The sequence below is a fragment of the Actinophytocola sp. NPDC049390 genome, from assembly GCF_044466355.1.
Classification (GTDB): domain Bacteria; phylum Actinomycetota; class Actinomycetes; order Mycobacteriales; family Pseudonocardiaceae; genus Actinophytocola.
Genome location: NZ_JBITMQ010000017.1, coordinates 56,919 through 167,504 on the forward strand (window position 1 = coordinate 56,919; position 110,586 = coordinate 167,504).

Annotated in this window: 114 protein-coding genes and 3 pseudogenes (1 of these 117 cut by a window edge); 60 read left to right on the plus strand and 57 right to left on the minus strand. The window is 69.4% G+C overall.

What is annotated here, in order from left to right:
- The first annotated feature begins 401 nt into the window (after nucleotides 1-401).
- The 6 genes from ACIBVP_RS37280 to ACIBVP_RS37305 all read left to right on the plus strand — a co-directional run bounded on the left by ACIBVP_RS37280 (nucleotide 402) and on the right by ACIBVP_RS37305 (nucleotide 5,598).
- The gene (locus ACIBVP_RS37280; RefSeq protein ID WP_396111189.1) at nucleotides 402-1,397 is read left to right on the plus strand and encodes a hypothetical protein; all 996 of its coding nucleotides are present in this window, start codon (nucleotides 402-404) and stop codon (nucleotides 1,395-1,397) included.
- Nucleotides 1,394-2,275 carry a hypothetical protein gene (locus ACIBVP_RS37285; protein WP_396111190.1) on the plus strand — a complete coding sequence of 294 codons (882 nt, stop codon included), beginning with the start codon at nucleotides 1,394-1,396 and terminating at the stop codon, nucleotides 2,273-2,275. The genes ACIBVP_RS37280 and ACIBVP_RS37285 overlap by 4 nt, the downstream gene beginning before the upstream one ends.
- Nucleotides 2,265-3,308, plus strand: a complete 1,044-nt coding sequence (locus ACIBVP_RS37290) for an ImmA/IrrE family metallo-endopeptidase (protein ID WP_396111191.1) — start codon at nucleotides 2,265-2,267, stop codon at nucleotides 3,306-3,308. Before ACIBVP_RS37285 ends, ACIBVP_RS37290 begins: the two co-directional genes overlap by 11 nt.
- A 123-nt stretch (nucleotides 3,309-3,431) precedes the next feature.
- Nucleotides 3,432-4,469 (plus strand): hypothetical protein, encoded by a 1,038-nt coding sequence (locus tag ACIBVP_RS37295; RefSeq protein WP_396111192.1) that lies wholly within the window; start codon nucleotides 3,432-3,434, stop codon nucleotides 4,467-4,469.
- The gene (locus tag ACIBVP_RS37300; protein ID WP_396111193.1) at nucleotides 4,466-5,008 is read left to right on the plus strand and encodes a hypothetical protein; all 543 of its coding nucleotides are present in this window, start codon (nucleotides 4,466-4,468) and stop codon (nucleotides 5,006-5,008) included. The genes ACIBVP_RS37295 and ACIBVP_RS37300 overlap by 4 nt, the downstream gene beginning before the upstream one ends.
- Nucleotides 5,005-5,598, plus strand: coding sequence for a hypothetical protein (locus ACIBVP_RS37305; protein WP_396111194.1), 594 nt, complete (start codon nucleotides 5,005-5,007; stop codon nucleotides 5,596-5,598). Before ACIBVP_RS37300 ends, ACIBVP_RS37305 begins: the two co-directional genes overlap by 4 nt.
- Nucleotides 5,599-5,730: 132 nt before the next feature.
- Here ACIBVP_RS37305 and ACIBVP_RS37310 read toward each other — a convergent pair whose 3' ends face one another.
- Genes ACIBVP_RS37310 through ACIBVP_RS37325 form a run of 4 tightly spaced genes read right to left on the minus strand, consistent with a single transcriptional unit; the run spans nucleotide 5,731 to nucleotide 8,093 of the window.
- Nucleotides 5,731-6,585: a helix-turn-helix domain-containing GNAT family N-acetyltransferase gene (locus ACIBVP_RS37310; protein ID WP_396111195.1), complete on the minus strand. Its 855-nt coding sequence runs from the start codon at nucleotides 6,583-6,585 to the stop codon at nucleotides 5,731-5,733.
- Nucleotides 6,586-6,617: 32 nt separating this feature from the next.
- Complete coding sequence (locus tag ACIBVP_RS37315) at nucleotides 6,618-7,706, minus strand: M28 family metallopeptidase (protein WP_396111196.1); 1,089 nt, start codon at nucleotides 7,704-7,706, stop codon at nucleotides 6,618-6,620.
- On the minus strand, nucleotides 7,703-7,918 hold the full coding sequence (locus tag ACIBVP_RS37320) for a hypothetical protein (RefSeq protein ID WP_396111197.1): 216 nt from the start codon (nucleotides 7,916-7,918) through the stop codon (nucleotides 7,703-7,705). Before ACIBVP_RS37320 ends, ACIBVP_RS37315 begins: the two co-directional genes overlap by 4 nt.
- Nucleotides 7,919-7,937: 19 nt before the next feature.
- Nucleotides 7,938-8,093 carry a hypothetical protein gene (locus tag ACIBVP_RS37325; RefSeq protein ID WP_396111198.1) on the minus strand — a complete coding sequence of 52 codons (156 nt, stop codon included), beginning with the start codon at nucleotides 8,091-8,093 and terminating at the stop codon, nucleotides 7,938-7,940.
- Nucleotides 8,094-8,173: 80 nt separating this feature from the next.
- Here ACIBVP_RS37325 and ACIBVP_RS37330 point away from each other — a divergent pair, with 80 nt between their 5' ends.
- The 5 genes from ACIBVP_RS37330 (at nucleotide 8,174) to ACIBVP_RS37350 (ending at nucleotide 13,149) form a co-directional block, all read left to right on the plus strand.
- Nucleotides 8,174-8,536, plus strand: a complete 363-nt coding sequence (locus ACIBVP_RS37330) for an ArsR/SmtB family transcription factor (protein WP_396111199.1) — start codon at nucleotides 8,174-8,176, stop codon at nucleotides 8,534-8,536.
- 90 nt (nucleotides 8,537-8,626) lie between these two features.
- On the plus strand, nucleotides 8,627-9,961 hold the full coding sequence (locus ACIBVP_RS37335) for an NAD(P)-binding domain-containing protein (RefSeq protein WP_396111200.1): 1,335 nt from the start codon (nucleotides 8,627-8,629) through the stop codon (nucleotides 9,959-9,961).
- The gene (locus tag ACIBVP_RS37340) at nucleotides 9,958-11,166 is read left to right on the plus strand and encodes an MFS transporter (RefSeq protein ID WP_396111201.1); all 1,209 of its coding nucleotides are present in this window, start codon (nucleotides 9,958-9,960) and stop codon (nucleotides 11,164-11,166) included. The genes ACIBVP_RS37335 and ACIBVP_RS37340 overlap by 4 nt, the downstream gene beginning before the upstream one ends.
- A 14-nt stretch (nucleotides 11,167-11,180) precedes the next feature.
- A complete protein-coding gene (locus ACIBVP_RS37345; protein ID WP_396111202.1) occupies nucleotides 11,181-12,209 on the plus strand; it encodes a flavin-containing monooxygenase in 1,029 nt (342 codons plus the stop codon).
- A 109-nt stretch (nucleotides 12,210-12,318) separates the two neighbouring features.
- Nucleotides 12,319-13,149, plus strand: a complete 831-nt coding sequence (locus tag ACIBVP_RS37350; protein WP_396111203.1) for a hypothetical protein — start codon at nucleotides 12,319-12,321, stop codon at nucleotides 13,147-13,149.
- Here the strand turns inward: ACIBVP_RS37350 and ACIBVP_RS37355 are convergent.
- Nucleotides 13,146-13,601, minus strand: a complete 456-nt coding sequence (locus ACIBVP_RS37355; protein WP_396111204.1) for a DUF488 family protein — start codon at nucleotides 13,599-13,601, stop codon at nucleotides 13,146-13,148. The genes ACIBVP_RS37350 and ACIBVP_RS37355 overlap by 4 nt on opposite strands.
- A 144-nt stretch (nucleotides 13,602-13,745) precedes the next feature.
- Here ACIBVP_RS37355 and ACIBVP_RS37360 point away from each other — a divergent pair, with 144 nt between their 5' ends.
- The 3 genes from ACIBVP_RS37360 to ACIBVP_RS37370 are packed head-to-tail and all read left to right on the plus strand — an operon-like array spanning nucleotide 13,746 to nucleotide 15,781.
- Nucleotides 13,746-14,429, plus strand: coding sequence for a helix-turn-helix domain-containing protein (locus tag ACIBVP_RS37360; RefSeq protein ID WP_396111205.1), 684 nt, complete (start codon nucleotides 13,746-13,748; stop codon nucleotides 14,427-14,429).
- A complete protein-coding gene (locus tag ACIBVP_RS37365; RefSeq protein WP_396111206.1) occupies nucleotides 14,422-15,075 on the plus strand; it encodes an arsenate reductase ArsC in 654 nt (217 codons plus the stop codon). The genes ACIBVP_RS37360 and ACIBVP_RS37365 overlap by 8 nt, the downstream gene beginning before the upstream one ends.
- Before the next feature lie 16 nt (nucleotides 15,076-15,091).
- On the plus strand, nucleotides 15,092-15,781 hold the full coding sequence (locus ACIBVP_RS37370) for an aquaporin (protein ID WP_396111207.1): 690 nt from the start codon (nucleotides 15,092-15,094) through the stop codon (nucleotides 15,779-15,781).
- On the opposite strand, the gene ACIBVP_RS37375 is transcribed toward ACIBVP_RS37370, so the two are convergent.
- The 3 genes from ACIBVP_RS37375 to ACIBVP_RS37385 form a co-directional block, all read right to left on the minus strand.
- Nucleotides 15,748-16,293, minus strand: a complete 546-nt coding sequence (locus ACIBVP_RS37375; protein ID WP_396111208.1) for a DinB family protein — start codon at nucleotides 16,291-16,293, stop codon at nucleotides 15,748-15,750. The two genes, ACIBVP_RS37370 and ACIBVP_RS37375, sit on opposite strands and share 34 nt — an antisense overlap.
- A 137-nt stretch (nucleotides 16,294-16,430) precedes the next feature.
- Entirely contained in the window at nucleotides 16,431-17,987 is a 1,557-nt protein-coding gene (locus ACIBVP_RS37380; protein WP_396111209.1) for a hypothetical protein, read from the minus strand.
- A gap of 551 nt (nucleotides 17,988-18,538) precedes the next feature.
- A complete protein-coding gene (locus ACIBVP_RS37385; RefSeq protein ID WP_396111210.1) occupies nucleotides 18,539-21,862 on the minus strand; it encodes an error-prone DNA polymerase in 3,324 nt (1,107 codons plus the stop codon).
- A gap of 510 nt (nucleotides 21,863-22,372) precedes the next feature.
- Here ACIBVP_RS37385 and ACIBVP_RS37390 point away from each other — a divergent pair.
- The 5 genes from ACIBVP_RS37390 (at nucleotide 22,373) to ACIBVP_RS37410 (ending at nucleotide 26,400) form a co-directional block, all read left to right on the plus strand.
- Nucleotides 22,373-22,696: an ANTAR domain-containing protein gene (locus tag ACIBVP_RS37390; RefSeq protein WP_396111211.1), complete on the plus strand. Its 324-nt coding sequence runs from the start codon at nucleotides 22,373-22,375 to the stop codon at nucleotides 22,694-22,696.
- 397 nt (nucleotides 22,697-23,093) lie between these two features.
- A complete protein-coding gene (locus tag ACIBVP_RS37395) occupies nucleotides 23,094-24,083 on the plus strand; it encodes a hypothetical protein (RefSeq protein ID WP_396111212.1) in 990 nt (329 codons plus the stop codon).
- Between the two features lie 67 nt (nucleotides 24,084-24,150).
- Nucleotides 24,151-25,224, plus strand: a complete 1,074-nt coding sequence (locus tag ACIBVP_RS37400; protein ID WP_396111213.1) for a sensor histidine kinase — start codon at nucleotides 24,151-24,153, stop codon at nucleotides 25,222-25,224.
- Nucleotides 25,221-25,757 carry a hypothetical protein gene (locus tag ACIBVP_RS37405; protein ID WP_396111214.1) on the plus strand — a complete coding sequence of 179 codons (537 nt, stop codon included), beginning with the start codon at nucleotides 25,221-25,223 and terminating at the stop codon, nucleotides 25,755-25,757. Before ACIBVP_RS37400 ends, ACIBVP_RS37405 begins: the two co-directional genes overlap by 4 nt.
- Nucleotides 25,758-26,028: 271 nt before the next feature.
- A complete protein-coding gene (locus ACIBVP_RS37410) occupies nucleotides 26,029-26,400 on the plus strand; it encodes a hypothetical protein (RefSeq protein ID WP_396111215.1) in 372 nt (123 codons plus the stop codon).
- An 8-nt stretch (nucleotides 26,401-26,408) separates the two neighbouring features.
- Here the strand turns inward: ACIBVP_RS37410 and ACIBVP_RS37415 are convergent, their stop codons facing one another.
- Together ACIBVP_RS37415 and ACIBVP_RS37420 are read right to left on the minus strand one after the other, a co-directional pair.
- On the minus strand, nucleotides 26,409-27,140 hold the full coding sequence (locus ACIBVP_RS37415) for an ABC transporter permease (RefSeq protein ID WP_396111216.1): 732 nt from the start codon (nucleotides 27,138-27,140) through the stop codon (nucleotides 26,409-26,411).
- A complete protein-coding gene (locus ACIBVP_RS37420; protein ID WP_396111217.1) occupies nucleotides 27,137-28,042 on the minus strand; it encodes an ABC transporter ATP-binding protein in 906 nt (301 codons plus the stop codon). Before ACIBVP_RS37420 ends, ACIBVP_RS37415 begins: the two co-directional genes overlap by 4 nt.
- A gap of 327 nt (nucleotides 28,043-28,369) precedes the next feature.
- Here ACIBVP_RS37420 and ACIBVP_RS37425 point away from each other — a divergent pair, with 327 nt between their 5' ends.
- The 8 genes from ACIBVP_RS37425 (at nucleotide 28,370) to ACIBVP_RS37460 (ending at nucleotide 36,530) form a co-directional block, all read left to right on the plus strand.
- A complete protein-coding gene (locus ACIBVP_RS37425; protein WP_396111218.1) occupies nucleotides 28,370-28,603 on the plus strand; it encodes a hypothetical protein in 234 nt (77 codons plus the stop codon).
- A 394-nt stretch (nucleotides 28,604-28,997) separates the two neighbouring features.
- Nucleotides 28,998-29,873 (plus strand): hypothetical protein, encoded by an 876-nt coding sequence (locus ACIBVP_RS37430; protein WP_396111219.1) that lies wholly within the window; start codon nucleotides 28,998-29,000, stop codon nucleotides 29,871-29,873.
- Nucleotides 29,857-32,169, plus strand: a complete 2,313-nt coding sequence (locus ACIBVP_RS37435; protein WP_396111220.1) for a heavy metal translocating P-type ATPase — start codon at nucleotides 29,857-29,859, stop codon at nucleotides 32,167-32,169. Before ACIBVP_RS37430 ends, ACIBVP_RS37435 begins: the two co-directional genes overlap by 17 nt.
- A gap of 79 nt (nucleotides 32,170-32,248) precedes the next feature.
- Complete coding sequence (locus tag ACIBVP_RS37440; RefSeq protein ID WP_396111221.1) at nucleotides 32,249-32,485, plus strand: phosphopantetheine-binding protein; 237 nt, start codon at nucleotides 32,249-32,251, stop codon at nucleotides 32,483-32,485.
- A complete protein-coding gene (locus ACIBVP_RS37445) occupies nucleotides 32,478-33,956 on the plus strand; it encodes an MFS transporter (protein ID WP_396111222.1) in 1,479 nt (492 codons plus the stop codon). Before ACIBVP_RS37440 ends, ACIBVP_RS37445 begins: the two co-directional genes overlap by 8 nt.
- Nucleotides 33,956-35,056, plus strand: a complete 1,101-nt coding sequence (locus ACIBVP_RS37450) for a FecCD family ABC transporter permease (RefSeq protein WP_396111223.1) — start codon at nucleotides 33,956-33,958, stop codon at nucleotides 35,054-35,056. Before ACIBVP_RS37445 ends, ACIBVP_RS37450 begins: the two co-directional genes overlap by 1 nt.
- A gap of 17 nt (nucleotides 35,057-35,073) precedes the next feature.
- Complete coding sequence (locus ACIBVP_RS37455) at nucleotides 35,074-35,832, plus strand: ABC transporter ATP-binding protein (RefSeq protein ID WP_396111224.1); 759 nt, start codon at nucleotides 35,074-35,076, stop codon at nucleotides 35,830-35,832.
- A 227-nt stretch (nucleotides 35,833-36,059) separates the two neighbouring features.
- Complete coding sequence (locus ACIBVP_RS37460; RefSeq protein ID WP_396111225.1) at nucleotides 36,060-36,530, plus strand: hypothetical protein; 471 nt, start codon at nucleotides 36,060-36,062, stop codon at nucleotides 36,528-36,530.
- 51 nt (nucleotides 36,531-36,581) lie between these two features.
- Here ACIBVP_RS37460 and ACIBVP_RS37465 read toward each other — a convergent pair whose 3' ends face one another.
- Together ACIBVP_RS37465 and ACIBVP_RS37470 are read right to left on the minus strand one after the other, a co-directional pair.
- Nucleotides 36,582-37,826, minus strand: a complete 1,245-nt coding sequence (locus ACIBVP_RS37465; protein WP_396111226.1) for an MFS transporter — start codon at nucleotides 37,824-37,826, stop codon at nucleotides 36,582-36,584.
- Nucleotides 37,823-38,890, minus strand: a complete 1,068-nt coding sequence (locus tag ACIBVP_RS37470; protein WP_396111227.1) for a PLP-dependent cysteine synthase family protein — start codon at nucleotides 38,888-38,890, stop codon at nucleotides 37,823-37,825. The genes ACIBVP_RS37465 and ACIBVP_RS37470 overlap by 4 nt, the downstream gene beginning before the upstream one ends.
- A gap of 330 nt (nucleotides 38,891-39,220) precedes the next feature.
- Here ACIBVP_RS37470 and ACIBVP_RS37475 point away from each other — a divergent pair, with 330 nt between their 5' ends.
- On the plus strand, nucleotides 39,221-39,412 hold the full coding sequence (locus ACIBVP_RS37475; protein WP_396111228.1) for a hypothetical protein: 192 nt from the start codon (nucleotides 39,221-39,223) through the stop codon (nucleotides 39,410-39,412).
- 83 nt (nucleotides 39,413-39,495) lie between these two features.
- On the opposite strand, the gene ACIBVP_RS37480 is transcribed toward ACIBVP_RS37475, so the two are convergent.
- From ACIBVP_RS37480 to ACIBVP_RS37545, 14 genes are all read right to left on the minus strand, one after another.
- Entirely contained in the window at nucleotides 39,496-40,017 is a 522-nt protein-coding gene (locus tag ACIBVP_RS37480) for a transposase (protein WP_396111229.1), read from the minus strand.
- A gap of 129 nt (nucleotides 40,018-40,146) precedes the next feature.
- Nucleotides 40,147-40,506: a BlaI/MecI/CopY family transcriptional regulator gene (locus ACIBVP_RS37485; RefSeq protein WP_396111230.1), complete on the minus strand. Its 360-nt coding sequence runs from the start codon at nucleotides 40,504-40,506 to the stop codon at nucleotides 40,147-40,149.
- Between the two features lie 42 nt (nucleotides 40,507-40,548).
- Complete coding sequence (locus ACIBVP_RS37490; RefSeq protein ID WP_396111231.1) at nucleotides 40,549-41,991, minus strand: NADH-quinone oxidoreductase subunit N; 1,443 nt, start codon at nucleotides 41,989-41,991, stop codon at nucleotides 40,549-40,551.
- A gap of 13 nt (nucleotides 41,992-42,004) precedes the next feature.
- On the minus strand, nucleotides 42,005-43,519 hold the full coding sequence (locus ACIBVP_RS37495; RefSeq protein ID WP_396111346.1) for a NuoM family protein: 1,515 nt from the start codon (nucleotides 43,517-43,519) through the stop codon (nucleotides 42,005-42,007).
- 7 nt (nucleotides 43,520-43,526) lie between these two features.
- A complete protein-coding gene (locus ACIBVP_RS37500; protein ID WP_396111232.1) occupies nucleotides 43,527-45,380 on the minus strand; it encodes an NADH-quinone oxidoreductase subunit L in 1,854 nt (617 codons plus the stop codon).
- A gap of 6 nt (nucleotides 45,381-45,386) precedes the next feature.
- On the minus strand, nucleotides 45,387-45,692 hold the full coding sequence (nuoK, locus tag ACIBVP_RS37505; protein ID WP_396111233.1) for an NADH-quinone oxidoreductase subunit NuoK: 306 nt from the start codon (nucleotides 45,690-45,692) through the stop codon (nucleotides 45,387-45,389).
- On the minus strand, nucleotides 45,689-46,246 hold the full coding sequence (locus ACIBVP_RS37510; protein WP_396111234.1) for an NADH-quinone oxidoreductase subunit J: 558 nt from the start codon (nucleotides 46,244-46,246) through the stop codon (nucleotides 45,689-45,691). Before ACIBVP_RS37510 ends, nuoK begins: the two co-directional genes overlap by 4 nt.
- A 2-nt stretch (nucleotides 46,247-46,248) precedes the next feature.
- A complete protein-coding gene (locus ACIBVP_RS37515) occupies nucleotides 46,249-47,178 on the minus strand; it encodes a complex I subunit 1 family protein (protein ID WP_396111235.1) in 930 nt (309 codons plus the stop codon).
- Nucleotides 47,171-48,262 (minus strand): hypothetical protein, encoded by a 1,092-nt coding sequence (locus ACIBVP_RS37520; protein ID WP_396111236.1) that lies wholly within the window; start codon nucleotides 48,260-48,262, stop codon nucleotides 47,171-47,173. Before ACIBVP_RS37520 ends, ACIBVP_RS37515 begins: the two co-directional genes overlap by 8 nt.
- Nucleotides 48,263-48,378: 116 nt before the next feature.
- On the minus strand, nucleotides 48,379-48,723 hold the full coding sequence (locus ACIBVP_RS37525; RefSeq protein ID WP_396111237.1) for an NADH-quinone oxidoreductase subunit A: 345 nt from the start codon (nucleotides 48,721-48,723) through the stop codon (nucleotides 48,379-48,381).
- A 183-nt stretch (nucleotides 48,724-48,906) separates the two neighbouring features.
- On the minus strand, nucleotides 48,907-50,163 hold the full coding sequence (locus ACIBVP_RS37530) for an NAD(P)/FAD-dependent oxidoreductase (RefSeq protein WP_396111238.1): 1,257 nt from the start codon (nucleotides 50,161-50,163) through the stop codon (nucleotides 48,907-48,909).
- 37 nt (nucleotides 50,164-50,200) lie between these two features.
- Nucleotides 50,201-50,620, minus strand: coding sequence for a DUF6153 family protein (locus ACIBVP_RS37535; protein WP_396111239.1), 420 nt, complete (start codon nucleotides 50,618-50,620; stop codon nucleotides 50,201-50,203).
- A gap of 31 nt (nucleotides 50,621-50,651) precedes the next feature.
- A complete protein-coding gene (locus tag ACIBVP_RS37540) occupies nucleotides 50,652-51,506 on the minus strand; it encodes a F510_1955 family glycosylhydrolase (RefSeq protein ID WP_396111240.1) in 855 nt (284 codons plus the stop codon).
- 105 nt (nucleotides 51,507-51,611) lie between these two features.
- A complete protein-coding gene (locus ACIBVP_RS37545) occupies nucleotides 51,612-52,019 on the minus strand; it encodes a four-helix bundle copper-binding protein (protein ID WP_396111241.1) in 408 nt (135 codons plus the stop codon).
- Between the two features lie 161 nt (nucleotides 52,020-52,180).
- Between ACIBVP_RS37545 and ACIBVP_RS37550 the strand changes: the two genes are divergently transcribed.
- On the plus strand, nucleotides 52,181-53,173 hold the full coding sequence (locus tag ACIBVP_RS37550; RefSeq protein ID WP_396111347.1) for an IS481 family transposase: 993 nt from the start codon (nucleotides 52,181-52,183) through the stop codon (nucleotides 53,171-53,173).
- A 39-nt stretch (nucleotides 53,174-53,212) separates the two neighbouring features.
- On the opposite strand, the gene ACIBVP_RS37555 is transcribed toward ACIBVP_RS37550, so the two are convergent.
- Nucleotides 53,213-53,416 (minus strand): zf-HC2 domain-containing protein, encoded by a 204-nt coding sequence (locus tag ACIBVP_RS37555; RefSeq protein WP_396111242.1) that lies wholly within the window; start codon nucleotides 53,414-53,416, stop codon nucleotides 53,213-53,215.
- Nucleotides 53,417-53,479: 63 nt separating this feature from the next.
- Between ACIBVP_RS37555 and lnt the strand changes: the two are divergent.
- Nucleotides 53,480-54,883 (plus strand): annotated as a pseudogene (gene lnt / locus ACIBVP_RS37560) (apolipoprotein N-acyltransferase); the annotation flags it as partial.
- 128 nt (nucleotides 54,884-55,011) lie between these two features.
- Here lnt and ACIBVP_RS37565 read toward each other — a convergent pair.
- A complete protein-coding gene (locus tag ACIBVP_RS37565) occupies nucleotides 55,012-55,377 on the minus strand; it encodes a BlaI/MecI/CopY family transcriptional regulator (protein WP_396111348.1) in 366 nt (121 codons plus the stop codon).
- Nucleotides 55,378-55,451: 74 nt separating this feature from the next.
- Complete coding sequence (locus ACIBVP_RS37570) at nucleotides 55,452-56,498, minus strand: C40 family peptidase (protein ID WP_396111243.1); 1,047 nt, start codon at nucleotides 56,496-56,498, stop codon at nucleotides 55,452-55,454.
- A gap of 148 nt (nucleotides 56,499-56,646) precedes the next feature.
- On the opposite strand from ACIBVP_RS37570, the gene ACIBVP_RS37575 reads away from it, so the two are divergent.
- The 3 genes from ACIBVP_RS37575 to ACIBVP_RS37585 are packed head-to-tail and all read left to right on the plus strand — an operon-like array spanning nucleotide 56,647 to nucleotide 58,894.
- A complete protein-coding gene (locus ACIBVP_RS37575) occupies nucleotides 56,647-56,928 on the plus strand; it encodes a metal-sensitive transcriptional regulator (RefSeq protein WP_396111244.1) in 282 nt (93 codons plus the stop codon).
- Nucleotides 56,925-58,340, plus strand: a complete 1,416-nt coding sequence (locus ACIBVP_RS37580) for a hypothetical protein (protein ID WP_396111245.1) — start codon at nucleotides 56,925-56,927, stop codon at nucleotides 58,338-58,340. The genes ACIBVP_RS37575 and ACIBVP_RS37580 overlap by 4 nt, the downstream gene beginning before the upstream one ends.
- A 56-nt stretch (nucleotides 58,341-58,396) precedes the next feature.
- Nucleotides 58,397-58,894, plus strand: a complete 498-nt coding sequence (locus tag ACIBVP_RS37585; protein ID WP_396111246.1) for a hypothetical protein — start codon at nucleotides 58,397-58,399, stop codon at nucleotides 58,892-58,894.
- Nucleotides 58,895-58,904: 10 nt separating this feature from the next.
- Here ACIBVP_RS37585 and ACIBVP_RS37590 read toward each other — a convergent pair whose 3' ends face one another.
- Nucleotides 58,905-59,486, minus strand: coding sequence for a TetR/AcrR family transcriptional regulator (locus tag ACIBVP_RS37590; protein WP_396111247.1), 582 nt, complete (start codon nucleotides 59,484-59,486; stop codon nucleotides 58,905-58,907).
- Nucleotides 59,487-59,562: 76 nt separating this feature from the next.
- Here ACIBVP_RS37590 and ACIBVP_RS37595 point away from each other — a divergent pair, with 76 nt between their 5' ends.
- From ACIBVP_RS37595 to ACIBVP_RS37605, 3 genes are read left to right on the plus strand one after another with little or no spacing between them, the layout of a single operon-like run.
- Nucleotides 59,563-59,805, plus strand: a complete 243-nt coding sequence (locus ACIBVP_RS37595; protein WP_396111248.1) for a hypothetical protein — start codon at nucleotides 59,563-59,565, stop codon at nucleotides 59,803-59,805.
- Nucleotides 59,802-61,193, plus strand: coding sequence for an alpha/beta fold hydrolase (locus tag ACIBVP_RS37600; RefSeq protein WP_396111249.1), 1,392 nt, complete (start codon nucleotides 59,802-59,804; stop codon nucleotides 61,191-61,193). The genes ACIBVP_RS37595 and ACIBVP_RS37600 overlap by 4 nt, the downstream gene beginning before the upstream one ends.
- Nucleotides 61,194-61,195: 2 nt before the next feature.
- On the plus strand, nucleotides 61,196-61,558 hold the full coding sequence (locus ACIBVP_RS37605; protein WP_396111250.1) for a DUF2218 domain-containing protein: 363 nt from the start codon (nucleotides 61,196-61,198) through the stop codon (nucleotides 61,556-61,558).
- Between the two features lie 2 nt (nucleotides 61,559-61,560).
- On the opposite strand, the gene ACIBVP_RS37610 is transcribed toward ACIBVP_RS37605, so the two are convergent.
- The 5 genes from ACIBVP_RS37610 to ACIBVP_RS37630 all read right to left on the minus strand — a co-directional run bounded on the left by ACIBVP_RS37610 (nucleotide 61,561) and on the right by ACIBVP_RS37630 (nucleotide 66,398).
- Nucleotides 61,561-62,553 carry a HoxN/HupN/NixA family nickel/cobalt transporter gene (locus ACIBVP_RS37610; protein ID WP_396111251.1) on the minus strand — a complete coding sequence of 331 codons (993 nt, stop codon included), beginning with the start codon at nucleotides 62,551-62,553 and terminating at the stop codon, nucleotides 61,561-61,563.
- Between the two features lie 88 nt (nucleotides 62,554-62,641).
- Nucleotides 62,642-64,144 (minus strand): multicopper oxidase family protein, encoded by a 1,503-nt coding sequence (locus ACIBVP_RS37615; RefSeq protein ID WP_396111252.1) that lies wholly within the window; start codon nucleotides 64,142-64,144, stop codon nucleotides 62,642-62,644.
- Nucleotides 64,145-64,187: 43 nt separating this feature from the next.
- Nucleotides 64,188-65,141 carry a M56 family metallopeptidase gene (locus tag ACIBVP_RS37620; RefSeq protein ID WP_396111253.1) on the minus strand — a complete coding sequence of 318 codons (954 nt, stop codon included), beginning with the start codon at nucleotides 65,139-65,141 and terminating at the stop codon, nucleotides 64,188-64,190.
- Nucleotides 65,142-65,276: 135 nt separating this feature from the next.
- On the minus strand, nucleotides 65,277-65,897 hold the full coding sequence (locus ACIBVP_RS37625; RefSeq protein ID WP_396111254.1) for a DUF305 domain-containing protein: 621 nt from the start codon (nucleotides 65,895-65,897) through the stop codon (nucleotides 65,277-65,279).
- Nucleotides 65,898-65,972: 75 nt separating this feature from the next.
- Nucleotides 65,973-66,398 carry a hypothetical protein gene (locus tag ACIBVP_RS37630; protein WP_396111255.1) on the minus strand — a complete coding sequence of 142 codons (426 nt, stop codon included), beginning with the start codon at nucleotides 66,396-66,398 and terminating at the stop codon, nucleotides 65,973-65,975.
- A 112-nt stretch (nucleotides 66,399-66,510) separates the two neighbouring features.
- Between ACIBVP_RS37630 and ACIBVP_RS37635 the strand changes: the two genes are divergently transcribed.
- The 10 genes from ACIBVP_RS37635 (at nucleotide 66,511) to ACIBVP_RS37680 (ending at nucleotide 74,371) form a co-directional block, all read left to right on the plus strand.
- Nucleotides 66,511-67,188 (plus strand): ATP-binding cassette domain-containing protein, encoded by a 678-nt coding sequence (locus ACIBVP_RS37635; protein WP_396111256.1) that lies wholly within the window; start codon nucleotides 66,511-66,513, stop codon nucleotides 67,186-67,188.
- A complete protein-coding gene (locus ACIBVP_RS37640) occupies nucleotides 67,185-67,853 on the plus strand; it encodes a heme exporter protein CcmB (RefSeq protein ID WP_396111257.1) in 669 nt (222 codons plus the stop codon). Before ACIBVP_RS37635 ends, ACIBVP_RS37640 begins: the two co-directional genes overlap by 4 nt.
- Complete coding sequence (ccsA, locus tag ACIBVP_RS37645) at nucleotides 67,850-68,578, plus strand: cytochrome c biogenesis protein CcsA (protein ID WP_396111258.1); 729 nt, start codon at nucleotides 67,850-67,852, stop codon at nucleotides 68,576-68,578. Before ACIBVP_RS37640 ends, ccsA begins: the two co-directional genes overlap by 4 nt.
- A gap of 105 nt (nucleotides 68,579-68,683) precedes the next feature.
- The gene (locus ACIBVP_RS37650) at nucleotides 68,684-69,100 is read left to right on the plus strand and encodes a cytochrome c maturation protein CcmE (RefSeq protein ID WP_396111259.1); all 417 of its coding nucleotides are present in this window, start codon (nucleotides 68,684-68,686) and stop codon (nucleotides 69,098-69,100) included.
- Nucleotides 69,097-71,058 carry a heme lyase CcmF/NrfE family subunit gene (locus tag ACIBVP_RS37655; RefSeq protein WP_396111260.1) on the plus strand — a complete coding sequence of 654 codons (1,962 nt, stop codon included), beginning with the start codon at nucleotides 69,097-69,099 and terminating at the stop codon, nucleotides 71,056-71,058. Before ACIBVP_RS37650 ends, ACIBVP_RS37655 begins: the two co-directional genes overlap by 4 nt.
- Nucleotides 71,051-71,512 (plus strand): cytochrome c-type biogenesis protein CcmH, encoded by a 462-nt coding sequence (locus tag ACIBVP_RS37660; RefSeq protein WP_396111261.1) that lies wholly within the window; start codon nucleotides 71,051-71,053, stop codon nucleotides 71,510-71,512. The genes ACIBVP_RS37655 and ACIBVP_RS37660 overlap by 8 nt, the downstream gene beginning before the upstream one ends.
- A complete protein-coding gene (locus ACIBVP_RS37665; protein ID WP_396111262.1) occupies nucleotides 71,509-72,288 on the plus strand; it encodes a tetratricopeptide repeat protein in 780 nt (259 codons plus the stop codon). The genes ACIBVP_RS37660 and ACIBVP_RS37665 overlap by 4 nt, the downstream gene beginning before the upstream one ends.
- A complete protein-coding gene (locus ACIBVP_RS37670) occupies nucleotides 72,285-72,908 on the plus strand; it encodes a TlpA family protein disulfide reductase (protein ID WP_396111263.1) in 624 nt (207 codons plus the stop codon). Before ACIBVP_RS37665 ends, ACIBVP_RS37670 begins: the two co-directional genes overlap by 4 nt.
- A gap of 53 nt (nucleotides 72,909-72,961) precedes the next feature.
- Nucleotides 72,962-73,393 (plus strand): plastocyanin/azurin family copper-binding protein, encoded by a 432-nt coding sequence (locus ACIBVP_RS37675; RefSeq protein WP_396111264.1) that lies wholly within the window; start codon nucleotides 72,962-72,964, stop codon nucleotides 73,391-73,393.
- Between the two features lie 213 nt (nucleotides 73,394-73,606).
- The gene (locus ACIBVP_RS37680) at nucleotides 73,607-74,371 is read left to right on the plus strand and encodes a DUF3152 domain-containing protein (RefSeq protein ID WP_396111265.1); all 765 of its coding nucleotides are present in this window, start codon (nucleotides 73,607-73,609) and stop codon (nucleotides 74,369-74,371) included.
- On the opposite strand, the gene ACIBVP_RS37685 is transcribed toward ACIBVP_RS37680, so the two are convergent.
- Nucleotides 74,336-74,983 carry a phosphatase PAP2 family protein gene (locus ACIBVP_RS37685; RefSeq protein WP_396111266.1) on the minus strand — a complete coding sequence of 216 codons (648 nt, stop codon included), beginning with the start codon at nucleotides 74,981-74,983 and terminating at the stop codon, nucleotides 74,336-74,338. The genes ACIBVP_RS37680 and ACIBVP_RS37685 overlap by 36 nt on opposite strands.
- 350 nt (nucleotides 74,984-75,333) lie before the next feature.
- Here ACIBVP_RS37685 and ACIBVP_RS37690 point away from each other — a divergent pair, with 350 nt between their 5' ends.
- A complete protein-coding gene (locus ACIBVP_RS37690) occupies nucleotides 75,334-76,419 on the plus strand; it encodes a prolipoprotein diacylglyceryl transferase family protein (protein ID WP_396111267.1) in 1,086 nt (361 codons plus the stop codon).
- Here the strand turns inward: ACIBVP_RS37690 and ACIBVP_RS37695 are convergent.
- Both ACIBVP_RS37695 and ACIBVP_RS37700 read right to left on the minus strand, forming a co-directional pair.
- Complete coding sequence (locus ACIBVP_RS37695) at nucleotides 76,405-77,223, minus strand: class I SAM-dependent methyltransferase (protein WP_396111268.1); 819 nt, start codon at nucleotides 77,221-77,223, stop codon at nucleotides 76,405-76,407. The two genes, ACIBVP_RS37690 and ACIBVP_RS37695, sit on opposite strands and share 15 nt — an antisense overlap.
- A 118-nt stretch (nucleotides 77,224-77,341) precedes the next feature.
- On the minus strand, nucleotides 77,342-77,776 hold the full coding sequence (locus ACIBVP_RS37700) for a DUF305 domain-containing protein (protein ID WP_396111269.1): 435 nt from the start codon (nucleotides 77,774-77,776) through the stop codon (nucleotides 77,342-77,344).
- A gap of 385 nt (nucleotides 77,777-78,161) precedes the next feature.
- Between ACIBVP_RS37700 and ACIBVP_RS37705 the strand changes: the two genes are divergently transcribed.
- Complete coding sequence (locus ACIBVP_RS37705; protein ID WP_396111270.1) at nucleotides 78,162-79,229, plus strand: Ig-like domain-containing protein; 1,068 nt, start codon at nucleotides 78,162-78,164, stop codon at nucleotides 79,227-79,229.
- Here ACIBVP_RS37705 and ACIBVP_RS37710 read toward each other — a convergent pair.
- The 6 genes from ACIBVP_RS37710 to ACIBVP_RS37735 form a co-directional block, all read right to left on the minus strand.
- Nucleotides 79,226-79,588 carry a BlaI/MecI/CopY family transcriptional regulator gene (locus ACIBVP_RS37710; RefSeq protein ID WP_396111271.1) on the minus strand — a complete coding sequence of 121 codons (363 nt, stop codon included), beginning with the start codon at nucleotides 79,586-79,588 and terminating at the stop codon, nucleotides 79,226-79,228. The genes ACIBVP_RS37705 and ACIBVP_RS37710 overlap by 4 nt on opposite strands.
- Before the next feature lie 62 nt (nucleotides 79,589-79,650).
- Nucleotides 79,651-80,235, minus strand: coding sequence for a hypothetical protein (locus tag ACIBVP_RS37715; RefSeq protein ID WP_396111272.1), 585 nt, complete (start codon nucleotides 80,233-80,235; stop codon nucleotides 79,651-79,653).
- A gap of 1 nt (nucleotide 80,236) precedes the next feature.
- Entirely contained in the window at nucleotides 80,237-81,403 is a 1,167-nt protein-coding gene (locus tag ACIBVP_RS37720; protein ID WP_396111273.1) for a transglycosylase SLT domain-containing protein, read from the minus strand.
- A gap of 73 nt (nucleotides 81,404-81,476) precedes the next feature.
- A complete protein-coding gene (locus ACIBVP_RS37725) occupies nucleotides 81,477-82,136 on the minus strand; it encodes a TlpA family protein disulfide reductase (RefSeq protein ID WP_396111274.1) in 660 nt (219 codons plus the stop codon).
- Between the two features lie 23 nt (nucleotides 82,137-82,159).
- On the minus strand, nucleotides 82,160-82,903 hold the full coding sequence (locus ACIBVP_RS37730) for a cytochrome c biogenesis CcdA family protein (RefSeq protein WP_396111275.1): 744 nt from the start codon (nucleotides 82,901-82,903) through the stop codon (nucleotides 82,160-82,162).
- A gap of 77 nt (nucleotides 82,904-82,980) precedes the next feature.
- Nucleotides 82,981-84,369, minus strand: a complete 1,389-nt coding sequence (locus ACIBVP_RS37735; protein WP_396111276.1) for an MFS transporter — start codon at nucleotides 84,367-84,369, stop codon at nucleotides 82,981-82,983.
- Between the two features lie 84 nt (nucleotides 84,370-84,453).
- Between ACIBVP_RS37735 and ACIBVP_RS37740 the strand changes: the two genes are divergently transcribed.
- Nucleotides 84,454-85,230, plus strand: a complete 777-nt coding sequence (locus ACIBVP_RS37740; protein WP_396111277.1) for an AraC family transcriptional regulator — start codon at nucleotides 84,454-84,456, stop codon at nucleotides 85,228-85,230.
- Here ACIBVP_RS37740 and ACIBVP_RS37745 read toward each other — a convergent pair.
- Nucleotides 85,220-85,960, minus strand: coding sequence for a PIG-L deacetylase family protein (locus ACIBVP_RS37745; RefSeq protein ID WP_396111278.1), 741 nt, complete (start codon nucleotides 85,958-85,960; stop codon nucleotides 85,220-85,222). The two genes, ACIBVP_RS37740 and ACIBVP_RS37745, sit on opposite strands and share 11 nt — an antisense overlap.
- Before the next feature lie 69 nt (nucleotides 85,961-86,029).
- On the opposite strand from ACIBVP_RS37745, the gene ACIBVP_RS37750 reads away from it, so the two are divergent.
- Nucleotides 86,030-86,236 carry a heavy-metal-associated domain-containing protein gene (locus ACIBVP_RS37750; RefSeq protein WP_396111279.1) on the plus strand — a complete coding sequence of 69 codons (207 nt, stop codon included), beginning with the start codon at nucleotides 86,030-86,032 and terminating at the stop codon, nucleotides 86,234-86,236.
- Between the two features lie 7 nt (nucleotides 86,237-86,243).
- On the opposite strand, the gene ACIBVP_RS37755 is transcribed toward ACIBVP_RS37750, so the two are convergent.
- The 10 genes from ACIBVP_RS37755 to ACIBVP_RS37800 all read right to left on the minus strand — a co-directional run bounded on the left by ACIBVP_RS37755 (nucleotide 86,244) and on the right by ACIBVP_RS37800 (nucleotide 97,204).
- Nucleotides 86,244-88,004, minus strand: coding sequence for an oligopeptide/dipeptide ABC transporter ATP-binding protein (locus ACIBVP_RS37755; protein WP_396111280.1), 1,761 nt, complete (start codon nucleotides 88,002-88,004; stop codon nucleotides 86,244-86,246).
- Nucleotides 88,004-88,897 carry an ABC transporter permease gene (locus tag ACIBVP_RS37760; RefSeq protein WP_396111281.1) on the minus strand — a complete coding sequence of 298 codons (894 nt, stop codon included), beginning with the start codon at nucleotides 88,895-88,897 and terminating at the stop codon, nucleotides 88,004-88,006. Before ACIBVP_RS37760 ends, ACIBVP_RS37755 begins: the two co-directional genes overlap by 1 nt.
- On the minus strand, nucleotides 88,894-89,877 hold the full coding sequence (locus tag ACIBVP_RS37765) for an ABC transporter permease (RefSeq protein ID WP_396111282.1): 984 nt from the start codon (nucleotides 89,875-89,877) through the stop codon (nucleotides 88,894-88,896). The genes ACIBVP_RS37760 and ACIBVP_RS37765 overlap by 4 nt, the downstream gene beginning before the upstream one ends.
- Entirely contained in the window at nucleotides 89,871-91,463 is a 1,593-nt protein-coding gene (locus tag ACIBVP_RS37770) for an ABC transporter substrate-binding protein (protein ID WP_396111283.1), read from the minus strand. The genes ACIBVP_RS37765 and ACIBVP_RS37770 overlap by 7 nt, the downstream gene beginning before the upstream one ends.
- Nucleotides 91,464-91,807: 344 nt before the next feature.
- On the minus strand, nucleotides 91,808-93,052 hold the full coding sequence (locus ACIBVP_RS37775) for an MDR family MFS transporter (protein ID WP_396111284.1): 1,245 nt from the start codon (nucleotides 93,050-93,052) through the stop codon (nucleotides 91,808-91,810).
- Complete coding sequence (locus tag ACIBVP_RS37780; protein ID WP_396111285.1) at nucleotides 93,049-94,101, minus strand: PLP-dependent cysteine synthase family protein; 1,053 nt, start codon at nucleotides 94,099-94,101, stop codon at nucleotides 93,049-93,051. Before ACIBVP_RS37780 ends, ACIBVP_RS37775 begins: the two co-directional genes overlap by 4 nt.
- Nucleotides 94,102-94,151: 50 nt before the next feature.
- Complete coding sequence (locus ACIBVP_RS37785) at nucleotides 94,152-94,514, minus strand: hypothetical protein (RefSeq protein WP_396111286.1); 363 nt, start codon at nucleotides 94,512-94,514, stop codon at nucleotides 94,152-94,154.
- A gap of 89 nt (nucleotides 94,515-94,603) precedes the next feature.
- Nucleotides 94,604-95,167: a DUF305 domain-containing protein gene (locus ACIBVP_RS37790; RefSeq protein ID WP_396111287.1), complete on the minus strand. Its 564-nt coding sequence runs from the start codon at nucleotides 95,165-95,167 to the stop codon at nucleotides 94,604-94,606.
- Nucleotides 95,168-95,257: 90 nt separating this feature from the next.
- Nucleotides 95,258-95,779 (minus strand): carboxymuconolactone decarboxylase family protein, encoded by a 522-nt coding sequence (locus ACIBVP_RS37795; protein ID WP_396111288.1) that lies wholly within the window; start codon nucleotides 95,777-95,779, stop codon nucleotides 95,258-95,260.
- A gap of 12 nt (nucleotides 95,780-95,791) precedes the next feature.
- Nucleotides 95,792-97,204: an MFS transporter gene (locus ACIBVP_RS37800; protein WP_396111289.1), complete on the minus strand. Its 1,413-nt coding sequence runs from the start codon at nucleotides 97,202-97,204 to the stop codon at nucleotides 95,792-95,794.
- Nucleotides 97,205-97,228: 24 nt separating this feature from the next.
- On the opposite strand from ACIBVP_RS37800, the pseudogene ACIBVP_RS37805 reads away from it, so the two are divergent.
- The 7 genes and pseudogenes from ACIBVP_RS37805 to ACIBVP_RS37835 all read left to right on the plus strand — a co-directional run.
- Nucleotides 97,229-97,669, plus strand: a pseudogene (locus ACIBVP_RS37805) (hypothetical protein); the annotation flags it as partial.
- Between the two features lie 23 nt (nucleotides 97,670-97,692).
- Nucleotides 97,693-99,951 (plus strand): heavy metal translocating P-type ATPase, encoded by a 2,259-nt coding sequence (locus tag ACIBVP_RS37810; protein WP_396111290.1) that lies wholly within the window; start codon nucleotides 97,693-97,695, stop codon nucleotides 99,949-99,951.
- A gap of 153 nt (nucleotides 99,952-100,104) precedes the next feature.
- The gene (locus tag ACIBVP_RS37815) at nucleotides 100,105-101,124 is read left to right on the plus strand and encodes a C40 family peptidase (protein WP_396111291.1); all 1,020 of its coding nucleotides are present in this window, start codon (nucleotides 100,105-100,107) and stop codon (nucleotides 101,122-101,124) included.
- A 99-nt stretch (nucleotides 101,125-101,223) separates the two neighbouring features.
- The gene (locus tag ACIBVP_RS37820) at nucleotides 101,224-102,642 is read left to right on the plus strand and encodes an MFS transporter (RefSeq protein ID WP_396111292.1); all 1,419 of its coding nucleotides are present in this window, start codon (nucleotides 101,224-101,226) and stop codon (nucleotides 102,640-102,642) included.
- A gap of 1 nt (nucleotide 102,643) precedes the next feature.
- The gene (locus tag ACIBVP_RS37825; protein WP_396111293.1) at nucleotides 102,644-103,081 is read left to right on the plus strand and encodes a hypothetical protein; all 438 of its coding nucleotides are present in this window, start codon (nucleotides 102,644-102,646) and stop codon (nucleotides 103,079-103,081) included.
- Nucleotides 103,082-103,100: 19 nt separating this feature from the next.
- Nucleotides 103,101-103,694: a TetR/AcrR family transcriptional regulator gene (locus ACIBVP_RS37830; RefSeq protein WP_396111349.1), complete on the plus strand. Its 594-nt coding sequence runs from the start codon at nucleotides 103,101-103,103 to the stop codon at nucleotides 103,692-103,694.
- A complete protein-coding gene (locus ACIBVP_RS37835; RefSeq protein WP_396111294.1) occupies nucleotides 103,691-104,866 on the plus strand; it encodes an FAD-dependent monooxygenase in 1,176 nt (391 codons plus the stop codon). The genes ACIBVP_RS37830 and ACIBVP_RS37835 overlap by 4 nt, the downstream gene beginning before the upstream one ends.
- Before the next feature lie 18 nt (nucleotides 104,867-104,884).
- Here the strand turns inward: ACIBVP_RS37835 and ACIBVP_RS37840 are convergent, their stop codons facing one another.
- Entirely contained in the window at nucleotides 104,885-106,492 is a 1,608-nt protein-coding gene (locus ACIBVP_RS37840) for a bifunctional metallophosphatase/5'-nucleotidase (protein WP_396111295.1), read from the minus strand.
- 232 nt (nucleotides 106,493-106,724) lie between these two features.
- Nucleotides 106,725-109,590: pseudogene (locus ACIBVP_RS37845) on the minus strand (heavy metal translocating P-type ATPase).
- Here ACIBVP_RS37845 and ACIBVP_RS37850 point away from each other — a divergent pair.
- The 3 genes in view from ACIBVP_RS37850 to ACIBVP_RS37860 are tightly spaced (at most 19 nt apart) and all read left to right on the plus strand, a layout consistent with a single transcriptional unit that may run on beyond the window.
- Nucleotides 109,589-109,681, plus strand: a complete 93-nt coding sequence (locus ACIBVP_RS37850; RefSeq protein ID WP_396111350.1) for a hypothetical protein — start codon at nucleotides 109,589-109,591, stop codon at nucleotides 109,679-109,681. The pseudogene ACIBVP_RS37845 and the gene ACIBVP_RS37850 overlap by 2 nt on opposite strands.
- Before the next feature lie 19 nt (nucleotides 109,682-109,700).
- Nucleotides 109,701-110,357 (plus strand): methyltransferase family protein, encoded by a 657-nt coding sequence (locus ACIBVP_RS37855; protein WP_396111296.1) that lies wholly within the window; start codon nucleotides 109,701-109,703, stop codon nucleotides 110,355-110,357.
- Nucleotides 110,354-110,586 carry the 5' portion of a hypothetical protein gene (locus tag ACIBVP_RS37860; RefSeq protein ID WP_396111297.1) on the plus strand. 217 nt of this gene lie beyond the right edge of the window, so 233 of the gene's 450 nt are visible here — the first part of the coding sequence; its start codon is at nucleotides 110,354-110,356; the stop codon falls past the right edge of the window. Before ACIBVP_RS37855 ends, ACIBVP_RS37860 begins: the two co-directional genes overlap by 4 nt.

A 110,586-nucleotide genomic window follows, 5' to 3' on the forward strand; every position in this document is an offset into this window, starting at 1 on the left:
TGACCACTGACACGTCAAGGCCCGGAGGGTCCCCCCGAGTCGGCGGGCATCGTGCGGGCGGTGAGGGTGCCTGCGTGGGTCGCGTCGCTGGTGGCACCTGCGGTCGACCAGCGGATGCGCAAAGTGTTGACCGAACAGCTGCTTGACCTGCTGCGTCGTCACGGGATGGGTAGGTGACGCGCTCGGGTTCCCGACTGCGTTGTCGACTGGTCCGTATCCGGCGCAACCGGCATACCGTCGCCACCGGTGGTCGGGTGTTGCACGTGTGTCGCTGCGCGGTTGGATGCTTCCCCCGCATACGATGGATGGCCGGTAGTGGACCATTCGGTAGATCCGTTGCTCAACCACATGGCGCTATCGGTACCCGTAGCGGGAAGACCTGGAAGAACGTCGGAGGGGGCGTGAGCGAGTACGAGCGGTGGTTGCTCGATGGGGACATCGATGTGGCTGTCGAGCTGCTGCACCGTCTCGCCGCTCAGGTGACCCGAACGAGGTCCTTTCGGCCGCCTGCGGGGTATTCCTGGTGGAGTGACGACGCGATCGACGAGCTTCTTGCTGAGATGGTCGAGAAGAAGAACGGTGTCGCCTTCTTGATCGAGACGCTGATCGCGGCAGATGACCAGGGCTCCGCCGAGCGTTACTTGCTGACGACAATCGAGAACTTCCTGAAGGATCAGGCCAAGGCGACTCCCCACGGCAAGCTGCGAAACCGGTTGGACACGATCCTGGGGCAAGATCAGCGGTTCGAGGCGGAGTCTGTGCCGGTTCGTGGCTGGCGTCTGGCCGGTGAGACCACCGAGTGGTGGCAAGGCGACGTCACGGACCTGGAACGCGTGGCCTTTGCCGTGCGTGGCGTATGCATCCGATCGTGGAACACCTCGGGGCCGACACCAGCGGCGGCGCGGACGGCGTTGACCACCGTGGCTGTGGCTGTCCTGGCCGCGGCGGGAGGGACCGTTCGAGCGGAGGACCTCGCCCGCGTCCTCCTGGCACGGTTTCGGTTCGCGATCGCGCCCGAAACAGCTGAGGAGTTTCTTACGGGAGACTCGGCAGAACGGCATAGCCTGGACGGGAGTGGCCCGGAGTCTGCGCTGACGTCGGTTACCGCGGACGAGCTGTGGATGGTTCTGACGCCTGATCAGCGGGCGATCGTGCCGTACTTGACCGAGCCGACCGCTGCGGCCGAAGCTCTGGGTATCGGGCGGAAGGAAACAAAGGCACGAATCGCGCAGGTCATGGACATCGTGCGTTTGGCAACGGTGGATGATCCGCATGCCGAGCAGGTGGTGACCGCCCTGCTGCACCGCGGTTCGTTGGCGGTGGGGGTTCCGGTGGATGAGTTAGGTCGTCCGACTTCAAGGGAAGCGGGCAGTACCAGCGGGCGGAGAGACCGATGAGCGACGTGCAGAAGTCGCCGCGCGCGCGGCTGCGGGGCGCGCTGGCCGCCGCCGCGCTCCCGCCCGCCCTCCGGCAGACCTGGGCTACGCCTCCACCGGACCCTACGTCCGGACAGCTGTGGCGGGCACGCTGGGGTGCGGTCACCCAGTTGCTGCTGGTCCTGGAGTCAGCGGCTCAGTCGGTGCGAGCAGCGCCAGTCACGTCCGACCCTGACATGGCCGACGACTCCGCGGGGATCCTCGCGGAGGGGGCGAGTGACCTGTCGATCCCGTTGGTGGTTTGGCTCGACGACGCGGCGTCTGTGCCGCTCCGTGTCCTTGATCGCTTCGTCGGTGCGCTCGCCGAGCAGCATCGTCGTGTTCAGGACGTTCCTCGCGGACGGCCGATTGTGTCCGACGTGGACGAGCGAGCGGTGCAGCGTGCCCGCGGTCAGGACGCAATGGACGTGTTCGTGTCGGCGCGGTGGGCACCGGAGGGCACCGGCACGCTCAAGGAGATTCTTGGCAAGGCCGATCGATCGCGGCTCAGTGCAGTCCTGGCATTGCCGGATCGTCAGGTGATCGCGTTGCTCCGTGGTCGGAAGGGAGTGACGCCCGATCAGGCTGAACGCCTCGCGCCTGTGGTGGGCGAGAGCGCGGAGGTTCTGCTGGCATCGAATCCGCCGCTTCCCGAGGACCTGGTAGCCGATCTTGACCTGCCGGTCTACCGGGCCATGGTCAACGCGTTGGCGAAGCGGCGAGGTCTCGAGGAGATCGAGGCATGGCGGTTTGCGGGGTACGCGGTGGCAGGCGTGGCGAACCGCCAGACCGAAGGGCCGGCCCTTTCGTGGCGCGAGCAGTTGGACCGTTACTTCGAGGCGGTGCTCGATGACTCGTGAGGTGCCGAATCCTGAGGATGTGCGGGCCCAAGCCCAGGCGATGACCGCCTCGCTGGATCGGGTCCTGCCGGGACGTCGCGAGGAGCTGACGCGCGACCCGGTCGCGGTGCTGCGCACGTGGCCCGAGATCGTCTACCGGGAGGTCCCCGCCGCCGAGACCGGCGGACGGTGCAGCGTGGCAGGGGCCTACTACGGCACCGAGGATCCACCGTTGATGCTCGTCGCTCAGGCCACGAGCCGTGGCCGGCGGGCGTTCACAGCCCTGCACGAACTCGGTCATCACCTACAGCAGTCGGACTTCGACCTCGACGACACCGCCGACGCGCACGGCAAGGCGCGCGCCGTGTTCGAGGACGCAGCCTGCGACGCGTTCGCGGCCGAGGTGCTGTTGCCGGAGGACCTCGTGGCCCAGCACCTGCCAGACGGCACGCCGACCGGCGACGACATCGTCGCGCTCCGCCACGCGTCCTCGGCATCTCGTGCCGCGGTTTGCGTCCGAGCTGCACAGCGGCTGCGAGCACCCGGACTGATCGTCCTGCTCGACCGTGGGGGCGTCGTTCAGTTCGCCGCCGCGCACCAACTGCCGCGCCCGGCCCGTGACAGCGATCAACACCACGCCGAGGTCGTCTCTCGTGCCTTGTCCACCATGAACGGCCGAGCGCGTGGTCGTGTCCGTTTCCGGTACCGGGACCGGATCGAAGGCGACGAACTGTTCGCTCAGGCTGTCCCGATCGACGGGTTCCTTGTGGTCGTCGCTGTCACTGAGCGGCCCCCATGGGAGGAGGGCTTCACACTGCCGATCGCGCAGTCCGGGCCTCAACCCTCTTCGTGGGTCTGCGCCCAGCCGGAGTGCGGCAGCGACTACACCTCCTACGAACCGGCCTGCGTCCGGTGCGGAACGCCGCCGTGCCCTGAGTGCGGGCGCTGCGCATGCCGCCCCGCGGTGAAGGAGAAGACCTGCCAGGGCTGCTACCAGGTACTGCCGGCCAGGTACTTCGCCCCTGATAGCGACCGCTGCCGGGACTGCGCCTGACACGACGCCCGTCTCCACCCGCCCCTCTGACGGAGATAGCTCGTCTGTCCCATGCGAGCCCCCGCATCGGGCTTGCCGTGCGCACGCACCCGCGCGGAAACGACCGAACACTCAGAGGCGCAGATGACAATCGACTACCTCTCCCTGGAGGCCCTGCTCACCCAGGCCCGCCACAACATCGAGGTGACTCGAGAAGAACTCGACGAGGCTCGCCGCCGCCGGCAGGCGATCGCCTCCGCTATCAGCAAGGAATTTCCTGGCTCGCGGGTCTATGTCAACGGCAGCGTCGCGCACGGTGACGCGCTCACCCCGCTCACCGACATCGACGTCGGAATCGTGATCGCCGAGGCCAAGGACACCTACGGCCCGGGCAAAAAAGGCCCCCGCGACCTGATGGAGCGGGCTGCTGAAGCGATCCGCCGGGTCCTGAAGCCCAGCTATCCCAAGCTGACCGTCCAGGTCGAGGGTTGCACCCGCGCGGTTCTCGTCCGCTTCGGAGACCCCGTGCACGCCGGTGAGAAGGACTTCACCGCCGACGTCATCTGCGCCGTCGACAACACCACCGGCCGCGGGCTGTTCATCCCCAAGACGCCCGGCTGGTCCCGCTCGGATCCCGAGGCCCACACACGGATGGTCCTGCAGGCGATCGAGGACACCAAGGTCGCCTTCGCCCACATCGTCCGGCTCCTCAAGCACTGGAACCGCCGCCACGGCAAGCCGCTCTGCTCCTGGAACATCAAGGCCCTCGCATTGGCGTGCATCACCACACCCATGACCCAGCTGGACGGCCTGTCCACCTGGTACCTCCACGCCGCTGACGAACTGGACAAAGGCGAAACCAAGGACCCAGCCGGTGTCGCCGAGAAGCCGATCAAGCTCGGCAAGGGCTGGACCCGAACCCAGGTCGTCACCGCCCTGCGCGAGGCCGGAAAGCGGCTGCACGAAGCCCGCCGCCTCGAACGTGACGGATACCCCCTGCAGGCCCACGCCGAGCTCGCGAAGCTGTTCAACGACGAGGACGTGCTGCCCCACCCCGACCCGGACGCCGTTCGTGCCGAAGCGGCCCGCCGCTTCAAAGAACTCAGCATCGGCGGCGTCGCCGCCGGCGTGGGCCGAGGTGCCGACCGTCGGCAGATCCCCGTCCGAAGCTGGGCACCGTGAGCACAACCACCCGGTCGGCCCCGGCGACAAACCCCCGAGCTGCGACCGTGGTGGCGGCCTCGCTCTGGTACGGCCTGCGCCCATCGTGGCAGGTCGCGGTCGAGGCCGCCGCCCGGCGCGAACACGGCGCCGCCCTGCGGCTCCTGATACAGCCGGACAGGATCATCTACCGGATGCCGGTCGAGGTCCCGGGCCGACGGCAGCCTGTCCTGACCTTGATCGTCTTCCATCGATGGCCGCCGTACCCCTGCTGGGGCCTGTCCCCTGAGGAGTACCCGCGGGTTTTCGCCGCTCCTAGCGAATTCTCGCCACACCGGATGCCCGACGACGGAGCGCTCTGCCTGTACTACCCGCTGGCGCCTCCACACGAACGCTGGCGGCCGGTCGACGGACTACTGGCCTTGGTCGACCTGGCCCGTAACCACGTGTTCCTCGAGGACCACTGGCGTGCCACCGGCGGCTACTCTGGCGGGGAGTGGCTCGGTCCAGAGCAGCCGCACGGTACCGAGGTGAGTACCCGGGTGAAGTCCAGGGCGTGATCGCGGTGTCCAACGGCGCGAAGGAGTGGGGGCTCGGTACCCTCGACGGCGAGCAGATCGCCGCCATCCTCGGTGCCTTGGTCGGTCTCCTCGGGGCGTTGGTCGCCGCGGTGATCGCCGCCGTTGTCGCGGTCAAGGCGTACAAAACCCAGCAGCGAGAACAACGTCGACAGGAACGAGCGGCGTTCTACGCGGACGCGATCCGGGCTGTCGAGGATTACACCGAGTGCCCGTATCGAATCCGGCGCCGAGACGGTACGGCCGAGGCGCGTCGAGAGATCACCCAGCACGTCAGCAACGTGAAGTCCCGGATCAGCTTCTACACCGCGTGGATGGTGATCAACGCCAGTGAACGGGTACGTGCCGCCTACGAAGTTTTCGTCAAAACCGCGGAGAACGAAGCAGGGCGGCAAATGTCTGCCGCGTGGCGCGGCAAACCCACCAAACGCGACCGGGATGTACCCATCGGCCGTGCGCTACCACGAAAAGCAACCGACGTAGCCCGAAGCAAACTCCTCGAAGCTATGAAGAACGATCTGGCTACTGAACCTCGGCGGCGGCACAAGGCGAAGCGACCGTCGCGAATTTGACCAAGCTGGGCCAGTGGTACGGCCAGGCCGCTCGGGTCCGTCCTTTCAGGACTTCATGACGTTGGCGGACGTGTACCGCTTCGCGACTCAGCACTTCGAATTCCACCGTCGCCAGCTCACGCTGTGACCGGGTCAGCAGGCGGGACGGTGGACGCTGTCGGCGCGGCGTTCAATGAGGACGGTGTCGTGCCAGGTGCCGTTGAGTTTGGCGATGCGTTCGCGGATGCCGACGGTGCGGTAGCCCGCCGCGTGGTGGAGGGCGATGCTCGCGCGGTTCTCGGTGAAGATCGAGGATTGCAGGGTCCACAGGCCTGCCTCGTCGGCGGCCATGACCTGTTGGCGGATGAGGGCTTTGCCGATGCCCTTGCCGCGGTGGCCGTCGGCGACGTAGATCGAGCTTTCGGCCACACCGGAGTAGCACTCGCGGGCGGAGACAGGCGAGAGGGCGGTCCAACCCACGACCTCGCCGTCCTGTTCGGCGACCCAGCGGTGATTGGGGAGCCAGGCGGCGTCGAGGGAGGCGCGGGAGGGGACGGTGGTCTCGAAGGTGGCGATGCCGGTGTTGATGCCTTCGCCGTAGATGCGGCGGACGGCTGGCCAGTCGCCGGGTTCGAGGGCGCGGACGGTGATGTCGGTGGCGACGTCAGGTGGGCAGCAGGGGCGGGGTGCGAGCAGGCCCATGACGGCGTCGGCGGCGTGGGGGAGGCCGACGCAGCAGGCTTCGTTGACGACGACGCGGGTGCTGGTGCCTTCCTTGTGGAGTTTGAGGAAGCCGACGTCGGCGAGCTTGCGGATGTGGTGGGAGCAGGTGGACTGGCTGATGCCGAGCATCTCGGTGAGCTGGCCCACTGTGAGACCGCCGGGGGTGGTCGCCACGGTGTGGAGGAGCCGGACACGGGTGGGTTCGGCGAGGCTGGCGAACCATTCGGCGTAGGTCGCGGCTTCCTGGTCGGGGAGGACCGAGGCGGCGGGCACGGTGGCGGTCATGTCGCCGAGTATCGACGTGGATCGATGATGCGTCAAACAGCGACCTGCGCGAGGTGGTGGACGGTGGCGACGACCAGGCGGGTGGCCGCGATCAGGGTGGCTGGGTCGACGCGGTCGGGGGTTTCGGCGGGGGTTTGGTAGCCGGGGATGCCCATGCCGATGCCGATCGCGGGCAGGCCCGCCGCGGCGTAGCGGCGGTTGTCCGACGCCATCGAGCCCGCGCGGAGCGGGACGCCGGTCTCGCGTCCTGCCTGGTCGAGCGCGGCGAGCAGGGCGGTGGCCGGGCCGCCCGCCTCGACCGCGGCCGCGTCGCCGAGTTGGGCGGCGCCGTCGACGTTGATGACCGGTGTGCCGGGTGGCACGTGGGGTGCGTGGCGGGCGGAGCCCTGGGCGCCCGCCTCTTCGGCGTCGAGGAGCGCGACCGCGATGCCGATGCCCGTTGGTGCGAGGAGGCGGGCGGCTTCCAGGACGACAGCGACACCCGAGGCGTTGTCCGCAGCCGCGGGCAGGCGCTGGTCGGGGTCGTCGCCGACGCCGTCGTAGTGCGCGGTCAGCAGGACCGCGGGGACGCCGTCGGTGAGGACGGCGTGGATGTTGGTGCCGGTGGTCTCGACCGTGCGCAGGGGAACCGAGATGGTGACCTCCCCGCCTTCGGTGACCATCCGGGTGTGCAGGTCGGTGCGGACGGCGAGGAGCGGGCGGTCGCCCTGGCGTGGGCCGGCGATCATCTTCGGCATCCAGCCCTCGGCGTCGGCACCCCGGGGCACCAGTGCGTCCGCGATGGCGACCGTGCGGGGTTCGGGGAGGTCGGCGGAGGCGAGGTGCTCGACGAAGTCGCGGCGGTGCACCAGATCCTGGCCGCGCCAGCGGAGGGTGGGTGTCGCGTACAGGTTGCGCACGCCGTGGACCGGGAAGGTCTCGGTGGTTACGGTGGCGCCGAGTTCGGTCAGCTGCCGAGTCAGCCATCCTGCGGCAGCCCGGCTGCCAGGGGTGCCAACGCGGCGGCCACGGTAGGTGTCCGCGGCCAGCTCGGCGATCGTGGTCTGCAGGCGGGTGATGTCGGGGGCGCCGGGGCCGGACGATGCCGTCCCCGGTCCCGCCGACGGGCTGGGTCGGGTCATCCGCAGCAGCCCGCGCCCGCGTCAACCGCCTCCTGGCGGGCGGCGGGCGTGCAGCACTGTCCCGCGGCAGTGGCTTCGGCGCTGCCGCAGCACCCGCCCGAGCTCGAACTGTCTGTCGCGGGTGCGCTGCCGCAACAGCCGCTCGCCGCGGGCGGGGTGAAGGCCTCGGCTGGGTCGCCGACGAAGCCGCCGGGACGGGTGTCCGTGCTCATGGTGGTTCTCCTCGTGTTGTCAGCGGATGGTCAGGTATTGCTGCTGGTTGACGTGGGTGTGCGATGCGTCGAGTCGGGTCTGGCTCCGGCACTGCGGCGTGCACACCTCGGAGCACGCTTCGCAGAACCGGACGCCGCGCATGCGGGTGAGTCGACGGCGAAGGGACGTCAGCATGAGAGTCTCCTGAATAGATGATTGTCTAATCAGCCTGCCGTCACCTTGCCCCTTGGGTCGACCGATGTCAATATAGAAGCATGTCGAATCAGGAAGTCGTGGTCGACGCCGCACCGCAGGCGTGCTGCGTGCCGCTGACCGAGGCGCCGCTCGCCGTCGACCAGGCCGGGTCGATGGCGAAGATGTTCAAGGCGCTCGCCGACCCGGTTCGGCTGCGGTTGCTGTCGCTGATCACCTCCGCCGCCGGCGAGGTGTGCGTGTGTGACCTGACCGCCGCGTTCGACCTGACGCAGCCGACGATCTCCCACCACCTCAAGGTGCTCCGGGAGGCCGGACTGGTCGGCAGCGAGCGCCGGGGGACCTGGGTCTACTACTGGGCCTGGCTGGAGAACCTGAAGCAGCTGTCCGTGCTGCTCGACTCCCCAGGGCTAGCGCCAACCTGAGTATCGATCCAAATCGATGGTTGCATTCATCGACTCTGGTCGATACTGTCGGCCCAGTCAATCGAGCGCTGTCGATGAATGGAGTCGGTGATGTCGGATCTGCCCGTGGTGGTGGTCGGCGCCGGTCCGGTGGGCCTCGCGGCCGCGGCCGAGCTGATCGAACGTGGCCAGGAACCGTTGGTGCTGGAGAAGGCGGACCAGGCCGGTGCCGCGGTCGCCGAGTGGCACCACGTTCGGCTCTTCTCCCGGTGGTCTGAGCTGGTCGATCCCGCCGCTGAGCGGCTGCTCGCGGAGACGGGCTGGCAACAGCCCGACGGCTCGGTCTACCCGACCGGCGCGGAGTGGGCCGCCGAGTATCTCCAGCCGCTCGCCGAAGTGCTCAGTGACCGGGTCCGGTTCGGGACCGAGGTGGTCGGCGTCGCGCGGCGGGGCCGGGACCGGGTGGTCGACGCCGGGCGGGACACCGAACCGCTGACCGTGCACGTCCGCAACGCGGACGGCAGCGAGGAGCGGATCACCGCCCGCGCGGTCATCGACGCGTCCGGCACCTGGGGCGCCCCGAACCCGCTGGGTGGCGACGGTCTGCCCGCGGTCGGGGAGCGGGCCGCCGCGGACCGGATCTCCTACCGCGCGCCGGATCTCACCGACGACACCGTCCGCACGCGGTATGCGGGCAAGCACGTGGTGATCGCGGGCAGCGGCCACTCCGCCCTGACGGCGCTCGTCGCGTTCGCCGAACTCGCCGAGCAGGAGCCCGCGACCCGCGTCACGTGGCTGCTGCGCCGCGGCGCGGTCGGGTCCACGTTCGGCGGCGGTGAGGCCGACCAGCTGCCCGCCCGCGGCGCGCTGGGTCTGCGTGCGAAGGCCGCGGTCGAGGCCGGGCGGATCGCGGTGGTGACCGGGTTCCGCACCGAGACCGTCGAGCGGAACGGTGACGTGCTGACCCTGGTGTCCGACGGCGGGCAGAAGGTGTCCGAAGTGGACGAGGTCGTGGTGTCGACCGGGTTCCGGCCCGACCTGTCCTGGCTGTCGGAGCTACGGCTGGAACTGGACGCGACGTTGCAGGCGCCGGTCGCGCTGGCGCCGCTGATCGACCCGAACATCCACTCGTGCGGCACCGTCTACCCGCACGGCGTGAAGGAACTGTCCCACCCCGAGCCGGACGTGTACCTGGCCGGGATGAAGAGCTACGGCCGCGCGCCGACCTTCCTCGCGATGACCGGCTACGAACAGGTCCGCTCCATCGCCGCCGCACTCGCCGGAGATCGTGCAGCCGCGGAGCGCGTCGAGCTGGTTCTGCCGGAGACGGGGGTGTGCGGTGGCGCCGGAGTGTTCGACGAACCCGCCCAGGACCAGGGCGGCGGCTGCTGCGGTGCGCCGGCGGAGCCGGAGGTGCTGACGCTGTCCGCGCCGCAGGGCCGGTGACCACCACCGCGGCGAAGCAGGAGCGTCGCGCGTCGCACACGGGGCGGTGGGTGGTGCTCGCCGCCCTGTGCGCGACACAGATCACCAGCTGGGGCGTGCTCTACTACGCGTTCCCGGTGCTGGTGGGAGACATCACCGCCGCCACCGGGTGGTCGTCGCCGGCCATCACCGGCGCGTTGTCGGTCAGCCAGCTGGTCGCGGCGCTGACCGGGATTCCGGTGGGGCGCTGGCTCGACCACCACGGTCCGCGCGGGGTGATGACGGCCGGGTCGCTGCTCGGCGTGCCTGCGGTCGTGGTCGTCGCGACCGCGCAGAACCTGCCGTGGTTCTTCGCGGGCTGGGTGCTGGTAGGGGCTGCGATGGGCGCGGTGCTCTACCCGCCCGCGTTCGCCGCGCTCACCCGCTGGTACGGCCCCGATCCGGTCCGTGCGCTCACGATCCTCACGCTCGCGGGCGGGCTGGCGAGCACCGTGTTCGCGCCGCTCGCCGCGACACTCGCGGAAGCCCTGGACTGGCGGCAGACCTACCTGGTGCTAGCCGGGATCCTCGCGGTCGTCACGATCCCGGCGCACTGGTTCGGGCTGCGGCTGCCCTGGCCGCCACGGCCGCCGGTCGAGCTGGGACAGACCGATACCCACCCACGACATGTCGCGCGGACCACGCCGTTCGTCGTGCTGGCGGTGACGCTGAGCCTGGCCGCGCTCGCCACGTTCGCGGCGATCATCAACCTCGTGCCGCTGCTCGAGGAACGCGGGCTGTCCACCCAGGTGGCGGCGGTCGCTCTCGGGCTCGCCGGTGCCGGGCAGGTCGTCGGGCGCCTCGGTTACGGCAGGATCGTCCGTCACATCAGCGTCCGGGCACGGACCGCCGCGATCCTGGTTGCCCTCGCGGGCACTACGGCGTTGCTCGGTGTGCTGAACACGGCGGTGGCGTTGGTGGCTGCCGCGGTCGTGGGCGGCATGGCGCGTGGGTTGTTCACGCTCGTGCAGGCGACGGCGGTCACCGACCGGTGGGGTCGTCGCTACTACGGCCACCTCACTGGCCTGTTGTCCGCGCCGGTGACCATCACGATGGCGCTCGCCCCGTTCGTGGGCGCCGCGCTCGCCGAGTTGTCCGGCAGCTACGCGACCACGTTCCTCATCCTCGGCGCGCTCGCCGCCGTCGCGACCGCGCTGTCGTGCTTCACGATTCCCTCAACCCAGTAGAGGCAGTACTTGTCATGATCGACGCCAGTGATGCGATCGTCATCGGCGCCGGGCAGTCCGGCCTGGCCGCCGCACATGCACTCCGCCAGGCAGGCCGTTTCCCCGTGGTGTTGGAAGCGGGCCAGGAACCGGTGGGCTCTTGGCCCTCCTACTACGACAGCCTGACCCTGTTCTCCCCAGCGCGGTACAGCTCGTTACCGGGTATGCCGTTCCCAGGCGATCCGGACCGCTACCCGCGCCGGGACGAGGTCGTCGACTACCTGCGCCGCTACGCCAAGAACCTCGATGCCGACATCCGCACCGGGCACCGCGTCTCGTCGATCCGCCGCCGTGACGGCCGGTTCACCGTCCAGCTCGAGGACGGCACCGAGCTGACCACGCCGGTCGTGATCGCGGCGTCCGGCGCGTTCGGGCAGCCCTACCGCCCGCAGCTGCCCGGCCTCGACACGTTCACCGGCACTGTCCTGCACTCTGCCGAATACCGTGAGCCGAGCGCGTTCGGGGGGCAGCGGGTAGTCGTGGTCGGTGCGGCGAACACCGCCGTGCAGGTCGGCTACGAGCTGGCGAAGGTCGCCACGGTCACCCTCGCCACTCGCACACCCATCAAGTATGCCCCGCAACGCCCGCTCGGCCGCGACGTGCACTTCTGGTCAATCGCCCTCGGGTTCGACCACCTGCCGATCGGGCACCTGCTCAAGAACCCGCCGCACACCCCGGTCAACGACGACGGCCGCTACCAACGGGCCGTCAAAGCCGGGAAACCGGACCGGCGGCCGATGTTCACCTCGGTCGACGGCGACGCGGTGACCTGGCCCGACGGCAGCCGCGAACACGTCGACACCATCCTCCTCGCCACCGGCTACCGGCCCGCGCTGTCCTACCTGGACCCAGCCGAACGCGGCCACCGCAAGGGAATCTCGACCGTCCACCCCGGACTCGGATTCGTGGGGCTGGAATGGCAGCGCAGCTTCGCCTCTGCGACCCTCCGCGGTGTTGGCCGCGACGCCCGCTACGTTGTGCGTCGCCTCCTCCGGCAGAGGTAACAAATGATCCGCTGAACGGGTGGATCTCCACTCCTCCGCGCCTGACGATCTGGACTTACTGGTGAGTACTTCACACACTGGGGAGTTCAGGATCGTGAGGCGGTGGGGGATGAGCCAGGCGTCGCTGTTCGGCCCGGAACAGGCACCGAATGCCAAGCAACCGCACGATTTACCGGTCCGGATGCGCGTCCTCATCACGGTGAAGGCCGCGCCGAACCCTTCGGCGGCCTACGGCGAGACCGTCTGTGTCGCGGGACTCCGGCTGGACCTCGACGCACCTGGATGGGTGCGCTTGTATCCGATCAACTTCCGTGATCTGGACGCAGGCGTGCAGTTCAGCAAGTACGACATCGTCTCGATCAGCGCGCGCCCGGCTCGTGCTGACCCACGTGTCGAGAGCTGGCGACCGGAGGTGGGCAGTCTCCGGAAGGAGGATTGGCTACGGCCGTGGGCCCGGAGGCGGCCGATTGTCGAGCCCTACATCGAAGGATCGATGTGCGGTGTGTTGCAGGCGGTTCGGGACAACGCGCCCGCGAGGTCGCTTGCGCTGATACAGCCCAAGGAGGTCCTTGGTGTAGACATCGAGCCGCATCCGGGCTGGACCGCCGACGAGCAGGCGAAGATCGACGCCTATGTCGGTCAGATCGACATGTTCGGCGCGGACCGAACACCGTTGGAAGCGCCCCGGTTCAAAGGCTGGTACCGCTACCGCTGTCACGAACCGAACTGCAACACACACCGGCAAGGCATCCTCGACTGGGAGTTCGTCGCACTGCAACGCAAGCTCCCCGGTGGTCCTGCGGACGTGGCCGCGGCGTTGAAGGCGAAGTTCCTTGACATCTGCTCCAGTAACCACGACGTCGTGGCGTTTTACGTTGGTAACCAAGCGAAACGACAGCAGACGTTCAGCGTGCTCGGTGTGTACTACCCGAAACGCTAGTTCACGCCAAACGCACGCAGCTGTTCGTCCACGCGGGACAGGACGACCTGACGATGGCAGCGGTGGTCATGCGCTTCGAAACACAAGAGGGCAACCCGCTCGCTGGCCGCCAACGCGGTGACACGGTCCAACGCGGCGACCGCATCCGCGTCCGCGAGCAGCGTGGAGTACCGGTTCAGAGCAGCGCGTAGTTCGTCGGCGTCGCCGGAGAACCCGGGGCGGTTGTCCTTCGGGTTACCCAAAGCCCGCAGATGTTCGTACCGGATCCCTGCTGCTTCAAGGTTTTCAGCCAGTGCTCGTTTGCTGAAGCCGCGTTTGCGTGAGATAGGTGTCAGCCGGACGTCGACCACGACGTCCACGCCGGCCGCGAGCAACTCGTCCACGAACTGCTCGGCGTCCCGACCCTCGTAGCCGACGCCGACCACGCCTGCTCGATGTCTGGTCGCCGTCACGCGCGCAACCCTCTCATGTTCGCTACCGGCTCACCACCCCAGGAGTGGGCTGTCCGGTCGAGACGTTTGACACTCGCGTGTCGTTCCGCGACCGCATCTTCGTGGAGCTTGACAATCCACTCTACCTCAATCATCATTGAGTCAATGAACATTGAGTGGCCTTCGGTGGTGGCGCGGGCGCGGCTGCACGCCGCGCTCGGCGAGCCCGCCCGGCTGGCAATCGTCGATCGCCTGATCCTGGGGGACGCCGCGCCGGGTGAGCTGAGCCGTGCGCTGGGCGTGCCGAGCAACCTGCTGGCGCACCACGTGAAGCTGCTCGAGCAGGCCGGGGTGGTCGAGCGATCCCGCTCCGAGGGCGATCACCGCCGCACCTACCTGCGGCTTCGCCCCGCGGCCCTCGCGGATCTCGCGCCGGCGGGCGCGGTGCGGGCGCCGAGGGTGGTGTTCGTGTGCACTCACAACTCGGCGCGTTCCCAACTCGCGGCGGCCCTGTGGGCGCGCCGCAGTTCGATCCCGGCTGCGTCCGCCGGCACCGAGCCGGCAGAACGCGTGCACCCGCTGGCGGTCGCTACCGCACGCGAGCACGGGCTCTCGCTCGCCCGCGCTGCCACCGCCCACGTCGACGCGGTCCTGCAACCGGACGACCTCGTGGTCGCAGTGTGCGACACCGCCCACGAACAGCTCGACGTGGACCGGCTGCACTGGTCGGTCCCAGATCCGTCGTTGACGGGCACCGAGGCGGCGTTCGACCGTGCATTCACCGACCTCGCCGACCGGGTCGACCGGCTGGTACCCGTCGTCCAGTCCAACGGAGGAACAGATGGCTGACCAGACCTATCGTCGTCCCGACCTGAGCATCGACCTGCACCACGCCTTGACCACCGCGGCCGCCCGGCTGCACGGCGAGTTCGACGGCACGTTCGGCACCGAGACCATCGAACGGTTCCTGCACTCCAGCTACGACCAGTTCGCCGTGCGCAGCACTGTGCCGAACTTCCTGCCGCTGCTCGCCGAGCGGTTCGCGCGCCAGCGTCTACACGCCCTGGCCAAGGTCGAGGGCCACACCGAGGGCAAGCCGACCGTGCTGTTCTTGTGCGTGCACAACGCGGGCCGCTCCCAGATGGCGCTCGGCTTCTTCCAGCACCTCGCGGGCGACCGCGCCGTCGCGTGGTCCGGCGGCTCCGAGCCAGGGCACGAGATCAACCCCTCCGCGATCGCCGCGATGGCCGAACGGGGCATCGACATCTCCCGGGAGTACCCCAAGCCGTGGACCGACGAGATCGTCCGCGCCGCCGACGTGGTGATCACGATGGGCTGCGGTGACGCCTGCCCCGTGTTCCCGGGCAAGCGCTACCTCGACTGGCAGCTCGACGATCCGGCGGGCAAGGGCGTCGAGGACGTCCGCCCTGTCCGCGACGAGATCGAGCGCCGCGTGCGTGGCCTGCTCGACGAACTCGGCGTCCCCGCCACCTGACCGGGAGCATTCTCCTTTGTCTCGCAAGATCCTCGCCGAGTTCCTCGGCAGTCTCCTGCTCGCCGCGCTTGTCATCGGCTCCGGCATCGCTGCGCAGCGGCTCTCCGACGACACCGGCCTGCGGCTGCTGGAGAACGCCGCCGCCACCGCGGCCGGGCTTTACGTGCTGATCCTCGTGTTCGGCCCGGTCAGTGGCGCCCACTTCAACCCGGTCGTCACCGCGGTCGACACCGCGCTCGGCGGTATGTCCTGGCGCGACGCGGCTGCCTATATCCCCGCGCAGGTCGCCGGGTGCGTGTCCGGCGCCGTGTTGGCCAACGCGATGTTCGACCTCGCACCCGTCAGCATCAGCGCCACCCACCGTGCCACCGCCGCACACGCACTGTCCGAAGTGGTCGCCACCCTCGGCCTGGTGCTCGTGATCTTCGCACTGGTCCGCTCCGGCCGCGCCACCCTGGCCCCGGCCGCCGTCGGCGCCTACATCGGCGCCGCCTACTGGTTCACCTCGTCCACCAGCTTCGCCAACCCGGCCATCACGATCGGCCGAATGTTCAGCGACACCTTTGCCGGCATCGCACCCGCCTCCGTGCTTCCCTTCATAGCCGCTCAGCTCGTCGGCGCCGCACTCGCGGTTGTTCTGCTTCGGGTCCTCTACCCAGCCATGAACTCACCTCATGCGGACGAGGCCGTGTTGTCGTCGAGGTGATCGCCGAAGCTGAGCTGGCGTTCGTGGAAGCGGAAGTGCCGGGTGGGGAAGCGGTAGACGTCGGCGAGGGTCATGTAGTCGGTGAAGAACGGGTCCCAGCGGGTGGGGTAGTGCATGCCGCGGGCGAGGTCGGCGTCGGACTCGGCGTCGAGGCGTTGGTGCAGCCGTTTGATGACGTGGTCGAACATGACCGTCATCCGGTGGGTGGTGAGCGTGGTGCCACCCGCCCACGAGCCGAGATAGTTGACCACGTCGAACGGCTTGGTGGCCGCGTTCAGAATTCTGGCAAAGGTGCGGCTCGCACCATCGGGGAGTCGACCGAACATGCGCACCAGCCTGGTCAGTGCACGCAGGATCAGGTAGCCGAGCAGCATGTGGAACAACAGTTGCTTGTTCGTCCACCTCGTGCCAATCGACTGCCGCCGAAGATCGGCCGCCGTCGCGGTGTCAACGAGGCGGTGAAAGGTCGTTTGGGCTGCATCCAGTTCGTGGTGCACGACCTCGCGGTCCATCCCCGGAGTATCGCCCCGGCAAGCTGAGACTGTCCTCAATAATGCGCGGTGATGTCGAACTTCAGCGTGGCGTGATGTCGGCTGCCTCGTGATAGCCGAGTTCGATCAGTCTTGTTCGGAGTGGGTGCGCGTTGCCGTCAGCACGGTCTGCGCTGGCTCTGGTGGCGGTATTCCCATCCACCGAGCGCGAGCACGGCTTGCAAACTTCTCCCGCTGGCGGTGTTGATCGCGCGGTTGAGGGCGTCGAAGCCGTCGGAAAACGAGCCGTTGGTGGTCGGGGCGAGGTCGAGCAGGGCCAGTGCCCACGTCCACACGGTGTCGAGATCCTCGGCGAGGGGTCCGTCGTGGTTGGCCAGTGCGGCGACGAGATCCACAGTGGCGTGTCGACGTGCCGCCAGTCGGGTTCGAAGTCGAAGTCGTCCGAGCCCAGGATGGTCGGTGTCCACTGCTGGGCTCGGGCAAGCTCGGCGGCGGCGATGATCGCTCGTGTCTGACGGATGATCGCGCTGGCCTTGTTGGTGAGTGCACGGAAGTAGTGGCGTACATAGACCGGCTCGCGCAGCGTGGCCACGACAGCGCTCGGGTCGGCTGCCCACCTTTGCGGGGCCGCCTCCACGACGTCCTGGAGGGCCCTGGCGAGTTCCCGAGCGCTCAGCATCTGCCGTTCGCTCTCCGCATCGGGGCGCCAACTCGTCACCAGTTGAGCGGCTTTCAGCACCGGCAGCGCCGCCAGTTCGTCGGCGCTGTGCACGGGACTGGCTGATAAGTATGGTCGGCTCGCTGGTCCGGTGATCGAACGCCTTCGGTGAGGGGGCGCCGTAGTGGCCAGTGACCTGGGTAATCGGCTCCTGCCACCGGGTCAGAACCTGCTCGGGAAGGACCATGGACCAGCGCCAGGCGCGTGGCCAGTCCGGTGGCAGGGGAGCGTTGGCGTCGGATGGTGCGGGTGTGGGGGAGCCGAGTGCGTCAGTCCAGGCGGTGAGAGATGGGGGGTCCGGTTCAGTGGCGAGTATCGCGTCGATCAGGTCCTTGTCGTCTCCGGTGGCGGTCGACGAGGCGATGCGTCGCGTGATGTGATCGACCTTGTCGTGGACAGGGATGTCGCCGGCCTCGGCCAGGATGCGGCACGTGATCCGTTCCCCTATCTCACCGGGGATGTTCTTGGTCCAATCGAGCACCTGCGCGCTCGGCACACCAAGTTGGCGAGCGCGTGCTGCTATGCGGGCGAGGTAGTGGGTGACAACGACCAGATAGTCGCGGTCGTCCTCACCCAGGTCGGTGGTCAGCCTGGCGATGTCCAGCGCTACCCATCCCGCCTCGGGATGCTCTGCCACTTCGCGGACCTTGGCGGCCACCAGGCGCACGCGGCTTGCGACGTTGTCGGCGGTCAGACCGGCTTCCAGCCGTTCGAGCATGAGCTCGTAGTAGTAGCGCTCGTGGTCGTGCGGCTCGCCACGCAGCACCGCACGCGCGACGGATTCGATCAGTTGATCGGTCGGGGCCGCTCTCTTGACGGCCCCTGCACCGAGGGCTCGGACTGCCATGTTCTCGGGATGTGCGGTGACGACACCGGCTACAACCGGATGACCAGCGGCTCCCAGCTGTGTCGCGACCCGCAGCAACTCGAATCTCGCAGGCAGTCGCTGCTCGGGACGCAGCTGCTGCTTGGAGTCAGCGAGTAGCCGCTCCAGCAACCCGGCAACCTCCGCTGGCGAGGTGCGTCCGAGCCCGTCCAACAGACCGGCGCCCGGCCAGGGCACATCCGGTTCCGGCAGTTTGATGATGCCGGGCCTCGTACAGTGGGTTGAGCCATGCCGGATCTGCCAGCTGGCCGAGAAACAACCTCAAGTGGTGTGGGTTGGACACGAGCGTAGCCAGTCGAGTGATCTGCTCGGGACCATGCCACGGCTCGGCGGCCAGGGCGCGCACGGCCTGTACTAGGGCATCCGGAGGCGTGAACATCCGGACGAACCAGGCCACCGTCCGCTCGTACAACGCGGTAGCCGCGTCGAGCGCCGTCTCCGTATGCAAGCTGGTGCTCGCTTCCTTGCGAAGCCACTACCTTCTCGGCTCGCCCGGGCACTTCGGTGAAAACGCGCTCGGCCACCTCCGACGGCAGGCCAGGCAGCGGTCGTCCATCACCGGCGATCAATGTCACGATCTCAGTGTGAATGCAACCCGGCTCGGCGGCCCCGGGACGCGCCGGAGGGCTGACGGCACTCACCTCAGCAACGAGTCGCCGGTCCTATCGGAAGTCCCGGGATCTGTGTGCGGTATTGAGGTTGAGGGCTTGGAGGTGGTCGGCGTTGAGGTTGCAGACGCCGCCTGTGTTTTGGAGGGTGCCGCGGATGAGGAGGGCGGTTGCGTTGCGGGCGAGTTGTCGGTAGCGGGTCCAGAGGCCGGGGCTGCAGATGATGTTGAGCATGCCGGTTTCGTCTTCGAGGTTGAGGAAGGTGATGCCGCCTGCGGTGGCTGGGCGTTGGCGGTGGGTGATAGCGCCGCCGACGAGGATGCGGGTGCCGTCCGGCACGTTGCCGACTTCGGCAGCGGGGAGCGCGCCGAGCTCGTTGAGTTGGGCGCGGAGGAATTCGACGGGGTGGTGGTCGGGTGTGATGCCGGTGGCCCACACGTCGGCAACAGTCAATTCGAGCGCGGTCATGCCGGGTAGGGCGGGGGCGTGACCCGCCGTGGCAGTGCCGGGAAGATATTGAGGCCGGTCGCGGGCGACCGCACCGGCTTGCCACAGCGCCTCACGCCGCTGGGTGCCGAGCGAGGTGAACGCGCCGCTGGTGGCGAGCGCCTCGAGTTGGGGTTGGGTGAGGGTGGTGCGGCGGCCGACGTCCTCCAGGTCCCGGTAGGGACCGTTGGTGTCGCGTTCGTCGACGAGGGTTTGGGCGGTGTCGGTGCCGATGGTGCGGATGGTGGCGAGGTCGAGGCGGACGGCGACGCCGCCGGTGCTGTCTGGGCAGGGTTCGAGGGTGGCGTGGGCGAGGCTGGCGTTGATGTCGGGGCGCAGGATGGTGACGCCGTGGCGGCGGGCGTCCGCGACCAAGGATTGGGGGCTGTAGAAGCCCATGGGTTGGGCGCGGAGTAGTCCGGCGCAGAACGCGGCCGGGTGATAGAGCTTCAGATACGCCGACGCATACACCAGCAGGGCGAAGGACATGGAGTGGGCTTCGGGGAAGCCGTAGCCGGAGAAGGCTTCGATCTGTCCGAAGATCATGTCCGCCAGTTCGCCGGTGATGCCGTTGGCTGCTGCGCCTTCGTAGAAGCGGTCGCGGAGACGTTCCATCTTCGCGCGTGAGCGCTTCGCCCCCATGGCGCGGCGGAGCTGGTCGGCCTCAGTGGGGGTGAAGTCGGCGACGTCGACGGCCATCTGCATGACCTGCTCCTGGAACAACGGCACCCCCAGCGTTCGGTCGAGCGCGTTGGCGAGCTTGGGATGGGCGTGGGTCCAGGCCTGGCCGTTGCGGCGCCGGATGTAAGGGTGCACGGAGCCGCCCTGGATGGGGCCGGGCCGGATGAGGGCGACTTCGACAACGAGGTCGTAGAACTTCCGTGGCTTCAGCCGGGGAAGAGTGGCGAGCTGGGCGCGACTCTCCACTTGGAACACGCCGACCGCGTCGGCGGCGCACAGCATGTCGTAGACGTTGGGGTCGGCGAGGTCGAGTTTCGCGATGTCGACCTCGACGTGCTCGTGTTCGTGGATGAGGTCGATGGTGTAGTGGATGGCGGAGAGCATGCCGAGGCCGAGGAGGTCGAACTTGACCAGGCCCACCGCCCCGCAGTCGTCCTTGTCCCACTGCAGCACGGTGCGGTCTTTCATCCTCGCGTGCTCGACCGGGACGACCTCGGACACGGGCCGGTCGCAGATGACCATGCCGCCGGAGTGGATGCCGAGGTGGCGGGGTGCGTCGCCGATTTGGTGGGCGAGGGCGAGGACGTCGTCGGGGATGGGGTGTTTCTCTCCGGGGTCTGCCTGGGCGATGGGGCCCCAGCGGTCGATCTGGCGGGACCAGGCGTCCTGCTGCCCGGTCGAGTAGCCGAGGGCTTTGGCCATGTCCCGCACCGCGGATTTGGCGCGGTAGGTGATGACGTTGGCGACTTGGGCGGCGTGGCGTCGGCCGTGCTTGTTGTAGACGTATTGGATGGCTTCTTCGCGGCGGTCGGATTCGATGTCCACGTCGATGTCCGGTGGCCCGTCCCGCTCCGGCGCGAGGAAGCGTTCGAAGAGGAGTTTCCATTTGACGGGGTCGGCGTTGGTGATGCCGAGGGCGTAGCAGACCGCGGAGTTGGCTGCGCTGCCGCGGCCTTGGGCGTAGATGTTGTTGCGGCGGCAGAACTCGACGATGTCCCAGACGACCAGGAAGTAGCCGGGGAAGTTCAGTTCCTCGATGATCGCCAGCTCATGCTCCAGCTGCGTATAGGCTTCCGGGTTCGCGGAGCGGGGCCCGTAGCGGTGGGCGGCGCCGAGCTGGGTGATGTGGCGGAGGTAGGTGGCCTCGGTGTGTCCCTCCGGGACCGGGAACGGCGGCAGCTCGGGGGCGACGAGTTGCAGGTCGAACGCGCAGTCCAGGCCGAACAGTGCGGCGCGTTGCACCACGCCGGGGTAGCGGCGGAAGATCCGGGCCATTTCCTCGCCGGTGCGCAGGAACGCGACCGGTGCGGGTGGCAGCCACCCGTCCATCTCCTCAAGATGGGAGCGGGCACGCACCGCGGCGGCCGCGGCTGCGAGCCGGCTCTGTGCGGGTTGGGCGTAGTGGACGTTGTTGCTGGCGATCGACGGCAACCTGAGTTCGGCGGCCATGTTGTAGAGCAGGTCGTTGTGGCGGCTGTCCAGCGGGAGCTGATGATCGATCAGCTCGACCACCGTGTGGTGGGGGCCGAACCAGTCCCGCAGCCGCTTCAACTCGGCATAGGCCGCGTCCGGCCCCGCAGTGGTGAGGGCGTGACGGACGGTGCCTTTGCGGCAGCCGCTGAGCGCGACCACGTGCCCGCGTAACTCCTCGACGACCTCGTCCAGGTCGTAGACCGGGCGGCCTTTCTCGCCGCCGCGGAGGTGGGCGTTGCTGATCACTCGGCACATCCGCCGGTAGCCCTCCAATCCGCGCGCCAGGAGCAGTAGGTGCCGGCCGTGTGGGTCGGGGACACCGTTCTGCGGGCCAGGCAGCTCCAGGGACAGCTCGGAGCCGAACACGGTCCGCACACCCAGCTCGCGGGCGGCTTCGGCGAACCGCACCACCCCGTACATGCCGTCGTGGTCAGTGAGCGCGATCGCATCCAACCCCGCCCGTGCCGCTTCCTCCACCAACTGTTCGGGGTGGCTCACGCCGTCGAGGAAGCTGAAGTTGGAGTGGACATGCAGCTCGGCGTACGGGACCCGCAGACCGGCGCCGCACAGGTCGTCGCTCATGAACCGGCCGGCCAGGTCCGGTGGCGGGCCCGCGTACCCCTCGCGTTTACGTGACCACGCCGGGCTGTCTCCGCCGTCCCCGACAGGGGGTTCCGCCTTGCGGGACAGAGCACGTTCTAGCTCCGCCCACGTTCGGCCACCGCTGTTGAAGCCCACGACCGTCACTCCCCACCCGACCAGCGCCGGGGGGAAGCCAGCGATCGAACATGTGTTCGTGAGTATCGGAGCGATGGTCCGTCAGGTCAAATCGTTGTCCACAAGTGTCTGATCGGCCACTTTGTGGCGCGTATCGAACGCGTGTGCCTGATTCGGAGTTAGCATGCGGATGGTCCTGCTGGGCTCGACCAGGCAACGGAGGGGAGACGCGGCGATGGACGCAGCAACGTGCGCGAAGTGTGGCGAGCAACCCGCAGGAGAAGGTGGCGTCCTCTGTTCTGACTGTAAGCAGATGCTTACAGTCAGGCTTCGGGACTACTGGAGTGCTGACACTCAAGATGGCGCACAGCTTCGCCAACTCGGCGGCGAGATCACGCCGAGCATGGCCTGACTGATTCAGCGAAGGCTCCGATTCGGACTGTCCACATACGAACAACTACTGAACGCATCGGCGATCGCCTGCGTAAAGCGGACTTCGTCGCCACCCGCGGCACCGAGCACACCGAGCAGATGCTCACCGCCCTGGCCTCCCGGGCATCCATCGAACAGGCCAAGGGCGCCATCATGGCGCTGCGGCGGTGCGATGTCGACGAGGCGTGGGCTGTACTACGGAGGGCCCAGCCAGCAGTTCAACATCAAGCTCCGCGAACTCGCCGTCGCCCTCGTCGAGCACATCATTCAAGCCCCGGCACAACAGTTGGGCGGCACCGAGCATCACGTCACACCCGGGTGGACCACCCGACGTGCCGCCGAAATGATCTGGCAAGCACTCGCACACCCGTCCCCAGCACGAGATCCACTCACAGACACCCCACCCACGGACTCCGCAAGTAAGAGCTGAACGCAAGGCGCGACCTCCCCCAACTGGGTGAGCACAGGGCTCTTCGGCATCAGCCATTCCCGGGCCTGCCCGAGCATGACCGCTGCGACCAAGACGCCGTTTCAATGCGTCGGGTCCCGTAACACTTGGCCGCGTTCTTCCGACATGTGGCCCGGATGGGGACTTCCCTCCAGACGGACGTCTGTGCCTGGAGCTGCCCGTGGTCCGGAGACCTCGTGATCTGTTCGAGCCGACCGTGGCAGCTGAGAAGCTGAACCCCTGTTCCAGCGCGCCGCGCGCGGGGCGGGCCGCGCGGCGGCTCGGGAGCTTGCGAACGCCGTCTTCGCGAACTTCCACGACGTCGACAGCAGCTTCGTCCGGGAGTTCCAGACAGGCGGTTTCTCGGCACGGGTGTTCGAGCTGGCCCTGTTCGCGTACCTCGATGAGTCGGGGCTTGAGCTGGATCGGACGCACCCGGCACCCGACTTCGTCGTCCAGGGGGCCGCACCCGTCGCGATCGAGGTGACGACGACCAACCCGGTTCAGGGCACGCCGCTCGATCCGGGGCCGCCGTACCCGTTGCCGCCTGACGACCTCGACCTCGCGGACCACGAGTTCATCTACCGGCTTGACAGTGCGCTGCACCGCAAGCTCGACCATCGCGATGCCCGAGGTGCTGCCTACTGGGAGAAGCCGCACACGGCTGGTGTGCCGTTCGTGATCGCGGTCGGTGCGTTCCACGGTCCACATGCCCAGTTCCACCCTGACGGGCTGCTCGCGGCGTACCTCTACGGTTCACGCAACGTGGCCTACCACGCGGACGACGGCACGCTGGCCGTCGCCGCTCACGCGGTCGAGCAGCACAGCTGGGGTAGCAGGACGATCTTGAGCGGGTTGTTTCGGCAGCCCGAGGCGGCGAACCTCGCGGGTGTGCTGTTCAGCAATGCCCACGCGGTGGCCAAGTTCAACCGGATCGGCGCTGAGCGTGGCCTTGCAGCACCGGACACCGCCCGGACCCGGTTCGGGACCTGCCACAACTTCGCACCCGACGCCTCGATACCCAACCTCTTCGCCTACGTCGCCGGCGACCGGTCCGAAGAGGAGCGTGAGACGTTCGAGGAGAGCCTTCATCTGTTCGTCAACCCCTGGGCAACCGTTCCTCTCGCGCCTGATGCGTTCCCTGGGGTGACGCGTTACAAGTTGTCTGCGAACGGGGTCCTGGAGGCGACTTTCCCCGTATCCTTTCGACCCTTCGTGTCGAAGACCGTCGTTTTCGAGCAGAAGGGCGCAGACATGCTTGCTCGATACCTCCAGCTTGAGGTGCTCGGTCGTCTACCGGCCGGTGCTCGTGGCCTGTTTGGACCGCGGACGACGGCAGGTGTCGATGCAAACGACTGCTGACACGCCCGAGGCGCCGGAGCGGACGCCCCTGTCCGCACCTCGCGCCGCGTTCGGTGTCGTCACGGCCGTGTTCGTCAGCTTCAGCCTGCTTGGGTTCCTGCACGTGTTGTTCCTGGACGTCGGGCCTGGGGAGGTCCTGCTGTCATTCGGGTGCATCGCCGTCCTGCTGTTGGTGCAGTTGCGTTGGTACAGCCGCGCGAGCACCCGTAGGCGGTCGCCGATCAGTTACGGAATCCTGGCCGCTCAGGCGGCGTTGGTGTATCTGCCGATCCTGATCTTCGGCCAGGCATGGGTGGGCATGTCGGGCTTCCTTGCCGGGAGCGTGCTGCTCTTGCTCCGGCCGGTGGCGGGATGGGTGTCGTTCGGCCTGATCGTTGCGAGCATGGCGGCGGCACAGCTGTACTTCACCGGCTCGCTGATCGGCACCATCTACAAGTCGATCTCCACGGTGAACACCGGCCTGGTGGTCTACGGCTTGTCCCGGCTGACCGCGCTCGTGGTGGCGGTGCAGGACGCCCGTTCGGAGATGGCGCGTGTGGCCGTGGTGCGCGAGCGGTTGCGGTTTGCTCGCGATCTGCACGACGTGCTCGGTTACAGCCTTTCCGCCATCACGCTGAAGATCGAACTCGCGCATCGCCTCGTGGACAGGGCGCCGCAGGAGGCGGGTGTACAGCTGCTCGAGAGCCTCGAGATCTCCCGCAGTGCGCTGGCGGACGCCCGTACCGTCGCGACCGGCTACCGGGAGCTGTCCCTGGACGACGAGCGTCGGTCGGCGGTGTCGGTGCTGCAGGCGGCCGGCGTCGACGTCCGGGTGAATGTCGAGCACTCCGACCTGCCGGCGCGTGTCAGCACGGTCCTGGCCACGGCGTTGCGCGAAGGGGTGACGAACCTGCTCCGTCACAGCAAGGCGAAACAGTGCTCCATCACCATCCGGCAGACGGACGAGCGCGTCACGCTCGAACTCGTCAACGACGACGTACCCTCGGACTCCGAGGCGTCGACGGTCGGTGCCCGTGGCGGATTGGACAACCTGTCGGTGCGGGCGGCCGAGGTCGGTGGAACGGTCACCGTCGAGCACGAGCCGAGGATGTTCCGACTGCGGGTCGACATTCCCTTGCCTGACCAAGAGATGCGCTCGTGATCTGGCAGGGGCGTGTCGAACACCCCAAGTTCGTGGCAATGGCGGAGACGCTGGTGTCCCTCTTGGACGACATCCCGCCGCGGTTGCGGTACGGCGACGTGATGCACATGTTCCACGCGGAAGCTGCCGACAGGTGCCAGGTCTTCGGTGTGACGGTCCGGTCCGCGCTCGCCTTGACATTCCAGGATGTCTACGGCCCTGCGTTCGCCCTCTTGAGAACTGCGCTGGAACAGGTGCTCGTCGACAAGCTGGTGTTTCTCGGGCGGCGTGTGGTGCAGATCGTCTCCGATGTTGAGGATGAGGTGTGGGAGCGGTGGCAGCACGAGCGGACCACCGGTCAGGGATGGCAGGACGTCAGCGATTGGCGGCGGTCGAAGAAGAAGACCGTGACGATCATCCGGGAGGGGTTCGTAGCCCAGTCAGAGGATGCGCGCACCCGTCAGGTCATCGGCCCGCACTACTTCCTGTTGCAGGAGTACTCGCCGTTCGTGGGGTCGCCCGAGGCGTACGCGGCGTTCGATGATGGTCTCTGAGCGAGTCAGAGGAGCGGCGTGCGTACGCGGCGGAGCACAAGAAGATGTACGAGATCTACCTGCGGTGGTCCAGCCTGAAGGCGAACCTCCAGTACAACGGGTTCGCGGACGACACGACACTGTCGCAGTTGGACTGCCACTACCGGTTCCTCAGCGCCTTCGTGCATCCGATCAGCGACACGACACGGGTGCTGTACGGGAAAACGCACATGGATCGTGGCCTCGGTAAGACCACTACAGCAGCGAACTCGCGCTGCTGTACACCGTCGTCATGGCTGTCGAGGAGCTACGCAACTTCGGCCGGATGATTGCCCCCGCGGACGGCGTGACCGTGGCTGGGTGGGCGGACATCGAGCAGCAGTGTGCTCAGGCGTGGGAGCTGACGTCCTACCTGTGGTTCCCTGGTCAGGCGCCGCATCCACACGATCGGTACGACGAGGCGAACCGGCGGATGTTCCGCCAGGACCGAGAGAATGGCGAGCACACGCGCATTGCTCCGGACAGCATTCCGGACACCGAGATCACCTACTACGCGAACCCGATGACACGGCTCATCGAGTTGCACACCTCGAAGCGCGAGCTGATGACCGGCCTCTCCTACATCTCGCCCTGGCCGCGCGACGACGCTCGGTTCCGCCACTGACACGACGGTCAGCTGCGGGCGAGCTTCCTGTTCGCCAGGAAGAACGCGACGACGGCGATGGCGACGAGCGTGATCGTGGCGGTGACGTCCACGCCGGTGCCCGCCCAGGGGGAGCGGATCGCGTCGAGCAGCAGGCCGGTCGGGGTCCACGCGGTGACGGCGTTCATGGCCGGGGGGAACACGCCGGGCGGCGGGCCGCCGCCGACGAGCAGGAAGGTGCCGAAGAACAGCAGCAGGCCGAGGCCCTGGGCGGAGCGGGTGCCGGGCATGATCGCGCCGAGCAGCGTGCCGATGCCCGCGAACGCCAGGATGCCGGCGACGAACGCGGCGGCCACGCCGAGTGGCGAGGCCGGTCCTGGGATGTCGAAGAGGACGGCGGCCAGCGCGAGCATCACCACGGCCCCGATGACGGCGAGCAGCGCGAGCACGGCGGCCTGCGAGACCACCACCGCGCGGGATGGTATGGCGGCCGCGCGGAATCGGCGGAGCACGCCACCCTCGCGGTACCCGGCGATGTGGGTGGGCGTGCCCATGAACCCCATCATCGCGATCCCGGCGCCGAGGTAGGCGGTGACGTAGAACTGGGTGCCGTCGAGGTTGGCGAAGACCGGGCCGCCGTGGTCGGCGAACGCGGCGGCCAGCAGGACCATCAGCAGGACCGGGAACATCAGCGTCAGCACCAGCACGAGTGGTTCGCGGGCCAGCAGCTTGACCTCGGTCCAGGTCAGGTATCTCGTCATGATGGGACCTTCTCGCTCAGCCGGTGGCCGGTCATGGACAGGAAGACGTCCTCGAGCGACGGGTAGTGGGTGCGGTAGTCGTCCGGGGTGAGGCCGTGCTCGGCCAGCGCGGCGGCCACGCGGACGGCGGAGGGGGCTTCGCCGGTGACCGTGACCTTCCCGTCGCCGAGGTCGGCGGTGGCGACGCCGGGGACCGTCAGCAGGTGGTCGGGGCGGTAGCCGTTGGTGGTGCTGAAGGTGATCGTGACCGGGCCGCCGTGGTGGGCGGTCAGCGCGGACGGCGTGTCGCAGGCGACCACCTTGCCGCGATCCATGATCGCCACGCGGTCGCACAGCATCTCGGCCTCGTCCATGAAGTGCGTGACCAGCACGACGGTGGTGCCCCGGTCGCGCACCTGGCGGATCAGGTCCCAGGTCGCGTGGCGGGCACTGGGGTCCAGGCCGGTGGTCAGCTCGTCGAGCAGCACGAGTTCCGGGTCGCCGAGCAGCGCCAGCGCGACGAACAACCGCTGCTGCTCACCGCCGGACAGCGACCCGAACGCGCGGTCGCGCAGGTGCTCGAGGTTCCATGCCGCGATGGTGGCCTCGACGTCGACGGGCACGTTGCGCGCGTGGGCGAACAGCTTGATCGCCTCGACGATCCGCAGCCGTTCCGGCAGCGCGGACGACTGCAGCTGGGAGCCGATCTTGCGGCGCAGCTGGTTCTTCTCGCGGCCGGGGTCCAGGCCCAGCACCGAGACGCGGCCGCTGGTCCGGTCCCGGAGGCCCTGGAGGATCTCCACGACGGTGGTCTTGCCCGCTCCGTTGGAGCCCAGGATGCCGAAGATCTCGCGCCGCCGGACCTCGAAGGAGACGTCCTGCACGGCGTCTGTCTGTCCGTAGGTCTTGCGGAGATCCTCCACGGTTACAACAGTGTCCACACTGGACCCTTGCTCGTGCCCCAGGGCAGCTTCCTCAACTAGCACGCCTCACCTTGGCATAGTGAGCACGAACTTCACTTGCATCCGACTTGCGTCAGTCGTTGCCGCGGTTGGCTTACCGGGCGATTACCGAGGAGCGTGGACTGCCCACTAACCAACTACGTACTATCTGACTTAGTGGATTGCTGTCGTCATGGTGTCGTTGGCAGCAGGTCGACATCCGCCCTCGTCCACGGCGATTCGCTCCGGGGAGCGGGATCCGTGCGTTGGTGGGTCCCGCTCCGTTTTCTACGTCCACAGGAGTCCGCCATGGGCGATCAACACGATCCATGCGGTATAGCGGCCGCTTGGCAGCAGGCCGCCGACAAGGTTCGGGAACTACGGTGCGATGACGGTGATGCGGGCGCTGTGGCCTGGAACGGTGTGATCGACCGGGCAGTCAGGTTGCTCGAACAGGAAGCATCCGACGCGCGTGCGATGGGCAGGATGGCTTACCTGCTGATCGTTGGCAACGTGACGCCGTCCGCGGATTCCCCGGCCTAGGTCGCTAGGCGATTACCGAACTGTTGGTTCGTCATGTTTGGGAAAAATGCGACTAGTTCGGCTCGATTCAATTGCCTGCATTGCGATATGCAGACGGTCGCGCGGGAATCGAGCGGTAACCACGTGGTCACCCGATGGTCGTTTTGACTTGTAGGGCAGGGTGAACCGGCGAAGATTGGCATGGCGTCTTGGTACCCCTCGTGGGTATCGTGCATGGAGCGGCTCGTGGGCTCAATTGACCATTGTCAGGGGACTGCACATGAAAACGTTGGTAAAACTCGGCGCGTTCACTTGCGCGTTGGTACTGGTATTCGGAAGCGCTTATGTGGTCGGGCGCGTCGTGGGACCGCCTCCGACATCCGCGGCCACACCAGCCGCCGCTGAACCGGCGGCGATGGCACCGGAGGAGGAGTCCAACGGGCTGGCGGTCTCGCACGAGAGCATGACGTTGAAGGTGCTGACCGACAGGTTCCCGGCCGGCACCAAGCAGACGTTCGCGTTCCAGATCCTCCAGCACGACGGCACGCCGCTGGTGAAGTACAAGCCGCAGCACGACAAGCTGATGCACCTCATCGTCGCCCGGCGGGACCTGACGAACTTCCAGCACGTGCACCCGAACCTCGGCCCGGACGGGGTCTGGCGGGTGCCGCTGACCATCGAAGAGGCCGGCGAGTACCGGGTTTTCGCCGACTACATGCCGCTGTGGGGCATCCACGGTGAGACCCTGGGCGCGGACGTGTCGGTGTCCGGGAACTACCAGCCGAGGGCGCTTCCGAAGCCGTCGGCGACCGCGACGGTCGACGGGTACACGGTCTCGCTGAAGGGCAAGCTCAAGCCCGGGGAGAGCGGGAAGCTCACTCTGACCATCTCAAAGGACGGCAAGCCGGTCACCGACCTGGAGCCGTACCTCGCCGCCTACGGTCACCTGGTTGCCTTGCGTGACGGCGACCTGGCTTACCTGCATGTGCACCCCGAGGGCACGCCGGGTGACGGCAAGACCAAGCCCGGTCCCGAGATCGTCTTCTACGCGACCCCGCCGAGCTTCGGCGACTACGGGATGTTCCTGGACTTCCAGCACCAGGGCAAGGTGCGGACCGCCGCGTTCACTGTGCACGTCGAAGGGCCGAACCCGCCGCCGCACGGCCTGACCGAGGAGGCGTTCGAGGCGGCGAAGGCCAAGAACGAGAAGGCCGCGATCGAGGGCGGCGTCACGACCGGCGGTACCACGGGCGGCAGCACGGGAGGGGCGACGCATGGCCACGGAGGCTGAGCTGGTCGTCGGCGGGATGACCTGCGCGTCGTGCGCGGCGCGGATCGAGAACATGCTCAACGAGATGGACGGCGTGACGGCTTCGGTCAACTACGCAACGGAGAAGGCGAAGGTCACGTTCGAGCCGTCGGTCCAGGTGTCCGATGTGGTCGCGGCCATCGAGGAACTCGGCTACACCGCGACCCCGCCCACGGCGCCGAAGCCGGCTACGTCCGACTCGGAGGAGCTTTCCGACGAGGCGGACGAGCAGGACGCCGCACTGCGGGCGGCGCGTAACCGGGTGCTCATCGTCGCGATCCTGACGGTTCCGGTCGTCGCGATGTCGATGTTCCCGGTCTTCCAGTTCAACTACTGGCAGTGGGCGTGTCTCGCGTTGGCGGGACCGGTGGTGGTGTGGGGTGCGTTCCCGTTCCACAAGGCCGCGTTCGCGAACCTGCGTCACGGCGCGGCGACCATGGACACGTTGATCTCGGTCGGCACGTTGTCGGCGTTCGCGTGGTCGCTGTGGACGTTGTTCCTCGGCGAGGCGGGCATGCCCGGGATGAAGCACCCGTTCCGCATCACGATCGAGCGGACCGCCGGTGAGGCGAACATGTATCTCGAGGTGGCTGCTGGGGTGACGTTGTTCATCCTGTGTGGACGCTATTTCGAGGCGCGGGCCAAGCGCCGGTCCGGTGCAGCGCTGCGGGCGCTGCTCTCTCTGGGCGCCAAGGACGTCGCCGTGTTGCGCGATGGCGTCGAGGCGACGATCCCTGTCGCCGAGCTGGCTGTCGGGGACCGGTTCGTGGTGCGGCCGGGTGAGAAGGTGGCGACCGACGGTGTGGTCGAGGAGGGCTCGTCGGCGGTCGACGCGAGCATGGTCACCGGCGAGTCGGTGCCGGTCGAGGTCGGTGCGGGTGACGAGGTCGTCGGTGCCACCGTGAACGTGGGCGGCAGGCTCGTGGTCCGCGCGACCCGGGTCGGCGCCGACACGCAGCTCGCGCAGATGGCGAAGCTGGTGGAGGACGCACAGAACGGGAAGGCGAAGGTCCAGCGGCTCGCCGACCAGGTGTCCGCGGTGTTCGTGCCCGGCGTCATCGGGCTCGCGCTGGCGACGTTGGGCTACTGGTTCGGCGCGGGCGAGTCGACCACGGCAGCGTTCACCGCGGCGGTCGCCGTGCTGATCATCGCGTGCCCGTGCGCGCTCGGCCTGGCCACGCCGACCGCGTTGCTGGTCGGCACCGGACGCGGTGCGCAACTGGGGATCCTCATCAAGGGCCCGCAGGTTCTGGAGTCCACGCGGCGCGTCGACACCGTGGTGCTGGACAAGACCGGCACGGTCACCACCGGCGAGATGTCCCTCGTGGACATCGTGCCTGCCGACGGGGTGAAGGGTGCTGACCTGCTCCGGCTCGCCGGCGCACTCGAGGACGCTTCCGAACACCCGATCGCCCGTGCCATCACCGCCGGCGCCCGCGAACGGGTCGGCGAGCTGCCTGCCGCGACGGGCTTCGTCAACGAGGCGGGACTCGGCGTGCGGGGCACCGTGGACGGTTGCGAGGTGATCGTCGGCAGGGCGTCCCTGCTGTCCGAGTGGGCCGCCGAGCTGCCCTCCGAGCTGGCCACCGCCAAGGCCGAGGCGGACGCCGCGGACCGGACGTCGGTCGTGGTCGGCTGGGACGGTGCGGTGCGTGGCCTGCTCGTCGTCTCCGACACGGTGAAGCCGACGAGCGCTGCGGCCATCCAGCAGCTGCGACGGCTGGGCCTGTCGCCGGTCCTGCTGACCGGCGACAACGAGGCAGCGGCCAAGGCGGTCGCGGCCGAGGTCGGCATCACCGAGGTGATCGCGGAGGTGCTTCCCGCCGGGAAGGTCGGCGAGATCAAGCGGCTGCAGGACCAGGGCCGTGTGGTGGCCATGGTCGGTGACGGTGTGAACGACGCGGCCGCGCTCGCGCAGGCCGACCTCGGGCTCGCGATGGGCACCGGCACCGACGTTGCCATCGAGGCCGCCGACCTCACGCTGGTGCGGGGTGATCTGCGGGTGGTCGCGGACGCGATCCGCCTCGCCCGCAAGACACTCGGCACGATCAAGTCCAACCTGTTCTGGGCGTTCGCGTACAACGTCGCCGCGATCCCACTCGCGGCGGGCGGGCTGCTCAACCCGATGCTCGCCGGCCTGACCATGGCCGCCAGCTCCGTGCTCGTCGTGTCCAACAGCCTGCGCCTGCGCACGTTCCGCGCGCTCGTGTCGAGCGAACCGGTCGGCACGACCAGCCCAGCCACGGTCGAACCGAGGCAGATGGTCGGCACCTCCTGAACACCCGGCGTGGCGAGGTGTCCCTGGCGCAACCCTCGCCACGCCGGAATCCCCAACGAACACGGAGGATGAGGTGAGCATGGACGGGCTGTTGACGCCTGCGGCGATCCGGACGGATGTCGCAGAGGCACTGCATCGCCATCCTGACGAGAACTTCGACGACGAGGACCTGTTCGAGTGCGGGCTCGACTCGATCCGGCTCATGACGTTGCTCGAACGCTGGCGCGCGGCGGGTGCCGAGGTCACGTTCGTGGACCTGGCCGAGCGTCCCACCGTCAAGCACTGGGTGCGGCTTCTGGTCGGCGACCATGACTGATGTGTCGTTGAGCCGCCGGACGTGGCTCGGTCTCGCTGCGGTGCTCGCCGCGACATTCATGACGCAGGTCGACGGGTTCGTCGTCAACGTCGCGAGCCCGTCGATCCAGCGCGACCTCGACGCGGGCTTCGACCAGATCCAGTTCATCGGTGCTGCCTACGTCATTGCCTTCGGGGCGCTGCTGATCACCGGCGCGCGGCTCGGCGACCGAGCCGGGCACCGGGCGGTGTTCCTGTGGGGCGTCGCGGGGTTCACCCTGACGTCCCTGCTCTGCGGGCTCGCGCCAAACGCGGAGTTGTTGATCGCCGCCCGCTTCCTGCAGGGCGCGACGGCGGCTTTCATGGCGCCCCAGGTGTTGTCGATCATCCGGGCGACCGTGTCGGACACCGAGCAGCGGGCCAAGGTCATCGGCGTGTACGGGGTCGTGATCGGGCTCGGTGTGATCAGCGGCATCGCGGGCGGCGGGATCCTCGTCGACCTCGACATCGCGGGGCTCGGCTGGCGGCCGGTGCTGCTCGTGAACGTGCCCATCGGCGTGGCGATCCTGGTGTTCGGGCGTCTGCTGCCCACGAGCGGTGCGGGCACGGGACAACGCCTCGACCTCGTCGGCGCGGCGTTGACGACCATCGGGTTACCAGCCCTGCTGGTGCCGCTGATCTTCGGGCCGGGTGGCAGCTCGTGGCTGTGGCTCGGGCTGATACTCGCGGCCGTGGCGTTCGCCGTGTTCGCGGTGCAGCAGCGAGCCCTGCATCAACGCGGTGGTGACCCGCTGTTCCCGCCACGAGTCGTCACGGCGCGCGGGATGCGCCTCTCCCTGCTGACCGTCATGTCCCTGTTCGCCACGAACTCCGGGCTGTTCCTGGTGTTCACCTACTACCTGCAGACCGGGCTGGGGCTGACGCCGTTCGTCGCCGGGCTGATGTTCGTGCCGCTCGGCGTCGGGTTCTCCCTCGCGTCGGCCGCCAACCGGTGGCTCACCCGCCGCATCAGCGCGCCGATCCCGGTGCTCGGCTGCGCCACCGTTGCCGTCGTACTGCTCGGCGGCGCGGTGATCACGCAGGCACCGCAGGACGCACAGCCGGTGCTGCTGGCCGTGATGATCGGTGTCGCCGGGCTCGGCCAGGGCATGGTGGTGGCGCCGCTCGTCGCCGGGATTCTCAGCCGCGTGCGCCCCGACGAGGCGGGGGCAGCGTCCGGCATGGCCACCACCACGACCCAGTTGGGCCTCGCTCTCGGCGTCGCGGTGGCTGGTGCCTGGTACCGCACCGTTCTCGGCGCGACACCCGGCGACCCGGGCGTTCCGTTCGACGACCACGCGACGGCGTTCGCGGCCGCCGCAGTGCTGCTCGCCGTGCTCGCCACCGCCACCAGCCTGCTCAACGCCCGGTTGCACCGGATCCCACCCGACCCCGTCGACGAACCGGTCGAGCCAGCGGCGCCGCCGACGGCCACCACAGCGAGGAGGAGCTGATGACGTCCACTCGAACACCGGTACGTGCGCTACCCCGGCAGCGCGCGTCCGGAGGCGGATCGACGGCGCGGCCGGCGCCGTTGCACGCGGTGCCGTTGCCGGTGTCGCTGTTCGTGCTGGGTGCGCTGCTGGTCGTGGTGATCCTCGTGGCCGCCGCGGTCGGCTCGGTGACGTTCTCGCTCGGCGACAGCTGGCAGATCGTCCGCGCGCACATCTTCGGCGGTGTGGTCGACCCGGCCCACGACCAGATCATCTGGCAGTTCCGGATCCCGCGCGTGCTGCTCGCCGCGCTGGCGGGCGCCGGGCTCGCGGTGACCGGGGTGGTGCTGCAGGCGCTGGTGAACAACCCGCTCGCCGACCCGTTCATCCTGGGCGTGTCGGCGGGCGGCTCGGTCGGCGCGGTCACCGTGATGGCGCTGGGCGCGGGCGCGCTCGGCGGCCTGGGCGTGTCCGGTGCGGCGTTCCTGGGTGCGATGCTCGCCGTCGGATTGGTGTTCCTGCTCGGGCAGCAGGGCGGCAAGCTCAACCCGGTGCGGCTGGTGCTCGCCGGTGTCGTGGTCAGCTACGTGTTCACCTCGATCACCAACTTCCTGCAGCTGCAGACCGAGCCCAACAACATGCGGGCGATCATGTTCTGGCTGCTGGGCAGCGTCTCCGGCGCGCACTGGGACCAGCTGCACGTCGCGGGTGTCGTGGTCATCGCGTCCACGCTGCTGCTCACGCTGTACGGCAGGCAGCTCAACGCGCTGGTCACCGGCGACGAGTCGGCCACGGCGCTGGGCATCGACGTCAAGCGGCTGCGGCTGATCCTGATCGTGTTGAGTTCGCTGGTCGCGGGCGTGCTGATCGCCGTGGCCGGTGGCATCGGCTTCGTGGGGCTGATGGTGCCCCACCTGGTGCGGCTCACGTTCGGCGTCGACCACCGGCGGCTGCTCCCGCTGGCCGCGCTCGTCGGCGCGATCTACCTGGTGGTCGTCGACCTGCTGTCCCGCACCGTCGACCCGCCCAACGAGCTGCCGCTCAACATCCTGACCGCACTCTTCGGCGCGCCGTTCTTCATCTGGCTCATGCGCCGGGATCGGAGCCTCGCCCACTCATGAAACTCAACGTGCAACAGGTGAGCGTGAGCATCGGCGGGAAGCCGATCCTCCACGACGTCGACCTCGAGGTGGCTCCCGGCGAGTTCGTCGGGCTGATCGGGCCCAACGGCAGCGGCAAGTCGACGCTGCTGCGCACGATCTACCGGTCCATCCGCCCGACGGCCGGGGTCGTCCTGCTGGGCGACCAGGACGTCTGGAGCATGTCCGCCAGGACGGCCGCCCAGCACACCGCGGCGGTGCTCCAGAACAGCCCGACGCCACCGGGCCTGACCGTGCGAGAGGTGGCGGAGCTGGGCCGCACCCCGCACCACGGCATGTTCGACCGCACCGGCGCGACCGACCGCGAGATCGTCGACGCCGCGCTCGAGCGGACCGGCATGGCAGACCACGCGGACCGGATCTACGGGTCGCTGTCCGGTGGCGAGCGGCAGCGGGTGCTGCTGGCCCGCGCGCTCGCGCAGGAGCCGAAGCTGCTCGTGCTCGACGAGCCGACCAACCACCTCGACATCCGGGCCCGGTTCGAGCTGCTCGAGCTGGTCCACACGGTCGGCGTCACCACGCTGGCCGTGCTCCACGACCTCGACCTCGCCGCCCGCAGCTGCGACCGGCTGGTCGTGCTGGACCGGGGCAGGGTCGTGGCGTCCGGGCCGGTGCTCGACGCGCTGACGCCCGAGGTGCTGTCGTCGGTGTTCGGCGTGACAGCGGCGACGGAGCGTCACGACGACGGGATAGTCCGGGTCACATACGGCGCGCGACCGCTTGCCAAGGCCAGCTAGTTCGTCTGTGTCCGCTCCAGGAGCCCGGTCGACGACCGGGCTCCTCCAATCGGGTGTTCTTTGTCTGGTTTTCCCTGGTAACACGCTCGCGCCAGACATGACTCCCACTCGTACACCTTGACGACCATATACCCCCTACCAGTATGTTCAGGCGAAGCAGATACCCCCGGGTGGTATTCGCTGGCGCTGGGGTTCGTTGCCAGACAAGAGAACCGGAGGTAACCGTCGTGAAGATCGTGGTGAAGGGACCCACCTGGAACTTCATCCAGCACCTGCTGGAGATGACGATCGCGATGTTCGTCGGCATGTTCGCGCTCGGCATGCCCGCGGAGATGCTGTTCGAGCAGATGAGCTGGACGGCGGTAACCGAGGACCTCGTGCCCAGGACGCTGCTGATGGCGACCTACATGAGTATCGGCATGGCCGCGTGGATGCGGATCCGGGGCTGTGGCTGGCCCGCCATCATCGAGATGAGCCTCGCGATGTACGTGCCGTTCCTGATCATGTACCCGTTCTACTTCGCGGGCGTGGCGTCGACCACGGCGGTGATGGTCGTCGGGCACGTGCTCATGACGCCCGCGATGGTCGCCGCGATGCTGTTCCGCCTCGACGAGTACACCGGTGCTCACAAGCACCACAAGAAGGAGACGGTGAAGCCGGAGGAGAAGCAGGAGCTGGTCGCGCAGACCGAAGGATGACCTGCGACGACGGGGCGGGATCCGGGCAACGGATCCCGCCCCGTTCGTGTGTCAGGCGGCGACCGGTTCTCGTGTCAGGAGCTTGGCGCGGTCCATCAGGTGCAGCCCCAACGCGCAGGCTGCGCCGACGGCGGCCATCCCGAGCCACGGTGCCTCCGGCAGGCCCGCGGCACGGCCGAGGTCGAGCACGCTGCCGGTGAACAGGTTGCCGAGCAGGATCCCCACGCCGACCACGGTGTTGTAGAGCCCGTAGTGCGTGGCGACGAGGTGGTTGCCGGACAGGCGCACGATGGTGTCCATCTCGAACGGGAAGATCGCGATGGTGCCGAGCGCGAGCAGTGCGGCCGACACGAGCAGCGCGCCGCCCATCAGCCACGGGCCGCCGCGGGCGACGACCAGCGGCACCCCGAAGGCGGCGGTGTTGAGGCACATGCCGATCGCCATGCAGCGGGCGTGTGTCCACCGCGCTCGGAACCAGTCGGTGATCCGCAGTTGCCCGGCGATCGCCAGCGCGCCGGAGACCACGAACAGGGCGGTGACGAGGGCCGTGGCGGCGGTGCCGTCCGCGATCCGGCGGGCCTCCAATGGCAGTGCCAGGTACACCTGGAACGTCAGCACGTAGGACCCGATCATCACCAGCGCGAACAGCACGAACGGGCGGTTCGCCACCACTGACTTCCACTCGGTCAGCACCGACGGCCGGGCACCGGGCTCGGTGGCCGCCTTGTGCTGGGGGAGTGCGTGGATCTGCAACACCGTGAGCAGGGCGAAGACGCCCGCCGCCACCAGGCAGGTCAGCCGGAAGTCGACCGCTGTGAGCAGGAGCCCCAGGACCGGGCCCAGCAGGATCCCGGCCTGGTAGAAGACGTTGAACATCGCGAACGCCTCGACGCGGCGGTCACCGGCGTCGGCTGCGAGGTAGGCCCGGACCGCCGGGTTGAACAACGCGCCCGCGAAGCCGGTGGCGGCCGAGGCGATCACGAGTGCGGGCAGTGAGTCGACGAACGCGAGCAGTGCGAACCCTGCTGTGCGCAGGGTGCAACCCGCCACGATCAGGGGCTTGTACCCGAGCCGGTCGGCGAGCGTCCCGCCGACCAGGAACATGCCCTGCTGGGAGAAGTTCCGCACGCCCAGCACCAGGCCGACGGCCCACCCCGCCAGGCCGAGCGGCCCGGCGAGGTAGGCGGCCAGGTAGGGCATGAGCATGTAGAAGCCGATGTTGATGGTCAGCTGGTTGAGCATCAACAGACGGCTGGGCAGGTCGAACCCGCGGTACTGGGTGACGAGCCGCTTCACGGCTTGCTCTCCGTCCGCTGGGCAGGGTCGACGACGACCCGGCACCGGGTCCACCGCCGGACGACCCGCTCGGCGGGATGGCCGATCACGTCCGGTGCCGCGGGCGGTGGTGCGGTCAGCAGGTCGTGTCGTGCGCAGTACTCGTCGTTGTAGACGGTGTCGAAGTACCGGTGCGGGCCGTCGGGGAAGATCGCGGCGACCCGCACGTCCGGTCCGTGGGTCCTGGCTACCCACGCGGCCACGAGTGCGACCGCGCCGACGCTCCATCCGCCGGTGGCGTGGTGGGTCGCGGCGAGCCTGCGGCACGTCCACACCGCCTCGGCGGGCGCGACCCAGTGGACCTCGTCGAAGGCGTGGTAGGCGACGTTGCGCGGGTAGATGCTCGAGCCGAGGCCACGCATGAGGCGCGTACTCGCCGGCTGACCGAAGATCGTCGAGCCGATCGTGTCGACCCCGACCATCCGCAGGTGCGGGAAGTGGCTGGACAGGACCCGGAACACGCCCGCGGAGTGGCCGCCGGTGCCGACCGAGCACACGAGGATGTCGACGCGATCCATCTGGTTGGCGAGCTCCTCGGCGAGCCCGGCGTACGCGGCCACGTTGTCCGGGTTGTTGTACTGGTCCGGGCACCACGCGCCCGGGTTGGCGGCGAGCAACTCGGCGACACGGTCGCGGCGGGCCTGCTGCCACCCGCCGGTGGGGTGCGGCTCGTGCACGACGTCAACGCGGGCGCCGTGTGCGAGCAGCATCCGGTGCACGATGGGTTCCATACCCGGGTCGGTCACCAGGCTGACCGGGTGCCCGTGCTCGATACCCGCGAGCACCAGCCCGAGGCCGAGCGTGCCGCTGGTCGACTCGACGATCATGGCTCCCTCGGGGAGATCACCACGTTCGCGTGCCCTGTCCACCATGTACAGGGCGGGCCGGTCCTTGATGCCACCGGGGTTGAAACCCTCGAGTTTCGCCCAGAAGCCGGTGCCGGAGTCCTGGAACGGGTCGTCGAGCCACAGCAAGGGTGTGTTCCCGACTGCCTTCGCGGCGGAATGGCGGCGAGGCTTGGGCACGGTTCGTCGTTGTGTCCGGGCGTGGTCGTTCGTGAGAATGCGAGTCACTGTGGAGTCCTCGAAAGTCATGCGCACCACGACGGGCGCAAGTGGACGGACGTGGAGGGGCGGACCTCGGCACGCCGGTCAGGTCCGGGACACGCACACAGTGGTGAGAACGTCGCGGCCGGAGCGCGGTTCTGGTCTTCGCTGTAATGGCGGGACCATTGGTTCGATGTCGGCTGTCGACGCGTGCGACGCGGACGCCGCCACGTGCGGCCAGCCCGCGTCGGCATGCGCGTGCCGTGGTGTCCGCCCGGGCCGCTCGACCACTGCGCTCGGCGAGTACTCGTGATCGACCCGGCAGTGGTAACTGCCGTGGTGACCGTGGTCGTCGCGCTGGTCGGCCGCCGGACCGTCGAGGGACTGGTGATGAGCGACTTCGTGCGCTCTGCCGCACAGGTCACCGTGAATGGTCAGCGCCGCGACCAGGCTGAGCAGCAACATGCCCAGCAGACGCCAATGGTCGCGCTGCGGAACTGACCGACTACTCACGATCACCGACTGTAGCGCGACGGTGGGAACTCGGCGGGAACTGCCCGCTGGTCAAAGGAAGGGGCGAACCCTCACCTGCCGACGGATGCGACCCATCCGAGTTCGTCGGCGAACGCACTGTTCTGGGCGGCTTGGGCGACCTTCGCCCACGTGCCGTCCGAGCGCCAGCGAGCCAGGCGCGCGTAGAGCGTCTGCCACGGTCCGAACGCCGGGTGTACCTCACGCCATGGCACGCCGTTCCGGTGCTTGTAGGCGATGCCTTCGAACAGGCGTCGTGTGCGTGCCTCGTCGCCCAGCAGAGGCTCCAGCAGTTGCCATGCCGCGTCCGATACCTGCGCTTCGACAGGCTCGGCCGGCCGGGTTTTCGGTTCGCTGGGCGGCTTGAGTTGGAAGCCGAGTTCGACGATCGCCGCGGTCACGGATTCCGGGCTCGCCCGCCGAGGATCCAACTGGACCTGGACTTCGCGGGTCTTGTACTTCGCGTGCGCGGTGTGCACGCCGGGAAGTGCGCGCAAGGTGTCGTCGATCAGGCTTGCGCAGTCGTCGCAGTGCATGTTCTTGATGTGGAAGGTGTGGGTCGCCGTCTCCACCATGCACTCCTCCAACCCCTGGCAGACGGCGCGTGTCTACTATCGCGCACCGTAGGTTGGAGGTTACCGGCTGTGCCCCGGTTGCTACTAGGCCCCCTCGTAGATTTTCGGTACCAGGGTAGGGTATTGCGATCAACGGCGCCGCTTCTTGCGCAGCGCGCCGCGCAGGATGTCGGTCTCCTCGTCGGACACCGAGGCCACGAAGTGCATCAGCACGCCGTGGGGGTCCCCGGACGTGTCGAGGATGTGCCGCAGTGCGCGTGCCGCGGCCTCTTCGCGGGTCATGACCGCGTTGTACAGGTAGGCCTTCCCGTCCAGTTCCCGGTCGACCCACTCCTTGCGATGCAGGTTGTCCAGCACGGTCATCACCGTCGTGTAGGCGAGCTGCCGTCCGGTGTCGAGCCGTTCGAGCACCTCGCGCACCTTGCGCGGGATGCCTTCGCGCCACAGCACGTCCATCACCGCGGCTTCCAGTTCGCCAAGACCGTGCATGCCACCTCCCTGGTTTCGGCGTCATCGTAGGGGTTCGACGCGTCAGGGACGGAGAAGACCGCCGTCGATCGCGGCGAGGACCGGCCCTGCCGCGAGTCCGACCACGATGGACACCACGGCCGCGACGTAGGCGGTGAGGGTGCCGGTGCGGCCTGGGTGGGGGAGGTCGTCACCGGAGCGCATGGCGGGCACGATCCATCGCAGGTAGTAGAAGACGCTGGCGACGGTGTTGACCGCCGCGATGACGAGCAGCCACCACAGGCCCGCGTCGGCGGTGGCCGTGAAGACCGTGAGCTTCCCGGCGAACACGCCCGTGGGCGGGGTGCCGACGAGCCCGAGCAGGCAGACGGCCAGGCTGACGGCGAGCCAGGGGTGGTGCCTGCGCAGGCCGCGGAAGTCGTCGAGGGTGTGGGCCTGGGGGAGGGCGCAGACCACGGCGAACGCGCCGAGGTTGGTCACCGCGTACGCCGCGACGTAGAGCAGCAGGCTGGACAGCGCGAGGTCGGCCTGCTCGGCCACGGCAACGGCCATCAGGAGGTAGCCGACCTGGCTGATCGTGGAGTAGGCGAGCAGGCGGCGCACGTTGGTCTGGAAGAACGCTCCGAGGTTGCCGAGTGTCATCGTCACGGCCGCGAGCACGGCGATCAGCAGGGGCCAGTCGAGGCCGGTGGAGGCGACGGGGACGGCGGCGAACCGGTACAACGCCACGACCGCGCCGATCTTGGGGATCGTGGTGACGATGGCGCCGACCGCGGGACTCGTGCCTTCGGTGACGTCCGGGACCCAGAAGTGGCCCGGCACGGCTCCTGCCTTGAACAGCAGCCCGGCGAGCACCGCGACCACACCGACCGCGGCGGCCACGGCGGGTGCCATGCCCGCCATGTGGTGGAGCGTGGTGTAGTCGCTGCCCGTCCCAACACCGGCGAGGATCATGACGCCGAACAGCATGACGGTGCCGAGCAGCGCCCCGAGCAGGTAGTACTTCAGGCTTGCCTCGGTGCCGAGGCTGTCCTTGGCGAACGCGACCAGGGCGTAGAGCGGCACGCTGGCCAGCAGGTAAGCGGCGGCCATGAGCAGGAGATCGTTGGCGCCGGCCAGCAGTACCGCACCCAGCGCGCCGAGCAGCAACAGGATCACGAACTCGGTCTCGCGTGCGTGCCCGGCGATCTGCGGGCTGGCCATCGCCAGCACGAGCAGCACGGACACGAGTACGGCGAGCCGGGTCGCGGCGGTGGCGGTGTCGATCGCGTAGGTGCCCGAGAACACCGACGCGGGTTCCTGCGGCCAGTCGACGACGGTGTAGACCAGCGCGGCCACGGTCGCAGCCGCTGCGAGGGCGCGGACCAGCCACTGGCGGTGGCGGGGCAGGAACGAGCCGAGCAGGAGCCCGAGGACGGCGGTGCCCGCGAGCAGCAGTTCGGGCATGAGCATGCCCAGGTCCGCGAGCATCGTCGCGGCCATGTCCTCCGTCATGTCCGGGTTCACGAGGCTGTCCTGTTCACCGGCTCACCAAGGTGCCGAGCACGTTCGCCGCGGGTTCGACGAGGTCGAGCAGGAACCGGGGGAACAGGCCGAGCACGATCGTCAGCACCATCAGCGGCGCGATCGAGAGCGTCTCGGTCGCGGTGAGGTCGGCGACACCGGGACCGGGGGTCTGGGGGTCGCTCCGCGGAAGACGGCTGTTGGCCGGTCCCAGGAACACCCGTTGGTAGGCGCGGAGGAACAGCGCGGCGGTGACGAGGATCCCGAGGAACGCCAACGCGGTCGCGACAGGTGCGCCGGGCAGGGCGCCGGTGAAGATCTGGAACTCGGCGATGAACCCGGAGAACCCGGGCAGGCCAAGCGAGGCGAACGCGGCGATGGCCGTGAGACCGGCGAACCGGGGTGCCGTGCCCGCGAGCCCGCCGTAGGAGTCGAGGTCGTACGTGCCGCCGCGCTCGTACAGCACACCGGCGAGCAGGAACAACGCGCCGGTGATGAGGCCGTGGCTGACCATCTGCGTGACCGCGCCGGTGACCGCGAGGTCGTGCGCCTGCTCGTCCGATGTGGACAGCAGCCCGGCGGCGCCCACGGCGAGGATGACGTAGCCCATGTGGTTGACCGACGTGTACGCGATCATCCGCTTGAAATCCTTCTGCGCCAACGCGACCAGCGCGCCGTACAGCACGCTGACCACCCCGACGACCACGATCGCCACACCCCAGGAACGCCAGGTCTCCGGGAGCATCGGCATCGCGATCCGCACGAACCCGTAGGTGCCGAGCTTCAGCAGGACCCCGGCGAGGATCGCCGATCCCGCGGCCGGAGCCTCGGTGTGTGCCGGTGGCAGCCAGGTGTGGAACGGCACGGTCGGCGTCTTGATCGCGAGCCCGACCACGAGCGCCAGCAACACGAGCGCGGCGATGGTTCCCCGGCCTGCCAGGGGGTTCTGCTCGGCGAGCAGGACGATGTCGAACGTGTGCGGCTCCGCGGCGAGGTACAGGCCGATGAACCCGAGCAACAGCGCGAGCGACCCGACGAACGTGTACAGGAAGAACTGCAGCGCCGCCTTCGCCGCGTTGCGGTGCCCCCACCCGGCGATGACGAAGTACATGCCGACGATCGACAGGTCGAAGAACACGAAGAACAGGATCAGGTCCAGCGACACGAACACGCCGAGGCACACTGTCTCCAGGAACAGGAACAGCGCCGCGAACGACCGGAGCCGGTCGGTCTGCCGGAACGAGTAGATCGCGCAGGCGAGGAACAGCACGGCGGTCAGCGCGACCAGCGGCAGGCTCAGGCCATCGACGCCGATGTGGTAGCCAGAGCTGACGCTGGGGATCCAGCGCCGGTTCACCTCGTAGGCGTACCCGGGACCGGACTCGTAGCCCAGCCAGAGCACAACCACGAGCCCGAGATCGACCGCGCTCACCGCGATCCACGTCCAGCGCACGACCGCGTCACTGACACGCGGCACGGCCAGCAGGGCCGCGGCCGCCACGAGGGGCAGGAAGACGACGATGCTGAGCACGCTCACCTCACCTTCGTCCGATCAGGAGCAACAGGACGGCCAGCGCCGCGAGCGCGACGACCGCCTGTGCGTAGTAGTGGTGCAGCTGGCCGGTCTGCGGGCGTCGCGCCAGCCTGCCCAGAGCGCGGAACCCGTCGGCCACCGCGCGCACGGCCCGGTCGACGGACCACTCGGCACGCGCGTCGACCACACGGGCGAACGCGGCGCCGACGGCGGCGGTGGCCTGGACGCTTCCGGCCACGGCACGGTCGTCGAACCGGGCCAGCCGGTCGGCGCCCGCGAGCATCGGCCGGTAGACCAGCGCGCGGGCAAGGCGCTCCAGCCCGAACCATGCCTGCAGACCTTCCCCGACGCGCAGGTCGCCCCGGCGCCGCGTCACGACCGCCGTCGTGCCCGCCGCGAGCAGCGCGAGCGCCCCGGACAGCACCAGCTCCCACCAGGCCGGGGCCACGTCGGAGCCGTCGAGCACGACGTCCGCGAACCCGCCCCACACCGAGGGGACGACCACGACGCCGAGCGCGACGGCACCGACCGCGAGAACCGGGAGTGGCACGCGCTGCCACAGGTTCACCGTGCCGGTGCCCTGTTCCTCCGGCACAGCGTCCGGAATGGACGGCGACCACACCAGCACGACCGCGCGGGTCGCGTAGGCGGCGCTGAGCACCGCGGCCGCCAGACCGACGAGGTACAGCGGGGCCGAGTCGTGCAGTGCGTTGGCGAGCACGTGGTCTTTGGTGACCCACAGGGACAGCGGCGGGACACCTGCCAGCGCAGCCGCCCCCACGGTGAACGCGACCCCGACGACCGGGAACCGGCGCGCCGCACCCCGCAGGACCGGGAGCTGCTTGCTGCCGATCGCCGTCAGCCACGCCCCCGCGCACAGGAAGAGCAGGCTCTTGGTGACCGCGTGCGTCACCAGATGCCCGGCCCCAGCAGCTGCACCGCCCGCCCCCGCAGCGAGCACCATGAATCCGACTTGGGCACACGTGGATGCCGCGAGCAGCTGCTTGAGGTCGGTCTGGGCGACGGCCACCGCGCCGAGCAGGAGCGCGGTCAGCGCACCACCCCACGCGACGACGGTCGCGGCCCACGGCGTGGCGGCGAGGAGCGGCTCGAGCCGCACCAGCAGGTAGGCGCCCGCCGCGACCATGGTCGCCGAGTGCAGCAACGCGGACACCGGGCTGGGACCGTCCATGGCACGGGAGAGCCAGAAGCTGAACGGCAGCTGTGCCGACTTGCCGAACGCCGCGACCACCAGGCTCGCGCTGACAACGTCGCGCCACCCGTCGGGCAACCCGCTCAGCCCGGCCAGTTCCAGACCGCCGAGCCCGCCCGCCAGCGCGGCACCCGCGGCCAGGTACAGGCCGAGGTCCCCGCCGCGGGTGGTCAGGAACGCGATGGTGCCGGACGTCGCGCGCCTCGGCTCGCGCCACCAGTAACCGATCAGCGCATAGGACGCCGCTCCCATGACCTCCCAGGCCATGAGCAACGCCAGCAGCGTGGTCGCGGTAACGGTGACCAGCATCGCGCCGGAGAACAGCAGCATGAGACCGAAGAACCGGGCACGGGCCTCGCGGTCGTCGAACTCGCCCGCCGCGAACACGAGCACCGCCAGGAGGACGACCGCGACGACGACCACCATCACCGCGGACAGGCCGTCGACTCGCAGGGCGAACGCGATGCCGTCCAGGTAGGTGGCGGAGACGGCGGGTCGTTGCACCGCCGTGAGCACCGCGAGGACGACCGTGGCGGCGGCGGTGGCCGTCGCGGTCACCGCGGCGAACCGGTCGGCGCGACGACCGCCGACCAGCAAGGCACCGCCCACGACGAGCGGCAGCGCGACCAGGAACCAGAGCGACACGGCCGATCAGTCCTTCAGGTCCGCGGCCATGTCGGTCATGTCGACGTCCCGAGCCCGGAACACGGCGGTGGTGACCGCGAAGCCCGCGGCCATCTCGATCGCCATGGCGGTGATCGCGAGGACGATGACGACCTGTCCGTCGGGTCGGTCGGGTGCGGTGAAGTACCAGAACGCGGCACCGCCGACGATGATCCCGTTGACCATCAGCTCCAGGCCCATCATGATCATCACGATGGACTGCTGGGACAGCGCGCCGTAGAGGCCGACGCTGAACAGCCCGGCGGCCAGCAGCAGGTAGTCGGACAGACTCACAGCCCACCTCGCACGGGGTCGTCGGGACGCTCGCGGTCGAGGCGGTCGCCGTACCGGTCGTACCGGCCCCGGTTCGTGGCCAGCACGACGGTGGCGATGATCGTGGCGAACAGGGCCAGGCCCAGGACGATCATCGTCAGCATCTTCGGTCCCATGAGTGCCTCGCCGAGCGCCATGGTCGGGTCGGCCGGACGTGGGGCGTCCGAGGCCGGCCAGTCGATCAGGTAGGCGCCCGCGCCCAGCACGACGAACGTGCCGGTCGCGATGACCAGCGAGCCCTTCTTGTTGTGCACCATGGACATCGGCATGAGACCGGCCGGGTTCATCATGTACATCAGCATGAACACGACCATGATCACCATCTCCATGACCATCATGAGGATGACGAGCACGCCGAGGTAGGTCAGCTCCACCAGCAGTACGGTGCCCGCCGCGAAGAGGAACGAGGCCAGCAGCGCGAAGGTCGCCCGCGCCATCGAGTCCACCCGGAACACCGCGACACCGGTCGCGACGGAGCCCGCGGCACACACCCAGAACAGGACCTCACGCCACATCGCTATCCCTCCTGGATGACCACAATGGACACGAACAGTGCCTGCAGCAGGGTGGCGGGGATGAGGACCAGCCAGGCGATCTCGGTGAACCGCTCCATCCGGATCGTCGGCAGCCGTCGCCCTGCCCACACCAGCACACCGAGCACGGCCGCCGTCTTCACGAGCGACCACAGCCAGCCCGGCAGCAGCGGCCCGCTCCCGCCGCCGAGGAACAGCGGCACGGCCATCGCGGCCCCGGACACCAGCAGCAGCCACTGCCCGGCGACGAACACCAACCGGTCCACACCGGACAGCTCGGCACGGGCGCCACCGGCGAGGTCCGCGCCGGTCGCGTGGTCGAACGGCCGGAAGAACGCCATGGCCGGCACCGACACCAGGTAGACGACGAAGGCGACCGGCATCCACACCACGAACCACACGTCCTGCTGCGCGGCGACGACATCGCGGACGCGCAGCGACCCGGCGCCGAGGGCGGCGGTCGTCAGCACGAACATGTGCGGCAGCTCGTAGGCGAGGCCCTGGGCGACGAAGCGGTAGCCGCCCACCAGGGAGAACGCCGAGTTCGGTCCCCACCCGGCGAGCCACACCGCGGCCCACGCGACGATCTCCATCGCGTTGAACCACACGACGCCGACCGGCATGTCGGTGACCGCCCAGGTGCCCAGCGGGGTGGCCAGGGACGCCATGACCGCCGCGAACAGCAGCGCGACACCGGCGCCGCGCCACAACAGCGAGTCGGCGGCCAGCGGCCGTCGTCGCTGCTGCACCAGGAGCCCTGCCGTCGACCGCAAGGGTTCGATCGCTGACGGAAGCGCGCGTCGGCCCGCCGCCCGGCCCGCGAGGACCGCGTCGAAGGACGCCCCGCCCAGCGCGAAGAGTGCCAGGAGCGCGAGCAGCAGGAGCCCGCCCCACCACGGCGTGACCTCAACCACGGTGCACCTCATGGACGGCGTGGAGTTCGAGGTCGAGACTGGCGACGATCAACCGGGCGGTCGCCAGCTCGGCTCCTTCGAGCAGGGCAGGCAGGGCATCGACCGTCCACTGTGTCCCCGGCTGCTCCGTCGTCGTGTCGAGCCACCGGTGGAGGCGGTCGAGCGCGTCGTCGCCCGCCGAGGTCACGCCGACGCCGGACAACAGCCAGCGCAACGTTCGCGAGCGACGGACACGCGCAGCCCAGCGGCGCACGTCGGGGGAGTGCCCCGCGAGTACCTCGTCCCGCAGCCGCTGAGCGGTGGTGGCCGCGTCCTCCCAGCCAGCCAGGGCGAGGAGCCGGTAGCACGAGTCCAGGCGGCGGGCCACCGGGTGGTGGGACCAGAACGTGTCGTGGTGTGCGGCGAGCAGTTCGACGGACGCCTGCTGGATCACGTCGCCCTGGAGTCGTGTGTGGACGATGAGCCCGGCGGGCCAGAGCGGGAGCGCCGGGCCGAGCGGCACGTGCAGCTGGTCGAGGGTGAGCCCGTCCCGGTCCTCCGCGCGATCGGCCATCGCCACGCCACCGGGCATCTCCATGCCCGCCATGTGATGGTCGTGTCCACCGTGGCCCATGTGGCCGGAACCACCGTGCTGGTGACTCATCTCATGGGCGCTGCCATGTCCGCCGTGGTCGTCATGCCCGCCGTGAGACTGGTGCCCGCCATGGGATGTGTGGTCGCTGTGTCCGCCATGGTCGCCATGAGACGCGTGGTCGGCGTGATCTTCGTGACCCTCGTGGGCTTCGTGCGTTCCGTGGCCTTCGTGGGTTCCGTGCTCGCTGTGCTGCTCGTGGCTTGCCTGGGGCTCGTGGTCCTCGTGGGCCATCCCTTCCGGGGAAGCGGCACGTGCGGCTTCCGCGCGTTGCCGTTCGGTGTCGTGGAGCATGCCGAGCACCGCGTCCAGCTCGTGCTCGGCGTGCGTCGCGGTCGCGACGTCCACCCGCACCCGAGGGGCGGGCACCGTGTCCCAGACCCGCCGAATGTGTTCCTCGAACCGGTGATCGGTACCCGCGACGATCACCGTGTTCGCCTCGCCAGGGCTCATCGCCAAGCGCCACCCCCGTTCCCGGATGAGCCGCTCGACGGCAAGCCGAGCCTCAGTCCCGCCCGGCGCGGTGAGCAGCAACACACGGGGAGCGGTACGACGGAGGAGCCACGAGGTCACGTCCACCGCAGCGCACCCTCCCGCCACGCGTAGGTGACGCCCGCGAAGAGGATGCCCAGGAAGACGAACATCTCCACGACCGCCGTCACCCCTTCCTCGGCGACGACGAGCGTCCACGGGTACATGAACACCATCTCCATGTCGAACGCCAGGAAGATCATCGTGAGCGTGTACCAGCGAACGTGGTAGCGGGAGACCGCGTGCTCGGTCGGCTCGTGCCCGGACAGGAACGGACGCACGTCGGTGAGGGTCCGCCCGAGCCGGACCAGCGTCGCGAGCCCGTACAGACCACCCACGACGACGATGACGGCGACGAGCAACACCACCACGCTGGATGTCACGCTCGCCTCCTTCTACCTGGGCAGATGTTATGGCCCCGGTGCCGCGTCCGCGACCCGGTTGAATATACATCTACCCCCTATGGGTATATAGCGTGATTCGCCGCGGCGTACCGGGCGCATCGGTCGCCAACTATCGCACTACGTACGACTGGGCATCGTTGGTCCCCCATCACTCCGGCTCGATCAGCGCTGTGGGGTGACTTCCTGTAGTAGATCGGACACGCGATCCGGCTGATCGACCGCGACAGCACCGATGAGGGTTCCGTTGTCGTGGTACCGCACGAGGAAGCCGGGATGATCACTCTCGACGACGGACTCGGTGCCGTACGGAAGGCCGACGACGTGTACCTCGTGCGTGTAGAGCCGGGTCGCGAAGCTCCGTGCGGCCACGGCCGAAAGGCCCTGCCCGAGCAGCGTCGCAGCCGCACGCTGCGCGTCGCTGACGGTGAGGTCCCAATGGCTCCACTCGAACCTCTGGCCGTCGGAGAGCGCCACCTGGTGCGAGATCACATCACCGACCGCGACCACGCCCTCCGCGGGCTGACCGGTGCTGGTGAGCACCTGCTGCTGGTCGTCGGTCCGGACGACGCCACTGACGTCGAGGCCCGAACCTGCCAGCCACTCGGTGTTGGGAACGGTACCGACGCAGGCCAGGACCACGTCAGCGTCGATCGTCGTGCCGTCCGCGAACTCCACGCGCTGCCGGTCACCTGGATGGACCGCGACGACCCGCTCTCCGAACCGCAGGCGGACGCCGTGGTCCCGATGCCTGCGCCACACCCATTCGGCCACGGTGGAACCGAGGCTCTCCGTGAGCGGGTGGGGCCGACGGTCGGCGACCGTGACCTCCCACCCGAGCGTGGCGGCGACGGACGCGACCTCCATCCCGGTCAGCCCACCGCCGACGACCACGAGGTGCCGCGGTCCGGAGTGGAGTACCGACCGCAGTCGCTCCGCGTCCGCCATGGTGCGCAACTGGAGGGCCTGCGGCGCCGACTTGAGTGTTCTGGCGCGTCGGCCGGTGGCGATGACCAGGCCGTCGTAGTCGATGCGGCGGCCGTCGTCGACCTGGACCTGCCTCGTGGCCAGGTCCAGGCCCACCGCCTTGTGACCGAGGAACCACCAGAACCCCTTGACGGACGACGGAGTCGACACGCCGTGCCAATCGGGATCGCTCAGCGCCACTGTGGACAGTTGCGACCGGTCGTACGGCGGTAGCGGCTCGGCTGTGATGCCTAACAGGGGGCCCGAAAAACCTCGTTCCCGGAGTGCTTCCGCAGTGCGCAAGCCCGCGATACCACCGCCAACGATGATGATCCTCTTCGTGGTGCCGGCGAGTGCTTCCTGCCATTCCCGGGGGAGTTGCTCGTGTAGATCGTGACTGACCATGTCGACCTCGATGTCCTTCGCTGCGGGGATCAGGGCAGGCGAAAGCGGCATTCGTGCTCGGAAGAGCCGAACGCCGCCGCGGGACCGATCACAGCCGGAGCACGCCCAGTACGGTCAGAGGTGATGCCGGGACGGGAGGTGGATGCGGTGGCCGCCGCCGCGGCGCGACCTGCGGCAGTCGTTCGTCGTCCGGGTTTCTGGCCGACCTGCGCGCATGGCCCCACAGTCCGATGAGCGCCAGGCCCGCGACGAGCACGGCGAGGCAGAGATGCAGTAGGTCGTCAACGCCGTGGTGTGTTCGACGGCCAGTGGTGGGGGCCTGCTGGTCGGCTGATGGTGACACGGCCGACATCACGTCGTCCGGCATCTGAACGGACATGCTGGACATGGGCTCGGCCGGTGCGCCGCAGGGCTGTGACATCCAGCCGAGGTGGTGCATCCCGATCAACCCGAAGGTCAGCACGCACAGCAGAAGCCAGCGCGTGGTGACCACCTTGGGGCTGATCATGATTCCACCGTACTTGTTCAGACCATTGGCGTCAGCCGTCGACAGAAGTGAAGGACGCGCCTCCGTCGGCCGACCGGTGGATGCCGCCGTCGGTCGCGACGTAGATCTCCGACGGTCCCCTGGTCGCGAGCGCTTCCGGCGCCCCGGGCGCCGAGCCTGCGCTGGTCCACGTAGCCCCGGAGTCGGAGCTGCGTTGGACGGTGCCGTCCGGTGAGACGGCAACCAACGTCGACTCGGCCGGCCAGTCGACGAGCAGGAGTGTCGGTGCGTTCGGCACGGGGGTGAAGGTGCGCCCGCCGTCCGTGCTGCGCGCCAGCCCCTGCTCGGTGGTGGCGAGGAGCGTGTCGGGGTCGGCGGGGTCGACGGCGAAGTCCGCAAGGGACAGCCGTGCGCGCCGGTCCCATGTCTTTCGATCCGTGCTGACCATGACCTGCTGGGTCTGGCTGTCGAAGCCGTACACTTGGCCGTGCTTCGCCTCCAGGGCGTGGAAGTCGACCTCACCGGAGAGGGAGAGCGTACGCCAGGTGCGGCCGGTGTCGGTGCTCTCGATGAGACCGAGGTGCGGCGGCCGGTCGGTGTCGTCCGGACTCGGGTGCCCGCTTCCCAGGAAATGACCGGGACCCACGACGGTGAATCCCATGGTGTCCTGCGTCTCGGATACTTTGACCGGTTCCCCGCCGTCGGAAACGCGGAACACGCCGTGGTGGCTGGCCGCATAGAGAGCGCCGTCGGCGGGATCGACTCCGAGCCCGTGCACGTGGGCGAGTTCTGTCACCTCCCCGGCGGCCGCGGGCGTCTCACCGGCCTGTTGCTGACCGCACGCAGCCAGCAACAGGCCGGTGACCACGAGCGGGACGAGCCGCCGGACATGGTGGTGTCGCGCCACAGGGGTCTCCTCGGTCGCCGTTCTTACTATGCAGCATAGTTGCACCTGCGTACACGACGGCCAGGTACCGGCCACGGTGCTCCGATCGGCGGCTCACGGTTGGGTTCAGCCGAGCGTGGACAGGAGTTCGCGGCACGCCTGCTCGCAGCGGTGGCAGGACTCCGCGCAGACCCGGCAGTGGTCGTGGTGGCCGGCGTGGCGTTCGCACTCGTCGCCGCAGGCCTTGCACGCCGTGGCGCACGCCTCGAGCGTGGCGCGGGTGAGGGTGGCGTCGTAACCGGTGTGCCGCGACAACACCCGCCCGGTCGTATCGCAGATGTCAGCGCAGTCGAGGTTCGAGCGGATGCACTTGGTCAGGTCGGCGACGCTCTTCTCGCTCAGGCAGGCGTCCGCGCAGGCCGTGCAGGCTTGGGCGCACGTGAAGCACTCGTCGATGCAGCGGGCGAGTGCCTCTCGGTCGACTCCGCCGAGGTCAGCGGGGTAGGTCTCGAGCATCTGTGCGGTCTGGCTCATGATCCCTCCGGTCGTCGATCGTTCTACTAGGCGGGCTAGTTGTGATGTCCAGGGACGTTGTTCTGGTTTGGGGTGATGTTGGTCTGTCGTGCTGACAGGTGAAGGCCTCTGGTTGTGAAGTGGAGCTGTCTAGGAACCGCTTCACATGTCCGGAGGCCTTCGTGTCCCACCCTAATGCTGCGTTGACCCCGCGTGCCCGGCTGCGTCTTGCTCGTCTGGTCGTCGAGGAGGACTGGCCGCCTGCTGAGGCGGCGAAGATGTTCATGGTCGCGGAGAAGACCGCCCGGAAATGGGCTGACCGCTACCGCGACGAAGGCATCGCGGGAATGGCCGACCGCAGCTCGCGCCCGCATCACAGCCCGACCAAGACCGCCGAGCCGGTGGTGCGGCGGATCGTGGCGTTGCGGTGGCGGCAGCGGCTGGGGCCGGTCCAGATCGCCGGCCGGCTGGGCATCCCGGCCTCGACGGTGCACGCGGTGCTGGTCCGCTGCCGGATCAACCGGCTCACCCACCTCGACCGGGTCACCGGCGAACCCTTACGCCGCTACGAACACCCTCACCCGGGCTCGCTTCTGCATGTCGACGTCACCAAGTTCGGCAACATCCCCGACGGCGGTGGCCACCGCTACGTCGGCCGCCGCCAAGGCGCCCGCAACAGACGCGCCACCCCAGGACTGTCCCGAGGCACAGACCGAAACCCCCGCACCGGCACCGCGTTCGTGCATACCGTGATCGACGACCACTCCCCCGTCGCCTACGCCGAGATCCACACCGACGAAACCGCGGTCACCGCGACGGGCGTGCTCAAACGAGCGGTCACATGGTTCGCCCACCACGGAGTCACCGTCGAACGCGTGCTCTCCGACAACGGCTCCTGCTACCGCTCCCACACCTGGCAGGACACCTGCACCGACCTGGGCATCACACCAAAACGAACCCGGCCCTACCGGCCGCAAACCAACGGCAAGATCGAACGCTTCCACCGCACCCTGGCCGACGGCTGGGCCTACACCCGCCACTACCAATCAGAACACGAACGCCGACAAGCCCTGCCCGACTGGATCCACTTCTACAATCACCACCGAGCACACTCCGCCCTCGGAGGCCAACCACCCATCACCCGGCTGACCAACCTCCCCGGACATCACAGCTAGTAGAGCGGCGTACCCGGGTGCCGAGGCGGTAAACAGGGCTCACGTCGGCCAGTGGTCGTCCTCGTCCGGTCCGCCGAGGAGTGCACGTGTCCGCCACAGGACCAGCACGACCGGGAGCAGATCGTCGATTCCCTGTCGGCACTCGGCGCAGTCGGCCGCATGGCGGTAGAACTCCTGGCGTTCCCCGTTGGACAGGGCACCGAGCAGGTAGCACGCGGACGTGGTGATATGTGGGCAGTGCACCGAGCGGCTCCAGACGATCGCTACTATGCACGATAGTAGAACGTTGCCGGAGGGGACCGCCACATGACCGTCGACCCCGCATCACGGCGTGCCGAACGAGGCCGCGCCGCCGTGCGGTGTCTTCTGACGCTCGTGGCTGGTGCGGGCCTGTACGTCGCATCGCCGCCGCGTGAGCTGTGGTGGCTGGTGCCCGTGTCCTTCGCCGTGTTCGCCGCGGTGGTCAGGGGTCGTTCGGGGAAGGCCGGGTTCGGCCACGGGTTCCTGTTCGGCGTCGCGTACCTCCTGCCGCTGCTCGGGTGGCTCGACGACTTCCTTGGCGCGGAGTTCGGCATCTGGCCCTGGGTGGGGCTGACCGTGCTCGAAGCCGTGTTCTTCGGGGTGGCGGGCGCGGGGATGGCCCGCGTGAGCCGCCTGCCTGCATCTTCCGTGTGGATGGCGGCCGTGTTCGTGACCGTCGAGGCGGTGCGCTCGCGCGTGCCCTACGGCGGGTTCCCGTGGGGGCGGATCGCGTTCACCCAGCCGGAAGGCGTCTTCCTTCCGTTGGCCGGTGCCGGTGGTGCCGTGCTCGTGTGCTTCGCCGTGGTGCTCACGGGATGTGCGCTCGCGGTGGCAGTCGCCAGGGTGCGGAGTGGACGATGGCGGGCCGCTCTCGCGCTCGCCGTGCTGCCAGTGGCCGCGGGAGCCGCGATGCTGCCGACCGTCGACGCTGGTGCCGACTCCGATCGACTGACTGTTGCGGTGGTGCAGGGCAACGCGCCCGACGACGGCATCCGGATCCGCGGCCGGAGCGCGGAGATCCGGGCCGGGCATGTCGCGGAGGCACGTGAGCTGATCGCGGACGTCGGCGCGGGGAGGGTGCCGCCACCGGATCTGGTGGTGTTCCCGGAGTCGTCGACCAGGTTCGAGGCGGATCGCCGGGACCCGGAACTCGATCACCTCGCCGAAGCGCTCGGGGTCCCGGTGCTCGCCGGCGGGGTCGCCGAGGCACCCGACGGGCGTGTGAGCAACCGGATGGTGCTCTGGATGCCCGGGCAGGGCGCGACGGCCGAGTACGCGAAGCAGCGGCTCGTGCCCTTCGGCGAGTTCGTCCCGCTGCGGAGCGTCGCGGCCGCGCTGACGCCGTTCTCAGATGATCCGGACAGCGACATGGTCCCGGGTGACCGGCCCGGCCTGTTCGACGTCGGCTCCGTCCGGATGGGCGTCGCCATCTGCTACGAGGTCGCCTACGACGACGTGCTCGGCGAGGCCGCCCAGGCCGGCGCGCGGTTGCTCGTGGTGCCGACCAACAACGCCTGGTTCGGCCGGACCGAGATGACCTACCAGCAGCTGGCGATGGCCAGAGTGCGCGCCGTCGAGCACGGGCGAGCCGTGGTGGTCGCGTCGACCAGTGGGGTGAGCGCGATCGTGCTCCCCGATGGCACCGTGACCGCGCGGACCGGCCAGTTCACGGCGGAAACGCTGGTCGACAGCGTTCCGTTGCGATCGGATCGCACCCTGGCGACCAGGCTCGGGGTCCTTCCGGAATGGGGCCTCGTCGTACTCGCGGTCGGGGCGGTGGCGGCGACCTTCAGGCGCGCCACCCGGCGGCCGGAGCGTCAGCGTCGCCGGATTCGCTTCTTGCGCAGTTCGTTCCGCAGGAGCTCGGTCTCCTCGTTGGACACGGACGCGATGAAGTGCGCCAGCACGGCGCCGGGATCGGCCGAGGAGTCGAGGACCTCCCGCAGCGCCCGTGCCGAGGCCTCTTCACGGCTGAAGGCCGCTTCGTACGAGTAGGCCTTGCCGTGCAGTTCGCGTTGTACCCACTGCTTGCGGTGCAGCTTGTCCAGCACGGTCATCACGGTGGTGTACGCGAGTTGCTTGCCGGTGTCGAGCCGTTCGAGGACGGCGCGGACCTTCATGGGTTCGGCGTTGTCCCAGAGCACGTTCATCACCGCGGCTTCCAGCTCGCCGAGACCACGCATGGCACCTCCTCGTCGGGAGGTCATGTTACGCAGGGTGAACCGCGATGTGGTGCACCCTGCGTAACGAGCTGCCGTCAGCCGACGATCCGGCGGGCGCCGATCAGGTGGCCGTCGCCTTCCATCGAGCGGACGTCGACGAGCTGGCCCTCGGTCGGTGCGTCGACCATGCGGCCGTCGCCGACATACATGCCGACGTGGTGGATCGCGCCGGGGTTGCCGGTGCCGTCGTCGTAGAACAGCAGGTCGCCGGGCACGAGCGCGTCGAGCGACACCGCCTTGCCCGCTGTCCACTGCTGGCGGCTGGTGCGGGGGATGGTGATGCCGGCCTGCTTGTACGCCCACGAGGTCAGGCCGGAGCAGTCGAACTCGTAGGGCCCGGTGGCGCCCCACTCGTACTCCGAGCCGCGCTTGCTCAACGCGGCCTGCAGTGCGTCGTTGGCCGCGCCGGGCGGGCCGAGGTAGATGCCGTTGTCCTGGACCGTGCCGAGACGGTCGCGGTCCTCAGGGCTCAGCTCGCCCAGGGCCTCGCGCACCTGCTCGATCTGATCGTCCAGGTCGGCCTGCTTCTTCTTGAGCGTGTTGACGGCGTTCTCGGCCGCGGTTGTCGCGTCCTGTGCCCGCTTCTGGGCCTCTGCGGCCGCCGCACGCGCCTTGTCGGCCTTGGTGCGTATGGCGGAGAGCCGGGCGAGGGTGTCCGCGTGGTCCGCGGACAGCACCTCGATGGCCGACATCTTGTCGAGGAACTCGTCCGTCGAGCCGCTGGTGAACACGGCTGACCAGCTCGCGAGGGGACCGTTCTGGTACATGCTGGTGGTCAGCGTGTCAGTCTCGCCGCGGAACGTGTTCTCGGCCTGTACTGCCTCGTTCAGCGTCTTCGTCGCCTTGTCGAGAGCGGCCTTGGCCGCGTCTCGATCTCGCTTCTTGGCGGCGAGGGCGTCCTGTGCTTCGGAGAGGTCCTCCTCGGTCTGTGCGGCCTTGGCGCCGAGTTGCTCGTAACGCTCCATGGGGTCCGTCGCGTCGTCGGCGGGCTGTGCGGTGGCCGCGACATGGGGAAGGGTGACGAGCAGGGCCACGGCGGCGACTGCGGTCCTGGCGGTGGCACGACGGGCACGCGGTCTCACGACTGCTGCAACTCCTGTTGTGGGGAACGGGCTTGGACCGCGGTCACAGTAGGGTAACGGCGTCGAATTGTCTACTATTGCTGATAGTACGATCTTCCGTAATACCTTTGCCCCGGCCCTCGTCGGTCCGGCCACAGTGGAGGACGGCATGCGAGGCGATGTCAGCGACAAGCGGGGTCTCCTGCATCGGCTGCGCCGTGCCGAAGGGCAGGTGCGCGGGATTCAACGGATGGTCGACGAGGACGCCGACTGTGTCGACGTGCTCACGCAGATCTCGTCGGTCGTGAGTGCTCTGGAGGTAGTGGCGGTCGGCCTGATCGGTCAGCACCTCAAGGAATGCGTGGCCGAGGCGGTCGCCTCAGGTGTGGACACGATGGACGCCAAGGTGCGCGAGATGAGCAACGTGGTCGCGCGGCTGGTCAAGTCGTGACCAGAGCGGATTGCGCTGTGCCGCCGGGTGCGGTGTGGACGATCGTCGGCGCGGGAGCCCTCGGATTGGTTGCCACGTACTGGGACGACGGCTGGCACACGGAGATCGGCCGCGACAGCGCTCTGATCCCGCCACACCTTCTCCTCTACGTGTCCGTGGGGCTTGTCGGTGTCGTGCTGGCCGTGTGGCTGCTGACGACGCTGTGGCGGACCCGTTCGGTCCGGTCGGTGTTCGCGACGCCAGGCCTCGCGCTCGCCGTGGCGGCTGGAGTGGTCACTGCGGGCGCCGCGCCAGCGGACGCGGCCTGGCACGCCGCGTTCGGCCGCGACTCCGTGTTGTGGTCGCCACCGCACCTGCTGTCGGTCATCGGCACCGCCGTACTCGTCGTGGCGGTCCTGCTCGGGGCCGCCGCTTCCCGTCCCGCACGCACCGCGCTGGCCGTGCTCCTGCTGGGAGCGGCGGAGGTGGTCGTCCTCGAGTACGAGACCGACGTCCCACAGTTCACCGAGGCGCTGTACCTGCCGGTGCTCCTCGCTGTCGCCCTCGGGGTGGCGCGGGTCGTCCGCACGCTCGTGGCCGACTCGGTCGTCGTGGCCTGGACCGTGCTCGGCTACCTCGTGTTCCGGCTTGGCATCTTCGTGGGCTTCATGATCGGGGGGTGGGTCACGCCCGACGTCCCGATCGCGTTGCTCGGCCTGCTCCTGCTGGAGGCCCCTGCGAAATGGGGCCGTGCTCGCTGGCCTCTGGCCGGTCTCGCGATCGTCGTGCTCCAGGTGGTGGCGTCCGCCACCGGGATCAGCGCGGTGGCGACCGGGCCCACCTTGGTGGCTGCCGCGATCGTCGCCCCGGTGCTGGCCGTGGTCCTGATCGCGGTGATGAACGGCCGCCTCGTGTCCGGCGCTGTCGTCCTGGCGTTGTTCCTGGCGGCGTCTTGGCCGGCGCCGCCTGCTCGGGCGCACGACCCGGGACAGGGTGAGGAACTGGCGACCGCACGGTTCACCGTGTCCGGAGACGGCGCGGGTGGGGTGTCCGTGCGTGTCGACGACGTGAACGACGCCCAGGGGCGCGAATGGGCCCCGGGGGCGCTGGTGGCACGGCGTGCGGGCCGGGTCGTCGTCGCACCGTTGGCGGGCCGGTCCGCTTTCGACGGCGCCATCGACCTGCCCTCGTCCGGGTTGTGGTTCGTCTACGCGGAACTTCGCGCCGGTGGTACGACGGCGGAGGTGTGGCTGCCGGTGCGGCAGAACGAGTCGGGCACCTTCACCGCTCGCCGCTCTGTCTACCTGCCTGCCGGTGCCGGAGGGCGGTCCCTCGGCGAGTTCCTCGCCGGTACCGCGCTGCTCGTGGTCGGCGCGGGTCTCACCGGATGGGCGGGAGCCGCGGTCCGGCGTCGCCGTTCGCCCGGGCGATAGTTACTATGTTCGATAGTAGGTCTCGATGGCCTCGGCCTCATGAGCAGGGAGACGGCATGACGCGCGCGGACTCGATCACGCAACCGGACGACGTCGTGGTCGACTCGCGGGCGGAATCTGTCCCGACGTGGCGATGGGGGCGCGGGCTGGCGGCGGCGGTGCTGAGCGCGTTGGTCGTGGGTGTCCCGACCGACGTCATCGACACGGCGTGGTTCACCAGGATGACGCCGGTGCGCTGGTGGGAGTACCCGGTGCTCGTACTCACCGCGGTCCTCACCGGCCTGTGGTTCGCGATCGTGCGGTCCGGTACCGATGAACGAGGGCGAGCCGGCGTGTTCGGCACGTCGTTGCTGTCGACGCTCGCCGTCGGCTGCCCGGTGTGCAACAAGGTCGTCATCGGACTGCTCGGGGTGTCCGGTGCCCTCGGGGTGTGGGCGCCGATCCAGCCGGTGCTCGCGGTCGCCGCCGTGGGCGCACTGGGTGTGGCCGTGTTCGTGCGCTGGCGCCGCAGAGCGTGCACAACCGACGCCTGCGCGCCGGGCGAACAGAGCTGACCCGGCAGAATCACGCCGTCGGCCGCAGCCCGGTGACGGTGAGCGCGACAAGCCGCTCGACCGCGGCGTGGGTCGGCAGGTCGGCGGCCGCGGCGAGGGCGTGCAGACAGTAGGTGGCGAGTTCGTCGGGTGCGGTGTCGTCGCGTACGTGGCCGGTGGTGGCGGCCTCCGCGAGCACGTCGCGGACGAGGCCGTGCAGCTGTCGCCGTGGCTCGGCCACCTGCTCGTCGCGGTGGACGAGTGCGCTGAACTCGGCGCCGAACCCGTGCCGGGACATCCCGTGCACGATCCGTGCGTAGGCCGCCAGCACGGCGTCAAGCCGGGCGCCGGGGTCGGTGGTCTGTTCGCGAATGGCGGCCAGCTGTTCGAGGTGTGCGGTGACGTGGCGGCCGTGCCAGGCGACCAGGATCGCGTCGACGTCGGGGAAGTACTTGTACAGGGTCGCGCGCCCGATGCCGGTCTCCTCGGCGATGCGCGACATCGTCGCCGACCGCAGGCCCTCCTCGGCGACCAGCTTCATGGTCGTCTCCAGGATCGCGTCCCGCACGTCGCGGCGGTGCGCCTCGATCGTCTCGTTCCACAGCCTGGGCACACGCCAACTGTACAAGGCGACCGAGTTGTAGACACTGTGTCTTGATAAAGACAGAGTGTTTTGCAAAACTCCCGGCATGACAGATTCGAGGCACGAGCCTCCGCATGCGGCGGGACATCTACCGCGACGGCACCTGGGGCGCAGGTCGTGGGCTCTCATCATCGCCGTCAAGGTCGCGATCATCGTCGCCGTCCTCGCGTTGCCGTCCTGGTTGGCGGTTTCCCTGGGAGCCGCGCACGGGGTGGCCCTGGTGCTGGTCGCTGTGGCAGCGGTCGTCCTGCTGGCGGTCGGTGCGATCCGGCGCCGGAGCCGGCGATGAGCGTTCTGGACGTCCCTGGCGGGCACCTGTACTACGAGACGCACGGCGACGGCCCGCTGCTGGTCCTGATCCCCGGCGCGGGCGGGGCGGCCGACGTCTTCCGGATGTTGACGAAGCACCTGACGGACCGCTACCGCGTGGTCATCTACGACCGTCGGGGCTTCTCCCGGAGCACCCTCGACGGCCCGCAGGACTACGAGCACCGCCTCGAGACGGACGCCGACGACGTGCACCGGTTGATCGCCCACCTGAGCGATGAGCCCGCGGTCGTCGTCGGCACCAGTTCCGGCGCGATCGTCGCCCTCGCCCTGCTGAGCCGGCACCCCGGCGCGGTGCGCACACTCGTCCCGTTCGAGCCGCCCCTCATGAGGTACCTGCCGGGCGGGCAGACGTGGCTGGACTTCTTCGCCGAAGCGTACGACCGGTATCGCGAGTCCGGCGTGGACAAGGCAGTGGCGATGTTCCGGGAGCGCACCTTCCCGGTAACGGACCAGCAGGCCATGGCACGTGCGCCGCGCAACGACGCCAATGCCGCCTACTGGTTCGAACACGAACTGCGGCAGTACCCGGCCGCCGAGCTCGACGTCCAGATCGTGAGGGACCACGCCGACCGCATCGTCCTCGCGATGGGCCGGGAGGGGAACGGATATCCCGCACACGACGTGGTCGCCGAGCTGGGCACACTGCTCGGCGCGGACGTGATCGAGCTGCCGGGCGGCCACGTCGGCTGTGTCTCCCACTCGGCCGAGTTCGCCCGCGAGCTGGTCGACGCGCTCGAAAGCCCTCGTGATCCCGGGAGGATGAGTGCACGCGACTGGGACGACTCCTACGCTGACCGGCCGCACTGGGACCTCGGCCGCCCACAGCCCACGTTCCAGGCGCTCGCCGACGCCGGACTCTTCCGGGGCCGCGTGCTCGATGTCGGCTGCGGTACCGGTGAACACGTACTGCTCTGCGCCGCTCTCGGACTCGACGCCACCGGAATCGACATCGCCGCCGCACCGCTACGGATCGCCGAACACAAGGCCATGGAGCGCGGCCTCACCGCACGGTTCCTGCGGTACGACGTCCGGAAGCTGGCCGACCTCGGAGAGTCGTTCGACACCGTGCTCGACTGCGGCCTGTTCCACGTCTTCGGCGACGAGGACCGCGCGGCCTACATCGACGCCGTTAGATCCGTCGTCGTTGCGGGCGGCCGGTTCTTTCTGCTGTGCTTCAGCGACCGGGAGCCCGGCGACCAGGGCCCACGGCGCCTTACCCGCGACCACCTCACTGCCGCCTTCGCCGACGGTTGGCGAGTCGACGCGATCGAACGCACCACACTGGACAGTCCGACCAGGGCAGAAGGCATCCACGCCTGGTCGGTCGCCCTCACCCGGGAGAAATGACCATGCTCACCACGGAGTCCCGCATCGAGACCGCGAACGCGAACGGCCTTCTCGCCCATCTTTGCCAGCACGCGACCAAGATGGGTCAACACCTGCGGCACGGCCACATGCGCGGCGCGCACACACGGCCGGACGTGCTCGGCGTCGAACTCTCCGACACACACGGCACGCTCGACCTGAGCTGGGGCCGATGCGTCCTGGAGGCCGACCAGGACGGCCTGACCGTGCGCATCGAAGCCGGCACCGAGGAACACCTGCGTGGCGTACAAGACATCATCACGGCCGACCTCGAACGGTTCGGCCACCGCGAGAACCTGACAGTGACCTGGTCGCCGCCCGCCGTTCACGCCGACGAGGCAGGCTGACGTCACGAGGTGTCAGCGGTCGGCCTCGTCCACCGCTCCTCGATGCGGCCGAGCCGCCATACCGCGAGCGCGATGAGCCACGTGACCACGAAGACGATCGCGACGACGTACCCGATGCCACCGAGGTCGATCGCGGCGATCCAGGAGAGCGGGCCGGACGTGATCCCGATCTCGGTCGCGAGCAGGCCCAGCAGTTCGATGAGGCCGATCACCAGCGCGACCGCGACCGACAGCGCGGTGATCGTCAGGTTGTAGAACACCTTGCGGACCGGCCGGAGGAACGCCCAGCGGTAGGCGGCGGACATGAACATCCCGTCCGCCGCGTCGAACAGGCTCATTCCGGCGGCGAACAGGATCGGCAACGTGAGGAGCGCGTACCAGGGCAGTGCGTACGCCGCGGCGCCGCCAGCCAGTACCAGCAACGAGATCTCGGTGGCGGTGTCGAACCCGAGACCGAACAGCAGGCCGACGGGGTACATGTGCCACGGCCGCGTCACCGCACGCATGACCCGCCCCAGGATGCGGGCCAGCAGTCCTCGGCTGTTCAGCTCGCGCTCCAGTTCCGCCTTGTCGAGCTCCGTGGTGCGCATGCGGCGGAACAACCGGATGATCCCCACGAGCGCGCCGAGGTTGAGCAGCCCGATGAGGATGAGGAACACCCCGGAGACCAGGGTGCCGATCAGGCCGGTCGCCTGCTGCAATCGCGAGGAGTCGTTGGTGACCTGGCCGGCGAGACCCCGAATCCCGAGTCCGATCAGGACGCACAGGATGAACACGACGGTCGAGTGGCCGAGCGCGAACCACAGCCCCACCGAGCGGGCCGGTTTGTCCTCGCCGACCAGTTTTCGTGTGGTGTTGTCGATGGCCGCGATGTGGTCGGCGTCGAACGCGTGCCGGGCCCCGAGCAGGTACGCGGTGACGCCGAGACCGGCGCCGAACGTGCCGGCCGTCCCAGGCTGTAGCCGTGCGGTGCGATGAGCAGCAGCAGGCCCCATCCGACGAGGTGCAGCACCAGGACGGACAGCGCGATCCCGGCCACGGGCACCCAGCCGCGTCCTGTGGTTGTCATACCAGCGCGTGTACCTATTCCTCGTAGGAGACAACAGTCATCATGCCCGCCTCTCCGTGGTACACGTTGTGGCAGTGGGTGAGCCACTGGCCGGGGTTGTCGGCGTCGAAGTCCACGTCTACCGCGGTGCCGGGGAGCACGAGCACGGTGTCCTTGCGCGCACCCCGTCGGCCCGCCACCTGGAACGTGTGGCCGTGCAGGTGCATCGGGTGGAACATCTGCGACTTGTTCTCGAAGCGCAGCCGCACCCGTTGTCCCTGCCGGACAGGCAGGCCGTCCTCCGGGTTGTAGGCCTTGCCGTTGATGGTCCAGTCGTACTTCTCCCCAGGGCCTTCGAGCACCAGCCTGTGCATGACGTCCGGAGTCCTGTCCGGTAGCCGGACCGGCTCCGCGGCCTCGACGTCACCGACCGTCAGAGCAGACAGGTTCGCCAGTTGCTTCGCCGCCGGACCGCTCGCCGCAGCGGCGACCGGGCGTCCGCTCTGGATGATCACCTGCGCGTAGCTGTCCCGGCCCTCGGCCAGCGCGAGCAGCGGGACGGTCGTGTTCGGCACGGTGATGATCGCGTCGACCCGCTCGCCCATGCCCAGCAGCACCGTGTCCGCCATGCGCGGGACGACCGGGAAGCCGTCGGTGTGCGTGACCGTCATCCGCACCCCGGGCACACCGACCCGGAACGCCGTGTCCGCGCCCGCGTTGATCAACCGCAACCGCACGCGCTGGCCGGGTTTCGCCGCGAACGTACGAGGCGCTGCGGCGGTCCGGCCGTTGGCCAGCATGTGTTTGTAGGTCACGTCCCCGACATCGCCGCCGAGCAGTTCGGACTTCGGCATGCCGCCCATTCCCGGCATGCCTTCATGGCCCATCGGCATTCCGTTCGTGCGCAGGTCGGCGAGCACGGCATCGGGATCGCGGCCGAGCCCGTCCAGCCAGTCGTCCAGCACTACCACGAGTTCGGTGTCGTAGTCGTAGCCGTCGTCCGGGTCCTCGACGATGAGCGGTGCGTACAGGCCGGTGTCCAGTTGTGTGCCGACGTGCGGGTGGAACCAGTAGGTGCCCGCGTCGGGTACCGCGAACTCGTAGGTGAAACGGCCGCCGCCCTCGACCTCGGTCTGGGTGACGACCGGCACGCCGTCCATGTCGTTGCGCAGCGCGACGCCATGCCAGTGGATGGTCGTCGGCCGCCGCAACGCGTTCGTCAGTTCTGCCTTGAGCACGTCGCCGCGTTTGACCCGGATCTCCTTGCCGGGCAGCTCACCGCCGTAGGTCCACGTGATCACCTGCGTGCCGCCGAGGTCGACGGCATGCTCGGTCGCTTCCAGCTTCACCGCAGTCGTGCGCACATTCGCACCGCGCCGTGCCCGCTCCGCCGCGGCCACCTGCGGCGATCGCGGCCCGATTCGCACCGGTGCGGCGGGCCGCTCGGTGGTGCTGCACGCGCTGAGGCCCGCCGCTGTCGCTCCGGCGCTCAACGCCAGGAACCCGCGACGGCTGATGACCCGGTGTTCTGCTCGCACAGAACTACTATATGCGATAGTAGATGTGGTTGTCGTGTGGCGTTCAGCCGAGCAGTGGGCACGTGACGAGCGCGACGCCGAGCAGAAGGCCCGCGGCGGTGAGGAACGGCAACGCGGTGGCGGTGATCCCGGTCAGTCCACAGGAGACGGCCCGGCGCATGCCGCGCGGTGGCGGTGTGCCGTGCCGGAGCCGGGCGAGACGCAGCTCCACGGCGTCCTGCGCCATCGCGAGTGCCGTGTCCGGCATGCCGTGCCCGGTGACCTTCAGCAGTGCGGACCGGACGGCGGCCGGCCCGCACGCCCGCACGGCCGTGACGTCGGCCGCCAGTTCCACGAGATCGCGGATGGCGTGTGGCGCGGCGCGGAACAGCGGCACGAACGGCAGCGCGGTGCGCAGCGCGTCGGCCGTCGCGACCAGCAGGTGGTGACGGCCGGCCAGGTGTGCGCGTTCATGGGCCATCACCGCGGCGACCGCGTCGGGTGCGAGGTGCCGGGTGAGTCCCTCGGTCGCGACCACGACACCCGGCCGGCCGGACATGCTGAACGCGAGTGGGCGTTCATGGGCCAGCCAGAGGACGTCGGTGGCCGCGGAGGTCGGCCGCGCGACCATGCGCAGCACTGACAGGTTCTCCTGTCGTCGTCGTGTCCGCCGCCGGACGCCGCGCACCGACACCACCAGCAGCCGCGCTGCGAAGGCGACGAGCAACGCCACGCCGATCGCGCCCGCGGCCTCCTCGACGCGCGGTGGCGATCCGTGCTGGATCGCCGACCAGCACTGGTGGAGGGCGGCGAGCAATGGCGCGCCGGGGCCGTGCCCGGGCAGCAGCAACAGCAGTACCCCGGCCGCGGCGGCCAGGAGTACGCCCCCGATCGACACGAACCAGGCGACGATCAGCAGGACCGGGTCGCGGCGCCGGAGATCCACCCGGTGGAGGAGGTTGGGGACGAACCAGCCTGCGGTGAACGCGCCGGCCAGCAATGCCAGTGCGACGGTCATCTGTGCCGATCCTGTTCACGTGCGGGACGAAGGGTGCGGGACGAAGTCTTCACAGCGGGCTCCCAGGTCGGTGAGAGTGGGATGCGGGGTGGGTCCCCGCGCGGGAGCAGCTCCCCGCACGGGGACCCGGACGCCTTACAGCGACAGGCCCTGCATCTCCTTGATCTCCGCCTCCTGGGCGTCGATGATCTTCTGGGCGAGGTCCTTCGCCTCCGCGTTGCTGCCCTGCTCCAGCTCCGTCTTCGCCATGTCGACGGCGCCCTGGTGGTGCTTGATCATCATCTGCACCCACATGCGGTCGAACTCGGCGCCCGTGGCTCCCTCGAGCTGCTGCATCTCCTGGTCGGTCATCATGCCCTCGCCGGACATGTCACCGTGGTCCATGCCCGGCATGTCCGACTCGCCCGTCATGGTCGGTTCGGTCGGGGCACCCCACTTCTCGAGCATGTCGGTCAGTTGCTCGATCTCGGGATCCTGCGCGGCCTGGATCCGGCTGGCGAGGTCCTTCACTTCGGCGCTGGATGCCTTCTCGGCGGCCATCTTGGCCATGTCGATCGCCTGCTGGTGGTGGGGGATCATGCCCTGCGCGAAGGTGATGTCCTGGTCGTTGTGCTCGACCTGGTCGGCGCTGCCGGTGCTCTCCGCGGACGTGGACGTCTCGTCCATCTCGTGCGAGGCGCCGGTGTCGCTGCTGCTGCAGCCGACGACCAGTGCGGCGATCGCGGCCGCGCCGATACCCAACAGGTACTTCCTCATGACTCTCGTCCTCTTCATCTGTGCTGCCTACGGGAAATCTCAATGCGTGACTAAGCGAACACGCACTGTGATGGCCTATAGGCGCAACACGCACACCGAGGCGAGAAGGGATCTCCCGGCGACGCGCGGGGCTCGCGGGAACGACGGCCGCTGGTTGCCTGTGGCCGCTCGGGCCGCGCTCACGGTGGCGAGCAGCCAGGTCGCCAGAAGGAAGACCGCGGCCGCGCACAGGACAACGAGGCACAGGTGCAGCAGGTCGTGCCCCATGCCGGTCCCGGAATCGTCGGAGGGCTGCGCGGCCGGGTTCATGCTCGCCATGGCCGGGGCCGTCGTCGCCGGGGCCATGGCCGCGGTCGCCATCGTCGCCATCGGCTCGGCGGTCATGGCCGCATGGCCCGTCTCGTGTGGCGGCAGCGCGACGTGGTGCATGCCGAGCACGGACAGCGTCAGCGCGCACAGCAGCAGAATCTGCCGCGCTCGAGAGGCCGTGCCCGATCGCATGCCGCCCACGGTAGCGGAATGAGTCCTCGGCCACCCGCCGCCCGACCCCGGTGGGTGACATGCGCTGTCGTTGCCTAGCCTACTATCGCAAATAGTAGGAGAGGAGGTGCGTGTGCTCAGCCCACCGTACGGCGGCGAGGTCGTGACCCTCGTCGGGATCGCCGCCGACGTCGAGCGCGTTCCGGTGCTGCGCGGGCTTGACCTCCACGTCGGCGCGGGTGAGTCCGTGGGGCTCACAGGTGCCAACGGCGCCGGAAAGAGCACCCTGTTGCGCGTCGTGGGGACACTGCTCCCGCCGGCTGGCGGGGAGGGCAGGGTGCTGGGCGCGACGCTGGGGACCGACGAGTGCCGCGCGGTGCGGCCCCGGATCTCGCTCGTCGGCCACACACCCGCGTTGTACTCGCGCCTCACCCTCCTGGAGAACCTGTCTTTCGTGGCCCGTCTCGTCGGCAGGACGGAACGGGAGGCTGCCGAGGCGCTGGACGCGGTCGGGCTGGCACGCGCCGCCGACCGCCGAGCCGAGGCGTGCTCGCAGGGCATGTGCCGCCGTGCCGAGCTGGCGCGGGTGTTGCTCACCGAGCCGGCGCTCCTGCTCCTGGACGAGGCCCACGCCGGGCTGGACGCGGAGTCCGCCGAGCTGGTCGAGGTGGTCGTCGAGCGGGTGTGTCACCGTGGCGGCGCGTGCCTCGTGGTTTCGCACGACCAGCCGAGACTGGCGGCCGCCGTGGACCGCGTCGTGGCGCTGACCGGCGGCGCGCTCGCCGAGCCCCGGACCGGGACGCCGGTATGACCGGTCCGGTCCGGCACAGCCTCCAACTCGCGCGCAAGGACCTGCGGCTGGAACTGCGTGCGGGTGAGGCGTTGCTGGTCACCGCTCCGTTCGGGGCCGTCGCCCTGGTGTTCGTGCCGCTCGCCGTCGGCACTGACGTGCCCCTGCTGCGCACGGTCGGGCCCGGCATGTTCTGGGTCGTCGTGCTGCTGTTCGGGGTGCTCGTCACCGTGCGGCAGAGCGCCGTCGACGGTCCCGCGCAGCTCGCGCTGCTCCGGCTGTGCGGAGTCCACCCGGCGGCCCGGCTCGCCGGGCGGGCCCTCGCGAACGCCGTGCTGCTCTGCCTGTTCCAGACCCTGTTGGTGCCGGTCGCGGTCGTGCTGTACGACCCGGACCTGACCGGGTGGCGATGGCTCCTACCAGTGATACCGCTCGTCGCCGTCGGGCTGGCGTTACTCGGCGCCCTCACCGACGAACTAGCCCGCGGCCTCGCCGGACGCACGACGCTCGGCCCGCTGCTCGCCGTGCCCGTCGCGCTGCCCATCCTGCTCTGCGCGACGCAGACGCTCGAACTTGCCCGCTACGGCAGGGCGCCGTGGCCGTGGCTCCTGCTCCTCCTCACGGTCGACCTGCTGACCGCACTCGCCGTGGGGCTCGTCGCACGACACCTCGAGGAGTCCGCATGAGACTGTTCGGTACACGGCTGCCGAACGCCGTGGCCGTGGTCGCCGCGGCCGGGCTGGTGGCCGCGGTGCTCGCGCCGCCGGACCGGATCCAGGGCGACCTGCAGCGCCTGATGTACCTGCACGTCCCCGCGGCGTGGGTGGCCTACCTGAGCTTCGCCGTCACACTGGGTGGCAGCGTGGCCTGGCTGTGGCGGCGCGAGCCCCGCTTCGACCGCGTCGCCGCGGCGAGTGCCGAGGTCGGGGTGTTCTTCACGGGCCTGGCGATCGCGCTCGGCTCGGTGTGGGGCAAGCCGACCTGGGGCGTGTGGTGGACGTGGGATCCCCGGCTGGTCACCACCGCGCTGATGTTCTTCGTCTACCTGGGCTATCTCGCGTTGCGACGCGCCGTTTCCGACCGGGTGTCGCGGGCCAGGCGCTCGGCCGTGTTCGGCGTGGTCGCGTTCGTCCAGGTGCCGGTCGTGCACCTGTCGGTGGTCTGGTGGCGGGCGTTGCACCAGCCGGCGACGGTGCTCAGGCCGGGTGATCCGAGCATCGACCACACGATGCTCGCGGCGCTGCTGGTCAACGTGCTCGCGTTCACGTTGCTGTACCTGCTCCTGATGCGCGCCAGGGTGCGCCTGGCGGTCGCCGAGGAGGAACAGGAGGCCCGGCAGGCCGACGGCACGGAACTGGCCGGGAGCGCGGTCGAGGCCCCTCGTCTGGAGAGGACTGCCACGGATGTCTGAGTGGGCTTGGGTGGCGCTGGGTTACGGCATCACCGCGGTCGCGGTCAGCGGGTACGTGCTGAGCCTGGTCCGTCGCTGGGCGCGAGTGCGGAACGGGGACCAGGTATGAAGCGGTACCGCCTGCTGGCGTTCTCCGGCGCCGGGGTCGTCGCGGTGCTCCTCGGGCTGTTGTTCTTCGGCAACCTGAACGAGAACCTCGTGTACTACCTGACGCCTGACGAGGCGCTCGACCAGCGCGGTGACTACCCGGACGGACGACGGTTCCAGCTCGGTGGCCTCGTCGAGCCGGACAGCGTGACGGAGAGCGGGGACGAGCTGCGGTTCGTGGTTGTCGCGGACGCCGGACCGTACAGCGCATCGATCCCGGTGATCCACCACGGGGCGCCCGCCCAGCTGTTCCAGGCCGGGATCGGCGTGGTGCTCGAGGGCTCCTGGCAGGGCGGGGAGTTCGTGTCGGACACGATGAAGGTCAAGCACGACGAGAACTACCGGCCACCTGACAGCGCGGGAGGCGACCGGTGACGGTCGTGACCCCGGCCGCGGGCTGGGCGGGCGTGCTGCTCGGACTCGCCGGGTCGCTTCTCCTTACCTGGTACGGGTTTCGCGCGCAGCGAAACCCGAAGGCCGTGCGCCGGACACAGCTGCGGTTCGCTGTGTGGTGCGCGCTGGGCGGCGCGGTCGTCGCGATGACCGCGCTCGAGGTCGCGCTGCTGACCGACAACTTCGCGATGTCCTATGTGGCCGAGACACACTCCCGCGCCACCCCGCTGCTGTTCACGATCACGAGCGCGTGGTCGGCGCTGGGCGGCAGCATCGTGCTGTGGACGCTGGTCCTCGCCGCTTACACCGCGGTGGTCCTGCGCCAGGTTCGGTCCACAGAGGACCGGCTGGGTACCGGCGCGCTCGGTGTGCTGGGGATCGTGAGCGTGTTCTTCTTCGGCCTGGTGGCCACCGTCGCCAACCCGTTCAAGATCCTCGCCAACCCGCCGTCGGACGGCCCGGGACCGAACCCGCTGCTGGCCGACCACATCATGGTCGCCTTCCACCCGCCGCTGCTCTACCTCGGTTTCGTCGGTTTCACGGTCTCGTTCGCGTTCGCCATGTCCGCACTCCTGCTGCGCAGGGGTGGCGTCGACTGGCTGCGCCGGACGCGGCGCGCGAACCTCGTGGCGTGGAGTTTCCTCACCGGCGGCCTGGTACTCGGCGCGTGGTGGTCCTACGAGGTGCTCGGCTGGGGTGGCTACTGGGCGTGGGATCCGGTCGAGAACGCCGCGCTGATCCCGTGGCTCGTCGCGACCGCGTTCGTCCACTCGGCTGTGGTGCAGGTCAAGCGGGGCATGTTGCAGGCATGGAACTTCGTGCTGGTGATCGCCACGTTCGCGCTGACCATCCTCGGCACGTTCCTCACCCGCTCCGGCGTGGTGGCGTCCGTGCACTCGTTCACCGAGTCCGGGGTTGGCCCGGCGTTCCTCGGCTTCCTGATGGTCGTGCTGGCCGGCGGCTTCGCCCTGTTCGCCGTGCGCGGGGAGCAGGTGGCGTCGCCGTCGCGGCCGGAGTCGATGGCGAGCCGTGAGGGACTGTTCCTCGTCAACAACCTGCTGCTGACGCTCGTCGCATTCGTGGTGCTGGCCGGGACGATCTATCCGATCGTGGTCGAGGCGCTCACCGGTGACCAGGTCTCGGTCGGCAGGCCGTTCTTCGACCGGATGGCTGTGCCGCTGTCGTTCGCCCTCCTGCTCGCCATGGGCGTCGGGCCGTTCACCCCGTACCGGCACGCCTCACCCGCTGTCCTGTGGGCGCACCTGCGTATCCCGGTGCTCCTGGCCAGCGCCTCCGCCGCCGTGGCGGTGGTGAGCGGCATTCGTTCACCCGGCACGGTCGCGGTGATCGCGATCGCGGTGGTCATCGTGACCGCGAGCGTGCGTGGCCTCCTGGTCACCGCACCGAGTCCGAAGTGGACCGGTGTGCGGCGGGTGCTCCTCGGGCAGCGGGGTTTCTGGGGCGGTCAGCTCGCGCACATCGGGGTGGCACTGGTCGCCGTCGTCATCGCCGTGTCCGGCACGCTCGCCACCCGCGCCACGGTCACCCTCGACAGGGGACAGCAGGCCGAGTTCGCCGGATACACCCTCACGTTCGAGCAGAGCGAGCAGCACACCCAGCCCGACCGGCTGACGCGGGACGCGCACATCGTGTTCCGCGACGGCGCCGAGGTGGTGTGGACAGCCGAACCACGGCTGAACTCCTTCGCCAACCAGACGCAGGCAATCGGTCAACCCGCGGTGTGGACCGGAGTGGGACGCGACATCTACGTCGCGCTCGCCCGGCTCGGCCCGGAACAGGTGTCGCTCAACCTCTACCGCTACCCGCTGATGGTCTGGCTGTGGGTCGGCGGCACGCTCGTCGCGTGTGGCGGTCTGTGGGCGTTGAGCGGGCGAACGCGGCGTACCGCACCGGCGGAGCGGGTGACCGCCGATGCCTAGCCGCCGCTCGCACCTGGCCGTCGTCGTGTCGATCGTCGCGCTGCTGGCCGTGGCGATCGGTGGTCTCGTCATGCGCGGGCCCGGTACGGGAGACCGTGCGTACGAACTGGAACAACGCCTGCGCTGCCCGGTGTGCAAGAGCGTGTCGATCGCGGACTCGCCGTCGGACACGGCGGAGGCCATGAGAGAGGTCGTCGCCCAGCAGGTCGCGGCGGACCGCACGGATCAGCAGATCATCGACTTCTTCCGGGTCCGCTACGGCGACTGGGTACTGCTCGACCCACCCGCCGAGGGGCCGGCCTTGCTGCTGTGGCTCCTGCCTGTGGTCGCCGCGGTGGTCGGCGGGTTCATCCTGTTCGCGCGGCGCGAGCGGTCACCGTTGCCACCGCTCACGGCCGAGCAGCGTGCGCGGGTCGACGAGGCGCTCGCGCGGGCCCGCGAGGACCTGTCGTGACCGACCGGGAACTGCTCGAACAGCGGCGCGACCAGGCGCTGCGCGACATCGTGGACCTGGAACGGCAGGTCGCCGACCGCGAGATCCCGGACGAGGTGGCTGAGGAACTGCGTCGCCGGTACGAGGCGACGGCCGCCGCGGCACTGGACGCCCTGGACGCGGCACCCGAGCCTGAGCTCGTCGCCGAGCGGCCATCGCGCTCGCGGCGCGTCGTCTACCTCGCCGCCGCCGTGGTCGGGCTCGCCGCGGCGGTTCTCCTGCCGGGCTATGTGTCGACGAGGCCGCCCGGGGGAGCGGTGTCGGGCAACGAGGTGCTGGCGCCGGACACCGGCGTGATGACGTCGGCAGCACCGGACCTGTCCGGCATGAGCGATGCCGACCTGGAGGCCGCGGTCACCGAGAACCCTGCCGCCGTCGGCGCCCGCCTCGCGCTGGCCGAGCGGTACGTCGCCGCAGGCGAGTACGACAAGGCGACGGACCACTACGCGGTGGCCCTCCAGCAGGACCCCGGCAACCCCGAGGTGCTCGGCGGCGCGGGCTGGCTGCTGTTCAAGCTCGGCAAGACCGCCGACGCGATCCGGTTCGTCGACCAGGCGCTCGCCGTCTCACCCGACGAGCCGGATGTCCTGTGGTACAAGGCGAACATCCTCCTCGACGGACTCGGCGACACCGAGGGAGGCCGTGACATCCTGCGGCGGCTCGCCGAGAGCGACGACCTGCCCGCCGACCTCCGGCCGCGGGTGGACCAGCGGCTCGCGGAGGTGGGTGACCGGTGACCACCGACGCTCCTCCCCGGTCCCGCTGGCGCACGGTGCGGTGGTCCGCTCTTGGGGTCGCCGTCACCGCGATCGTGGTCGGTGCCGTGTTCGGCAGCAGGCTCGGCCAGGACCCGGCCCTGGTGGACAGCCCGCTGATCGGGCAGCGCGCGCCGGACGCGACGCTCCCGAACCTCGAGGGCGGCGGCTCGGTGCGCCTGGCGGACCTGCGAGGCCAGGTCGTCGTGGTCAACTTCTGGGCGTCCTGGTGCGTCCCCTGCCGCGAGGAGCACCCGGCCCTGGTGTCGGCGGCGAACAACTACTGGTCACAGGGCGTGGTGTTCGTCGGTGTCAACTACCAGGACCAGCAGTCCTCAGCGATCGGCTTCCTCGACGAGCTGGGCCGCGCCGACCCCGCCGCCTACCACTACGTGACCGACCCGGGCTCCCGGCTCGCCGTGGACTTCGGGGTCTTCGGTGTCCCGGAGACCTTCTTCGTCGACCGCGAGGGCACAGTCGTCGGGAAGATCACCGGCCCGTCCACCTACCGCCTGCTCACCTCGGCCCTCGACGACATCATCGCGGGCCGCGAACCGGAGTCCCGCACCGACGGATCCGTCCAGCCCGCGCCGGGCGGCTGACCGTCGAACCACTTCTTACGATGATGCGTAGTAGATTGTTGAGGAGGCTCACCATGTCGCGAACGAACAGGCAGCGTACGCACGTACCGGCGGTGGCGGTGGGCAGCGTGGCCGTCATGCTGGCCGGCTGCGGTGGCACCGACACGACCGGCGACCCGGGCACGAGTGCGCAGACGTCACCGTCCGAGACCGAGACGTCGATGAACGGAATGCGGACGGAGGTGTCGTTGACCGACTTCCGGGTGGAACTCCCCGAACGGGCCCTGATGCCTGGCACGTACTCGTTCGACGTCTCCAACGACGGCGATGCGCCGCACGCGCTGGAGATCGAGGGCCAGGGCATCGACGAGACGACCAAGACCCTGGAAGCGGGCCAGCAGGAGACGCTCACCGTGGACCTGCCCGAAGGCACTTACACCTTCTACTGCCCGGTGGGCAACCACCGGGCGCAGGGCATGGAGACCACTGTCACCGTGGGTGGCTGACACCCACGCCATCCGAGAGCTACGAAGAGGTGTGATTCCCGGTTGGGCACGACCACGACCGACCGAGCCGCTACGTCGGCGTCGCGCGAGCCGTTGGTCGCTTCACGGCATCCGGTCAGGCGGCGGCGTCCTGCACGACGTCGAAGAACGAGCCGTTGGCAAATCCTCGCGGCCGTCGCGTTGATGGCTGTCACGGCGTTCACCGTCTACGACGTGAGTCGTGCACCGACCGAGGTGGCCGTGGCCGAGGATCCCGCGCGGGCGGCGGCGCCGACCGTGCAGCACGGTGTGGCCGAACATCCTTCGCCCGCGCCCAACCCGGAGGGTGACAAGCGGTATCCGGAGTCGATGGCCACCGCGGAGCTTCCCGATGGCGGTCCGTTCACGGAGCGAGGCACCGGCAGGTGGTCGATCGTGCCGGGTACCACTGACCGCGTAGGACCGGACGTGCCCGTGCGCACGTACAGCGTGGAGGTCGAGGAAGGCGTCGCACTCCCGGGCGGCCCGCAGGGCTTCGCCGCCACCGTCCACAGTGTGCTGAGCCATCCGAAGAGCTGGATCGGCAGTGGTGACCACGCCTTCCAGCGCGTGGCGAACGGCGACGCCGACCTCCGGGTGAGCCTGACCTCGCAGATGACCACCAGGAAGCTGTGCGGCTTCGCCATCCCGTACGACGGGTCGTGCTGGCGCGGCGACCTTCGGCGGGTGATCATCAACACGGCCCGGTGGGAACGGGGCGCGGTGGTGTTCCAGGGCAACATCGTCGCCTACCAGCAGTACCTCATCAACCACGAGGTCGGGCACGCGCTGAACTTCGATCACGTGCCGTGTCCTGCCAATGGTGAGCTGGCGCCGGTCATGATGCAGCAGACCTGGGGCACCTCCAACAACTACCTGGCCGACATCGGCACGGACCGCGTCGCCGCTGACGGCAAGAACTGCCTAGCCAATCCGTGGCCCTTCCCCCGGAGCGGCTGACCTTCCTCCGGTGGACCGCGATCTTCGGTCCGCCGCGCGGTCGATGACCCACGCGACAGCGGGCACGACCGCCAGCGCGGCGCAGAAGCCGCCGATCGTGTCGGTCGGGTAGTGAGCGTTGAGGAGCACCTGCGCCCACGCCATCGCCGCCCCGGCCGCGGTGGGCACAACCGCCAGGAGCCAGGCGCGAGCCGGATTCCCGCCGACCAGCACGAGCATCGCGACGAGCGCGAAGGCGGTGGCCGAGGCGGTGTGACCGCTGGGGAACGACAGGTAACCGTCGTTGATCGTGCGGCCAACCAACGGCTTCATGACTGTGGTGACGGTGACGGTCGCAGCAGGCCCGGCCACGGCGAGCACCGCGGCTCGCCGGTTACCCGCGCGGAGAAACACGACGACGAGCGTTGCGAGCACGACCACGGCCCCGTCGGGCTCCCCGGTCCAGTCGACGGCCGGCGCCAGCAGTTCCCACGACTGAAGTGGCCGGTGTTCGACGGGAATCCCGAACTCGGCCGTGGCCGACGTGCCCGCGAACACGAACCCCAGCACCACCAGCGTGACCGCCGCACACAGCGCCACGACGCCGAGTGGCCGCGCGACCCGAACCGGCAAGGCGCGCACACCGTTCACTTCCGGATCGACCCGCACAGCAAGGAAGTCGTCCGTGACGTCGTCGCCGTTTCGTGATCCGTGATCGCGATCCCGACCTGTCTACTAACACCAATAGTAGATACTATGCACGATAGTAGTATGGTGAAGGAGGCGCGGTGGGGAAGAAGACACGCAGGAAGCCACCCGCGAAGCGCTCGGGCCACCGGCAAACCGCGCGCCCCGCCGCCCACGTCGTCCACAATGGCGTTTCCGACACCCAGGGGGCGCCGAACCTGGCGAATCTGGCGAGCCTGGTACGTGCCGCGGTGGCTCCGGCGACCACGAGGTCCGTCCGGACCGACACTACCGACGTGGCGACGCTGCGGGTGGACGAGACCCAACCCGCGGCGTCCGGATGCATGGCCTCGGCGGCTGCGGAACTTCCGCCGCAGGGGCTGGCGGTGACCTACTCGTTCGACGCGCCCGAGTCCGGCGAGCCGTACGCGGTCGCGATCCGGTTCACGGGGAGCCGGGTAGGAGTCGACGGAAAGCCGGGCGCGGGCGACCGGTTCGACCAGGTCGTGCGGGTAGACGGGCTGCACCCGGGTACCGGCCGGGTCACGGTCACGGCCCGGCCACAGGGTGTCACCGGCGGAGAGTGGAAAGTGCTCGCGGCACCCGTCGTGGACGCGGCCACCCCGGAAGCGATCAAGGAGTTGCCCCGCCGCGTCATCGGCACGACCACGTCCTACGGCCACCTGTCGCAGGGCCCCGGGGTGCGGTTGTCGGCATGGCCCATCCTGGTGAGCTTGGGCGCGGTGGTGGCGGTCGCCCTGCAAGCGGTGCTCGCCGCGCGCGCCGGCATAGCCGTGGGTGCCGTCCTGGTGCTGTCGTTGCTCGCGTGCCTGCTGGGCTTCGTCGGCGGGAAGGTGTGGTACCTCGTGCTGCACCGGCGGCACCCACGTGAGTTCCTCCGGGCCGGTGCCTGCATTCAAGGCTTCCTCCTCGTGGCGTTCGGAGTGCTCGCGGGCGGCGCGTTGGTGTCCGGGTTGCCCGTGGGCGCCCTGCTGGACGCGACCGCGCCGGGTGCGATGCTCGGCATGGCGGTCGGACGGCCCGGCTGTTTCCTCACCGGCTGCTGCACCGGACGCCCCACCGCCTCGCGCTGGGGGCTCTGGTCTTCCAACCGCAGCGTCGGGGTCCGCCGCGTTCCCGTTCAGCTCATCGAGGCCGGTGTCGCGTTGGTCATCGGTGCGGTGGCGTTCGTCATCGTGCTGGCAGTCCGGCTGCCCGTGCCCGGCGCGGTCTTCGTGGGTGTGCTCGCGGCCTACACGTTCTGCAGGCAGTTGCTGTTCCCCCTGCGCGTCGACTCCCACACGCGAACAGGCCGCGTGGCCGCCATGGCGATCTGTGCGGCGGTGCTGAGCGCGTCGGTCGGTGTGTCACTGCTGAGCTGACGACCTCTCCCGGCGCGCCGTCACCAGGTAGGCGGTGCCCAGCCACTTCAGGGCTCCCCGGCTCACGGTCCTTTCGGGATGGTCGCGCCAACGCCTGCTCCATCGTCGCACCAACCGGTCCAGGGGAGGGACAAGCGGTGTGACGTCGTAGTACACGGTGTCCTCCGGGTGCAGGCCGGTCGCACGCAGCATGCGGCGGAGGCGTGTGGGCGGAACCGCCCGTATCCCCGACGGAGGAGCTCCGTGGTGCCCTGTGCCCAGTAGCCGTTCGACGCGGCCCAGCAGGCGCAGCGCGGGCAGGTAGACGCACCACTCGAACAGGCGGTAAGGGCTGAACGGGTTGAGCATCGTCACGACGACCAGACCGCCGGGGCGGACCACGCGCGCGATCTCACGCAGCGCGCGGCGGGCCTCGGTGTACTCCAGGACCCCCATCGCGACGACCACGTCGAAGTTCTCGCCGGGGAAGGGCATGTCCTCGGCGCGTGCCACCGTCAACTCGACATCGTCGGTGTGGTTCGACAGCTCGGCGACGGCGTCGATCATGGCCTGTGACCGGTCGCAGGCGGTGATACGGAAGTCGCCGGGTCGGGTGTCGAGCAGGTGGCGCACCAGCACGCCGGGCCCGCAGCCCACGTCCAGGAGGCGACCGCTGGGGCAGGCATGCAGCAGCTCGTCGACGACGTGCAGCCGGGAACGGAAGTAGCGCGCTGACGGGCCCCAGCCTTCGTGTGCCGCGGCGTACCCGGCCGCCGCCGCGGCGTCCTCGTACTGCGCGCCCACGATGTCGTCACGTGTCGGCACCTGTAGCTCCTCCATCACAGTTCTACTATCGACACTAGTACTATGGTGCTTCGTAGAACGTAAGTGAAGTGTTTCAGGCGCGGCGTGTGGCCGGGTTCTTCGTTGGTCCCTTCGATTGTCAGCCGGCTTCGAGCGCGGCCAGCAGGTCGTTCATCTGAGTTATCTCGCTGCCCTGGTCGGACTTGGTGGTGGCCGCGAGGTGGAGTGCGAACCGGTCCTTCCCGTGCTCGAGTTCGTCCGCCGACTCGGACACGGCCTGGGCGTGGTGGGGCCGCATCATCATCAGGAACATCCGGTCGACGTCGGGGCCCGTGGCGGCTCGGAGCATCGCCAGGTCCTGCTGCTCCATCTCCCGGACTGGCGCGGGTGGTGGCATCGGCTCGGCGTCGCGCTGATCCAGCCAGGTCAGCATCTGGTTGATCTGCGCGCTCTGTTCGTCGGCGATGTGCTTCCCCAGTTGGCGGACCTGCGGGTTCGCCGCCTTCGCGACAGCCACGTTCGCCATCTCCACCGCTGTCCCGTGGTGCGGCACCAGCATGGCGATGTACGTCACGTCATGCGCCTTTGTCTTCCCTTTGTCACCGTGAGGGGTGGCGGACGCGCTCGCTGTCGGCAGCGTCAGGAGGAGCGCGATCGCCCCGGCGGCGGTCGCGCGAAGGAATCGTCGTGGGAATCGGCTCGGCATCGGCTCTCCCGTGGAGTGATCGGTGCGACTTGTCTACTAGGCTGACTAGTAGGTCGGTGACATACCCGGGCATCCGGGGCACAAACACGCTGGAGAACCAGTCATGGGAAAGGATCGTCCGTTCAGAGGGTGGGTACGAATCGCGTGCTGGTGCGCGGTCGTGGTGCTGACAGCGACGGCCTGCACCTCGACGCCTTCCAGGCCGTCGCCCGATGGGTCGCGACCGTCCGGAGGATCGCCGAGGATCACCGTCGTGCCGGAGGACGCGGCCGAGAAGGTGTCGCCCATCGAGCCGATCGAGGTGCGGGCCGGCAACGCGAAGCTCGACTCGGTGTCGGTGACCAACCCGCAGGGCAAGCAGGTCACCGGCGCCCTCTCGGCCGACAAGACCCGCTGGACCTCGACTGAGCCACTCGGATACGGACGGCAGTACACGGTGAGGGCGGTCGCGCGCAGCGCCGACGGAAAGGAGACCCGCAAGACGGTGTCGTTCACGACACTGCGGCCGGACCAGACCGTGTTCCCCTCCTTCTTCCCGCCGCCGTCGATCACGACCGTCGGGGTCGGGCAACCGATCGCGGTCATCTTCGACAAGCCGCCTGCCGACCGCGCCGCGGCGGAGCGGGCGCTGAAAGTGACCGCCACACCTGCGACCGAGGGCGGCTGGTACTGGTGGGACGACCGGACGGTGCACTGGCGACCGAAGGAGTACTGGCGGCCTGGAACCAAGGTCACCGTCGAGGCCAAGATCTACGGGGTCAAGCTGGGTGACGGCATGTACGGGGAGACCGACCGCACCCTGAACCTCACCATCGGCCCGGCCAAGATCGCCACGATCGACGACCGGACGAAAAAGATGACGGTCACGGTCAACGGCAAGACGGTGCACACGTTCCCGGTCAGTATGGGGCGTCCGGACTCGGTCACCGTCAACGGCAAGAAGATCTCGTTCATCACGCCGAGTGGTACTTACGTGGCGCAGGAGAAGTACAAGGTCAAGCAGATGAGTTCCGCGACCTACGGCCTGCCCAGTGACGCCGCCCTCGGCTACGACTCCCGGATCCCTCTCGCGGTGCGGCTGTCCAACAGCGGGATCTTCGTCCACGCGGCACCCTGGTCGGTGGCCGACCAGGGTGTGCGGAACGTTTCCCACGGGTGCATCAACCTCAGCCCGGAGGCGGGCCGGTGGTTCTACGACAACTTCGGCTACGGGGACGTCGTCACCGTCAGCAACACGAGTACCCGCCTCGAACCGACCGACGGGTTCGGCGACTGGAACATCCCGTGGGAAGAGTGGCTGGAGGGCAGCGCGTTGCGCTAGCCGCGCCGGGTCTTCTCGGCCAGGGCGGCGCGGAGGACGTCGGCTTCCTGATCGGACGCGGAGCGGGCGAACTGCAGGAGCGCCGCTTCTGGGTCACCCGATGCGTTCAGCACGTCACGCAGGGCCCGCACGGTCGCGTCTTCCCTGCTCAGCGCAGGGCGGTAGCGGTAGGCCCTGCCGTCTCGCTCCCGTTCCACCCACCCCTTCCGGTGCAGATTGTCCAGCACCGTCATGACGGTCGTGTATGCCAGCGGCCGATCGGGATCGAGCTGTTCGAGCACGTCACGGACCCGCGCGGGCTGGTCGGTGTGCCAGAGCACCTCCATCACCGCGTCTTCGAGGTCACCGAGCCCGAACATCGTCAACTCCACCCGTCGAGGTCTTAGCTACTAACGATGATAGTTGTCGTGGGGGTCAATGGTCAGTCGCCGGGCTGGAGATGGGCGGTTTCCTGCCGAACCAGCCAGCGGCCGTCCGGTTGGCGGTCCAGCACCAGGTACGTCGTTCGACGCTCCAGGTCGGATCCGGTACGCAGCGACAACGATGCCTCGTACGCGATCGCCGTCCGCGCTTCGTCGGTGTGGGTCATGCGGAGGTCGTCGACTGCTGCGGTGACGGCCTGGCCGCGCGGCGGGGCGTCGGCGACCACCAGACCGCGGGGATTGGCGGGGTTTTCCGGGGCCAGGTAGGGCAGCACCCGGCGGTTGGTCCGGTCGCGGTCGGTGTCGCGCAGCGAGTGCGCCGCGACGAGGTAGGCGTGAGCGACCTGATCCGGCCGCCGGAAGTCGAGTCCCGGCGGGACAGTGCCGTCATCGCGACCAGGCACGTCCGGAGGCGCGGACACACTGGACCGGACTTCTGGGCCGACCGGCAGCTCCGGCGGCGCGGTCGGAGCCGCGCGGGGCCGTTCCGACGGGGACTCGACCTCCGTCGCGACCAGCCAGACCACGCCCCCGGTCGCGGCGATGACCGCGGCCCCGACGATCCGTCGTGCGTCCCACACCATGTCACTCCCGGAAGCTGACGTGGATGTGGTCGTAGTGACCGCCGGTGGCGTCGCTCGGGTCGTACACGCCGCCGCCGGTGTAGCGCGTACCCCAGCCGCCGTTGTCCCGGGTGCTCGTGTCCCAGAACCTGCCCTGCCAGATCACGTACTTCACCCGCAGCGCCTCACTGTGCACGCGGAGCCACGCGGCCATCCGCCACCCGGCGGTGAGGGGTTCGCCAGTGGGGAAGATGCCCGCGCGGTCGGGGAAGACATCGCATCCCCTCCCACGAGGGTGGTCGCTCGTGGGGTTCCACGGCCGGGCGGCGAAACAACCCGCCGAGCGGACCTGCCCACCGAAGACCCGCCGCAGCTCGCTGATGCCGTTGGCGGTGGCCGCCGTCACGCAGCCGGCCGTGGTGGGGTCGGGCACGGAGCAACCGGTCGGACCGCCGGTGTAGGGATTCGGTGCCGCCAGCGCGCCGACGTCGACACCCGGTGGCAGGGTGCCCGCCGGTCCCTGTATCGCCGGAGTCGCCGTCCAGTCCTGCTCGTAGCGGTGGATGTTGTTCAGGTAGCGGCCGACGAGCTCGGCGCAGCGGGTGCCGCAGTTGGCCTCGCCCGCCTGGGGGATGCCCGTGCGGCTGCCGGTGACCCGGCCGCAGCCCGCGATGTGGCAGACGCTCATCGCGTCCATCGGGTCGATCGTCTTACCGGTCTCCTTCAGGTGCGCGGTCATCGCGCGCAGGTTGGCGCACAGGAAGTCGATGCCGAGTGTCAGGTGGACACTGGGATCGTTGATGTCCGCGGCGGGAGTGGGCGGAACGGTGGGCCACGGCCGGCCACCGAGCCCGACCCAGTTCGCCTGGTTGATCTGCAGCAGCCCGGCCGCACCGCCGTTGACGTCCTCGCTCCACGCCTGCGGGTTCCAGCCGGACTCGGCCTGCACCTCGGCGAGCACACGGACCACGTCAAGTTCCGGGCAGTTCTTGCTGATGCGGTCGTTGACCAGGGGCAGCATGCTCCTCGCCAATGGCGGCAGCCGGTCCACGGCGACCCCGGCCCGCGCGACCGACGGCTGTTGACCGGGTGGACGAGCGGCGCTGAGGACCACGACGAAGACGACGGGGATCACGATCACGACGACGCCGAGAATGCAGAGCGACAGCACGAGATACCGCGCGCGCATGCAGCCTCCCGCCGGGACGGTAACCGAGTGAATACTATAGGCGATAGTAGGTTGGGGTGGAATCCCCCGATGCCTAGCGGGCGGCATCGAGCAGGCGGCCGACCGCGGTCTGGATCTCGTCCGGGTCGCGGAACACCATGGGGTCGGTGATGCGGTCCACCGAGCCGTCGGGGTGCACGAGGTAGTTCACCGGGAGCACGGGAGGGGTGCGCAACGCCCGTTGAATGGTCCCGGGGCCGGGTTCGCCGTCGTAGAGGGACGGGTAGCGCACGCCGATCTCGGCCATGAACTCGAGCCCTTTCGACGCGGGCTCCTTGACGTTGACGCCGATCACCGGGATCGAACCGGGACGGGCCGCGTAGGCGGCGAGGACGGGCATCTCCTCACGGCAGGGCACGCACCAGGACGCCCACAGGTTCAGCAACGCCGCCTTTCCCGCCACGGCGGCGCCGACGTCGACCACTCCGGTAGCGCCGAGGCAGCGCGCGGTGACCCCGGCCAGCGGACCGTTCGGCCGGTCCGCTGTCTGATCCGGACCCGGGCACGGCGTCAGGTCCGCGCGGGCCCGGAGTGCCGCCAGTTCCTCGTCGTCCTCCGAGGTGGCGGCGGTCGCCGACGAGCCCGGCGCGGTCGGGGCGCCTGCGTCGACGGGGCCCCCGCGTGGCCAGATGGCGACGATGCCCGCCACGACCAGCACGAGCAGCGCGACGCTCCACCGAGCGCTGTTCGCCATCGTTGTCTCCAGCTTCGTGTGAATCAGACGGGTGGCCAGCCGAGGCGGGCGTAGAAGGCCAGCACGCGGCTCATGAGAACGGTCCATCCGCCGGTCATGACGGCGATGCCCATCGCAACGAGCACGAGGCCGCCGATCACCTCGATCCAGCGGGCATGCCGGCGTAGCCAGCCGCCGCGGGTTCGGCCCCGGGTCACCCCGGCGGCCAGGAGCAGGAACGGCACCCCGAGGCCGAGCGAGTAGGCGAACAGCAGCAGGGCGCCGCGCTCGACCGTCGTGGTGGTCGCCGCGGCGGCGAGGATCGACGCCAGAACCGGGCCCACGCACGGTGTCCAGCCGAACGCGAAGGCCGCGCCCAAGGGGGCGGCCCCGGCCGGCCCGCGTCCGATGCGGGTGAGGTCGAACCGGACCTGGCGCTGAAGTAGCGGGATCCGGATCAGGCCGGTCGTCACGAGTCCCATGAGGATGATCAGTGCGCCGCCCACGATGTTGATGGTGCGCAGGTTGCTCGTCAGGAGGAAACCGATGGTGGACGAGGTCGCCCCCATCGCGGTGAACACCGCCGAGAACCCGCCGACGAACAAGCACGCGCCGGTCAGCGCCCGGCGGCGGGCTCGTGGTGGGAGCGGGCGGCCCGGTGTGTCGGCTTCCGCGGACAACCCGGAGACGTAGGAGACGTAACCGGGCAGCAGGGGGAGCGTGCACGGCGAGGTGAAGGAGACGAATCCGGCCAGCACTGCCAGGGATGCCAGCGCGAACAGTTCCATCAGCTTTCCTCGACCTCGCGACGAGAATGACTACGAACATGCATAGTAGATGGGTGTTCCTGCGAGGCGGACGCCGCCTACTGGGCTGACGCGCTGACGCGGCGGCTGGGGAGGAGGACGGCGACGAGGACCGCGCCGAGGACGAGAAGCACAGCGGCGGCGGTCATCCCGAACGCGAAGCCTTCGGTCGCTGTTCGCTGTGAGACGGTGTGGTGGGAAGCCAGCGTGACCAGGACGGCCAGTCCGACGGCGCCGCCTACCTGTTGGACGGAGCTGAAGACAGCCGCGCCCAGACCGGCGTTCTCCTCGGTGGTGCCCGTGACCGCGGCACCGGTCAGTGCGGGCAGGCTCAGGCCGCATCCGATGCTCGTGACGAGCATGCCCGGCAGCACGCCCAGGGCGTAGCCGTCGACAGGTGCCACGCCGGACAGCAGCAGCAGTCCGGCCGCGCTGGTCAGGAACGACACGACGAGGAGCGGCCGGGCGCCGAACCTGGTCACCGCGCGGGCGGAAAGCCACATACTCGCGAGGATCCCGGCGCCGTACGGCAGGTAGGCGAGACCGGCTGTCAGCGGGCGGTAGCCCACGACGGTCTGCAGGTGGATCATCAGCAGGAAGGCTATCGCGTAGAAGGCGGCGGAGAACAGCAGCGTGGCGGTGTTGGCGACCGCACGCGGCCGGAACGCCAGGAACGCCAACGGCACCAACGGTTCCACGGCGCGGGCCTCGACCGTGAAGAACGCCCCGCCCAGCACGACGGCGAGGATCAGGGAACCGGTGACGGACGCGCTGCCCCAGCCGGACTCCCCGGCCTCGAGCAGGCCGTAGACCAGTGCCAGGACGGCACTCGTCCCCAGAGCCGCACCGGCCGCGTCGAGGCGCACCCGGTCGGTGGCCCTGCTTTCCGTGACCAGCCGGGGAAGCAACGCGAGTGCCAGGGCCGCCACGGGCAGGTTGATCAGGAAGATCCACCGCCAGGAGGTCAGTCCGGTGAGCGCACCGGAGATCACCAGGCCCGCGGTGCCGCCGAGACCCGCGATGCCGCCCCAGATGCCGAGCGCCCTGGCACGTTCTTCGTCGCCGGGGAACAGGAGCGTGATCAGCGACAGCGCGGCCGGGCTGGCCAGTGCCGAGCCCGCACCCTGGACGAACCGGCCCGCGACGAGTTGCCAGGGTTCCTGGGCGAGTCCGCAGGGCAGGCTCGCCGCACCGAACAACGCCACACCCGCGAGGAACGCGCGGCGACGGCCCCACAGGTCCGCGGCACGGCCGAACAGCAACAGCAGCCCGCCGAACGCGAGGAAGTATGCGTTGACCACCCACGCGAGGCCCGTGGTGCCGAAGCCGAGGTCGTCGCGGATGCTGGGCAGGGCGACGCTGACCACGGTGTCGTCCAGCACGAGCATGAACTGGACGAAGCACAACACGACCAAAGCGGACCGCCGTCGCGTGTGGTTGATCGACATGTCACGACGCTATGAGCCGCGGCGTGATGGCCACAATTCGCGACGAGGCCAGATCATGTCGCGCTGAGGACATACTCTGGTCGCATGACGGAAGCCATCTTCGACGACCCGCCACCGGCTGTGGGCGCGATCGTCGTCGGCAACTTCCTACTGTCGTCGGGGGAATGGATCCCGGCGCACCGACACTCGCACCACCAAGTGGCCTGGACACGCAGCGGCGTGCTCAGCGTCGCCGTCGACGACTCCTACTGGATCCTCCCGCCTACCCGCGCCCTGTGGCTGCCCGCCGGGGTGGTGCACCGGACGGGGGCCACCCGCGACGCCGTACTGTGCAGCCTCTATCTCGAACCAGCTCGATGCGACATCGACTGGACCGAGCCGACGCCCGTCGCCGTGGACGGGCTGCTGGCCCACCTGATCGGTTACCTCAACCGGCCCGACCTCGCCGACGACGCGCGGCTGCGCGCCGAGGCGGTCGTGCTTGACCTCCTGCGGCCGTTGCCCATCACACCCATCGACGTGCCCGTGCCCACCGACCCACGCGTGCTCGCGGTGACCGATGCGCTGCTCGCCGATCCGGCCGACACGCGCAGCCTGGAAGCGCACGCGCGGGCGGTCGGCGTGAGCAGGCGCACGCTGACGCGGCTGTTCGTCCAGGACACCGGCATGAGCTTCGACCGCTGGCGGGGTCACATGCGGCTGCGCGCCGCCCTTCCCCTGCTGGCCGAGGGGCAGCCCGTCTCCCGGGTCGCCCACGCCGTGGGATACGCGACACCGAGCGCGTTCCTCGCGGCGTTCCGGCGAACCGTCGGCACGTCCCCGATGCGGTACCTCAACGGCGGTCGGCCGATCACTCGGTGAGCCGGTCAACGAGGAACGTGCCTTCCCGCCGGTAGGGCTCGCCGAGCGTCGCGCCGCTGTGGCTGCCGAGTCCGTTCGACAGCGCGAGTGCGAGGAAGATCTGCCGTTGTCCGAGCCTGCCGAGTTCCGCGTCGCCGTCATCGGGTGACCAGCCGGGCGCGATACGCGCGAGAGTCTCGACACTGGCGTGCTCGCGCCAGTGCTGTGCGCTGAACGTGTTCTGGTCGGTGAGGACGTCGAGCGCGCGCTGTTTGATCTCCAGCACGTCCTCGATCTCGACCACGCAGTTGGGATGCTCCGGGGTCATGTAGTAGATGGTGGGAATCCCGTGTGGAGCGTGCCCGCCGCACTCCTCGATCCGCCAGTCCCGGCTGGACATCGCGAGCGACTCCGCGTAGAGCAGGGCGATCATGCGGCGGTCCGGGTCTAGGTCGTGCTGGGCGTGCTGGGGGTCCTGCATGATCACCACGTCGGGCCGGAACTCGCGCAGCAGGCGGACGATCGGCATCTTCGCCGCCGGGGTGACCTCGATCTCACCGGCCACGCCGTTCAGGTAGGTGACCTGCTCGATGCCGATGACCTTGGCGGCCGCGGTGATCTGCGGGCGGCTGGTGTCCCGGCACAGCAGGACCGCGGCATGCACCTCGTCACCCGCCGCGATGGCCTTGGCCAGCGCTCCCGCACACTCCACGATCTCCAGCCCGAAGCTGGCCAGCATGAGAACTCGCACATCCGTCCTTTCACTCATATACCTAAGGGGGGTAAGGTAAGCGAACAACTCAGCCATGAAGGAGGACTGATGACGTCCGCTGTGTACACGGTCACTGGCATGACGTGCGGTTGCTGCGCCGGCTCGGTCAAGGGCGAGCTGGGCAAGGTGCCCGGTGTCACGGATGTGGCGGTGGACCTGGACTCGGGCCAGGTCACGGTCACGAGCGAGGCGCCCGTCGAGGCGGAGGCCGTCCGCGCCGCCGTGGTGGCGGCCGGGTACGAGGTCACCGCCTGACACGCCGTCACGGTGTGGCCCGCTCGCGTCCGATGTGGACGAGTTCGGCGGTGTAGTCGTGCTCGGGCCGTTCGGCCAGCTGTCGCGGGGGAGCGGTCTCGAGCAGCACTCCCTCGCGCAGCACCGCCACCCGGTCGCACGACTGCATCGCCTCGCCGAGGTCGTGGGTGACGAACAGGACGGCCAGTTCGTGGTCGTCGGCGAGGCGGCGCAGTGTGGTGGCGATGCCGGCGCGGGTGGACACGTCCAACATGGATGTTGCCTCGTCCGCGATCAGCAGGACCGGGTCGGCGACCAGCGCGCGTGCGATGGCCACCCGCTGCCGTTGGCCGCCGGAGAGTGCTGCGGGCAAGCGGTCGAGGAACTCGTCGCCGGTCGGCAATCCGGCCGAGGCCAGCGCCTCCCGCACCTTGTCGATCCGGTCGGCCTGCGGCACGCCGGTGAGGCTGAGCGGTTCGCCGACCAGCGCACGTACGGTCATCGCGGGGTGCAGCGAACCGTAGGGATCCTGGTGCACGAAGCCGATCCGGCGTTGCGCCGCCCGCAATGCCTTGCCCCGTAACGCGGTCAGCTCGGTGTCGCCAACGAGCACCCGCCCTGCCGTCGGAGTGAGCAGGCCGAGCAGCACGCGGCCGAGCGTGCTCTTGCCGGAGCCGCTCTCGCCGACCAGCCCGAGGATCTCGCCGCGTGCGATCTCCAGGCTGACCCCGCACAGCGCGGGCACCGAGCGGCGCCGCAGGCGGAAGGTGAGGTCCACCTTCTCGACACGCACCACTGGTTCGGCAGCATCGGTAGCCCGGGCGCGGGGGACCGCCGGGAACCCGGGGCGTTCGGCGCCGCCGGTGCGTATGCAGGCGACCTCGCCTCCGGCCGGGTCCGCTACCAGGTCGGGTTCGGCGGTCTCGCAGTCGGCGACGGCGAGGGGGCAGCGCGGTGCGAAGCGGCAGCCGGGCAGGTCGGCGTCCGGCGCGGGCGCGGTGCCGGGGATGGCAGCCCAGACGGCGTCGGGCTCGACGGACGCGGTCGCGGCGAGCAGGCCCTCGGTGTACGGGTGCCGGCAGTGGTCGCGGAGGGCGGCCGCGGTCCGGTGCTCCACGATGCGGCCCGCGTACATCACCGCGACCCGGTCGGCCACCGCGAGCAGCCCTGGCAGGTCGTGGGAGATCACCAGCATCGCGAGGTCCTGACTGGCCCGCAGCTCGGCCAGGAGCGCCAGCACCCGCTCCTGGGTGATCAGGTCCAGGCCGGTGGTCGGCTCGTCGGCGACGAGGAGCGCTGGTTCACCCGCGAGAGCCAGCCCGATCGCCACCCGTTGCCGCATGCCGCCGGAGAGCTGGTGCGGGTAGGCCCCGAGCACGTACGAGTCCAGGTGCACGAGCTTGACCAGCTCTCGCGCCCTGGCCTTCGCGGCCGCCGACGACGCACCGGTGTGCAGCCGGACGGCCTCGACGAGCTGCGTCTCAATGCGGTGGACCGGGTTGAGCCCGCCCATCGCACCCTGCGGCACGATTCCGATCCCCTTGCCGCGCAGTCCTTTCCAGTCCCGTTCCGCGCGGCCCACCAGCTCGGTGCCGTCGAAGCGGGCCGAGCCCGTTGCCCACGCGCGGTCGGGCAGGAGTCCGAGCAGTACCTTGGCGACCGTGGACTTGCCGGACCCGCTCTCACCGACCAGCGCCACCGTCTCACCGGGGCCGACGCGCAGGTCCAGCTCCCGGACGACCGGCACCGCCGGGGTGTAACCGGTGCGCAACCCCTCGATCTCCAGCATTACCTGGCCTTTCGCAGCAGCGGGTTGATGCGTTCCTCGACGGCGACGCCGATGAGGCCCAGCGCGATGACGGTGAGGGTGATCGCGAGACCGGGCGGTAGCGCCCATCGCGCCCAGGCGTCGGAGAGGAACGCGCCGTTGGTGGAGGCCCAGTAGAGGATCGTTCCCCAGCTCGGAGACGTCGGGTCACCGAGACCGAGGAACGACAAGCTGGCGTCGGCGATGATCGCGCCCATCGCGGCCCGGACGAAGATCGGGATCAGCAGCGGAGCCACCGCGTAGGAGGCGTGCCGCAGCAGCAGGTGCCGCACCGGCGCGCCCATCGCGGTCGCCACCTCGACGTGGGGCGCGGACCAGGCGGACAGCACCCCGGCGCGCACGACACGTGCCGCACCCGCCCAGGTGAGTGCCGTCAGCAGCAGGACGCGGGTGCCGACGCCGGGACCGAGGAAGGCCGCGGCGAGGATCATGAGCGGCAGCGTCGGCATCGCGAGGACGATGTCCGCGAGGCGCATCAGGACCCCCGACGACCAGCGCGGCCCGACCGCCGCGATGCCGCCGACCAGCGCGGCCAGTGCCGTGACGAGCACCGCCACCGCGACACCGACGAACAGCGAGGCGCGGCTGCCGACGACCAGCTGAGCGAACAGGTCCTTGCCGACATCGTCACCGCCGAGCCACAGCCCTGCCCGCGCGGGCGCCCACGGCTCCGCGACGGGCGAGAGGCCGTCGTTGGACAGCAGCAGGAGCGGGCCCAGCGCGGCGAGCAGGATCATGAAGCCCAGGAGCGACACGCCGATCAGTCCGGGCAGGCCCAGTAGCGCGCGGATGCCGCGTCGCGGTTCGCGCCGGGGCTCGGCGGCACGCTCGACGATCAGTTCGGATGCCGTCATGCGGGTGCACCCCCGGTCACCGCCGGGCGCCCGACCCTGGGGTCGATGAGCGCGTAGGTCGCGTCCGCCACCGCGTTGACCACGACGACGGTGAGCGTCAGCACGAGGAACGTGCCCTGCATGACCGGGAAGTCCTTGGCTCGGATAGCGTCGAAGGTCACCCGGCCGAGACCGGGGTAGGCGAACACCGTCTCCACCACGAGCGCCCCGCCCACCAGGTAGCCGATCTCGATCATCAGCACGGTGTGCGCGGGCAGCAGAGCGGGCCGCAGAGCGTGCCGGAAGATCCGCCGCGCCTGCCCGATCCCGCGTGCCCGGGCGTGCTCGATGTGGTCGGCGGAGAGCACCGCGAGCATCGAATACCTGGTCACCAGGAAGAACTGGCCGAACCCGGTGAGCGTCAGGGTGAGCACGGGCAGCACCAGGTGCAGGGCCAGATCGCCGGGATCGGCGAACCCGGCGCCGACCCCGAAGGTCGGCAGCAGGCCGAGGGTCACCCCGAACAACGCGATGAGCAGCATGCCCAGCCAGAACGACGGGATCGAGTCGAAAAGCAGCGCCCCGGACAGCAGCCCGTTGCCCTTGCCCTTGCGGCGCCGGTAGCCGGCGAGCGCGCCGGTGGTGACCCCGATCAGGAACGTGAGCACGATGCTGGAGCCGACCAGCAGCACCGTCCACGGCAGCGCCCGCGCGATCGCGTCGATGACCGGTGAGCCGTCGACGAAGGAGTTCCCGAGGTCGAGGACGGCGAGCTTGCCGACGTAGCCGACGAACTGCTGCCACACCGACTGGTCGAGCCCGTACTCGGCGAGCAGCCTGGCCTGCGTCTCCGCGGGCAGGGCACCGGCGTTCTCGCCACCGCCGATGGTCCGCAGCGGACTGCCCGGCAGCGCCCTCGGCAGGGCGAAGTTGATGACCACGGCGGCGGCGAGCACGATCCCGTACTCGCCGAGCCGTCCGGCCAGGTGCCTGCCTACCATTCCAGGCCCACGAAGGACTCTTTGTTCAGCAGGCCCTGTCCTTCCTGGTAGACCCAGCCGGCATAGACGTCCGACCGGTACCCGAAGGTGTCCTCCGGGTAGTACAGCGTGACGAACGGAACCTTCTCGGCCACCACCTTCTGCATCTCGCCGAGCGCCGCCAGCCGGTCCTCCACGGTGGTGGCGTCGCGCAGCTCACTGGCGACACGGTCGATGTCCGGGTCCGAGGTGCCGGTGATGTTCAGCCTGCCGACCGTGGTGTCGGAGTCGAGGATGTTGGCGAGCGACACGGTGTCGAGCATGACCGGCGCCGACCAGCCCCACATCGACATGTCGTAGTCGCGGCCCTTGCTGACGTCCAGCTCCGGCCACACCTTCGCGTCGACCGAGTCACTGTCCATGGAGGACACCTCGACGAGGATGCCGACGTCCTTCAGCATGTCGCGGATCAGCTCGGCGGCACGGATGCGCTGCGGGCTGCTGGACTGCACGAGCAGGCTGTAGCTCATCGGCTTGCCGTCGAGCACCCGGATACCGTCCGAGCCCGGTGTCGCCCCGGCCTCGTCGAGCAGGGAGGCCGCGCGCTCGGGGTCGTAGTCGTGCCGGAGATCGGTGTCGGCGCCAGGGGCTGTCGGGTGCCAGAAACCAGGGCTGCCCGGCGTGCCACGACCGCGCAGCACGGTCTGGATGAGCTTGTCCTGGTCGATGGCGGCGGCGATCGCGGCGCGGACGTTCGGGTCGTCGAAAGGAGCGCGGCCGTTGTTGAACACCAGCAGGCTGCTCGTGAAGCTGGACCCCCGTGCGATCTTCACACCGGACTGCCGCTCCAGCCCGGCTGCCTGCTCCTCGGGGATCGTGCGGGACAGGATGGACACCTCGCCCGTGCGCAGGGCGGCGATAGCGGTCTGCTGCTCGGGAATGATCGAGACCTTGACCTTCTTGACCCGTGGCTCTCCCATCGCGTAGTCGGTGTTCGCGGTCAGCTCGTAGCCCTGGTCCTTCGTGTACTCGGTGAGCTTGTAAGGACCGGTGCCGATCGCCTGCTCGACGGTCGCCGTCTCCGGTCGGTCGATCGTCTCCCACACGTGCTTGGGGAGGATCCGCATGTCCGCGAGCAGCCGGCTCGGGAAATCCGGGTCGGGCGCGGCGAGCGTGAACACGACGCCGTCGTCCTGTGGGGTCACGGCCGTGATGCCCTCGATCGACGGTGCCGAGTCGCCTTGCGGATGCTGGCGGTAGTACTCGACGCTGAACACCACGTCCTCGGCGGTGAACGGCTTGCCGTCGTGCCACTTCACGTCGGTGCGCAGCGGCACGGTGAACGTGGTGTTGTCGGCATTGGCTTCGAAACCGGTTGCCAGCAACGGTTTCAGCTCGTTCTTGTCGTTCCGGTCGACCAGCTTGTCGTAGACGAGCGCGATCAGGTTGTTGCCCGGGTAGCCGGTCTGCTGCGTGTACGGGGTGAGCGTGCCCTCGTCACCGTTCACGCCGATGATCACCTCGTCCGCGGTCTGCGGCCCGGACTGGGCGCCGGGTGGCGGACCTCCAGAGCCGCACGCGGTGAGTCCCACAGCGAGTGCCAGCATCGCCGCTCCCGCGGCGAGACGACCCGAGCGAACACGGCGCATCATGCGTGCCTCCCGAATCCGGACCACGTGGTGTGGACCAGTCGTTGTTGGGTGGCACAGTACGTATAGGAGGTAGGGGTATCAAGAGGCTGTTGTGGTTGACTTTCCTGGTTATTTATTGATCATCGCCGCGTAACAAGCATCGATGTCGACCATTGACTACTATCGCGCCCCGTAGTTACTATCGGCACTAGTAGTGGTCCCCCTACGTGCCTGGTGCCGCTGCTCGGAGAGCGCCAGCGTCCCCCTCGGCTGGTGCTCGGCCTCGGGTGGGATCCGACATCCCCAGCGGATCCCACCCGTCATGGCTGTCGAACCGCGGTGACCAGTCGGTCCGACCGGCTGAGGAGGTGGATGCCGAAGGCGCTGATCAAGCCAACCGTGGTGAGGGTCAACCATGGCGCCCAGGGCACACCGAGTCCGTGCGCGATGTCCAGGACGCTGCCGGTCGCGAGGTTTCCGGCGGCGATGCCGACGCCGCAGATCGTGTTGTACAGCCCGTAGTGCGTGGCGACGGTGTCCTGTCCGGACAGTGTCACGATCGTGTCCATCTCGAAGGGGAACACGACCACTGAGCCGAGGGTCAGCAGCGCGACCGAGATGGCGAGCGGCGCGAACGTCCAGACTGGACTGTCCGTCACGGACGTTGCGAGGGCAGGTGGCAGGAACGCGGCGCCCATGAGCGCGAGCCCTGCCGTGATGCACTGCCCATGGCTCCACCGCTTCCGGCACCAGCTGGTCACGCGCACCTGCCCGGCGATCGCGATGACACCGGAGATCACGAACAAGGCCGCGACCTCGATCGTGCCCACCGCCTCGGAGGGCGCGAGTCGTCGCGTCTCCAGCGGGAGCGCGAGATATATCTGGAACGACAGGACATACGAGCCGGTCATGACGACCGAGAACGCCAGGAACCGCCGGTTGCCCAGAGCCGTGCGCCAGCCGGCGAGCAGCGACGTCGGTGGTCCGGTACGTTGGCGCGCGGGCAGCGCGCGGACCTGCAGGACGGTCAACCCGAGGAACACCAGCGCAGCCACCAGGCAGGTGAGCCGGAAGGTGATGCCCGTCAGCGCCAGCCCGATGAGCGGGCCCAGCAGGATGCCGGACTGGTAGAACACGTTGAACAGCGCGAAGGCCTCCACTCGCCGCTCGCCCGCGTCCGCGGCCACGTAGGCCCGGACCGCCGGGTTGAACAACGCCCCGGCGAACCCCGTCGCCGCCGACGCGACCAGCAGCGCGGGTACCGAGTCGGCGAGTCCGAGCATCGCGAAACCCGCCGTGCGCAGCGCGCACCCCGCCACGATGAGCGGCTTGTAGCCGAACCGGTCGGCCAGGCCGCCGCCGAGCAGGAACATGCCCTGCTGGGAGAAGTTCCGCATGCCGAGGACCAGCCCCACCAGCCAGCCCGCCAGCCCCAGCTCAAGGGACAGGTGCGTGGCGAGGTAGGGCATCAGCATGTAGAAGCCGATGTTGATGGTCAGCTGGTTGACCGCCAGCAGCTGGACGGTACGGTCGAAGGAGCGGAACTGCTGGGCGATCCCGGTCATCGCGTGGCCCCGGTGAGAGCTGTGAGGGGGTCGACGACCGTGGTGCACCGGGTCCAGCGCAGGACCTCGCGCTCGCCCGGGTGGTCGATGGTGTCCGGCTCGTCGGCCGTGGCCGTCTCGAGCAGACGGTGGGCGGCGCAGTAGGTGTCGTTGTAGACGGTGTCGAAGTACCGCTGCGGTCCGTCGGGGAAGACCGCCACGATGCGGGTTCCCGCCGGATGCGTGCGTGCGACCCAGCCCGCGACCAGCGCGACGGCCCCGACACTCCAGCCGCCCGACGCGTACTGCGCGGCGGCGAGCCTGCGGCAGGTCACCACCGACTCACCGGCGCTGACCCAGTGCACCTCGTCGAACGCCGGGTAGTCGACGTTGCGCGGGTGGATGCTCGACCCGAGGCCCCGCATCAGCCGCGGGCGTGCGGGCTGGCCGAAGATGGTGGAACCCACCGTGTCGACGCCGACCAGCCGCAGGCCGGGGTTGTGCCTGCGCAGCTCGCGCGCGATTCCGGCCGAGTGACCACCGGTGCCGACCGAGCAGACCAGCACGTCCACTCGTCCCAGGTCCGCCCGTATCTCGGCGGCCAATGCGGCGTAGGCGGCCACGTTGTCAGGGTTGTGGTACTGGTCCGGCGAGTACGCGCCGGGGTTCCGTGCGAGCAACTCGGCGACCCGCGCGCGGCGCGCTTCCTGCCAGCCCCCGACCGGGTCCGGCTGCTCGACGATCTCCACGCGCGCGCCGTAGGCGACGAGGAGCCGGTGCACGATCGGCTCCATGCCGGGGTCGGTGACGAGCGCGACCGGGTGCCCGTAGGTGATCCCGGCCAGCGCCAGGCCGAGGCCGAGCGTGCCGCTCGTCGACTCGACGATCAGCCCACCGGGCTTCAGGTCGCCGCGTTCGCGGGCGCGGGCGACCATGTGCAGTGCGGGGCGGTCCTTCATCCCGCCGGGGTTGTGGCCTTCGAGCTTGGCCCAGAAGCCCGTGCCGTCGGTGGTGAATGGGGTGTCGATCCAGACCAGGGGCGTGTTGCCCACAGGGGCGTGCGAACGCATGACGATTCCGTTCCGTGTGGTGAGGCTGATGGCGGCGACGTGGCCGCCGGTCAGCACCTCGACACACAGAACGTGAGCAGAGTGGCTCGCCCGGATCGCGACGCCGGGCAGCTGGGTGCCCGCGGTCGCCGGGTTGGGTCGATCAGGCCGACCAAAGCCAGGAGCGGCAGGGCGGGCAGGGCGAGGAGGTCGCCGTCGTCCGTGCGGGACGCGACCATGCAGTGCGGATGCTCGGACGCGTGAGGCACTGAGCCGGAATGGCAGTCGTCGACCGGATGCTCGTGCGCGACCGACACCGAGTGGGCCGGGTGTGGATCGGGATGCTCGGCGAGACACGGGAGCGCGTGGATCGCGAGGTACATCACCAGTACCGCGATCGCCAGGAAGAGGTGCCCCACTATGTGGACACGCATCGCACCCGGTCGAACGCTCACAGTCACGGGACTGTACCGACGATCTTCGACGGACGAGCGCGATGGCGTCCACGTTCACCCGGTTGTGGTCACGCCCGGCGGGCGGTCGCGAGGGGTGACAGGGCCTGGACGGCCTCGTCGAGACTGGCCTCGATGTCGTCTGCCAAATCGCGGACGACCACGAGGGACGCGCTGTCCACTGTGGCCTGCGCGATGTCGATCCCGTCCTCCGCGAGTCCGATCACCAGTCGCGCGAACGCGACGTCGAACCGCGGTCCGGTGAACGTGCGTAACCGTGCTGCCTCGTCGGCCATGTCGAAGGCGGTGTCACCGAGCCGCTCCGGATCGCCCCACAGGCTCAGCCAGCCACGCATCCGGCCGAGCCGCTCGAAGAGCTGTGCTTCGAAGTCGGCGGCGAACCGGAGGACCACCGGGTTCCGGGTTTGTGAAGTCGCGAGGCGGGTGAGACGGGCGAGTTCCTCGTGATGCGCCACCATGTCCCGCGCGAACCGGATGTCGGCCGCGTGGGGTTTGCGGCGCACGAACGAGGACGCCTTGGCGTACCCCAGGCCGAGACTCGCGCCGATCGCCAGGAGTAGGACCGCGAACAGGATCCACACGACGACCTGGCCAGAGCTGAGGCCCGCCATCATGCGGACCTCGCGAGTACAGTCATACTATGCACGATAGTAGATGTCGCCGACCGCTCACATCAGAGCGGTCGGCGACATCGTTGGTGGTTCTCAGTCCTCCTCGGGTTTGATGCCCGCGACGAGGTTGAACGACCCGGTGAGCAGGTTGAGTGAGACGAGACCGACGACATCGGCGATCGTGCGGTCGGTCCAGCCGTGGGCGCGGAGTTCCGCGACGTCGTCGGTGGTGATCGACGCGGGTTCGGCGAGGACACGCACGGCGAAGGTGAGCAGGGCCGCCTCGCGGGGATCGGCGGCGGTGGCCTCGCGTGCCAGTGCGATGTCGGTGTCGCTCAGCCCCGCGGCCCGCGCGGCGGCGGTGTGTGCCGCCATGCAGGTGCCGCAGCCGATCCAGCCCTGGGCGGCGATCGAGATCTGCTCGCTGAGCCGCCGGGGGAGCTTGACCCGCTTCAGTGCGCGGGAGAAGTCGAGGTAACCCTGCAGGAGTGCGGGGGAGTGAGCCATGGTCGCGACCATGTCCCCTGCCGAACCGTGCCTGCCGATGATCCCCTCGAGCAGTTCCCGCGACCTCTCCGGCGCTTCTTCCGGGGTGAGCGGTCCGATGGCGCGCATCGTTCCTCCTGCTCACGCGGCCGCGGCTGCGGTCTCGCGGGCCCGTCGGCTCCGCAGCGTGGCGCCTGCCAGCAGTGCTCCGGCCACGGCGATGACCGCGGCGCCGACGAACGCCGAGGACAGGCCCTCGGTCAGCAGTGCGGTGTCGGTGGTCTGACCGGCGCCGAGCGCGCTGGTCACGGCGGTCATCGCGGCGAGGCCGAGTGCGGAGCCGATCTGGTAGCTGGTGTTGACGATGCCCGAGGCGAGGCCGCCTTCCTCCGGACGTGCGCTGGAGATCGCGGTGCCCAGTGACGGGATGAACGCGAGCGCCATGCCGGCGGCGGTGACGAGCGAGGCGGGGAGCACGTCGATCCAGAACGTGCCGGCCGGGCGGACGAACGACAGCCAGCCCAGGCCGACGGCGAGCACCGCCAGCCCGGCGACGACCATGGCCTTGGCGCCGAAGCGTGCGGTGAGCCTCGGCGCCACCACGATCATGATGAGCATGATGACCGTGGTCATCGGCAGCAGCGCCGAGCCGCTCGCGAACGCGCCGAGGCCGAGCACCTGCTGCAGGTAGAGGTTGAGGAAGAACCACATCGGGATCCACGCCGCGCCGAGCAGCAGCTGCGCGAGGTTGGCCGCGGCGAGGTCCGGGGTGCGGAAGATGCCGAGCCGCACCAGCGGGGTCCGGCGCCGGGCCTGCAGGGCGACGAACGCCACCAGCAGCACCACCGCGACGATCAGGCCGACAACCGTGGTCGTCGAGCCCCAGCCCGCCTCGGGTGCCCGCACGATCGCGTAGACCGCGGCGGCGAGCCCGCCGGTGACGGTGACGGCGCCCGCGATGTCCGTCCCACCGCGCTGCGCCGGGCTGCTCGGCATGAGGGCTGGGATGGCGGCGAGGACGATCAGTGCGATCGGGATGTTGATGTAGAAGACCCAGGGCCAGCTGACGTACTCGGTGATCACGCCGCCGAGGAACACCCCGGCCGTGCCGCCCGCGGGTGCGGCGGCGCCGTAGAGGGCCAGTGCCCTGGTCAGTTCTTTCGGTGTGCCACCGAACAGCATCATCAACAGGGTCAGTGCCGAGGGTGCGATCAGCGCGGCGCCGACGCCCTGCAGCGCCCGCCCGGTCAGCTCGACCCAGACCGTGCCCGCGGCACCCGCGACGACCGAGCCCGCCAGCAGCACCACCCATCCGGACGCGAAGACGCGCTTGGCGCCCAGCAGGTCGGACAGTCTGCCGCCCAGCAACAACAGTCCGCCGAAGGCGATGACGTAGGCGTTGAAGACCCAGGACAGGTTCTCCTGGGAGAAGCCGAGCTCGGCCTGGATGCGCGGTAGCGCGACGCCGATGATCGAGGTGTCCATGATGACCATGAACTGAGCGGTCGCGATCAGCGCGAGCGCCCACCACCGCCGGGACTCTCTCGTTTCCATGACTACTCCATACCGGTGAAGGACTACGCCACGTCGCGGGTGTCCTCGGTGGACGGTTACGAGGTGAAGCTGGACGGCGATCTCGTGCCGGGCAGGACCGCGGAACTGACGCTGACCGTCAGCAAGGACGGCAGGCCCGTCACCGACTTGCAGCCGTATCTCGGCGCGTATGGGCACCTGGTGGCGTTGCGTGTCGGCGACCTCGCTTACCTGCACGTCCACCCGGACGGCGAACCCGGTGACGGCAAGACCAAGCCTGGGCCCACGGTGACGTTCTTCGCGGAGGTTCCGTCCGCGGGTGCGTACCGGCTGTTCCTTGACTTCCAGCATGGGAACTCGGTCCGCACCGCGGAGTTCACTCTTGCCACTGATGGGCACACGCCAGCGCCACCGGCACAGCCTGCACCCGAACCAGCACCCGCTGAAAGCGGTGGCCACGCCGATGACGGTCACGGCCACAACTGATCTCGCGAAGGAGGAGATTCGTCATGACTGCTGAAGTGAATCAGCGGACCCGCGAGATCGAACTGGCCATCGGTGGCATGACCTGCGCGTCGTGCGCGAACCGGATCGAGCGCAAGCTCAACAAGCTCGAGGGCGTGACCGCAACCGTCAACTACGCGACCGAGAAGGCGAAGGTCGCCTTCCCCGACGACGTCGACCCGAGCACGCTCGTCGCGCAGGTCGAGGCCGCGGGCTACAGCGCCGCGCTGCCCCAGCCGCCACGCCAACAGAACCGGCAGGACGACCAGGACGAGCCCGAGGAGGACCCGACCCGCCCGCTGCGGCAACGGCTGATCGGCTCGGTCGTGCTGTCGGTGCCGGTCATCGCGCTCGCGATGATCCCGGCCATCCAGTTCACGAACTGGCAGTGGATCTCGCTGACGCTCGCCGCGCCGGTGATCGCCTGGGCGGCGTGGCCGTTCCACAAGGCGGCGTGGCAGAACCTGCGGCACGGCGCCGCCACCATGGACACGCTCATCTCCATGGGCACCCTGGCCGCGTTCGCGTGGACGCTGTACGCGCTGCAGTGGGGCACGGCAGGGATTCCCGGGATGAAGCACCCGTTCGAGTTCACCATCGAGCGGATGGCAGGCGACGGCAACATCTACCTGGAGGTCGCGGCCGGGGTGACCACGTTCATCCTCGCCGGCCGGTACTTCGAGGCACGTGCGAAGCGCCGCGCGGGTTCCGCGTTGCGGGCGCTGCTTTCCTTGGGCGCCAAGGATGTCGCGGTGCTGCGTAACGGCAAGGAGGAACGCGTCCCGGTCGACTCGCTGACGGTCGGTGACCGGTTCGTCGTCCGCCCGGGCGAGAAGATCGCCACGGACGGTGTCATCGAGGACGGTTCGTCAGCGGTGGACGCGAGCATGCTGACCGGTGAGTCGGTGCCGGTCGAGGTCGGGCCGGGCGACACCGTGGTCGGCGCGACGGTCAACGCCGGCGGCAGGCTCGTCGTGCGTGCCACGAAGGTCGGCGCGGACACCCAGCTCGCGCAGATGGCGAAGCTGGTCGAGGACGCGCAGACCGGCAAGGCCCAGGTCCAGCGGCTCGCCGACCGGATCTCGGGCGTGTTCGTCCCGATCGTGATCGCTCTCGCGTTCGGCACGCTGGCGTTCTGGCTCGGTGCGGGCGGGACCCCCGCCGCCGCGTTCACCGCCGCCGTCGCGGTCCTGATCATCGCCTGCCCGTGCGCGCTCGGGCTGGCCACGCCGACGGCGCTGCTGGTCGGCACGGGCCGGGGTGCGCAGCTGGGCATCCTGATCAAGGGCCCGGAGGTGCTGGAGTCCACCCGGCGCGTCGACACGGTCGTGCTGGACAAGACCGGCACGGTCACGAGCGGCCGGATGTCGCTGGTCGACGTGCACGTGGCGGACGGCGTCGACGACGTCGAGGTGCTGCGGCTGGCGGGTGCGCTGGAGAAGGCGTCGGAGCACCCGATCGCCGCGGCCATCGCCCGCGCCGCGCAGGACAAGGTCGGCGACCTGCCCGAGGTCGAGGGCTTCACCAACGCGGAGGGCCTCGGTGTCCAGGGCGTCGTCGACGGTCACGCGGTCGTCGTCGGCCGCACCGCGCTGCTCGAAGACTGGGCGGTGCACCTCACCCCCTCGCTGGCCGAGGCTAAGGCCGAGGCGGAACGGCAGGGCAGGACCGCCGTGGCCGTCGGCTGGGACGGGCAGGCCCGTGCTGTGCTGGTCGTGGCGGACACCGTCAAGCCCACCTCGGCGGACGCGATCGCGGGACTGCGGAAGCTCGGGCTGACGCCCGTGCTGCTGACCGGTGACAACGAGGCCGCCGCCCGTTCGGTCGCCGCCGAGGTGGGCATCGACGAGGTGATCGCCGAGGTCCTGCCGCAGGACAAGGTGGCCGTGGTCAAGCGGCTGCAGTCGGAGGGCAAGGTCGTCGCGATGGTCGGTGACGGGGTCAACGACGCCGCCGCACTGGCCCAGGCCGACCTCGGCCTGGCCATGGGGACCGGCACCGACGTCGCGATCGAGGCGAGCGACCTGACCCTGGTCCGCGGTGACCTGCGGGCCGCGGTCGACGCCATCCGGTTGTCGCGCCGCACCCTCGCCACGATCAAGGGCAACCTGTTCTGGGCGTTCGGCTACAACGTCGCGGCACTCCCGCTGGCGGCGGCGGGCCTGCTCAACCCGATGATCGCCGGTGCCGCCATGGCCTTCAGCTCGGTCTTTGTCGTCGGCAACAGCCTGCGGCTACGCGGCTTCCGCAGCACGATCGACTGACCCACTCGCTGTGACCCCAGCCGGAGCGTCGGCTGGGGTCACAGCGAGTCTGTCCGTTGGTGCAGACGTTGGTGCCTGGTCGGCGGGAATCGAGCCGTCTGACCGATTCATGCCGGATGATGGCGCGAGACGTCCCTTGCGGAAGGAGCCGTGGTGCGCGGACTGCCTGCTTCGCTGGCCGGCGTTGCGGTCGGCATCCTGCTGGCCACGACGTTGGCCGCGCCGTCGCCGGCCTCGGCGCAGCCGACCACGGTGGCCGGGCTGCTCGCGCACTACTACGACCTGAGCATCGAGGCCGAGCGGGTCAACGAGGAACTCCTGATCGTCCAGGAGGAGTTGGACGTCCAGCAGCAGGCAGCGGACGCGGCGACGAAGACCGCGAACGACGCCAGGGCAGCAGCCGACCGGGCCCGTGACGAGGCGAATGCGGCCCAGGACATCGACAGGGTCGCCGCCGCGCTGTCCGCGCGCAAGGACCTCGACGCGCTCACTGCGTTCGCTACGAGCACCAGCCCGGACGACCTGCTCGGCAAGCTCGAGGCCTCGACCCTGGCCGCGCACCTCTCGGGTGGTTCTCGCCAGGGGGATGCTGCGCTGGAGCAGGCCGAGGCCGCTGCCAAACGTGCCGATGCCGCGGAGGCTGCGGCCAAGTCGGCGCATGCCGCGGTGGCGGCAGGCGTGGCCGAGGTGCGGCAGCGCAGGTCCGAGTTGGACGCGCAGATCCGCGAGGTGCGTGCCGCGCTCGACAACCTCACGCCGGAGCAGCGGGCGTTGCTGGAAAGCGCTGATGACTACGGCGATGACGTGGCCCTGCCCGCAGGGAACGCCGGTGCGATGCTGGAGTTCGCCCTGGCCCAGATAGGCAAGCCGTACCTGTGGGGTGCTGTCGGACCGGACTCCTATGACTGCTCCGGGCTCGTGCAGACCGCGTTCCGTGCAGCCGGGGTGAGCATGCCGAGGGTGTCGCGCCAGCAGGCGACGGTGGGCATCCAGGTGGCGCGCTCCGACGTGCGTGCCGGTGACCTGATCTTCTACTACCAGCCGGTGTCCCACGTGGCGATCGCCATCGACAACACGCGGGTGGTCCACGCCCCGACCTTCGGTCAGAACGTCAAGGTCGGCGCCATCGACAACATCGGCCCGATCACAATCATCCGCCGCATCGTCGGCTGAGCCTCCGGCGGAAGCCGCATCCAATCAGGCCTTGCTTGACACCGGATACCCCCTAGGCGTATTAACTTGGACAACAGTGTCCAAGTTAAGGGGAAGATTATGGGTCACGGACATGCCTCGGTCGGCGCGCCACCGCACCCGCGCAGGTGGACCGCGCTCGTCCTGCTGTGCCTCGCGCAGCTGATGCTGATCGTGGACATCACGGTCGTGCAGGTGGCGCTGCCCAGCATCGGCGCCGAGCTGGGGCTCGGCCGGGAGGCGCTGACCTGGGTGGTGACCGCGTACACGCTGGTGTTCGGCGGGCTGATGGTGTTCGGCGGCAGGCTCGCCGACGCGGTCGGCGCCCGTCGGGTGCTGCTGGCCGGGCTGGCGCTGTTCACAGCCGCGTCCCTGGTGTGCGGGCTCGCGACGAGTGGTGCCCTGCTCATCGCGGGCCGGGCGGTGCAGGGGGTCGGCGCGGCGCTGATGTCCCCGGCCGCGCTGTCGATCATCACCACCGCGTTCCACGGCACCGAGCGCAACCGCGCGCTGGGGATCTGGGCGGCGATCGGCGGCACCGGCGCCGCGCTCGGCGTGCTCGTCTCCGGCGTGCTGACCTCGGGACCGGGCTGGGAATGGGTGTTCTTCGTCAACGTGCCCATCGGCATCCTGGTTGCGGCCACCGTGCCGGGTGTTATCCGGGCCGACCGGGCGCGGGAGCAGCGGCAGCGGCTCGATGTGCCCGGCGCACTCGTGGTCACCGTGGCCACCGGCCTGCTGATCTACGGCCTGGTCAACGCCGGTGACGGCGGCTGGGGCGCGGTGGGCACGCTTGTGCCGCTCGTGGCGGCGGTGGCCGGGTATGTCGTGTTCGTGCTGGTCGAGTCCCGGGTCGCGGCGCCGCTGATGCGGCCGGAGACGATGGCGCGGCGGCCGGTGGTGTCCGGCACGTTCCTCATGCTGGTGGCCACTGGGCTGCTGCTCGGACTGTTCTTCCTGACGTCGCTGTACTTCCAGCACGTGCGCGGGTTCAGCGCGCTGAAGACCGGGCTGATCTTCCTGCCGGTCGCGATCGCCATCACCATCGGAGCGCAGCTGGCCGCCCACCTGATCAGCAGGATCGGCGGCCGCCCGATCGCGGTCGCGAGCTTCCTGCTCACCGCGGCCGGCGCGGTCCTGCTGAGCGGGATCTCGCCAGACGGCGACGTCTACACCGAGGTGCTGCCGGGCTTCCTGCTGGCCGCGCTCGGCATCGGGCCCGCGTTCGTCACCGCGACCACCACGACCCTGGCGAATGTCCCGCACGGCGAGGCAGGCGTGGCATCCGGTGTCGTCAACACCTTCCACGAACTCGGCGGTAGCATCGGCGTCGCCATGGTGTCCACAGTGGCCGCCGCCAGCATCGCGTCCACATCGGACGTCGACGGTTTCGCAGACGCCTACCTGGCGTGCGGGATCGCCGCTGCGGCTGCCGCGCTCGTCGCCGTCGCACTCGTGCCAGGCGGCCGCCCCCGTGCCGTCACCGGCCACGGACACTGACGTGCGCAGACTCCTCGAACCGGCGTTCGCGGCGGCCGCCGCCCTGACCGCCGCCCGGGCCGTCCGCAGAGTGGCCGCCGACTACTGGGACAACGAGACGCTCACGCCCAGAACGGTGGCGGTGACCTTCAGCGCCCTCCTGGCGAATGCCGGTACCTACGCGCTGGCCGTCCGTCGCCGGACCTGGCCTCTGCCACTTCGGGCTCGTCCGGCCATGGTCGGCGGGGTCGCAGTGGCGGGTGCACTGGTCTCCCGGGCCGGGCGCAACCGAAACCCGCGGTACCTCACCCTCGTCGCTGCCCTCGCCGGTATTGGGGTTGCCACCCGGTCCGGGCTCGCCTGCACGGTCGCCGCGGCGGCATGGGCGGTCGCGCAGCAGCCCCTCCCCGCCGACGAGCGTCACCTCGCGAGAATGTTCGGTGACCAGCACTCGCCATGAGGAGGCCACCTTGTCCAATGTGGAACACCGGCGCCGCGCCGACGCCGAACGCAACATTGCGACCATCATCGACGTGGCGAGCGATCTGTTCGGCCGCGGCCAGTCGCCTTCGATGGCCGAGGTCGCGGCAGCCGCGGGCGTGCGCCGGGCCACCCTGTACGGGCACTTCCCGTCCCGCGAGGAGCTGATCGACGCCGTCATCACCCACGCGATCACGCAGACGGACGAGGCACTGACCGCTCTCGCGCTCGACCGCGACCCGGCCGACGTCGCACTCGAGCGCCTCGTCCGCACGTCCTGGCCCATCCTCGACCGCTTCCGCCGCCTGCGCACCGCCGCGCTGGCAGAACTCGGCCCCGAACGTCTACGCCGCCACCACGACCGAACCCTGTACCACGTCGACCAGCTGATCCGCCGTGGCCAGGACGACGGCCAGTTCCGCACCGACCTACCGCTCGGCTGGCTCGTCACCACGTTCTACGCGGTCCTGCACGCCGCAGCCGACGAAGCCGACGCAGGCCGCATCAGCCCATCGGATGCCCCAGACCTACTCGCCACGACCGTGCTCTCGCTGGTGACCCAGCAGCGCGGCGACCCACCGGAGGACACATGAGGAAGGCAATCGTCATCGGCGCCGGAATCGGGGGCATGACCGCGGCCAACGCCCTGCAGCGCACGGGCTGGCAGGTCAAGGTCTACGAACAGGCACCGGAGATCGGACCCGTCGGCGCCGGGGTGGGGATCGCCCCCAACGCCGTGAAAGCACTGGACCGTCTCGGCCTGGGTGAAGGCCTTCGCGAACACGGCCGCCGCCAGGACGCCCTGGAGATCCGAACCCGATCAGGCCGACGCCTCACCCGTCTACCGGGTACCGACATCGAAGATCGCTACGACGCACCGTTCTACGCACTTCACCGAGCCGAACTGCACCACGTTCTCGCACGACGACTCAACCCGGACACCCTCCACACCGGCCACCGCGCCACGACGATCACCACGGACGCCGACACCGCCACCGTAACCTTCCAGACCACGGCAGGCACCGTCTCCGAGACCGCGGACCTGGTCGTCGCGGCCGACGGCGTCAACAGCCACCTCCGCGCCACACTGTTCCCCGACTATCCCGGCCCGACCTACGCCGGATACACGGTTTGGCGCGGCCTCGTGCCCAACTCCCGTTCCGTACCAGCGATCCTCACCGAGACCTGGGGCAAAGGCGCCCGATTCGGCATCGCCACACTGGGCGGCGGACAGACCTACTGGTTCGCCTGCGAGAACATGACCGAACACGCCAAACCAGAACACGGGCTCGACATGCTCGCGCAACGTTTCCAACACTGGCACGAGCCGATTCCCGAGCTGATCGCCGCAACCCCAGAGGACACGCTGCTGCGCCATGACGTCTACTACCTCCACGCGCGACTACCCAGCTTCGTCCGCGGCCGCGTCGCACTGCTGGGCGACGCCGCCCACGCCGTGACACCGGACATCGGGCAGGGCGCCTGCCTGGCCATCGAGGACGCCGTCGTACTCGCGTCCGCCGTGGACGATAGCGGCGTCGACGAAGGCTTGCGTGTCTACGACGCGGCCCGCCGCCCGCGCACGGAAAGGATGGCTCGCTTCTCCGGACGGCTCGCGAACCTCCTACAGACGTCCAATCGCGCCACGATTGCCATCCGCGACACGATCTCCCTCGCCGTGCCGGCATCCCTGCTCACCCGCGCTGCTGGCGCGGCCTTCGCGTGGACACCGCGTGACCACGTCGGCGCGAGCCAGCAGACGTAGGTCCGTGCCACCTTCGGCCTACGCGTCGAGTCGGTTCACGTCGTCGATACGTCCGTCCACCGTGGGCGAGATCGTGCCGCTGCTTTGGATGTACGCCAGGAGGTCGCTGGCCATCAGGTCGCGCGTGGTGCCTTGGCCGTCGGCGAGTTCGGTGTATCCGTCGCCGCCCGCGTTGGTGAAGTCGTTCGTGACCGCGGTGTAGGTGGTCGCGTCCTTGCCGATGGGTGTTCCGTCGCCGAGGGTCACCGACAGCACGCGGGACCCGGCGGGTCGTGACGAGTCGTAGGTGAAGCCGAAGCCGGAGATCTGCAGGAACCCGCCGAAGGCGTTCGGTGCCGAGGAGACGCTGCGTTCGAGGACCGCCCACAGCTGGGTGCCGGTGACGGTGCGGGTCAGCGACTGGTTGCCGAACGGCAGCACGGAGAAGACGTCGCCGGTTACCACGTCGTAGGGCGGGCCTGCCGCGTAGCCGGGGCTGGGTCGTCGCAGGGTCGTGTCGCGCGGGAGGTAGGAGGGGGAGGGGAGCGGGGAGCGCAGCCCGCCGCCGTTGGTGAACGCGATCTGGGTGCCGTACCTGGTGCGCAGTGCGTCGGCGACCAGGTCGCCGAGCGGCACCTCGCGGATCCGTTCGATGTTGCTGCCGCGTTCGAACAGTCCGGTGGCGACCCCGATCACCCCGTCGAGTTGGGTGGCGAGTTCGTCGCGGTAGGGCTGGAGCAGCGCCGCGACGGCTGGGTCGGGGGTGACCGCGCTGGTGACCGGGGTGACGAACTCCGAGGTCGCGTCGACCACGTGGCCGCCCCGGCGGGGGTCGTAGGTCAGGGTGGTGCGGGCGTAGGTCGCTCCCTTGCTGAGGTTTTCCAGCACGAGGGCGCCGTTGATCGTGTTCTTGTACAGAACGTTGGTGTGGTCCCCGAGGATCAGGTCGAAGCCGCGGACCGCTTCGGCGAAGGTGGTCAGCGGGCCGGCCGGGTTGCCGTCGGCGTCGGTGCCTTCGATCCCGAGGTGACCGATGGCGATGAAGACCTTGGCGCCGTGCCGGGCGGCGTCCGCCCGCGCACGCATCGCGGCGGCCGCGGGATCGGTGATCTCGATGGTGCCGAGGTGGCCTGGCGCGACCAGCGTCGGTGCTTCCGGGTTCGTCACGCCGATGACGGCGACCCGGACCCCGTCGACCTTCTTGATCACGTAGGGGCTCACGCCGTGCAGGTTGTCCCGCAGGTTGGTGAGGTTCGCCGAGACGTAGTCGAATTCGGCGAGGTCGATCTGGTCCTGGAGGTGGGCGAGGCCGCGGTCGAAGTTGTGGTTGCCGAACGTGTCGGCGGTGAACCCGGCGTAGTTCATGAACCGGATGGTGGGCTCGTCATCGAAGAACGAGGACAGCGGCGGACTCGCGCCGACCGCGTCACCGGCCGTGAGCAGCAGCGTGTTCGGGTTCGCCTGCCGGTCGGCCTGCCAGTACGCGCTCAGGGCGGCCGCCCCGCCCACGCTCACCCCGGAGACGTTGAGCGGGTCGAGCTGCCCGTGGAAGTCCGACACGTTGAGAATCTGGAGCTCGACCAGTCCGCGGTCGTCGGACTGCCCCGCGGTGGCCGAGCCCGGTGCCACGGACAGCGCCGTGAGCACGAAGCTGACGGAGATTGCGACAAAACGCCGAATTGTGGACATCCGCATGACCTTCTCCAACGAACCAGCCGTGCCGTCGAACCCTAGGCGCCGAAACCCGGCCGCGACAGGGGTCGGGCCCGCTTCGTGACCTGTGTGGACGAACGGTCAGCGGCTTCTCACTTTTGGTAGCCGAGTTCGGCGGGCCGCGCCGTCACTGTTACGACCTACTACCCCAGGTAGGAGCGAAGGCTCAGCGTCCATGCGATCTCGTACGAGTGGTGACCGGTCCTTGTTCTCTCTCATGATGATGTTGCTCGCCGGTGTGGGCCCGCGGCTTTACATCGATGACGTCGCTCGTGGGGAGTGTCGCGGGTCGGTGACGGCGGAGGCGGTTGGCGTTGCCGACGACGGACAGCGAGCTCATTGCCATGGCCGCAGCGGCGAGGATGGGGGACAGGCGGAGGCCGAGGAGTGGGTAGAGGGCGCCTGCGGCGATGGGGACGCCGATGGCGTTGTAGATCAGCGCGAAGAACAGGTTCTGGCGGATGTTGCGCATGGTGGCGCGGGAGAGCCGGATCGCGGTGGCCACGCCGGTGAGTGAGCCGGAGATGAGGGTGATGTCGGCGGCTTCGATGGCGACGTCGGTGCCGGTGCCGATCGCGAGGCCGATGTCGGCCTGGGCGAGGGCGGGCGCGTCGTTGATGCCGTCGCCGACCATGCCGACGCGCCTGCCTTCGGCTTGCAGCCGACACACCTCGTCGGCTTTGTGTTCGGGGAGCACGTCGGCGAGCACGCGGCGGATGCCGACCTGACGGGCGATGGCGGCGGCGGTGCGTGCGTTGTCGCCGGTGATCATGACGACGTCGAGGCCGAGCCGGTGCAGCGCGGCGATCGTGGCCAGGGAGTCGTCTTTGATGGTGTCGGCGACCGCGAGCACACCCGCGGGCCTGCCGTCCACCGCGGCCAGGATGGGCGTCTTGCCCTGGGCGGACAGTTCCGCGGCGGTCAGGTCGAGTCCGCTCGTGTCGATGCCGGCATCGGCGAGTAGTCGGCGCGTGCCGACGAGCACGGCGTGGCCGTCGACAGTGGCCCGCACACCTCCGCCGGTGATCGAGCCGAATCCGGTGGCCGCAGCCACTACCAGGTCGCGGGAGCGTGCTCCTGCGACGACCGCCGTGGCCAGTGGGTGCTCACTGTCGGCTTCCGCCGCGGCCACGAGGGCGAGCAGCTCGTCCTCGGTGATCGTGCCGATCGTGCGGATGTCGGTGAGGGCGGGTTTGCCCGCGGTGATGGTCCCGGTCTTGTCGAGCACGATGGTCGAGCTTGTGCGCGGTTTCCAGCGCTTCGGCGGAACGGATGAGGATGCCTGCCTGAGCGCCCTTGCCGGTGCCGACCATGATGGACAGCGGGGTGGCGAGCCCGAGAGCGCACGGGCAGGCGATGATCAGGACCGCGACGGCCGAGACCAGGGCGAGGGTGAGCGCCGGGGGCGGGCCCGCGATGTACCAGACGGCGACGGCGATGGCGATGACCGCGGGCACGAAGTAGGTGGAGGTGGCGTCGGCCAGCCGCTGGATGGGGGCTTTCGAAGCTTGCGCCTGCTGGACCATGCGGATGATCTGGGCCAGCATCGTGTCGGCGCCGACCTTGGCCGCCTGGACGTGCAGGGAGCCGATGGTGTTGATGGTGGCGCCGATGACGGTGTCCCCGGAGTGCTTGGTGACCGGGATGGGTTCGCCGGTGACCATCGACTCGTCCACGGCGGATGATCCGGTGAGGACGGTGGCGTCGACGGGGATCTTCTCGCCGGGGCGGATGACGATCTCGTCACCGACGACGACCTCGTCGACCGGGATCTCGGATTCCGCACCGTCGCGGATGACCCGCGCCGTGCGGGCTCGCAGACCGAGCAGGGCACGGATGGCCTCACCGGTCCCGGCCTTGGCACGGGCTTCGAGGAGCCGGCCGAGCAGGATCAGGGTGAGGATGACGCCGACGGCTTCGTAGTAGACCTCGCGGACATCTTCGGGGAGCAGCCCGGGCGCGAGCGTGACGAGCAGGCTGAAGCTGTACGCGGCGACAGTGCCCAGCGTGATGAGGCTGTTCATGTCCGCTGAGCGGTGGGCCAGCGTGAGCCAGCCGGTGCGGTGGATCGGCCAGCCGGTGTAGACCATGACCGGTGTGATCAAGGCGAGCTGAACCCAGTGGTTGAGCAGGACGCCGGGCACCCATTCAGCCCCGAACAGCTCGTGCGCCATCACCGCGAACAACACAGGCAGCGTCAGGATCCCGCCCACGACCACCCGTCGCGTCAGGTCGGCGATCTCCGCGTGCCGCTCCTGGGCTCGTGCGGCTTCCTCGTCCGCGGCGGAGCGAGCGGTGGAACTCGATGTCGTGCTCCCGTTTCGCGCTGCGGTGGTCTCCGGCGTGCCGTCCTGGCGTTCGTCGGCCGGATCGACCACGAGTGTGCCGTGGATCATGTTCATGCCGCAGGCGAACCCGAACCGGCCCGCACGTGCGGGGTCGACGCGCACGGTCGTGCGGGCGAAGGCGGGAAGCGCGGCGTTGACGCCGAGATCGGGGAACACCACGTGTGAGGTGCAGTCGCCGCTTTCCTCGCGGTCGAAGACCAGCTCCAGGGGTACGTTCTGACGGACCCAGATGACGTCGGGTCGGTAGCCGCCGCGCACCGTGATCTCGACGCGTTGCACCCCACCGATCAGCCGCGCTGTTCGTGCTCGGCGGGGGCCGAAGAAGTACCAGCCCAGCGCGGCGATGACCGCGGCCGCGGACACCAGCACCACTACGTCTGCGACGCTCATGACGGACTCCCTCCGGGACGTGCCGTGCTGCGTCTCATCCTCCGTGGAGGTACCGAGCGGGGGTAGGGTATATCTACTATGTGAGATAGGACTTTGTGCTCTATTTCCCGTTGTTCCGCCCGGTCGACGCTGGAAGCCGACTCGGAAGGAGAACGCCATGAAGCGACAACAACTGCCGATGTACGCCATCGCCTTGGCGATCCTTGTCGTCGGGCTCGCCTTCACCGGGGTACCGGTACAGACCATGCTCTTCGGACTCATCGTGCTGGCCTGCCCGCTGATGATGATCTTCATGATGGGCGGCCACGGTGGAGACACGGGCTCCGGCCGGCACGACGATCGACCTGGTGGGCACCAGCACGGTCCCACCACGGGCCGGCGGTAGCCGAGACAGCGGGGTCGTCATGGCTGACTCTGCATACGGGCTGTGGCCGCTGGTCATCCTGAACACCGCGTTGTTCGTGCTGTTCGCGGTGAGCTTCTTCCAGCCGCGCAGCAGGCGGGACTGGCGGGTGATGGGCGCGTTCACCGCGTTCCTGGTGGCGCTGTTCACCGAGATGTACGGCATCCCATTGACCGTCTACCTGCTCGGCTCGTGGCTGGGTGCCCGCTTCCCGCTGCTGCGCGACACCCACGCGGGCGGGCACCTGTGGAACGACCTGATCGGCTGGACCGGTGACCCGCACCTGTCCCCGTTCCACCTCACCAGCTACGTCGCCATCGGCGGCGGGTTCTGGCTGATCGCGGTCGCCTGGCGGCACCTGCACGAGGCCGCCCGTACAGAGCACCTGGCCACGACCGGCCCCTACGCGCGGGTCCGCCACCCGCAGTACGACGGTTTCCTGCTGGTGATGATCGGGTTCCTGCTGCAGTGGCCGACCATCCCCGCCCTGGTCATGTTCCCGGTCCTCCTCATCGTCTATGCGCGGTTGGCGCGGAATGAGGAACGGGAGGTCGCCGCCCGGTTCGGTGACCAGTGGACCGCTTACGCCGCCGTGACTCCGGCGTTCCTACCCCGGCTGCGGGGACGGGTGGACGAGCAGACGGGGAGGTCACGATGAGCACGAACGCACTTCGGGTCGGGGTGTTCGCCGCCGCGGTGCTCGGCCTGTTCTACGTCCTGGTCGTCGGGGGCTTCGGTGGCATCGCGCACCTCGGACAGCAGGCCGCGGACGACTGGCCGTGGCTGGTGCTGATCCTGGCCGGGTTCGGTACCCAGGTCGCGCTGTTCGTCGAGCTGCGCCGCCGCAAGCGATTGCACGACATCGCGATGAAGACCGCGACCGGCGG

What these genes read in the sequence shown, in the direction of transcription:
- ACIBVP_RS37285 (WP_396111190.1), top strand. Translation starts at nt 1,394, where the DNA reads ATGAGCGACGTGCAGAAGTCGCCGCGCGCGCGGCTGCGGGGCGCGCTG.
- ACIBVP_RS37290 (WP_396111191.1), top strand. Translation starts at nt 2,265, where the DNA reads ATGACTCGTGAGGTGCCGAATCCTGAGGATGTGCGGGCCCAAGCCCAG.
- ACIBVP_RS37295 (WP_396111192.1), top strand. Translation starts at nt 3,432, where the DNA reads ATGACAATCGACTACCTCTCCCTGGAGGCCCTGCTCACCCAGGCCCGC.
- ACIBVP_RS37310 (WP_396111195.1), bottom strand. Translation starts at nt 6,585, where the DNA reads ATGACCGCCACCGTGCCCGCCGCCTCGGTCCTCCCCGACCAGGAAGCC.
- ACIBVP_RS37315 (WP_396111196.1), bottom strand. Translation starts at nt 7,706, where the DNA reads ATGACCCGACCCAGCCCGTCGGCGGGACCGGGGACGGCATCGTCCGGC.
- ACIBVP_RS37320 (WP_396111197.1), bottom strand. Translation starts at nt 7,918, where the DNA reads ATGAGCACGGACACCCGTCCCGGCGGCTTCGTCGGCGACCCAGCCGAG.
- ACIBVP_RS37325 (WP_396111198.1), bottom strand. Translation starts at nt 8,093, where the DNA reads ATGCTGACGTCCCTTCGCCGTCGACTCACCCGCATGCGCGGCGTCCGG.
- ACIBVP_RS37330 (WP_396111199.1), top strand. Translation starts at nt 8,174, where the DNA reads ATGTCGAATCAGGAAGTCGTGGTCGACGCCGCACCGCAGGCGTGCTGC.
- ACIBVP_RS37335 (WP_396111200.1), top strand. Translation starts at nt 8,627, where the DNA reads ATGTCGGATCTGCCCGTGGTGGTGGTCGGCGCCGGTCCGGTGGGCCTC.
- ACIBVP_RS37345 (WP_396111202.1), top strand. Translation starts at nt 11,181, where the DNA reads ATGATCGACGCCAGTGATGCGATCGTCATCGGCGCCGGGCAGTCCGGC.
- ACIBVP_RS37350 (WP_396111203.1), top strand. Translation starts at nt 12,319, where the DNA reads ATGAGCCAGGCGTCGCTGTTCGGCCCGGAACAGGCACCGAATGCCAAG.
- ACIBVP_RS37360 (WP_396111205.1), top strand. Translation starts at nt 13,746, where the DNA reads ATGAACATTGAGTGGCCTTCGGTGGTGGCGCGGGCGCGGCTGCACGCC.
- ACIBVP_RS37365 (WP_396111206.1), top strand. Translation starts at nt 14,422, where the DNA reads ATGGCTGACCAGACCTATCGTCGTCCCGACCTGAGCATCGACCTGCAC.
- ACIBVP_RS37375 (WP_396111208.1), bottom strand. Translation starts at nt 16,293, where the DNA reads ATGGACCGCGAGGTCGTGCACCACGAACTGGATGCAGCCCAAACGACC.
- ACIBVP_RS37390 (WP_396111211.1), top strand. Translation starts at nt 22,373, where the DNA reads ATGCTCACCGCCCTGGCCTCCCGGGCATCCATCGAACAGGCCAAGGGC.
- ACIBVP_RS37410 (WP_396111215.1), top strand. Translation starts at nt 26,029, where the DNA reads ATGGCTGTCGAGGAGCTACGCAACTTCGGCCGGATGATTGCCCCCGCG.
- ACIBVP_RS37415 (WP_396111216.1), bottom strand. Translation starts at nt 27,140, where the DNA reads ATGACGAGATACCTGACCTGGACCGAGGTCAAGCTGCTGGCCCGCGAA.
- ACIBVP_RS37425 (WP_396111218.1), top strand. Translation starts at nt 28,370, where the DNA reads ATGGGCGATCAACACGATCCATGCGGTATAGCGGCCGCTTGGCAGCAG.
- ACIBVP_RS37430 (WP_396111219.1), top strand. Translation starts at nt 28,998, where the DNA reads ATGGCACCGGAGGAGGAGTCCAACGGGCTGGCGGTCTCGCACGAGAGC.
- ACIBVP_RS37435 (WP_396111220.1), top strand. Translation starts at nt 29,857, where the DNA reads ATGGCCACGGAGGCTGAGCTGGTCGTCGGCGGGATGACCTGCGCGTCG.
- ACIBVP_RS37440 (WP_396111221.1), top strand. Translation starts at nt 32,249, where the DNA reads ATGGACGGGCTGTTGACGCCTGCGGCGATCCGGACGGATGTCGCAGAG.
- ACIBVP_RS37445 (WP_396111222.1), top strand. Translation starts at nt 32,478, where the DNA reads ATGACTGATGTGTCGTTGAGCCGCCGGACGTGGCTCGGTCTCGCTGCG.
- ACIBVP_RS37450 (WP_396111223.1), top strand. Translation starts at nt 33,956, where the DNA reads ATGACGTCCACTCGAACACCGGTACGTGCGCTACCCCGGCAGCGCGCG.
- ACIBVP_RS37480 (WP_396111229.1), bottom strand. Translation starts at nt 40,017, where the DNA reads ATGGTGGAGACGGCGACCCACACCTTCCACATCAAGAACATGCACTGC.
- ACIBVP_RS37485 (WP_396111230.1), bottom strand. Translation starts at nt 40,506, where the DNA reads ATGCACGGTCTTGGCGAACTGGAAGCCGCGGTGATGGACGTGCTGTGG.
- ACIBVP_RS37510 (WP_396111234.1), bottom strand. Translation starts at nt 46,246, where the DNA reads ATGTGGCGTGAGGTCCTGTTCTGGGTGTGTGCCGCGGGCTCCGTCGCG.
- ACIBVP_RS37520 (WP_396111236.1), bottom strand. Translation starts at nt 48,262, where the DNA reads ATGAGCCCTGGCGAGGCGAACACGGTGATCGTCGCGGGTACCGATCAC.
- ACIBVP_RS37530 (WP_396111238.1), bottom strand. Translation starts at nt 50,163, where the DNA reads ATGCCGCTTTCGCCTGCCCTGATCCCCGCAGCGAAGGACATCGAGGTC.
- ACIBVP_RS37535 (WP_396111239.1), bottom strand. Translation starts at nt 50,620, where the DNA reads ATGATCAGCCCCAAGGTGGTCACCACGCGCTGGCTTCTGCTGTGCGTG.
- ACIBVP_RS37545 (WP_396111241.1), bottom strand. Translation starts at nt 52,019, where the DNA reads ATGAGCCAGACCGCACAGATGCTCGAGACCTACCCCGCTGACCTCGGC.
- ACIBVP_RS37565 (WP_396111348.1), bottom strand. Translation starts at nt 55,377, where the DNA reads ATGCGTGGTCTCGGCGAGCTGGAAGCCGCGGTGATGAACGTGCTCTGG.
- ACIBVP_RS37575 (WP_396111244.1), top strand. Translation starts at nt 56,647, where the DNA reads ATGCGAGGCGATGTCAGCGACAAGCGGGGTCTCCTGCATCGGCTGCGC.
- ACIBVP_RS37585 (WP_396111246.1), top strand. Translation starts at nt 58,397, where the DNA reads ATGACGCGCGCGGACTCGATCACGCAACCGGACGACGTCGTGGTCGAC.
- ACIBVP_RS37595 (WP_396111248.1), top strand. Translation starts at nt 59,563, where the DNA reads ATGACAGATTCGAGGCACGAGCCTCCGCATGCGGCGGGACATCTACCG.
- ACIBVP_RS37600 (WP_396111249.1), top strand. Translation starts at nt 59,802, where the DNA reads ATGAGCGTTCTGGACGTCCCTGGCGGGCACCTGTACTACGAGACGCAC.
- ACIBVP_RS37605 (WP_396111250.1), top strand. Translation starts at nt 61,196, where the DNA reads ATGCTCACCACGGAGTCCCGCATCGAGACCGCGAACGCGAACGGCCTT.
- ACIBVP_RS37610 (WP_396111251.1), bottom strand. Translation starts at nt 62,553, where the DNA reads ATGGGGCCTGCTGCTGCTCATCGCACCGCACGGCTACAGCCTGGGACG.
- ACIBVP_RS37620 (WP_396111253.1), bottom strand. Translation starts at nt 65,141, where the DNA reads ATGACCGTCGCACTGGCATTGCTGGCCGGCGCGTTCACCGCAGGCTGG.
- ACIBVP_RS37625 (WP_396111254.1), bottom strand. Translation starts at nt 65,897, where the DNA reads ATGAGGAAGTACCTGTTGGGTATCGGCGCGGCCGCGATCGCCGCACTG.
- ACIBVP_RS37630 (WP_396111255.1), bottom strand. Translation starts at nt 66,398, where the DNA reads ATGCGATCGGGCACGGCCTCTCGAGCGCGGCAGATTCTGCTGCTGTGC.
- ACIBVP_RS37640 (WP_396111257.1), top strand. Translation starts at nt 67,185, where the DNA reads ATGACCGGTCCGGTCCGGCACAGCCTCCAACTCGCGCGCAAGGACCTG.
- ccsA (WP_396111258.1), top strand. Translation starts at nt 67,850, where the DNA reads ATGAGACTGTTCGGTACACGGCTGCCGAACGCCGTGGCCGTGGTCGCC.
- ACIBVP_RS37650 (WP_396111259.1), top strand. Translation starts at nt 68,684, where the DNA reads ATGAAGCGGTACCGCCTGCTGGCGTTCTCCGGCGCCGGGGTCGTCGCG.
- ACIBVP_RS37660 (WP_396111261.1), top strand. Translation starts at nt 71,051, where the DNA reads ATGCCTAGCCGCCGCTCGCACCTGGCCGTCGTCGTGTCGATCGTCGCG.
- ACIBVP_RS37675 (WP_396111264.1), top strand. Translation starts at nt 72,962, where the DNA reads ATGTCGCGAACGAACAGGCAGCGTACGCACGTACCGGCGGTGGCGGTG.
- ACIBVP_RS37710 (WP_396111271.1), bottom strand. Translation starts at nt 79,588, where the DNA reads ATGTTCGGGCTCGGTGACCTCGAAGACGCGGTGATGGAGGTGCTCTGG.
- ACIBVP_RS37715 (WP_396111272.1), bottom strand. Translation starts at nt 80,235, where the DNA reads ATGGTGTGGGACGCACGACGGATCGTCGGGGCCGCGGTCATCGCCGCG.
- ACIBVP_RS37720 (WP_396111273.1), bottom strand. Translation starts at nt 81,403, where the DNA reads ATGCGCGCGCGGTATCTCGTGCTGTCGCTCTGCATTCTCGGCGTCGTC.
- ACIBVP_RS37725 (WP_396111274.1), bottom strand. Translation starts at nt 82,136, where the DNA reads ATGGCGAACAGCGCTCGGTGGAGCGTCGCGCTGCTCGTGCTGGTCGTG.
- ACIBVP_RS37730 (WP_396111275.1), bottom strand. Translation starts at nt 82,903, where the DNA reads ATGGAACTGTTCGCGCTGGCATCCCTGGCAGTGCTGGCCGGATTCGTC.
- ACIBVP_RS37735 (WP_396111276.1), bottom strand. Translation starts at nt 84,369, where the DNA reads ATGTCGATCAACCACACGCGACGGCGGTCCGCTTTGGTCGTGTTGTGC.
- ACIBVP_RS37740 (WP_396111277.1), top strand. Translation starts at nt 84,454, where the DNA reads ATGACGGAAGCCATCTTCGACGACCCGCCACCGGCTGTGGGCGCGATC.
- ACIBVP_RS37750 (WP_396111279.1), top strand. Translation starts at nt 86,030, where the DNA reads ATGACGTCCGCTGTGTACACGGTCACTGGCATGACGTGCGGTTGCTGC.
- ACIBVP_RS37755 (WP_396111280.1), bottom strand. Translation starts at nt 88,004, where the DNA reads ATGCTGGAGATCGAGGGGTTGCGCACCGGTTACACCCCGGCGGTGCCG.
- ACIBVP_RS37760 (WP_396111281.1), bottom strand. Translation starts at nt 88,897, where the DNA reads ATGACGGCATCCGAACTGATCGTCGAGCGTGCCGCCGAGCCCCGGCGC.
- ACIBVP_RS37765 (WP_396111282.1), bottom strand. Translation starts at nt 89,877, where the DNA reads ATGGTAGGCAGGCACCTGGCCGGACGGCTCGGCGAGTACGGGATCGTG.
- ACIBVP_RS37770 (WP_396111283.1), bottom strand. Translation starts at nt 91,463, where the DNA reads ATGCTGGCACTCGCTGTGGGACTCACCGCGTGCGGCTCTGGAGGTCCG.
- ACIBVP_RS37775 (WP_396111284.1), bottom strand. Translation starts at nt 93,052, where the DNA reads ATGACCGGGATCGCCCAGCAGTTCCGCTCCTTCGACCGTACCGTCCAG.
- ACIBVP_RS37780 (WP_396111285.1), bottom strand. Translation starts at nt 94,101, where the DNA reads ATGCGTTCGCACGCCCCTGTGGGCAACACGCCCCTGGTCTGGATCGAC.
- ACIBVP_RS37785 (WP_396111286.1), bottom strand. Translation starts at nt 94,514, where the DNA reads ATGCGTGTCCACATAGTGGGGCACCTCTTCCTGGCGATCGCGGTACTG.
- ACIBVP_RS37790 (WP_396111287.1), bottom strand. Translation starts at nt 95,167, where the DNA reads ATGATGGCGGGCCTCAGCTCTGGCCAGGTCGTCGTGTGGATCCTGTTC.
- ACIBVP_RS37795 (WP_396111288.1), bottom strand. Translation starts at nt 95,779, where the DNA reads ATGCGCGCCATCGGACCGCTCACCCCGGAAGAAGCGCCGGAGAGGTCG.
- ACIBVP_RS37800 (WP_396111289.1), bottom strand. Translation starts at nt 97,204, where the DNA reads ATGGAAACGAGAGAGTCCCGGCGGTGGTGGGCGCTCGCGCTGATCGCG.
- ACIBVP_RS37810 (WP_396111290.1), top strand. Translation starts at nt 97,693, where the DNA reads ATGACTGCTGAAGTGAATCAGCGGACCCGCGAGATCGAACTGGCCATC.
- ACIBVP_RS37820 (WP_396111292.1), top strand. Translation starts at nt 101,224, where the DNA reads ATGGGTCACGGACATGCCTCGGTCGGCGCGCCACCGCACCCGCGCAGG.
- ACIBVP_RS37835 (WP_396111294.1), top strand. Translation starts at nt 103,691, where the DNA reads ATGAGGAAGGCAATCGTCATCGGCGCCGGAATCGGGGGCATGACCGCG.
- ACIBVP_RS37850 (WP_396111350.1), top strand. Translation starts at nt 109,589, where the DNA reads ATGATGGGCGGCCACGGTGGAGACACGGGCTCCGGCCGGCACGACGAT.
- ACIBVP_RS37855 (WP_396111296.1), top strand. Translation starts at nt 109,701, where the DNA reads ATGGCTGACTCTGCATACGGGCTGTGGCCGCTGGTCATCCTGAACACC.